At 70.7% G+C, this 115,343-nt stretch carries 97 protein-coding genes, 2 tRNA genes and 1 riboswitch (1 of these 100 running past the window's edge); of the genes, 38 read left to right on the forward strand and 61 right to left on the reverse strand.

Translation table 11 applies throughout. The features are described 5' to 3' along the window. From IE97_RS0120585 to IE97_RS0120600, 4 genes are all read right to left on the reverse strand, one after another. Nucleotides 1-1,204, reverse strand: a 1,204-nt coding sequence (locus tag IE97_RS0120585) for a hypothetical protein (RefSeq protein ID WP_234331843.1), incomplete at its 3' end; no start/stop codon positions are given. Between the two features lie 309 nt (nucleotides 1,205-1,513). Next, nucleotides 1,514-2,221 carry an LPXTG cell wall anchor domain-containing protein gene (locus IE97_RS0120590; RefSeq protein ID WP_030242580.1) on the reverse strand — a complete coding sequence of 236 codons (708 nt, stop codon included), beginning with the start codon at nucleotides 2,219-2,221 and terminating at the stop codon, nucleotides 1,514-1,516. Between the two features lie 421 nt (nucleotides 2,222-2,642). After that, a complete protein-coding gene (locus IE97_RS0120595) occupies nucleotides 2,643-3,197 on the reverse strand; it encodes an ATP-binding protein (protein WP_030242583.1) in 555 nt (184 codons plus the stop codon). 242 nt (nucleotides 3,198-3,439) lie between these two features. Next, a complete protein-coding gene (locus IE97_RS0120600) occupies nucleotides 3,440-3,817 on the reverse strand; it encodes an STAS domain-containing protein (protein ID WP_030242586.1) in 378 nt (125 codons plus the stop codon). 238 nt (nucleotides 3,818-4,055) lie between these two features. Here IE97_RS0120600 and IE97_RS0120605 point away from each other — a divergent pair, with 238 nt between their 5' ends. After that, nucleotides 4,056-4,982, forward strand: a complete 927-nt coding sequence (locus tag IE97_RS0120605) for an RNA polymerase sigma factor SigF (RefSeq protein ID WP_030242589.1) — start codon at nucleotides 4,056-4,058, stop codon at nucleotides 4,980-4,982. 75 nt (nucleotides 4,983-5,057) lie between these two features. Here IE97_RS0120605 and IE97_RS0120610 read toward each other — a convergent pair whose 3' ends face one another. From IE97_RS0120610 to hutU, 5 genes are all read right to left on the reverse strand, one after another. After that, nucleotides 5,058-5,378: a hypothetical protein gene (locus IE97_RS0120610; protein WP_030242592.1), complete on the reverse strand. Its 321-nt coding sequence runs from the start codon at nucleotides 5,376-5,378 to the stop codon at nucleotides 5,058-5,060. Between the two features lie 65 nt (nucleotides 5,379-5,443). Beyond that, nucleotides 5,444-6,739: an imidazolonepropionase gene (gene hutI, locus IE97_RS0120615; RefSeq protein ID WP_030242594.1), complete on the reverse strand. Its 1,296-nt coding sequence runs from the start codon at nucleotides 6,737-6,739 to the stop codon at nucleotides 5,444-5,446. Beyond that, a complete protein-coding gene (locus tag IE97_RS0120620) occupies nucleotides 6,736-8,073 on the reverse strand; it encodes a formimidoylglutamate deiminase (RefSeq protein ID WP_030242599.1) in 1,338 nt (445 codons plus the stop codon). The genes hutI and IE97_RS0120620 overlap by 4 nt, the downstream gene beginning before the upstream one ends. Continuing rightward, entirely contained in the window at nucleotides 8,070-9,287 is a 1,218-nt protein-coding gene (locus IE97_RS0120625) for an allantoate amidohydrolase (RefSeq protein WP_030242601.1), read from the reverse strand. The genes IE97_RS0120620 and IE97_RS0120625 overlap by 4 nt, the downstream gene beginning before the upstream one ends. Next, entirely contained in the window at nucleotides 9,284-10,948 is a 1,665-nt protein-coding gene (hutU, locus tag IE97_RS0120630; RefSeq protein WP_030242605.1) for a urocanate hydratase, read from the reverse strand. The genes IE97_RS0120625 and hutU overlap by 4 nt, the downstream gene beginning before the upstream one ends. A gap of 128 nt (nucleotides 10,949-11,076) precedes the next feature. On the opposite strand from hutU, the gene IE97_RS0120635 reads away from it, so the two are divergent. After that, on the forward strand, nucleotides 11,077-12,459 hold the full coding sequence (locus IE97_RS0120635) for a diaminopimelate decarboxylase (protein ID WP_037834109.1): 1,383 nt from the start codon (nucleotides 11,077-11,079) through the stop codon (nucleotides 12,457-12,459). Between the two features lie 88 nt (nucleotides 12,460-12,547). On the opposite strand, the gene IE97_RS0120640 is transcribed toward IE97_RS0120635, so the two are convergent. The 3 genes from IE97_RS0120640 to IE97_RS0120650 form a co-directional block, all read right to left on the reverse strand. Continuing rightward, complete coding sequence (locus IE97_RS0120640; protein WP_030242610.1) at nucleotides 12,548-13,132, reverse strand: hypothetical protein; 585 nt, start codon at nucleotides 13,130-13,132, stop codon at nucleotides 12,548-12,550. A gap of 103 nt (nucleotides 13,133-13,235) precedes the next feature. Further along, complete coding sequence (locus IE97_RS0120645) at nucleotides 13,236-14,078, reverse strand: MurR/RpiR family transcriptional regulator (protein WP_030242613.1); 843 nt, start codon at nucleotides 14,076-14,078, stop codon at nucleotides 13,236-13,238. Nucleotides 14,079-14,316: 238 nt separating this feature from the next. Continuing rightward, a complete protein-coding gene (locus IE97_RS0120650; RefSeq protein WP_030242616.1) occupies nucleotides 14,317-15,897 on the reverse strand; it encodes an alpha/beta hydrolase in 1,581 nt (526 codons plus the stop codon). 236 nt (nucleotides 15,898-16,133) lie between these two features. On the opposite strand from IE97_RS0120650, the gene IE97_RS0120660 reads away from it, so the two are divergent. Next, nucleotides 16,134-16,568, forward strand: a complete 435-nt coding sequence (locus IE97_RS0120660) for a membrane protein (protein ID WP_030242619.1) — start codon at nucleotides 16,134-16,136, stop codon at nucleotides 16,566-16,568. Between the two features lie 399 nt (nucleotides 16,569-16,967). Here IE97_RS0120660 and IE97_RS0120665 read toward each other — a convergent pair whose 3' ends face one another. Continuing rightward, nucleotides 16,968-18,356, reverse strand: coding sequence for a cystathionine beta-synthase (locus tag IE97_RS0120665; protein WP_030242624.1), 1,389 nt, complete (start codon nucleotides 18,354-18,356; stop codon nucleotides 16,968-16,970). A gap of 156 nt (nucleotides 18,357-18,512) precedes the next feature. On the opposite strand from IE97_RS0120665, the gene IE97_RS0120670 reads away from it, so the two are divergent. The 3 genes from IE97_RS0120670 to IE97_RS0120680 all read left to right on the forward strand — a co-directional run bounded on the left by IE97_RS0120670 (nucleotide 18,513) and on the right by IE97_RS0120680 (nucleotide 21,959). Continuing rightward, nucleotides 18,513-19,538: an SGNH/GDSL hydrolase family protein gene (locus IE97_RS0120670; RefSeq protein WP_030242627.1), complete on the forward strand. Its 1,026-nt coding sequence runs from the start codon at nucleotides 18,513-18,515 to the stop codon at nucleotides 19,536-19,538. Between the two features lie 144 nt (nucleotides 19,539-19,682). Then, nucleotides 19,683-20,903 (forward strand): acetyl-CoA C-acetyltransferase, encoded by a 1,221-nt coding sequence (locus IE97_RS0120675; RefSeq protein WP_030242630.1) that lies wholly within the window; start codon nucleotides 19,683-19,685, stop codon nucleotides 20,901-20,903. 273 nt (nucleotides 20,904-21,176) lie between these two features. Then, nucleotides 21,177-21,959 (forward strand): hypothetical protein, encoded by a 783-nt coding sequence (locus IE97_RS0120680; RefSeq protein WP_030242633.1) that lies wholly within the window; start codon nucleotides 21,177-21,179, stop codon nucleotides 21,957-21,959. 68 nt (nucleotides 21,960-22,027) lie between these two features. Here the strand turns inward: IE97_RS0120680 and IE97_RS0120685 are convergent, their stop codons facing one another. Beyond that, the gene (locus IE97_RS0120685) at nucleotides 22,028-22,333 is read right to left on the reverse strand and encodes a hypothetical protein (RefSeq protein ID WP_030242636.1); all 306 of its coding nucleotides are present in this window, start codon (nucleotides 22,331-22,333) and stop codon (nucleotides 22,028-22,030) included. Between the two features lie 101 nt (nucleotides 22,334-22,434). Between IE97_RS0120685 and IE97_RS0120690 the strand changes: the two genes are divergently transcribed. After that, a complete protein-coding gene (locus IE97_RS0120690) occupies nucleotides 22,435-22,665 on the forward strand; it encodes a DUF4287 domain-containing protein (protein ID WP_030242638.1) in 231 nt (76 codons plus the stop codon). Between the two features lie 87 nt (nucleotides 22,666-22,752). On the opposite strand, the gene IE97_RS0120695 is transcribed toward IE97_RS0120690, so the two are convergent. From IE97_RS0120695 to IE97_RS0120705, 3 genes are all read right to left on the reverse strand, one after another. After that, nucleotides 22,753-23,646: a Bax inhibitor-1/YccA family membrane protein gene (locus IE97_RS0120695; protein ID WP_030242639.1), complete on the reverse strand. Its 894-nt coding sequence runs from the start codon at nucleotides 23,644-23,646 to the stop codon at nucleotides 22,753-22,755. A 154-nt stretch (nucleotides 23,647-23,800) separates the two neighbouring features. Next, entirely contained in the window at nucleotides 23,801-24,979 is a 1,179-nt protein-coding gene (locus IE97_RS0120700; protein WP_030242641.1) for a 4-hydroxybenzoate 3-monooxygenase, read from the reverse strand. A 166-nt stretch (nucleotides 24,980-25,145) separates the two neighbouring features. After that, nucleotides 25,146-25,229, reverse strand: a tRNA-Leu gene (locus tag IE97_RS0120705). 409 nt (nucleotides 25,230-25,638) lie between these two features. Between IE97_RS0120705 and IE97_RS0120710 the strand changes: the two genes are divergently transcribed. After that, nucleotides 25,639-26,409: an ABC transporter ATP-binding protein gene (locus IE97_RS0120710; RefSeq protein WP_030242643.1), complete on the forward strand. Its 771-nt coding sequence runs from the start codon at nucleotides 25,639-25,641 to the stop codon at nucleotides 26,407-26,409. A gap of 38 nt (nucleotides 26,410-26,447) precedes the next feature. Then, the gene (locus IE97_RS0120715) at nucleotides 26,448-28,982 is read left to right on the forward strand and encodes an ABC transporter permease (protein ID WP_030242647.1); all 2,535 of its coding nucleotides are present in this window, start codon (nucleotides 26,448-26,450) and stop codon (nucleotides 28,980-28,982) included. 69 nt (nucleotides 28,983-29,051) lie between these two features. Here IE97_RS0120715 and IE97_RS0120720 read toward each other — a convergent pair whose 3' ends face one another. The 15 genes from IE97_RS0120720 to IE97_RS0120790 all read right to left on the reverse strand — a co-directional run bounded on the left by IE97_RS0120720 (nucleotide 29,052) and on the right by IE97_RS0120790 (nucleotide 45,497). After that, nucleotides 29,052-30,359 (reverse strand): SAM-dependent methyltransferase, encoded by a 1,308-nt coding sequence (locus tag IE97_RS0120720; RefSeq protein ID WP_030242649.1) that lies wholly within the window; start codon nucleotides 30,357-30,359, stop codon nucleotides 29,052-29,054. Nucleotides 30,360-30,702: 343 nt separating this feature from the next. Further along, a complete protein-coding gene (locus IE97_RS0120725) occupies nucleotides 30,703-32,091 on the reverse strand; it encodes an NAD(P)/FAD-dependent oxidoreductase (protein WP_030950914.1) in 1,389 nt (462 codons plus the stop codon). A gap of 421 nt (nucleotides 32,092-32,512) precedes the next feature. Next, nucleotides 32,513-33,454 (reverse strand): Ppx/GppA phosphatase family protein, encoded by a 942-nt coding sequence (locus tag IE97_RS0120730; protein WP_030242655.1) that lies wholly within the window; start codon nucleotides 33,452-33,454, stop codon nucleotides 32,513-32,515. Beyond that, complete coding sequence (locus IE97_RS0120735) at nucleotides 33,451-33,981, reverse strand: DUF501 domain-containing protein (RefSeq protein WP_030242657.1); 531 nt, start codon at nucleotides 33,979-33,981, stop codon at nucleotides 33,451-33,453. The genes IE97_RS0120730 and IE97_RS0120735 overlap by 4 nt, the downstream gene beginning before the upstream one ends. 59 nt (nucleotides 33,982-34,040) lie before the next feature. After that, nucleotides 34,041-34,517, reverse strand: coding sequence for an FtsB family cell division protein (locus tag IE97_RS0120740; protein ID WP_030242660.1), 477 nt, complete (start codon nucleotides 34,515-34,517; stop codon nucleotides 34,041-34,043). A 121-nt stretch (nucleotides 34,518-34,638) separates the two neighbouring features. Then, nucleotides 34,639-35,919 (reverse strand): phosphopyruvate hydratase, encoded by a 1,281-nt coding sequence (eno, locus tag IE97_RS0120745; RefSeq protein WP_030242663.1) that lies wholly within the window; start codon nucleotides 35,917-35,919, stop codon nucleotides 34,639-34,641. A gap of 262 nt (nucleotides 35,920-36,181) precedes the next feature. Then, nucleotides 36,182-36,871, reverse strand: a complete 690-nt coding sequence (locus IE97_RS0120750) for a transglycosylase family protein (RefSeq protein ID WP_030242665.1) — start codon at nucleotides 36,869-36,871, stop codon at nucleotides 36,182-36,184. A gap of 4 nt (nucleotides 36,872-36,875) precedes the next feature. Beyond that, nucleotides 36,876-37,042, reverse strand: a riboswitch (cyclic di-AMP (ydaO/yuaA leader). Nucleotides 37,043-37,270: 228 nt separating this feature from the next. Further along, a complete protein-coding gene (locus IE97_RS0120755; RefSeq protein ID WP_030242668.1) occupies nucleotides 37,271-38,251 on the reverse strand; it encodes a transglycosylase family protein in 981 nt (326 codons plus the stop codon). A 141-nt stretch (nucleotides 38,252-38,392) separates the two neighbouring features. Beyond that, nucleotides 38,393-39,676: a cytochrome P450 family protein gene (locus IE97_RS0120760; RefSeq protein ID WP_030242674.1), complete on the reverse strand. Its 1,284-nt coding sequence runs from the start codon at nucleotides 39,674-39,676 to the stop codon at nucleotides 38,393-38,395. A 52-nt stretch (nucleotides 39,677-39,728) separates the two neighbouring features. Beyond that, nucleotides 39,729-40,727, reverse strand: coding sequence for a nucleoside triphosphate pyrophosphohydrolase (locus IE97_RS0120765; protein ID WP_030242678.1), 999 nt, complete (start codon nucleotides 40,725-40,727; stop codon nucleotides 39,729-39,731). A 78-nt stretch (nucleotides 40,728-40,805) separates the two neighbouring features. Next, nucleotides 40,806-41,453 (reverse strand): SurA N-terminal domain-containing protein, encoded by a 648-nt coding sequence (locus IE97_RS0120770; protein WP_030242681.1) that lies wholly within the window; start codon nucleotides 41,451-41,453, stop codon nucleotides 40,806-40,808. Between the two features lie 139 nt (nucleotides 41,454-41,592). Next, entirely contained in the window at nucleotides 41,593-43,089 is a 1,497-nt protein-coding gene (locus tag IE97_RS0120775) for a serine/threonine-protein kinase (RefSeq protein ID WP_267881792.1), read from the reverse strand. Nucleotides 43,090-43,127: 38 nt separating this feature from the next. Beyond that, nucleotides 43,128-43,733 (reverse strand): hypothetical protein, encoded by a 606-nt coding sequence (locus tag IE97_RS0120780; RefSeq protein WP_030242686.1) that lies wholly within the window; start codon nucleotides 43,731-43,733, stop codon nucleotides 43,128-43,130. Between the two features lie 185 nt (nucleotides 43,734-43,918). Further along, nucleotides 43,919-44,662, reverse strand: coding sequence for a hypothetical protein (locus IE97_RS0120785; RefSeq protein WP_030242688.1), 744 nt, complete (start codon nucleotides 44,660-44,662; stop codon nucleotides 43,919-43,921). Between the two features lie 61 nt (nucleotides 44,663-44,723). Further along, nucleotides 44,724-45,497 carry an HNH endonuclease family protein gene (locus IE97_RS0120790; protein ID WP_030242690.1) on the reverse strand — a complete coding sequence of 258 codons (774 nt, stop codon included), beginning with the start codon at nucleotides 45,495-45,497 and terminating at the stop codon, nucleotides 44,724-44,726. 164 nt (nucleotides 45,498-45,661) lie between these two features. Between IE97_RS0120790 and IE97_RS0120795 the strand changes: the two genes are divergently transcribed. Next, nucleotides 45,662-45,847, forward strand: coding sequence for an antitoxin (locus IE97_RS0120795; protein ID WP_030242693.1), 186 nt, complete (start codon nucleotides 45,662-45,664; stop codon nucleotides 45,845-45,847). Nucleotides 45,848-46,040: 193 nt separating this feature from the next. Here the strand turns inward: IE97_RS0120795 and mfd are convergent, their stop codons facing one another. After that, nucleotides 46,041-49,598 (reverse strand): transcription-repair coupling factor, encoded by a 3,558-nt coding sequence (mfd, locus tag IE97_RS0120800; RefSeq protein ID WP_030242695.1) that lies wholly within the window; start codon nucleotides 49,596-49,598, stop codon nucleotides 46,041-46,043. 235 nt (nucleotides 49,599-49,833) lie between these two features. Between mfd and IE97_RS0120805 the strand changes: the two genes are divergently transcribed. Then, on the forward strand, nucleotides 49,834-51,282 hold the full coding sequence (locus tag IE97_RS0120805) for a DUF2079 domain-containing protein (RefSeq protein WP_030242698.1): 1,449 nt from the start codon (nucleotides 49,834-49,836) through the stop codon (nucleotides 51,280-51,282). A 97-nt stretch (nucleotides 51,283-51,379) separates the two neighbouring features. On the opposite strand, the gene IE97_RS0120810 is transcribed toward IE97_RS0120805, so the two are convergent. The 3 genes from IE97_RS0120810 to IE97_RS42175 all read right to left on the reverse strand — a co-directional run bounded on the left by IE97_RS0120810 (nucleotide 51,380) and on the right by IE97_RS42175 (nucleotide 55,381). Beyond that, nucleotides 51,380-53,959, reverse strand: coding sequence for an ABC transporter permease (locus IE97_RS0120810; protein ID WP_030242702.1), 2,580 nt, complete (start codon nucleotides 53,957-53,959; stop codon nucleotides 51,380-51,382). Then, nucleotides 53,956-54,744, reverse strand: coding sequence for an ABC transporter ATP-binding protein (locus IE97_RS0120815; RefSeq protein ID WP_030242704.1), 789 nt, complete (start codon nucleotides 54,742-54,744; stop codon nucleotides 53,956-53,958). Before IE97_RS0120815 ends, IE97_RS0120810 begins: the two co-directional genes overlap by 4 nt. Before the next feature lie 454 nt (nucleotides 54,745-55,198). Next, nucleotides 55,199-55,381 carry a hypothetical protein gene (locus IE97_RS42175; protein WP_030242708.1) on the reverse strand — a complete coding sequence of 61 codons (183 nt, stop codon included), beginning with the start codon at nucleotides 55,379-55,381 and terminating at the stop codon, nucleotides 55,199-55,201. A 561-nt stretch (nucleotides 55,382-55,942) separates the two neighbouring features. Between IE97_RS42175 and IE97_RS0120825 the strand changes: the two genes are divergently transcribed. From IE97_RS0120825 to IE97_RS0120835, 3 genes are all read left to right on the forward strand, one after another. Then, the gene (locus IE97_RS0120825; protein WP_030242711.1) at nucleotides 55,943-56,434 is read left to right on the forward strand and encodes a GNAT family N-acetyltransferase; all 492 of its coding nucleotides are present in this window, start codon (nucleotides 55,943-55,945) and stop codon (nucleotides 56,432-56,434) included. Nucleotides 56,435-56,628: 194 nt separating this feature from the next. Beyond that, the gene (locus IE97_RS0120830) at nucleotides 56,629-57,066 is read left to right on the forward strand and encodes a DUF485 domain-containing protein (RefSeq protein ID WP_030242714.1); all 438 of its coding nucleotides are present in this window, start codon (nucleotides 56,629-56,631) and stop codon (nucleotides 57,064-57,066) included. Then, a complete protein-coding gene (locus tag IE97_RS0120835) occupies nucleotides 57,063-58,676 on the forward strand; it encodes a cation acetate symporter (protein WP_030242718.1) in 1,614 nt (537 codons plus the stop codon). The genes IE97_RS0120830 and IE97_RS0120835 overlap by 4 nt, the downstream gene beginning before the upstream one ends. 118 nt (nucleotides 58,677-58,794) lie before the next feature. Here IE97_RS0120835 and IE97_RS0120840 read toward each other — a convergent pair whose 3' ends face one another. The 3 genes from IE97_RS0120840 to IE97_RS0120850 all read right to left on the reverse strand — a co-directional run bounded on the left by IE97_RS0120840 (nucleotide 58,795) and on the right by IE97_RS0120850 (nucleotide 63,855). Further along, nucleotides 58,795-59,679, reverse strand: a complete 885-nt coding sequence (locus IE97_RS0120840; protein ID WP_037834113.1) for a hypothetical protein — start codon at nucleotides 59,677-59,679, stop codon at nucleotides 58,795-58,797. Between the two features lie 241 nt (nucleotides 59,680-59,920). Beyond that, nucleotides 59,921-62,842 carry an SUKH-4 family immunity protein gene (locus IE97_RS40555; RefSeq protein ID WP_078603322.1) on the reverse strand — a complete coding sequence of 974 codons (2,922 nt, stop codon included), beginning with the start codon at nucleotides 62,840-62,842 and terminating at the stop codon, nucleotides 59,921-59,923. Between the two features lie 8 nt (nucleotides 62,843-62,850). Then, nucleotides 62,851-63,855: an SMI1/KNR4 family protein gene (locus IE97_RS0120850; protein ID WP_030242724.1), complete on the reverse strand. Its 1,005-nt coding sequence runs from the start codon at nucleotides 63,853-63,855 to the stop codon at nucleotides 62,851-62,853. 351 nt (nucleotides 63,856-64,206) lie between these two features. On the opposite strand from IE97_RS0120850, the gene IE97_RS0120855 reads away from it, so the two are divergent. Both IE97_RS0120855 and IE97_RS0120860 read left to right on the forward strand, forming a co-directional pair. Then, nucleotides 64,207-64,752 (forward strand): YwqJ-related putative deaminase, encoded by a 546-nt coding sequence (locus IE97_RS0120855; protein ID WP_030242726.1) that lies wholly within the window; start codon nucleotides 64,207-64,209, stop codon nucleotides 64,750-64,752. 106 nt (nucleotides 64,753-64,858) lie between these two features. Next, on the forward strand, nucleotides 64,859-65,353 hold the full coding sequence (locus IE97_RS0120860) for an SUKH-3 domain-containing protein (protein ID WP_030242728.1): 495 nt from the start codon (nucleotides 64,859-64,861) through the stop codon (nucleotides 65,351-65,353). A 21-nt stretch (nucleotides 65,354-65,374) separates the two neighbouring features. Here IE97_RS0120860 and IE97_RS0120865 read toward each other — a convergent pair whose 3' ends face one another. Continuing rightward, nucleotides 65,375-66,673, reverse strand: a complete 1,299-nt coding sequence (locus IE97_RS0120865) for a sensor histidine kinase (RefSeq protein WP_030242730.1) — start codon at nucleotides 66,671-66,673, stop codon at nucleotides 65,375-65,377. 168 nt (nucleotides 66,674-66,841) lie between these two features. On the opposite strand from IE97_RS0120865, the gene IE97_RS0120870 reads away from it, so the two are divergent. The 8 genes from IE97_RS0120870 (at nucleotide 66,842) to IE97_RS0120905 (ending at nucleotide 73,329) form a co-directional block, all read left to right on the forward strand. Next, nucleotides 66,842-67,702, forward strand: coding sequence for a hypothetical protein (locus IE97_RS0120870; RefSeq protein WP_030242733.1), 861 nt, complete (start codon nucleotides 66,842-66,844; stop codon nucleotides 67,700-67,702). Between the two features lie 23 nt (nucleotides 67,703-67,725). After that, nucleotides 67,726-67,796 (forward strand) — tRNA-Gln (locus tag IE97_RS0120875). 134 nt (nucleotides 67,797-67,930) lie between these two features. Further along, the gene (gene glmU, locus IE97_RS0120880; RefSeq protein ID WP_078603323.1) at nucleotides 67,931-69,379 is read left to right on the forward strand and encodes a bifunctional UDP-N-acetylglucosamine diphosphorylase/glucosamine-1-phosphate N-acetyltransferase GlmU; all 1,449 of its coding nucleotides are present in this window, start codon (nucleotides 67,931-67,933) and stop codon (nucleotides 69,377-69,379) included. A gap of 129 nt (nucleotides 69,380-69,508) precedes the next feature. Then, on the forward strand, nucleotides 69,509-70,489 hold the full coding sequence (locus tag IE97_RS0120885) for a ribose-phosphate diphosphokinase (protein ID WP_030242738.1): 981 nt from the start codon (nucleotides 69,509-69,511) through the stop codon (nucleotides 70,487-70,489). A 189-nt stretch (nucleotides 70,490-70,678) separates the two neighbouring features. Further along, nucleotides 70,679-71,272 (forward strand): 50S ribosomal protein L25/general stress protein Ctc, encoded by a 594-nt coding sequence (locus tag IE97_RS0120890; protein WP_030242741.1) that lies wholly within the window; start codon nucleotides 70,679-70,681, stop codon nucleotides 71,270-71,272. 69 nt (nucleotides 71,273-71,341) lie between these two features. Next, complete coding sequence (gene pth, locus IE97_RS0120895) at nucleotides 71,342-71,944, forward strand: aminoacyl-tRNA hydrolase (protein WP_030242743.1); 603 nt, start codon at nucleotides 71,342-71,344, stop codon at nucleotides 71,942-71,944. A 54-nt stretch (nucleotides 71,945-71,998) separates the two neighbouring features. Next, nucleotides 71,999-72,490: a hypothetical protein gene (locus tag IE97_RS0120900; protein WP_030242745.1), complete on the forward strand. Its 492-nt coding sequence runs from the start codon at nucleotides 71,999-72,001 to the stop codon at nucleotides 72,488-72,490. Between the two features lie 137 nt (nucleotides 72,491-72,627). Then, a complete protein-coding gene (locus IE97_RS0120905; RefSeq protein WP_030242747.1) occupies nucleotides 72,628-73,329 on the forward strand; it encodes an LPXTG cell wall anchor domain-containing protein in 702 nt (233 codons plus the stop codon). A 67-nt stretch (nucleotides 73,330-73,396) separates the two neighbouring features. Here IE97_RS0120905 and ppc read toward each other — a convergent pair whose 3' ends face one another. Beyond that, entirely contained in the window at nucleotides 73,397-76,129 is a 2,733-nt protein-coding gene (ppc, locus tag IE97_RS0120910; RefSeq protein WP_030242751.1) for a phosphoenolpyruvate carboxylase, read from the reverse strand. Nucleotides 76,130-76,423: 294 nt separating this feature from the next. Here ppc and IE97_RS0120915 point away from each other — a divergent pair, with 294 nt between their 5' ends. The 4 genes from IE97_RS0120915 to IE97_RS0120930 are packed head-to-tail and all read left to right on the forward strand — an operon-like array spanning nucleotide 76,424 to nucleotide 78,672. Next, nucleotides 76,424-77,443, forward strand: coding sequence for an acyl-CoA desaturase (locus IE97_RS0120915; RefSeq protein WP_030242753.1), 1,020 nt, complete (start codon nucleotides 76,424-76,426; stop codon nucleotides 77,441-77,443). Further along, a complete protein-coding gene (locus IE97_RS0120920) occupies nucleotides 77,440-78,117 on the forward strand; it encodes a TetR/AcrR family transcriptional regulator (protein ID WP_030242755.1) in 678 nt (225 codons plus the stop codon). The genes IE97_RS0120915 and IE97_RS0120920 overlap by 4 nt, the downstream gene beginning before the upstream one ends. A gap of 58 nt (nucleotides 78,118-78,175) precedes the next feature. Beyond that, the gene (locus IE97_RS0120925; protein WP_030242759.1) at nucleotides 78,176-78,427 is read left to right on the forward strand and encodes a type II toxin-antitoxin system Phd/YefM family antitoxin; all 252 of its coding nucleotides are present in this window, start codon (nucleotides 78,176-78,178) and stop codon (nucleotides 78,425-78,427) included. Then, nucleotides 78,424-78,672, forward strand: coding sequence for a type II toxin-antitoxin system RelE family toxin (locus IE97_RS0120930; RefSeq protein WP_030242763.1), 249 nt, complete (start codon nucleotides 78,424-78,426; stop codon nucleotides 78,670-78,672). The genes IE97_RS0120925 and IE97_RS0120930 overlap by 4 nt, the downstream gene beginning before the upstream one ends. A 7-nt stretch (nucleotides 78,673-78,679) precedes the next feature. Here the strand turns inward: IE97_RS0120930 and IE97_RS0120935 are convergent, their stop codons facing one another. Further along, nucleotides 78,680-79,510 (reverse strand): trans-aconitate 2-methyltransferase, encoded by an 831-nt coding sequence (locus IE97_RS0120935; protein WP_030242766.1) that lies wholly within the window; start codon nucleotides 79,508-79,510, stop codon nucleotides 78,680-78,682. A 127-nt stretch (nucleotides 79,511-79,637) separates the two neighbouring features. On the opposite strand from IE97_RS0120935, the gene tamR reads away from it, so the two are divergent. After that, complete coding sequence (tamR, locus tag IE97_RS0120940) at nucleotides 79,638-80,135, forward strand: MarR family transcriptional regulator TamR (protein WP_030242768.1); 498 nt, start codon at nucleotides 79,638-79,640, stop codon at nucleotides 80,133-80,135. Here tamR and IE97_RS0120945 read toward each other — a convergent pair. Then, nucleotides 80,094-80,861: a LuxR C-terminal-related transcriptional regulator gene (locus IE97_RS0120945; RefSeq protein WP_030242770.1), complete on the reverse strand. Its 768-nt coding sequence runs from the start codon at nucleotides 80,859-80,861 to the stop codon at nucleotides 80,094-80,096. The two genes, tamR and IE97_RS0120945, sit on opposite strands and share 42 nt — an antisense overlap. 303 nt (nucleotides 80,862-81,164) lie before the next feature. Here IE97_RS0120945 and IE97_RS0120950 point away from each other — a divergent pair, with 303 nt between their 5' ends. Further along, the gene (locus IE97_RS0120950) at nucleotides 81,165-81,623 is read left to right on the forward strand and encodes a GNAT family N-acetyltransferase (protein ID WP_030242771.1); all 459 of its coding nucleotides are present in this window, start codon (nucleotides 81,165-81,167) and stop codon (nucleotides 81,621-81,623) included. 44 nt (nucleotides 81,624-81,667) lie between these two features. Here the strand turns inward: IE97_RS0120950 and galK are convergent, their stop codons facing one another. Genes galK through galT form a run of 3 tightly spaced genes read right to left on the reverse strand, consistent with a single transcriptional unit; the run spans nucleotide 81,668 to nucleotide 84,881 of the window. Continuing rightward, nucleotides 81,668-82,834: a galactokinase gene (gene galK / locus IE97_RS0120955; RefSeq protein WP_030242772.1), complete on the reverse strand. Its 1,167-nt coding sequence runs from the start codon at nucleotides 82,832-82,834 to the stop codon at nucleotides 81,668-81,670. Nucleotides 82,835-82,860: 26 nt separating this feature from the next. Continuing rightward, entirely contained in the window at nucleotides 82,861-83,823 is a 963-nt protein-coding gene (galE, locus tag IE97_RS0120960) for a UDP-glucose 4-epimerase GalE (RefSeq protein WP_030242776.1), read from the reverse strand. Then, a complete protein-coding gene (gene galT, locus IE97_RS0120965) occupies nucleotides 83,820-84,881 on the reverse strand; it encodes a galactose-1-phosphate uridylyltransferase (protein WP_030242779.1) in 1,062 nt (353 codons plus the stop codon). Before galT ends, galE begins: the two co-directional genes overlap by 4 nt. 164 nt (nucleotides 84,882-85,045) lie before the next feature. Between galT and IE97_RS0120970 the strand changes: the two genes are divergently transcribed. Together IE97_RS0120970 and IE97_RS0120975 are read left to right on the forward strand one after the other, a co-directional pair. Further along, nucleotides 85,046-86,743 (forward strand): sodium:solute symporter family protein, encoded by a 1,698-nt coding sequence (locus IE97_RS0120970; RefSeq protein WP_030242782.1) that lies wholly within the window; start codon nucleotides 85,046-85,048, stop codon nucleotides 86,741-86,743. A gap of 33 nt (nucleotides 86,744-86,776) precedes the next feature. Then, nucleotides 86,777-87,091 (forward strand): hypothetical protein, encoded by a 315-nt coding sequence (locus tag IE97_RS0120975; RefSeq protein ID WP_030242784.1) that lies wholly within the window; start codon nucleotides 86,777-86,779, stop codon nucleotides 87,089-87,091. 51 nt (nucleotides 87,092-87,142) lie between these two features. Here the strand turns inward: IE97_RS0120975 and IE97_RS39635 are convergent, their stop codons facing one another. Continuing rightward, complete coding sequence (locus IE97_RS39635; RefSeq protein WP_063752207.1) at nucleotides 87,143-87,931, reverse strand: ATP-binding protein; 789 nt, start codon at nucleotides 87,929-87,931, stop codon at nucleotides 87,143-87,145. Continuing rightward, a complete protein-coding gene (locus IE97_RS0120985) occupies nucleotides 87,928-88,116 on the reverse strand; it encodes a hypothetical protein (protein ID WP_158708320.1) in 189 nt (62 codons plus the stop codon). The genes IE97_RS39635 and IE97_RS0120985 overlap by 4 nt, the downstream gene beginning before the upstream one ends. Nucleotides 88,117-88,395: 279 nt before the next feature. Between IE97_RS0120985 and IE97_RS0120990 the strand changes: the two genes are divergently transcribed. Further along, nucleotides 88,396-89,268, forward strand: a complete 873-nt coding sequence (locus tag IE97_RS0120990) for a helix-turn-helix domain-containing protein (protein ID WP_030242791.1) — start codon at nucleotides 88,396-88,398, stop codon at nucleotides 89,266-89,268. After that, on the forward strand, nucleotides 89,265-89,501 hold the full coding sequence (locus IE97_RS0120995; protein WP_051705055.1) for a DUF397 domain-containing protein: 237 nt from the start codon (nucleotides 89,265-89,267) through the stop codon (nucleotides 89,499-89,501). Before IE97_RS0120990 ends, IE97_RS0120995 begins: the two co-directional genes overlap by 4 nt. 90 nt (nucleotides 89,502-89,591) lie before the next feature. On the opposite strand, the gene IE97_RS0121000 is transcribed toward IE97_RS0120995, so the two are convergent. The 12 genes from IE97_RS0121000 to rsmI form a co-directional block, all read right to left on the reverse strand. After that, entirely contained in the window at nucleotides 89,592-90,233 is a 642-nt protein-coding gene (locus tag IE97_RS0121000; RefSeq protein ID WP_030242797.1) for a hypothetical protein, read from the reverse strand. 15 nt (nucleotides 90,234-90,248) lie between these two features. Continuing rightward, on the reverse strand, nucleotides 90,249-95,162 hold the full coding sequence (locus IE97_RS0121005; protein ID WP_078603325.1) for an RICIN domain-containing protein: 4,914 nt from the start codon (nucleotides 95,160-95,162) through the stop codon (nucleotides 90,249-90,251). Between the two features lie 409 nt (nucleotides 95,163-95,571). After that, complete coding sequence (locus tag IE97_RS0121010) at nucleotides 95,572-96,264, reverse strand: helix-turn-helix transcriptional regulator (RefSeq protein WP_030242808.1); 693 nt, start codon at nucleotides 96,262-96,264, stop codon at nucleotides 95,572-95,574. Nucleotides 96,265-96,500: 236 nt separating this feature from the next. Then, nucleotides 96,501-98,342, reverse strand: a complete 1,842-nt coding sequence (locus IE97_RS0121015) for a PQQ-binding-like beta-propeller repeat protein (protein ID WP_078603326.1) — start codon at nucleotides 98,340-98,342, stop codon at nucleotides 96,501-96,503. 76 nt (nucleotides 98,343-98,418) lie between these two features. Further along, nucleotides 98,419-100,200 carry a PQQ-binding-like beta-propeller repeat protein gene (locus tag IE97_RS0121020; RefSeq protein WP_030242814.1) on the reverse strand — a complete coding sequence of 594 codons (1,782 nt, stop codon included), beginning with the start codon at nucleotides 100,198-100,200 and terminating at the stop codon, nucleotides 98,419-98,421. 190 nt (nucleotides 100,201-100,390) lie between these two features. After that, complete coding sequence (locus IE97_RS0121025) at nucleotides 100,391-102,202, reverse strand: ABC-F family ATP-binding cassette domain-containing protein (RefSeq protein ID WP_030242818.1); 1,812 nt, start codon at nucleotides 102,200-102,202, stop codon at nucleotides 100,391-100,393. Nucleotides 102,203-102,338: 136 nt separating this feature from the next. After that, nucleotides 102,339-103,238 carry a 4-(cytidine 5'-diphospho)-2-C-methyl-D-erythritol kinase gene (locus tag IE97_RS0121030; protein ID WP_030242820.1) on the reverse strand — a complete coding sequence of 300 codons (900 nt, stop codon included), beginning with the start codon at nucleotides 103,236-103,238 and terminating at the stop codon, nucleotides 102,339-102,341. After that, a complete protein-coding gene (gene rsmA, locus IE97_RS0121035; RefSeq protein WP_030242823.1) occupies nucleotides 103,235-104,122 on the reverse strand; it encodes a 16S rRNA (adenine(1518)-N(6)/adenine(1519)-N(6))-dimethyltransferase RsmA in 888 nt (295 codons plus the stop codon). Before rsmA ends, IE97_RS0121030 begins: the two co-directional genes overlap by 4 nt. Nucleotides 104,123-104,354: 232 nt before the next feature. Then, a complete protein-coding gene (locus tag IE97_RS0121040) occupies nucleotides 104,355-105,920 on the reverse strand; it encodes a ubiquitin-like domain-containing protein (protein ID WP_030242826.1) in 1,566 nt (521 codons plus the stop codon). Nucleotides 105,921-106,058: 138 nt separating this feature from the next. Continuing rightward, on the reverse strand, nucleotides 106,059-106,940 hold the full coding sequence (locus IE97_RS0121045; protein ID WP_030242829.1) for a TatD family hydrolase: 882 nt from the start codon (nucleotides 106,938-106,940) through the stop codon (nucleotides 106,059-106,061). A 96-nt stretch (nucleotides 106,941-107,036) separates the two neighbouring features. Continuing rightward, nucleotides 107,037-107,453 carry a hypothetical protein gene (locus IE97_RS0121050; RefSeq protein ID WP_030242833.1) on the reverse strand — a complete coding sequence of 139 codons (417 nt, stop codon included), beginning with the start codon at nucleotides 107,451-107,453 and terminating at the stop codon, nucleotides 107,037-107,039. 208 nt (nucleotides 107,454-107,661) lie between these two features. Continuing rightward, a complete protein-coding gene (gene rsmI, locus IE97_RS0121055) occupies nucleotides 107,662-108,507 on the reverse strand; it encodes a 16S rRNA (cytidine(1402)-2'-O)-methyltransferase (RefSeq protein WP_030242835.1) in 846 nt (281 codons plus the stop codon). Nucleotides 108,508-108,618: 111 nt separating this feature from the next. Between rsmI and IE97_RS0121060 the strand changes: the two genes are divergently transcribed. The 3 genes from IE97_RS0121060 (at nucleotide 108,619) to IE97_RS0121070 (ending at nucleotide 113,929) form a co-directional block, all read left to right on the forward strand. Then, nucleotides 108,619-110,367: a dolichyl-phosphate-mannose--protein mannosyltransferase gene (locus IE97_RS0121060; protein ID WP_030242837.1), complete on the forward strand. Its 1,749-nt coding sequence runs from the start codon at nucleotides 108,619-108,621 to the stop codon at nucleotides 110,365-110,367. A 128-nt stretch (nucleotides 110,368-110,495) separates the two neighbouring features. Then, nucleotides 110,496-112,127 carry a penicillin-binding transpeptidase domain-containing protein gene (locus IE97_RS0121065; RefSeq protein ID WP_030242839.1) on the forward strand — a complete coding sequence of 544 codons (1,632 nt, stop codon included), beginning with the start codon at nucleotides 110,496-110,498 and terminating at the stop codon, nucleotides 112,125-112,127. Nucleotides 112,128-112,255: 128 nt separating this feature from the next. Further along, a complete protein-coding gene (locus IE97_RS0121070) occupies nucleotides 112,256-113,929 on the forward strand; it encodes a penicillin-binding transpeptidase domain-containing protein (protein WP_030242841.1) in 1,674 nt (557 codons plus the stop codon). Between the two features lie 19 nt (nucleotides 113,930-113,948). Here IE97_RS0121070 and IE97_RS0121075 read toward each other — a convergent pair whose 3' ends face one another. Beyond that, nucleotides 113,949-114,314, reverse strand: a complete 366-nt coding sequence (locus tag IE97_RS0121075) for an SsgA family sporulation/cell division regulator (protein ID WP_030242843.1) — start codon at nucleotides 114,312-114,314, stop codon at nucleotides 113,949-113,951. 168 nt (nucleotides 114,315-114,482) lie between these two features. Between IE97_RS0121075 and IE97_RS0121080 the strand changes: the two genes are divergently transcribed. Then, nucleotides 114,483-115,343: the 5' portion of an energy-coupling factor ABC transporter permease gene (locus IE97_RS0121080; protein WP_037844553.1), read on the forward strand. Its footprint extends 252 nt past the window's final position; 861 of the gene's 1,113 nt are visible here — the first part of the coding sequence; its start codon is at nucleotides 114,483-114,485; the stop codon falls past the right edge of the window.

Here is a 115,343-nt window from a genome sequence, read left to right on the forward strand (position 1 = left end):
GCCCGGGCGGGGCCGGGGGCCCGGGCGGGGCCGGGGGCCCAGGCGGGGCGGTAGGCCCGGGCGAGGCCGATGGGCTGTGCGAGGCCGCAGGCCCAGGCGAGTCGGCAGGCTCAGACGAGGCCGGGAGCCCAGGCGAGTCGGTAGGCCCAGACGAGGCCGCAGGCCCAGACGAGGCCGATGGACTACGCGAGGCCGCAGGCCCAGACGATGCCGGGGGCCTGGGCGAGGCCGATGGGCTGCGCGAGGCCGCAGGCCCAGGCGAGCTCGATGGGCTGTGCGTGGTGGCGGGCCGGCGTGGGCGGTGGGGCCGGCGGGCCGCGTGACCGGGATGGCGGGGGCGTACGTGGTCCACGACGGCCAGGCCCGCGCGGATCAGCGCCGCCGGTACGACCAGCAGGACGAGGCCCCAGAACAGGGTGACGCCCCACGGGCGGCCCACGCCCCAGGGGTGCTCGGCGAGGATCTTGCCGCCGTACTTCAGGGACACGGTGTAGTCGCCGTGCGCCCCACCCGCGAGCGCCACGGGAAGCTCGATCCGCGCCTTCCCGCCGGGCCGGATCGTGCCGCGCCACCGCTGGTCCTGCCACTGCGGGGCGAACACGCCGTGGGAGGTGCCGACCTGGAAGACGGGGTCCTTCACGGGGGACGTCCCGACGTTGCCGACGGTGACCTCGAGGGTCCTGGCGGGCGGGGAGCCGAACCAGGTCAGCAGCCCGTCCGCGCCGCGCAGCCGGGTGTCCGCGAGCAGGGACAGCCGACCGCCCGCCCGGTCCGCGGGCAGCGGCTCGACCGCGTGCCCGGCGACCTGAAAGGCCGTGTCGGTTTCGGCCTTGGCCCCCGTCGCCGTCTCCACGTGCACCACGCAGGGGCACGGCACGGGCGGCTCCACGACGGGCAGTTCGCGGCGGAAGCGCCCCTCGGCGTCGGTGGTGACGGCCCGGCCGTCGGCGTTGGCGCAGGAGTTGGTACCGCCGGTCACGCCCCGGGACGGCTCGGCCTGCCCGCAGACCAGCAACGTCAGGACGGCTCGTGGCCGCCAGCCGCTGCCGGTGACGGTGACCGAACCGCCCGTCCCGGCCTGCTCCTTGGAAACCTCGACGACGGGCCGGTCCGCCCCCTGGACGGCCCCGGCCCCGGCGAGACCCAGCAGGAGCGCCAGCAGGACCGGCAGCGACAGGTGGGACACACGGGCTGCGCAGGGCATCGGCTGCTCCAGCGGTCGGGGCGGACGTGCGGATCGCACCGGCGGGCCGCACGCCCTCCGGTGAGCGTGCGAACGGCGTCAGCGGGTCAGCGGTCGTCGGGCATGCCCACGGCGGGCGCGCTCAGCGACACCCGCTCGGCCTACGGCATCGGCCGCCCGGGCAACCGTCCCGGCAGGCGGTTCGAAGCCCGGCGGCACGAGCCGCCCATCGGGTGGGCCTGTGACATCAGCGGCTCCGGCTGCCGTCCTCGGGGCGGACGTGTCGCCCGGCGGCTTCAGCAGTCGCCGGTGCCCTGTCCCGGGCCGGCCTCAGCGGGTTTCCCCGGCACCCCCATGGCGCCGTGTCAGCCACAGCGCGCCCGCCGCGCCCACGAGCAGGACGGTTCCGCCGAGTGTGCCGAGGGCGACGGCCGAGTCCTCGGGGCCGGTCTGCGGGAGCTCGGCGCCGCCGTCGGATCCGGAGCCCGAGCCGCCGCCCGGAGTGGAGCCGGTGGTGGTGCCGCCGCTCGCGGCCGTGACGTCCAGGGCCAGTGAGGGGCCCGGGTCGTTCGTCGGGGTGCAGGTGGTCGTCGTGCCGAGCGCCTTGATGGTGAGCACGCCGGCCGTGAAGGTGACCTTGCCGCTCTTCTTCGGCGTGTACGTCCCGCTCAGGTCGTTGATCTTGATCGGGGTGTTGGCCGGAATGGCGGCGTCATTGGCGGGGCCGGTCACCGTCAGGGTGCCGCTGGCGGCGCCGCCCAGGGCGATGGTGGCACTCGGTGTCATGGCGCCCTTGCCCAGTTCGACCGGGCTGGAGGAGACGCCCTTCTGCCAGGACATGGTGATCCGGTAGCCGTTGCCGTTCTTGACGCTCTTGATGTCGATGGGCGAGACGGCGCTCTTGTCGCCGATCGGCGTCTTGCACTGGTAGTTGACGTCGACGACCTCGGCCCGGGCCATGGGGGCGGCCATCAACACCGCCGAGCCGGCCAGGGCCACGGCGGACGCGAGCGCGGCGGTTCGATTCCGGTACGACACGGTGCCGCTCCCCTTCCTTTTCCTGACGGCACATCAGATCGAGCCGTCAAGGTACGCCTGGGGCCTTGAGGAGGGAAGACATGGTGCGGGCCGGATCTGCGGCGTCCTGCGTGGGCGTGAGTGATGCGCGAGGGGATGCGCGGCGGGCGTTCCGTGGGGTCGTCACCCGGACAGCCGAGGCGGTGGCCACCGAGAATGCCGGGCGGCATCGGCCGGCCTGAGCAGGGACAGGCCCGGCGAGGCATGAGCCGACGGGCAGCGAGAGGGGCCAGGGCGGCAGTCAGGAGGCCCGGTGGTTCATCGGCCGGGCCGGTTGCCGCGAGGGCCTGGGGGAACCCGGGGGGCCGGAGGGGGACAGGGGTGGGCCTGGGGCCGAGCCCGGGCGGCCCCGGAAAGGGAACTTATACGGCTCCCCATCCGATCACGCGGGAGCGCCCAGCTCCGCCCACACCGTCTTGCCGGCCACTCCCGGCGTGCGGACGACGCCCCAGTCGAGGCACAGTCGCTGGACGATGAACATGCCGTGCCCGCCCGGCCGGCCCGCGCGGTGCGGCGTGCGAGGTGCCGGCTGGCCCGTGCCGCGGTCGGCGACCTCGATGCGGATCACCTTGTTGTCGCAGGTGATGAACAGCTGGTCCGGCCCTCCGGCGTGCAGGCAGGCATTGGTGACCAGCTCGGAGACGACGAGCAGCACGTCCTCGGCGGCGGCCCGCTGATCAGCGGAGGCGGCCGGCAGCCAGCCCCACGCGTACAGCGCCTGGCGGGTGAAGTCGCGGGCGAGCGGAACGACACCGCTCTCCTCGTCGAAGCTCAGCCGGCGCACCTGCCGGCCCCCCGGCGGCGCCGCGGCTCCGGACGGCGCGGCCACGCCCTCGCCGGACGCACCGGCCGCCGGTACTCCACCCTCGGACGCCCCGGAAGCGCCGCTGGGCTCCGGCCCGCGGTCGCCCGGCGAGTAGGGCCGGGTGGTGCTCATCAGCGCTTCACCTCACCGATTCACCAGTTCACGATGGAAAAACGTCAGTACACAGTCAGTACGCAGTGGGCGGCACGTCGGTTTCACGGCGCCCCCGCCACCCCGGCAGCCGACAGGTTCAGGATGTCTCCTGCCCGGGCGGACCGGCAGAACACCCCTGTATTCCGCACAGAGCGCATGAGGGGGGTGGGACACCGGTCACAGAGGGATGGCCGAGGCTCGGCGCGCCGACGCACCGCCGGTCAGCCCGACTCGTCGGCCAGCGCCGCCTCGAGCGTGTCATGGACACTGAAGACCGCATCCGCGCCCGTAATCTCGAACACACGTGCCACTACGGGCTGCATTCCGGCGAGCGTCACACCTCCACCGGCGGCCTCGGCCTTCAGTCGCGCCCCGAGGAGCACGTTGAGCCCCGTCGAGTCGCAGAACTCCAGGCGCGCGCAGTCGATCACCAGGCGCTTGAAACCCTTGGCGAGGCAGTCCTCGAGCGGCTCGCGCAACAGATCGGCGGTGTGGTGATCCAATTCACCCGCCGGGGTCACGACGGCACTAGAGCCCTCTTCCCGCACCTCGACCAGAAGCCGGCCAGACTGTGCGCTGCCGACCGTCCCGCGGTCCATGCCGTCTCTCTCTCCCGACCTCGTGGCTGTTGCTGACGCCCTCGAACACTACGCCTTCCTGACGCACTCCGACACCCGAACAACCGCACACAAACGGACATATGCCTACAGAACGCACTTGCGGTGGGCTCCGGAAAGCGGGTAGGCCTAGTAAGGACACGTAACCGACACGGCCGGCTTTGGAGGCGCCGCACACCGCAGTGCACGTACTGGCCCCGGCAGCCATATGCCGAGAACGATGGAGGACATCATGTCACCCCGGCTCGACGGATCGCGTACCCACAAAGCGACGTCGACACCCCCTCCGGAACATCTGGATCCCATCGAGCAGGACGAGATGCTCGTCACACAGGACACGCTTCTCGCCGGACTTCCGGACATTCCCCCGTACGAGGAAGTCGACGCGGTCGACGCACGGGCTCTGTCCAAGACCCTCTTCGAGCGCCTGGAGGCGCTGGAGGAAGGCACGCACGAGTACTCGTACGTCCGCAACACGCTCGTCGAACTGAACCTCGCGCTGGTCAAGTTCGCCGCCTCCCGGTTCCGCTCCCGCAGCGAGCCGATGGAGGACATCATCCAGGTCGGCACCATCGGCCTGATCAAGGCGATCGACCGCTTCGAACTTTCCCGGGGTGTCGAGTTCCCCACGTTCGCGATGCCGACCATCGTCGGCGAGATCAAGCGCTTCTTCCGTGACACCTCGTGGTCCGTGCGCGTTCCGCGGCGGCTCCAGGAGCTCCGGCTCGACCTGGCCAAGGCCGGTGACGAGCTGGCCCAGAAGCTCGACCGGGCCCCGACGGTGGCCGAACTGGCCGAGCGGCTGGGCATCTCCAACGACGAGGTCGTCGAGGGCATGGCCGCGTCGAACGCCTACACCGCCTCCTCGCTGGACGCCCAGCCGGAGGAGGACGACTCCGAGGGCGCGCTCGCGGACCGCATCGGCTACGAGGACCACGGGCTCGAAGGCATCGAGTACGTCGAGTCGTTGAAGCCGCTGATCGCGGAACTCCCGCCGCGCGACCGGAAGATCCTGTCGCTGCGCTTCGTCGCGGGCATGACCCAGTCGGAGATCGGCGAGGAACTGGGCATCTCCCAGATGCACGTGTCGCGTCTGCTGTCGCGGACGCTGGTGCGGCTGCGCAAGGGGCTGACCGTCGACGAGTGATCCTCACCGGGTGATCGTGTCCTTCGGGGGCGGGCCTCAGGGCCCGCCCCCCAGGCGCGTGCCGTGAGGGGACGCTCAGGAGTTGAGGACCAGCGCGGTCGTCGGGACGAGCGGGGCCGCCAGGCTCAGCAGCCAGTAGGTGCGCGGAGCGAGTGACGTCCGGCGCCGGAGCGGCAGGTTGGCGAGCCACCAGATCAGGCCGTACAGCGTGACCACGGGGACGACGATCAGGAGCCACAGGGCCATGCCGTCGTTCTCGGTCGGTTCCCGCACGGTCCAGCCCAGCTCGGCGAGCGGCCAGTTCACCGCGAGGTACCACAGCAGCCAGTACGGCACCACGCCCGGGATCCCGAGCAGCAGGTTCACCAGGAGCGGTGCCGACCAGTGCCTGGCCATCCGTCCCCGCCTCCCCGTGGCGCCGGTCGTCCCGGCGCGACACCGCGTTGTCGCGGAGCCGCTGGTCACACTACGCGCTCTCCGCGCCGCCACACCCCGCTGACGAGCGGAACGCCGGGCCGGTAGGCCAGGTGCACATGGCTCGGGGCGTCGAGGAGCGTCAGGTCGGCGTACGTGCCCGGGGTGAGGCGGCCGATGTCGTCGCGCCGGAGCGCGGCCGCCCCGCCCGCCGTGGCCGCCCACACCGCCTCATCAGGGGTCATGCCCATGTCCCGTACGGCGAGCGCGATGCAGAACGGGACGGAAGAGGTGAAGGACGAGCCGGGGTTGCAGTCGGTGGAGAGCGCCACGGTGACGCCCGCGTCGAGGAGGCGGCGGGCGTCCGGCCACTCGGCGCGGGTGGAGAACTCCGCGCCGGGGAGGAGCGTGGCGACCGTCCGGCTGTTCGCCAGGGCGTCCACGTCCGCGTCGGTCAGGTGGGTGCAGTGGTCGGCGCTGGCCGCGTCGAGTTCGACGGCGAGCCGCACGCCCGGCCCGTACGAGAGCTGGTTGGCGTGGACCCGGGGGTGCAGGCCGCGCGCCTTGCCCGCGGTGAGGATCGCGCGGGCCTGGTCGCCGTCGAAGGCGCCCTTCTCGCAGAAGACGTCGATCCAGCGGGCGTGAGGTGCGCAGGCGTCGAGCATCTCGCCGGTGACCAGGGCGACGTAGCCGGCCGGGTCCTCGGCGAACTCGGGGGCGACGATGTGGGCGCCGAGGAAGGTGACTTCGTCGGTGTGGCGGGCGGCGATGCGCAGCGCTCGGGACTCGTCGTGGGCGGTGAGGCCGTAGCCGGACTTCGTCTCGAAGGTGGTGGTGCCCTGGCGGAGGGCTTCGGCGAGGTAACGGGTGACGTTGGCTTCGAGTTCCTCGTCGCCGGCCGCCCGCGTGGCCGCGACCGTGGTGCGGATGCCTCCCGCGCTGTACGGCCGGCCCGACATACGGGCGTTGAACTCCTGTGTCCGGTCGCCCGCGAAGACCAGGTGGGAGTGGCTGTCGACGAAACCGGGGACGACCGCCCGGCCGCCCGCGTCGACCCGATTGTCAGTGGCGGGTGCTTTGCTTTGATCACCGGTCCACGCGATGCGGTCGCCCTCGAAGACGACGGCCGCGTCCTGGATCAGTCCGAGGGGTGATCCGTCACCGGAGTGGGGGTCGTTGGTGACCAGGGCGGCGATGTTGGTGATGAGCGTGCTTGCGGTGCTCGCGGAGCGGGCGGGGCTGACGGTCGTCGCGTTGCTCATGGCGTCCTTGGTGGCCTGGTCGGCGGTCGGTTCGGATTCGGGGTCGGAGGGGGGCCGCGCGGGTGGGTGGTCCCGGATCATCCGCGCAGGACTGCGAGGGCGTCCGCGAGGGCCCGAGGCACATCCGGTACGAGGGAGTGCGTCCCGTCCCGTACGACGTGCCGGCCTGCCACGACCGTATGCGACACGTCTGCTGCCGACGCGGCGAATACGGCCGTCTCGGCCCCGAGCCGCGGAAGCGGCCCAGCCGTTCTGACCGAGTCGAGCGCGATCGTCGTGAAGTCGGCGAGCGCGCCGGGCTCCAGGGCGCCGGCGTCCGCCCAGCCGAGGGCGGCGTGCCCGTCCGCCGAGGCCGCCCGCAGCAGTGCGGCCGCCGTCCAGTGGCCTCGGGTCCGGGTGCGCAGCCGCTCGTTCAGCTCCATGGCCCGGGCCTCTTCGAACAGGTCGATCACGGCGTGGCTGTCGGAGCCGAGGGAGAGCGGGGAGCCCTCGTTCTGGAGGGCGACGGCCGGTCCGATGCCGTCCGCCAGGTCGCGCTCGGTGGTCGGGCACATGCAGGTGCCGGTGCCGCTGCCGCCGATGAGGGAGATGTCCTCGGCGGTGAGGTGGGTGTTGTGGACGCCGGTGGTGCGCGGCCCGAGCACACCGTGCAGGGCGAGGAGCTGCGTCGGGGTGCAGCCGTGGATCTCCAGGCACGCCTCGTTCTCGGCGGTCTGCTCGGAGAGGTGCACATGGAGCGGGGCCCGCCGCTCCTCGGCCCACCGCGCCACGGTCGCCAGCTGGTCGGCGGGCACGGCCCGTACGGAGTGGACGGCCGCTCCGATCCGCGCGTGATCCCGTTCCTTGAGAACTGAACAGCGTTCCGCCCAGGAGTCCGCCGTGCCGTCGGAGAAGCGGAGCTGGTGGGCGGTGGGCGGCTGCCCGAAGCCGGAGGAGAGGTAGGCGGTGTCGAGGAGGGTGATGCGGATGCCGGCTTCGGCGGCGGCCGCGATGAGGGCCTCGCCCATCGCGTTGGGGTCGGCGTAGTGGGTGCCGCCGGGGGCGTGGTGGACGTAGTGGAACTCGCCGACCGCCGTGACGCCGGCCAGGGCCATCTCGGCGTACACGGCGCGGGCCAGGGCGTGGTAGGTGTCCGGGGTGAGCCGGGCGGCCGTGGCGTACATGACCTCGCGCCAGGTCCAGAAGGTCCCGGAGCCGACCTGGGCGGTGCCGCGCAGGGCGCGGTGGAAGGCGTGGGAGTGGGCGTTGGCGAGGCCGGGGAGGGTGAGTCCGCGCAGGACCTCGGCGCCCGAGGGTGGTGTGTCGGCGTCCGGGCGGACGGCGGTGATGCGGCCGTCTCGGACCTCGAGGGTCACGCCTGGCTCGACGTGTGTGCCGAGCCAGGCGTGTTCCAGCCAGTAGGTCTTCGATGTCACCGGCAGGCCAGTCCTTCCAGTACGTCGGCGAGGGCGGCGACCCCGGCCACGCAGTCGTCCTCGGTCGCGGACTCGGCCGGGGAGTGGGAGACGCCGGTGGGGTTGCGCACGAACAGCATGGCGGTCGGGATGCTCCCGGACAGGATCCCGGCGTCGTGTCCGGCGCCGGTGCCGAGGACGGGGACGGTGAGGCCGGTGTCCTTGCCGAGGATGCGGGCGAGTTCGTCGCGCAGGGCGTGGTCGAACTCGACGACGGGGGTGAACGACTCCCGGTGGACGTCGAGGTCGACGCCGTGGGCGGCGGCGTACTCCCCGGCGGCCTTCTCGATGCCGGCGACCACGGCGTCCAGCCGGTCCTGGTCCTCGGCACGGGAGTCGAGCCAGCCGCGCACCAGGGAGGGGATCGCGTTGACGCCGTTGGGCTCGACGGCGATCTTGCCGAAGGTGGCGACGGCACCGGCGAGTTCGGCCTCGCGGCGGGCGGCGAGGACGGTCTCGGCATAGGACAGCATGGGGTCGCGACGGTCGGCGAGCCGGGTGGTGCCGGCGTGGTTGGCCTCGCCCCGGAAATCGAACCGCCACCGGCCGTGCGGCCAGATGGCGCTGGCGATGCCGACCCGGTCGCCGGACAGGTCCAGGGCCCGGCCCTGTTCGACGTGCAGTTCCACGAAGGCGCCGATGCGGGCGAGGCGCTCGGGGTCGGGGCCGAGGGTGTCGGGGTCGTGTCCGGCGGCCTCCATGGCACGCGGCAGGGTCACGCCGTCGCCGTCGGTGAGCCGGTGCGCCTGCTCGCGGGTGAGCTGCCCGGCGGTGAGCCGGGAGCCGACACAGGCGAGGCCGAAGCGGGCGCCCTCCTCGTCGCCGAAGTTGACGACAGCGAGCGGCTTGGTGAAGTCCGCGCCTCTTGCGCGCAGTTCGTCGAGCGCGGCGAAGGCGGACACGACACCGAGGGGCCCGTCGAAGGCGCCCCCGTCGGGCACGGAGTCGAGGTGCGAGCCGGTGACGACGGCGTCCCCGGCGGCGGGGTCCCCGAGCCAGGCCCACTGGTTGCCGTTGCGGTCGACCTCGTAGGCCAGTCCGCGGGTCTGCGCCTGCTCCTGGAACCAGGCCCGGCACTCGCGGTCGGCCCCGGTCCAGGCGAAGCGGCGGTAGCCGCCGGAGGCGGAGCTGCGGCCGATCGGCAGCAGCTCCGCCCACATGCTGTGGAAGGTCACGCCTCGTCACCTTCACGCATCGGGACCCGGACACCGCGCTCGTCGGCGACCGACTCCGCGATGTCGTAGCCCGCGTCCACGTGCCGGATGACGCCCATGCCGGGGTCGTTGGTGAGCACCCGGCGGATCTTCTCCCCGCCGAGCTTCGTACCGTCGGCCACCGTCACCTGCCCGGCGTGGATGGACCGCCCCATGCCCACGCCACCGCCGTGGTGGATCGACACCCAGGAGGCGCCCGACGCCACGTTCACCATGGCGTTCAGCAGCGGCCAGTCGGCGATCGCGTCGGACCCGTCGAGCATGGCCTCGGTCTCGCGGTAGGGCGAGGCGACGGATCCGCAGTCGAGGTGGTCGCGGCCGATGGCCAGGGGCGCGGCGAGCTCGCCGCTCGCGACCATGTCGTTGAAGCGCTCGCCGGCCTTGTCCCGCTCGCCGTAGCCGAGCCAGCAGATGCGGGCGGGCAGGCCCTGGAAGTGCACGCGCTCGCCCGCCATCCTGATCCACCGGGCGAGGGACTCGTTCCGCGGGAAGAGGTCGAGGATCGCCTTGTCGGTCTTGGCGATGTCGGCCGGGTCACCCGAGAGGGCCGCCCAGCGGAAGGGGCCCTTGCCCTCGCAGAACAGCGGGCGGATGTAGGCGGGGACGAAGCCGGGGAAGGCGAAGGCCCGGTCGTATCCGGCGAGTCGCGCCTCGCCGCGGATGGAGTTGCCGTAGTCGAAGACCTCGGCGCCGGCGTCCATGAAGCCGACCATGGCCTCGACGTGCCGGGCCATGGACTCCCGGGCGCGGGTGGTGAAACCGGCCGGGTCCTTGGCCGCGGCGTCGGCCATGTCCTCGAAGGCGGTGCCGAGGGGCAGGTAGGCCAGCGGGTCGTGGGCGGAGGTCTGGTCGGTGACGATGTCGATCGGGGCGCCCATGGCGAGCAGCTTCGGCAGCAGCTCGGCGGCGTTGCCGAGGACACCGATCGACAGCGGGCGGCGGGCGTCACGCGCCTCGACGGCCAGCCGCAGGGCGTGGTCGAGCGAGTCGGCCCGCACGTCCAGGTACCGGTGCTCGATGCGCCGCTCGATGGCGCGCGGGTCGCAGTCGATGCAGATGGCCACACCGTCGTTCATGGTGACGGCGAGCGGCTGGGCGCCGCCCATGCCGCCGAGACCGGCGGTGAGGGTGATCGTCCCGGCGAGGGAGCCGCCGAACCGCTTGGCGGCGACGGCGGCGAAGGTCTCGTAGGTGCCCTGGAGGATGCCCTGGGTGCCGATGTAGATCCATGAACCGGCGGTCATCTGCCCGTACATGGTCAGGCCCAGCTGTTCGAGCCGGCGGAACTCCTCCCAGTTCGCCCAGTCGCCGACCAGGTTGGAGTTGGCGATGAGGACGCGCGGGGCCCACTCGTGGGTCTGCATGACGCCGACGGGGCGGCCGGACTGGACGAGCATGGTCTCGTCCTGCTTGAGGGTCCGCAGCGTCCGGACCATCGCGTCGAAGGAGCGCCAGTCGCGCGCCGCCTTGCCGGTGCCGCCGTAGACGACGAGCTGGTCGGGGTGCTCGGCGACCTCCGGGTCGAGGTTGTTCTGCAGCATCCGCAGGGCGGCTTCCTGCTGCCATCCCAGGGCGCTCGGTTCCGTGCCGCGCGGTGCCCGGACGGCGCGTGGTCCTGACATGGTCTGCCTCCTGGTGGGTGCTCCCGGCGGATTGTTGCTGCGGTTATTCACATCCTGAACCTCTGAATAGGGCTAGTCAATACGTCCGGGGCTCCGCGTGGCGGTGCCGTGGGTGTTTGGCTGGATGCATGGATGACGACATTCAGGCAGACGACTCGGGAGCCGGGCGGGCGGCCCGGCGGGACGAGGCGGTGCGGGCCGCCGTGGAGCAGGGCCTGCTCGGGCCCGGCAGTCCGATCGTCGGACTGCTCGACGTCACCGGGATCCGGGAGTCGGCGGCGGAGCTGCGCGCGGCGTTCGACGCGGTGGTGGCGCCGGGCACGCCCGTGCTGCACGCCTTCGCGGTGAAGGCGACCCCGCTGGTGCCGGTGCTGCGGCTGCTGCGCGAGGAGGGCGTCGGCGCGGAGGTGGCGAGCCCGGGTGAGCTGGCGCTGGCCCGGGCCGCGGGCGTGCCGGCGGCCATGACGGTGCTCGACTCGCCCGCGAAGACCCCGGCCGAGCTGCGCGAGGCGCTGGCGCTGGGCATCGCCGTCAACGCGGACAACCCGCAGGAGCTGGAGCGCATCGACGGCCTGGTGAGGTCCTCCGCCGGCCGCTCCCCGCTCGGGATCCGGGTGAATCCGCAGGTCGGTGGGGGCTCCATCGAGGCGACGTCCACAGCCACGGCGACGTCGAAGTTCGGGGTGGCGCTGCGCGACGAGGGGGCGCGGGAGTGGGTCGTACAGGCCTTCCTGGACCGGCCGTGGCTGACCCGGCTGCACGCGCACACCGGGTCCCAGGGCATCCCGCTGTCCCTGATGGTGCGGGGCATTGCCGAGACGTACGCGCTGGCGGAGGAGATCAACCGGCGGGCCGGACGGCGGCAGATCGACACGCTCGACATCGGCGGCGGACTGCCGGTGAACTTCGCCTCGGACGCGACGACCCCGACGTACGCGCAGTACGCGCGCGTGCTGACCGAGGAGGTGCCGGGGCTGTTCGACGGGCGGTACGGGCTCGTCACCGAGTTCGGGCGGTCACTGCTCGCCAAGCACGGGACGGTCGTGGCGCGGGTCGAGTACGCGAAGGCCTCCGGCGGGCGGGCGGTGGCGGTGACGCATGCGGGGGTGCAGGTCGCTGCCCGGACGGTTTACGCACCGGGGAGTTGGCCCCTGAGGATCGCGGCGTACGACTCGAAGGGGCGGGTGAAGGACGGGCCCCATGTCGTGCAGGACGTCGCGGGACCGGCCTGCTTTGCGGGGGACCTGCTGGCGGAGGGGCGTTCCATGCCGTTGCTGGAGCAGGGGGACTATGCGGCGGCGCTGGATACGGGGGCGTACTACTTCGCGCATCACTATGCCTACAACTCGCTCGCACGCCCGGGGATCTACGGGTTCGCGCCGGGCTCTGCGGGACGTGTCGCCTTCGCGGTGGTACGTGAGCCGCAGTCGATCGAGGAGGTCGTCGCAGAGTCTGGTGGGGCGCAGGTCGATGCGCTGCTGAGCGGCCAGGCGCCGTGGGAGCTTCAGTAGTTCGCCGGCTTTCCGCCCGTCGTGGCCGATCGCGCCCACGCGGCGCAGCCGCAGATGCAACGCGGCCCCGCGCCCCTTACAGGGACGCTCACACCAGCGCCGGTGTCTTCTTTCGCGCCCCGCCCGGGGCGGCGTCGCCCGCCGCGATGCCGGTGCTGCGGTAGCCCCTGACCGGCTTCCCTGCCGGGCTGCCCGCACCTCCGCGCAGCCAGTCCACCCGCACCCACAACAACACCTCGTCGGCACGCTCCCGGCGTCCCAGCCACGCCGCCTTCAGCCACAGGCCCGCACCGCAGCCGCACAGGACCATGCCGGGCGCGGCGGGCACGGCGAAGGCGCCGGCCAGGGCCGCGAGGAAGGCGAGCAGGAGCCACCAGCGGTGGCGGCGGCGCCAGTTGCGCGCGGTCACCGCACGGTCCTGCAGGACGTCGTGCTTGCCGGCGCGGGGCGCCGATGCGGCCAGGGCGGCGTAACGCTTGCGGCGTCCGCCCGCCACGGCAGCCGTCACCAGGACGAACAGCGCCGCCCCGGCCAGGACGCCGATGCGGCGGCCGGTCAGTCCCGGCGGCAGCAGGCCGATGCCCGCCGCGCACACACCCAGCCACCACAGCGGGGCCGCTCCCGCCCGTACGACGACGGCCACCCGAGCCAGCCCCTGTCCTCCGCGTGTCACGTTCAGCCTCCGTCCAGCTCAGTGAAGTGTCTGAAGAGCGTTGCAGGACAGGCACATTAGCCACACAACGTGAGACGAATCTGAGAAAACACCGCGCGGGACGTCAGTCGACGAACAGGCCCCGCGCCGCCGCCTTCGCGTCGAACTCCTCCAGGCGCGACTGGGCCTCGGGCAGGTCGTCGCACATCGCCTCCAGCAGCACCCGGCCGAGCAGCATCGGGGAGCAGGCCGTGTCGAAGGCGAGGCCGGTGCCGACGGCGGCGGGCAGCAGCAGATCGGACACCTTGGCGACCGGAGCGAAGGCCGAGTCGGCGACCGTGACGACGGTGAGGCCGGCCCGGCGGGCGTAGTCGAGGGTGTCGACGACCTCGCGGGGGTGCCGGGGCAGCGCGAAGCACAGCAGTGCGGTGGCCCCGGCCTGGACGGCGGCGTCGATGCGGTCCTGGAGCATCGTGCCGCCCTCCCCCAGGAGCCGTACGTCGGGGTGGACCTTGGCGGCGAAGTAGGCGAAACCCTGCGCCTGGGCCGCCGCCGCGCGCAGGCCGAGGACGGGGAGCGGGCGGGAGGCCGCCAGCAGGCGCCCCGCGCGCCGCACCGGCCGGGGGTCGGCCAGGGCCTCCGCCAGGTGCCGCAGGTTCTCGATCTCGGCCTGGACGGCCTGCTGGTACTCGTTGGAGGACCCGGCGTCCGCCACGGGTTCGGCGGGGGCGACCTCGCGCAGGTGCCGGCGCAGGGCGGGGTAGCCGTCGAAGCCGAGGGCGACGGCGAAGCGGGTCACGGAAGGCTGGCTGACCCCGGCCAGCTCGGCGAGCTCCACGCTCGACAGGAACGGCACGTCAGCGGCGCGCCGCACCATGCTGTGCGCGATTCGCCGCTGGGTCGGCGTCAGCCGGTGCCCCTCGAAGAGCGCCTGCAGCCGCGCGGCAGGGCTGTCGGTCACGCTCATGACGTGCTCCTCCCCCTTGCCTATTCAGTGACTGAGGATTCTGCATGAGCATATGCAGACCGGCAACCGGGGGGGCGGACGGCAGCCCCGTCGAGAGGCAGCGGCAGCCCGTGTCGCCGACCGGAGTGATCTGACCGGACTTCCCGGCAGACCACTGGGCTGCGCACTCGGCTCGTTCGCGACACGGGGCCGGTCGGAGGCCTCCCGCAGGCGGATGGCCTCCCGAGGACTCCTGCGATCAGAAGCGGCTGACCATCCCAGGGATGCCCGGGGGTGTCGGCAGCGGCAGCCGGCTGGGGGTGTTGCGTTCGTCCGCGGCCGGAGGAGCCTTGCAGGTCAGGTCCTTCGCGGGGAGCTTGCCGGTGGTCAGGTAGGTGGTGGCCGTCTTGTCGGCGCACGACTTGGTGCCGTAGATGCCGTGTCCGACACCTCCGGCGACCGTGACCATCTTCGAGCCCTTCATGGTGCGGCGCAGGCCCTGGCCGCTGGTCAGCGGCGTCTGGGAGTCCCACTCGTTCTGGAGGATCAGCGCGCGCACCTTGTTGTCGATCCTGGTGGCGGGCTCGCTGCCGCTCTTCTTCCAGAAGGCGCACGGCTTGATGTGGGAGGCGAAGTCGCCGTACAGCGGGTACCTGGCCTTGTCCCGGATCGCGTCCTTGCGGTACTGCTCGGGATCGCGCGGCCAGGCGCGGGTGTCGGCGCAGACGACGGCCCAGAAGGAGGCGTCGCCGTTGTCCTCGGGCACGGTCCGGCCGAAGGACGGTGGAACGGGTTCGGGCGTCCTGCGCTCCCGGCCGGCGGACGGGGGAGCTCCGGCGGCGGCCTTCTTCAGCTCGGCGACGATCTCGGCGGCGTCGCGCGTGCCGAAGAACGCGCCCCGGAGGGCGGAGCGGATGTCGTCACCGGTCAGCTGCGTGCCGTCGAGGTCGATCGGCTTGCGGTCGGCCTGGGCGACCAGGCCGTAGAAGGTCTTGCGGACCGCCTCGGGAGTCCGGCCCAGCTTGTAGGTGGCGTGCCGCGCGGCGGTCCACTCGGCCCATCGGGTGAAGGCGGGCTCGGCGCCCTCCGCCCAGACCTGGATCATCCCGCGCCAGATCCGGGCCGGGTCGACGGCGCTGTCCAGCACGAAGCGGTCGGTGCGCTTCGGGAACATCTGCGTGTAGACGGCGCCGAGGTAGGTGCCGTAGGAGTATCCGAGGTAGGAGATCTTCTTCTCTCCGAGCACCGCGCGGATGACGTCCATGTCCCGGGCGGTGTTGCGGGTGGTGATGTGGCGCAGCTTGTCGCCCTGCTTCCTGTCGCACTTCTCGGCGACGGTCCGGGCCCACTTCACGTCCTTGGTGAACGTCTCGGCCTTGTAGGGCCGTTCCCAGTTCCGCTCCTCGGACGTCAGGCCGCAGCCGACGGGGGAACTCTGACCGACGCCCCGCGGGTCGAAGCCGACGAGGTCGTACTTGTTCTTCACGGCCTTCGGCAGCTCCTCGGCCATGTACTGCGGCATGTCGACGCCCGGCCCGCCGGGGCCACCCGGGTTGAGCAGAAGTACGCCACGCCGTTCCTCCTTGGTGCTCGTCCTCATCCTGGATATCGCGAGGTCGAGCTTCTTGGCGCCCGGTCTGGCGTAGTCGAGCGGCACCTTGATCGTGGCGCACTGGAGGGAGGCGGGCAGCTCCGTGTCGCAGCGGTGCCAGGCCGGTTTCTGCTGGAGGTAGGGGCGAAGGGGGTTCTCCGCGGCGGATGCCGTGGTGGGGGCCAGCGCGGGGACCAGCGTGGTGACGGCGCCGGCCGCCAGGAAGAGGGCTATTCGACTGTTGGGCACGTGCGTTGGGTCCTTGGGTCGACGCGGACGGGACGCACCCACCCTGCCGCGCGCGGAACGCGGATTGATCCATCCACTGGGCAGAGTTTCTCCCACCGTGGGTGGACGGGGAGTTGGGGCGGATAGTGCTTGAGTCGGACAACCACGACCCGCTCTTTGCCATCTACCTCAAGTGGCGTGCTGACAGGGGGGATAGCCCCAGTGCGGCCGGCGTCACCGCTTTCTAGCGTGGGCGCATGACCGGATTTGACGCGCGGGACACCGACCTGAAGAGGGAACTCGACGCCACCCTGCAGACGCGCAGGGAGCTGGGCGAGGAGTACGAGTCGGCTCTGGTCGAGTCGTTCCTGGAGAAGGTCGACCAGCGGATCGACGGCATGGTGGAGCGCCGGGTGCGCCGTCAGCTCGCCGAGCAGCAGACGCAGACCGCCCGGGACTCCCGGGCACCGATGGCCACGGACTCCTGGGGCGAGCGCTTCGGGTTCGGGATCGTCTCCCTCGTCCTCGCGGTGCCGCTGTCCGCGATCGGCGGAGGTATCGCGGACACCCCGGGTCTGGCCGTCGCCTGGGCCGGCATCGTCGGAGTGAACGTCGCCCAGGCCGCCCGCACCAATCCGGGCCTGTTCGGCCGCCGCGTCAAGTCCTCCCGGGGCGGGGACAGGGGGGACTGAGCAGTCCCGGTCCCCGACCTGCCGGGAGTTGGGCGAAGGGCGACGAGCCACACGGGCTGAGGCACCCGGGAGAGAGATGCGCGGGGACCGCCGCACCCCCGTGAACGGGGGGCGGGACGACGGCGGTCCCCGCGAGGGACGCTTGCCTGGTCAGGGCCGGGCTTGCGCGTCCGTGGCGTCCGTGGAGGTCCGGGAGCCGCTCCGGAGGTCCTTGACGCCTACGGTGTCGGCCGGGGCGGGGAGCCGCTCCCGCCCTGCCGACACCCCCTAATGTGCAGGACCGTTGTTAAGCGGGTGCTGCGCGAACGTGACGCGCTCGTACCACTTCCGCGAAGTCCGCGAAGATCGCGGACGCTGGGGGTTCACCCCGTTCACGGGCGGTTCACCGGAGGTTCGCCGCTACTTCCCGGACCTGGCGAGGAAGGACAGCAGGTCCTGCCGGCTGACCACACCGGTCGGCTTGCCCTCGACGAGGACGATCGCCGCGTCGGCCTTGCCGAGGACGGCCATCAGGTCCGCGACCGGCTCGCCGGAGCCGACCTGGGGCAGCGGGGCGGACATGTGCTTCTCCAGCGGGTCCTCCAGCGAGGCGCTCTTGCTGAACAGGGCGTCCAGCAGCTCGCGTTCCACCACCGAGCCGACGACCTCGGCGGCCATCACGTCGGGGTGCCCGGCGCCCGGCTTGACGACCGGCATCTGGGAGACGCCGTACTCGCGCAGCACCTCGATGGCCTGACCGACCGTCTCTTCCGGGTGCATGTGGACGAGGGAGGGCATGCGGTCGCCCTCCTTGTCGTTGAGGACGTCGCCGACGCGGGCGCTGGGGCCGGAGTCCTCCAGGAAGCCGTAGTCGGCCATCCACTCGTCGTTGAAGATCTTGCTGAGGTAGCCGCGGCCGCTGTCCGGCAGCAGCACCACCACGACGTCGTCCTCGTCGAGCCGCGCGGCCACCTCCAGCGCCGCCACGACCGCCATGCCGCAGGAGCCGCCGACCAGGAGGCCCTCCTCCTTGGCGAGGCGGCGGGTCATCTGGAAGGAGTCCTTGTCGGACACGGCGACGATCTCGTCCGCGACGGTCCGGTCGTAGGCGGTGGGCCAGAAGTCCTCACCGACGCCCTCGACGAGGTACGGGCGGCCGGAGCCGCCGGAGTAGACGGAGCCCTCCGGGTCGGCGCCGATGACCTTCACCTTGCCGTCGCTGATCTCCTTCAGGTAGCGGCCGGTCCCGGAGATGGTGCCGCCGGTGCCCACGCCCGTCACGAAGTGGGTGATCTTCCCCTCCGTCTGCTCCCACAGCTCGGGGCCCGTGGAGTGGTAGTGGGAGAGCGGGTTGTTGGGGTTGGAGTACTGGTCGGGCTTCCAGGCGCCCGGCGTCTCGCGCACCAGCCGGTCGGAGACGTTGTAGTAGGAGTCCGGGTGCTCGGGGTCCACGGCGGTCGGGCAGACGACCACCTCGGCGCCGTAGGCGCGCAGCACGTTGATCTTGTCGGTGCTCACCTTGTCGGGGCACACGAAGATGCACTTGTACCCCTTCTGCTGCGCCACGATGGCCAGCCCGACACCGGTGTTGCCGCTGGTCGGCTCGACGATCGTGCCGCCCGGCTTGAGCGCGCCGCTCTCCTCCGCCGCCTCGATCATGCGCAGGGCGATGCGGTCCTTCACGGAGCCGCCGGGATTGAAGTACTCCACCTTGGCCAGGACGGTCGCCCTGATGCCCTTGGTCACGCTGTTGAGCCTCACCAGCGGGGTGTTGCCGACGAGGCTGATCATCGAGTCGTGGAACTGCACCGTTGTCTCCGGTTGCCGCAGAAGTGGTCGTAGTGGTGCCGCCAGCCTAGGGCCTGCCGGTGGTCCGTGACGGTCGTTCACTCGCTGTTGCGATTGGGCGACGGCCTGTACGGGGCAAGCACTGGGTGTACGGGTTCGAGGAGGTGGCGGCGACGCATGACGAGCATGTCGAGGGCGCGGGTGGCCCGGCGGATCGCGGCGGGCGCGGCGTACGGCGGCGGCGGGATCGGTCTGGCCGGGGCGGCCGCCGTGGGGCTGCTGCTGGCGGAGGTGCAGCTGGCGCGGCGCCGGGTGGGCAACGGCGCGCCGCCCCATGTGCCGAACGCGGACGGGCTGTACGGCCGTACGTACGTCGCCCCCGCCGACGCGCCGCTGCGGCTGACGATGCTGGGCGACTCCACCGCCGCGGGGCAGGGCGTGCACCGCGCCTCGCAGACCCCGGGGGCGCTGCTCGCCTCGGGCGTCGCGGCGCTGGCGGAACGCCCGGTCGAGCTGCGCACGGTGGCGACGCCGGGAGCCCGTTCGGACGACCTGGACCGCCAGGTGGCCCTGGTGCTGGCGGCACCCGGTCCCGTGCCCGACATCTGCGTGATCATGGTCGGCGCGAACGACGTCACCCACCGCATGCCCCCGACCCGCTCGGTCCGCTACCTGGCGTCGGCGGTACGGCGGCTGCGCACGGCCGGCGCCGAGGTCGTGGTCGGCACCTGCCCCGACCTGGGCACGATCGAGCCGGTCCAGCAGCCCTTGCGCTGGCTGGCCAGACGGGCCTCCCGCCAGCTGGCGGCCGCCCAGACGATCGGCGTCGTCGAACAGGGCGGCCGCACCGTGTCCCTGGGCGACCTGCTGGGTCCCGAGTTCGCCGCGAACCCGCGCGAGCTGTTCGGCCCGGACAACTACCACCCGTCCGCCGAGGGCTACGCCACGGCGGCGATGGCGGTGCTGCCGACCGTCTGCGCGGCGCTGGGCCTGTGGCCGGACGAGGAGGAGCGCCCGGACGCGACCCGTCGCGAGGGCTTCCTGCCGGTGGCCAGGGCGGCGGCGGAGGCCGCCTCGGAGGCGGGCACGGAGGTCACCGCGGCGATGCCGAGCGGGCCGAGGGGCCCGTGGGCCCTGCTGAAACGCCGCAGGCGCCGGCGGGTACACGAGCAGGAACCGGCCCCTGTCACGCCGTCGAGCTGAGGAGAAGAAAGCGGAGCAGAAGAAAAGCAAGCGCTTAGAAAACTGCGGCCAGGGTCACACCGCGACACCCGTGACCCAGCCCATACGGACGGGTAACTTCCCAGACAGCCCAGCCAGACCACCCGGTACGTCAATGGAGCCGTGATGCCCGAAGCCGTGATCGTCTCAGCCGCCCGCTCCCCCATCGGCCGCGCCGCCAAGGGCTCCCTCAAGGACATGCGCCCGGACGACCTCACCGCCACGATCGTGCAGGCCGCCCTGGCCAAGGTCCCCGAGCTGGACCCGAAGGACATCGACGACCTGATGCTCGGCTGCGGCCTGCCCGGCGGCGAGCAGGGCCACAACCTCGGCCGCATCGTCGCCGTGCAGATGGGCATGGACCACTTGCCGGGCTGCACCGTCACCCGGTACTGCTCCTCCTCCCTGCAGACCTCCCGCATGGCCCTGCACGCCATCAAGGCCGGCGAGGGCGACGTCTTCATCTCGGCGGGCGTGGAGACGGTCTCCCGGTACGTCAAGGGCAGCTCCGACGGCCTGCCCGACACGCACAACCCCCTCTTCGCCGACGCCGAGGCCCGCACCGCCGAGGTCGCCCAGTCCGAGGGCTCCACCTGGCACGACCCGCGCGAGGACGGCCTGCTGCCCGACCCGTACATCGCGATGGGCCAGACCGCCGAGAACCTGGCCCGCGCCAAGGGCGTCACCCGCCAGGACATGGACGAGTTCGGCGTCCGCTCGCAGAACCTCGCCGAAGAGGCCATCAAGAACGGCTTCTGGGAGCGCGAGATCACCCCGGTGCCCCTCCCCGACGGCACGGTCGTCTCCAAGGACGACGGCCCGCGCGCAGGCGTCACCCTGGAGGGCGTGCAGGGTCTGAAGCCGGTCTTCCGCCCCGACGGCATGGTCACGGCCGGCAACTGCTGCCCGCTGAACGACGGCGCCGCAGCGCTCGTCATCATGTCCGACACCAAGGCCCGCGAGCTCGGCCTCACCCCGCTCGCCCGGATCGTGTCGACCGGCGTCTCCGGCCTCTCCCCCGAGATCATGGGTCTCGGCCCGGTCGAGGCGAGCAAGCAGGCCCTCAAGCGGGCCGGGCTGACCATCGGCGACATCGACCTGGTCGAGATCAACGAGGCGTTCGCCGCCCAGGTGATCCCCTCCTACCGCGACCTGGGCATCCCGCTGGAGAAGCTGAACGTCAACGGCGGCGCCATCGCCGTCGGCCACCCCTTCGGCATGACCGGCGCCCGCATCACCACCACGCTCATCAACTCCCTGCAGTTCCACGACAAGCAGTTCGGCCTGGAGACGATGTGCGTCGGCGGCGGCCAGGGCATGGCCATGGTCATCGAGCGCCTCAGCTGATCGCCGCACCGTAGCCGCCATAGCACCGACCGTGAGGTCATGGCCCAGAACCCGGAAAACACCAGGGTTCTGGGCCGTTTTGTGATCCAATCTCACCCAGGATGTGACCCATCTCCCTCTACCCGGGGAGAACCCCAGGTCACAGCAGTCACACCCCCTCCTACAGGACCGAAGCTCTGTCCGTTTCGTGACGTTACGCACTGACAGCTGGTTAGTCCGCCCTTCAAGCTGATGTAGGAAGTCGGGGGTCGACTTTGAACCGGGAGTACGTCAGTGAGCGCCTTGCCGATCGCGTTGCTGGTCACCACGGCCGCCACGGGCGCCGTGGGAGTGGCCGTCCTGCGCACCGTCCTGCAGCTGCGCCGAGAGGTCGCGGCCCTGCACACCGTGCTGGCCGAGAACCGCGCCGCCACCACCCGCGCACTGCTGCCCGCGGCCCGCACGGCCACCGACACCGACGAGATACGTGCCGCCGTCGCGGCGGCGCTCGCCGAGGAACGGGAGCGGGAGCTCGCCGAGGCCCGGGCGTTCTGGGCCGCCCAGGAGACCCGCGACACCTCCGACGCGCCGTCCCTGCTGGGTCTGCCCGACAGCGATCTGTTCCTGCCCCGGCAGGCCGATTTCGCGGGCCTGGAGCCGGTCTCGGAGTCCGGCGCGGACACCGAGGAACCGGTCGGTGAGTCCCCGGAACTGGCCGCGGCCCGCCGCCGCCACCCCTCCCACCCGGACTTCGTGCCGAACCCCTCGCCGGCCGTGAACGACCACGAGCGCACCGTCGCCACCCTGGAGGAGCTGGCCTCCTCCCGCGTCGAGCTCACGGACGTCCGCCCCGGCCCCCTGGGCACCCTTGACGTCTACGTCTTCGCCGACGGCACGACGCTGTGCATGACCCCGGGCCACCGCGAGACGGCGGAGCGCCTGTCCGCCGCCCTGCGCGCGGGCGAGACCCCGACCCTCCTGGGCGGCTCCGGTGTCTCGGGCGCCTACACCCTGACGTTCGAGTGCGGCGAGGAGAACGTCTACATCCTGGCCGACCGGGTCATCGCGTCCCTCTAGGCAAGCGCCCCGAAGGGGCGCGGGGAACTGCGCCAGCAACCGAAGACCACCTGAACCCGCCGACGGCGCTAAACCCCCGCCCGCTTCTGCGCCTCCTCCACCAACCGCACCGCTTCATCGACGTCGGCACCACTCGGAATCACCACGGCCAGATCATGCCCGGCCACGGTGATCTGATCTGCCGCTGCAAACATCCCCGCATCCGGCATCTCCCGAGGCTCAACACCCTCCAGTACCTGCGCCCTCCGGGCCAACTCCCGGGCCAGCCCAAGGGCCTCAGCGGCAGCGCCCCGCTGCAGCCGGCTCTGGGGCGCAGCCCTCAAACGATCGGCGAAGTGCTCCACCGCACGGGTCAGAGGCGTCGTATCAACCACGCCGCGAGCGTACGCGTCGCACCGGGACTGTTGCCAACGGGCGAACACTCAGGCACGGTGACCTGAAGGACCGGCTTACATCCCAGCGTCCGGAGGCGCCGATGTCCCAAGTCTTCTCCGAAGAGACCCACCGCAACCTGCTCGCCCGCATCCCCCATTGCACCGGTCGTGAGATCTCCGACTGGCTGCGCACCGTCGACGAAGGCCCGGCACTCTTCCGCTTCGAGGAAAAGGTCAGCTGGCTCCGGCACGAACACAACCTCGCGTACGGCCACGCCAAGGCGATCATCCATGAGTACGACCTGAGGAGGGCCGCGCGCAAACTGCTCTAGGCGCGGCGCCGTCACGACGACACCGCCCGGCAGACGACGAAGGGCCCCGGCCGGAGCCGGGGCCCTTCGCGCTACGACCGTCGAGAACTAGTCGTTGCTGTTGAGGATCGAGATGAGCCTCAGGAACTCCAGGTAGATCCACACCAGCGTGAGCGTCAGGCCGAAGGCCGCGAGCCACGCCTCCTCGCGCGGAGCACCGTAGGCGACGCCGTCCTCGACCTGCTTGAAGTCCAGGGCGAGGAAGCAGGCGCCGAGGATGATGCCGATGATGCCGAAGACGACACCCAGGGCACCACTGCGGAAGCCGAGGCCGTCACCGCCGCCGAACACCGCGAACAGCAGGTTCACGGTCATCAGCAGGATGAAGCCGAGCGCGGCCGCCATCACGAAGCCGTAGAAGCGCCGGTTGACGCGGATCCAGCCGGCCTTGTAGGCGATCAGCACACCGGCGAAGACCGCCATGGTGCCGATCACGGCCTGCATGGCGGCGCCGTCGGCGATGCGGTTGTCGACGATGTTGGACACGACGCCGAGGAAGACACCCTCGAACGCGGCGTACGTCAGGATCAGCGCGGGCGAGGCCTTGCGCTTGAAGGACTGCACGAACGCCAGCACCATGCCGATCAGCGCGGCGCCGATACCGATGCCGTAGCTCCGGCCGATGTTCGCGTCGTCGATCGGCAGCAGCGCCCAGGAGAGGGCGGCGGTGACGATGAGCACACCGAGCGTGCTCGCCGTGCGCAGGACGACGTCGTCGATGGTCATCCGGCCGGTGGCGGCCGGGGCCTGCGGCGGCGCGCCGTACTGCACGTCCTGCTGGGCGTAAGGGTTCTGGGCGTACGGGTTGCCCGTCGGCTGCGCGTACGGGTTGGCCTGCGTGGCGACAGCGGGACCCCCGGCCTGCGGCGCGGTGTTGAAGCCCGCGTAGCCGTTGTCGCGGCTGAACCCCCGTCGCGAGAAGACCGGGTTTCTGCTCCTCATTTCACTCCTCCATGGCCACCAGGCGTGGCCTTGGCTCAAGAGTAATAGGTAGGCAAAGGATTGACCCTAGTGCTTGGGGAGGATCTTTCCCTCGTCGTGCTGCGCAACACGCTACGCCGCTCTGATGTTCCCCTCACCGGAGGGGCTCATTCATTCACCCGCCGAACGGGAAGCCCGTGTACCCCTCGGCCAGGTCGGTCTCGGCCGCCCGCGAGGAGGCGATCCGCTCCAGCCGGGCGAGCTGGAGCCGGTCCTCGAAGCCGGTCGCGCCGGGGGCCGCGTGCAGGAGGGTCGTCATGTCGTAGGAGAACCGCTCGGCCTGCCAGACCCGGCGCAGGCAGGTGTCCGAGTAGGCGTCGAGCAGGTCGGGTGAGCCGCTCTCCTTCCGGTGCGTCAGGGCCCGGGCGAACGTCACGACGTCACCGACGGCGAGGTTCAGCCCCTTCGCCCCGGTCGGCGGGACGATGTGCGCCGCGTCGCCGGCGAGGAAGAGGCGGCCGTGGCGCATGGGCTCGTGGACGTAGGAGCGCATGGGCGTGACGGACTTCTGGGTGATCGGGCCGCGTTCCAGGCGCCAGTCGTCGGCGGTCTCGAAGCGGCGGTCCAGCTCGTCCCAGATGTCCTCGTCGCTCCACTCCCCGGCGTCCGTGCCGTCGGGCACCTGGAGGTAGAGGCGGGAGACGGACGGCGACCGCATGGACAGCAGGGCGAAGCCGCGGTCGTGCCGGGCGTAGACCAGTTCGTCGTGCGAGGGCGGCACGTCGGCGAGGATGCCGAGCCAGCCGAAGGGGTACGTCCGCTCGAACACCTGGGTGAGTCCGGCCGGGACGGCCTTGCGGGCCACACCCCAGAAGCCGTCACAGCCGACGACGTACTCACACTCCAGGACGTCCTCGCGCCCCTCGTGCCGGAAGCGGACGCGCGGGGCGTCCGTGCCCGCGTCCTCCACGGCCAGCGCCTCCGCCTCGAACAGCAGCGGGCCGCCCTCCCGGAGCTGGAGGGCGATGAGGTCCTTGCAGACCTCGGTCTGGGCGTAGACCATCACGGACCGGCCACCGGTGAGGGCGGGGAAGTCGACGCGGTGGCGGCGGCGGTCGAAGCGCAGCTCTATGCCGTCGTGGCGCAGCCCCTCGCGGTCCATGCGCTCCCCGGCGCCGGCCGCGCGCAGCACGTCCGCCGTGCCCTGCTCAAGGATCCCGGCCCGCTGCCGCCGCTCGACGTAGGCGCGGTCGCGGCTCTCCAGGACGACCGAGTCGATGCCGGCGTTGTGCAGCAGCCGGGCGAGGAGGAGGCCGGCGGGGCCGGCTCCGATGATGCCGACGGTGGTGCGCATCGGGCACCTTCTCTCTCTGAGGTTCGTGGAAGCCTGTCCGAAGTCCGAAGTCGTTCGCCCAGTGAAAAATATTTCACTACGCTCGAACGTGAGTTTCCGACGGCATGCGCCCACTGTCAACGGGCATGCCGTGGAGTCTTCAATGAACCATGCAGCAGTCGGAAGGTGCCCGGAGCCGGACTCGAACCGGCACGCCCGCGAAGGGGCAGCGAGGTTTAAGCTCGCCGTGTCTGCATTCCACCATCCGGGCAGGCCATGGGCTCCGCATCGAGGTTCCGAGACTATCGGGACGGTTCCCCCGACCAGCGGGAGAGCGGGCCGATGTTGTCTTATTTTATTGATGTCTGAGGGTGCATCAGCACGCGGAATGCGCCGTCAGCACTTGCCAATAGCCTTGCGTGCGGCGCCCGGCCGCGCATGCGGAATGACGGAATTTCACCGTCTGAACGAGGGCACTCCACCCGTTCTCGACACCCGGAGCACCCGGTTCCCGGTCGCCGGCCCGTCAGGGTCGGCGTCATCCCCAGGTATGACGCCGACCCCCGCGGTCAGACCGAAGTCCCCCTCAGGAACCGGAACAGCGGGTGACTACACGGCGGCAGGGGACCCGGACGATGGGAGTCGTCCTTCCCACCACCGTCCCGTCAGGAGTGCCATCCGTGACCACCGCATCCCTCGCCGACCGGGCCACCACCGTGGCCGCGCGCGCCACGGATCTGTCGAAGATCTACGGACAGGGTGAGACCCAGGTGGTCGCCCTCGACCGGGTCTCCGTCGACTTCCGGCAGGCCGAGTTCACCGCGATCATGGGCCCCTCGGGCTCCGGCAAGTCGACCCTGATGCACTGCGTGGCCGGTCTGGACACCTTCTCCTCCGGGTCGGTGCGCATCGGCGAGACCGAGCTGGGCTCCCTGAAGGACAAGCAGCTGACCAAGCTCCGCCGGGACAAGATCGGCTTCATCTTCCAGGCGTTCAACCTGCTGCCGACCCTGACGGCCCTGGAGAACATCACCCTTCCCATGGACATCGCGGGCCGTAAGCCGGACAAGCAGTGGCTGGACTCCGTCATCGGGATGGTCGGCCTGGCGGACCGGCTCGGGCACCGGCCCTCGCAGCTCTCCGGCGGTCAGCAGCAACGTGTCGCCGTGGCACGGGCGTTGGCCTCCAGGCCCGAGATCATCTTCGGTGACGAGCCCACCGGAAACCTCGACTCGCGCTCCGGCGCCGAGGTGCTGGGCTTCCTGCGCAACTCCGTGCGGGAGCTGGGCCAGACGGTGGTGATGGTGACTCACGACCCGGTCGCCGCTGCCTACGCGGACCGTGTCGTCTTCCTCGCGGACGGCCGGATCGTCGACGAGATGCACCGGCCGACGGCCGAGTCGGTCCTGGACCGCATGAAGGCGTTCGACGCCAAGGGCCGCACCAGCTGATCCCCCGTCAGGACCGACAGGACTGAGAAGAAGAACCCATGTTCCGTACCGCCTTGCGCAACGTACTCGCGCACAAGGCCCGGCTCCTGATGACCGTGCTCGCCGTGATGCTCGGCGTGGCATTCGTCTCCGGCACCCTGGTCTTCGCCGACACCCTCTCCAACGCCTTCCGCAACCAGTCGGCGAAGAGCTACGACGACGTCGCCGTCGCCATCACCTCGTACGCCGACCCGGACAACGCCAAGGAGGAGCCCGGTCTCCCGGGGAAGACCCTCGACAAGATCGCCGCGGTGGACGGCGTCGACGCCGCGTACGGCCGCGTCGACGGCTTCGCCGGGGTCGCCGACCCGGACGGGAAGCTGATCGGCGTCGGCTGGTCCAACAAGGGCTCCAACTTCGCCCCCGGCAAGGACGGCAAGGACCCCGCCTACACGTTCACCGACGGCTCGGGCCCGGTGAAGGACGATCAGATCGCCCTGGACAAGGAGTCCGCGGCCAAGGGCGAGTACCGGGTCGGCGACCGGGTCCGGGTCGCCACGAACGGGCCGGTGAAGGAGTACACCCTCAGTGGTGTGTTCACCACCGAGGACGGCGCCGTGAACGCCGGCGGCAGCCTGGTCCTCTTCGACACCGCGGTCGCCCAGAAGCAGTACCTCAAGCCCGGCTACTTCCAGAGCGTCACCGTCACCGCCGACCCCGGCGCGTCCGACGCGAGGATTCTGGACGCGGTCAAGCCGCTGCTGCCGGACACCGCCGAGGCGACGACCGGCCAGGCCCTCGCGGACGAGCAGGCCGAGGAGATCGAACAGGGCCTGGGCAGCCTCAAGCAGGTCCTGCTCGGCTTCGCGGGCATCGCGCTGTTCGTGGGGATCTTCCTGATCTCCAACACCTTCACCATGCTGGTCGCCCAGCGCACCAAGGAGATCGCGCTGATGCGCGCCGTCGGTGCGTCGCGCAGGCAGATCACCCGCTCGGTGCTCGCCGAGGCGGCGTTGGTGGGCCTGGTCGCCTCGGCGATCGGCTTCGTCCTCGGCATCGGGCTGGCGGTCGGCCTGCGGTCCGGGATGGCCGCGTTCGAGATGAAGATCCCGGACGGTCCGCTGATCCTGTCCGCCACACCGGTGATCGCCGCGCTCGGCGTCGGCGTGCTGATCACGATGCTCGCCGCCTGGCTGCCCGGCCGCCGGGCCGCGAAGATCCCGCCGGTGGCGGCCATGAACAGCGTCCACGCGGTGGCCACCACCAAGTCGCTGGTGCTGCGCAACTCCATCGGGGCGGCCATCACCGCCCTCGGCGCGGTCGCGATCGTGCTGGGTGCCTCGTCCGGCGGTGACAACGGCCGGATGTACATCGCGGCGGGCGCGTTCTTCGCGCTGGTCGGTGTGATCGTCCTGATCCCGCTGCTGTCCCGGCCCGTGATCGCGCTCGTCCGTCCGCTGCTCGTCGGCCCCTTCGGGGTGTCCGGCAAGCTGGCCGGCCAGAACGCGGTCCGCAACCCGCGCCGTACCGGGGCCACCGCCTCCGCCCTGGCGATCGGGCTGACGCTGGTGACCGGCCTGTCGGTGCTCGGTGTCACGGTGGGCACGGCCATCGACAAGATGACCACGGACAACGTCAAGGCCGACTACATGGTCTCGATGGCGAACGGCGGGGACCTCGACCAGTCCGCGCTGACGGCGCTGGAGAAGGCCAAGGGAGTCTCGGCGGTCTCGCCGCAGCAGAGCGTCTACTTCCAGGCCGGTGACGAGGACTACGTGTCCGCTTCGGCGGTCACTCCGGGCGCTATCGAGAAGGTCCTGAACGTCGACGTCGTCAGTGGCGACATCGGCTCGCTCGCCGAGGGGCGGATCGCGGTCGCCGAGAAGACGGCCAGGAGCATGGGCTGGAAGCCCGGCGACACCGTCCCCGTCACCTTCAACGACGAGAAGAAGGGCACGCTGAAGGTCGGCGCCGTCTTCAAGGACAGCGAGTTCCTCTCCCCCGTCCTCGTCGACACGAAGGTCGTGAACCCGCACGAGGCGCGGCCGTCCATCCAGCAGATCTTCGTGAAGGTGGAGGGCGGCCAGTCCTCGGCGAACGAGAAGGTCCTCATCGACGCGCTGGGCGACAACCCCGCGATCACGGTCATGGACCGGCAGGACATCCGCGACGAGTTCGGCGGCGTCATCAACACCCTGCTGAACATCATGTACGGCCTGCTGGCGATGGCCCTGATCATCGCCGTGCTGGGGGTCGTCAACACCCTGGCGATGTCGGTCTTCGAACGGCAGCAGGAGATCGGCATGCTGCGGGCGATCGGTCTCGACCGGCGCCGGGTGAAGCGGATGGTCCGGCTGGAAGCCGTGGTCATCTCGGTGTTCGGCGCGACGGTCGGCATCGGTCTGGGCTCGTTCCTCGGCTGGGCGATCGGCGAGACCTTCGCGGACCAGATCCCGGGCTACGCGCTGGTCCTGCCCTGGGACCGGATCGGGATCTTCCTGGTGCTGGCCGGCCTGGTGGGCGTCCTGGCGGCGCTGTGGCCGGCCCGCAACGCCGCGCGGCTGAACATGCTGAACGCGATCAAGGCGGAGTGACCGGTCCCGCCGCACCGAAGGGCCGGGCTTCCCACGACGGGGAGTCCGGCCCTTCGTCTCGCGTCCGGATCAACGGCGCTCGGACTCGGTCCACTCGCGGGCGCGCAGCGGCATGCCCGACGCCCCGGATTCGGGGGTCCGCACGGCCAGGACCTGGTTGACGCCGATCCGGTTGCGTTCGAAGGCGAGTGCCGAGGCGGCCATGTAGAGGCGCCAGACGCGGGCACGGCCGGGGCTGGTGAGCTGGACGGCACGCTTCCAGTCGGCCTCCAGCCGGGCGACCCACTGCCGCAGGGTGAGGGCGTAGTGCTCACGGATCGACTCGACGTCACGCACCTCGAAGCCGGCCCGCTCCAGCTGGGCGACGGTGATGCCCACGGGCTGGAGCTCGCCGTCGGGGAAGACGTAGGAGTCGATGAAGGCGTCGACGCTGTACGACGCCTCGTCCCGCTGCGGGCGACGGGCGATCTGGTGGTTGAGCAGCCGCCCGCCGGGCTTCAGGAGCGCGTGCAGGTCGGTGGCGTAGTCCAGGTACCGCTCGGCGCCCACGTGTTCGGCCATGCCGATGGAGGAGACGGCGTCGTAGGGCCCGTCACGGACGTCGCGGTAGTCCTGCACGCGGATCTCGACGCGGTCGGCGAGGCCCTCGTCGGCGACGCGCTTACGGGCGTAGGCGGCCTGCTCCTGGGAGAGGGTGACGCCGACGACGCTCACGCCGTGCTCGCGGGCCGCGTGGACGGCCATCGAGCCCCAGCCGCAGCCGACGTCGAGGAGCCGCTGACCGGGCTTCAGGCCGAGCTTGCGGCAGACCAGTTCGAGCTTGTCGTGCTGTGCCTGTTCGAGCGTGCTGTCCGAGGTGGGCCAGTAGGCGCAGGAGTACACCATGGACGGGCCGAGGACGATCTCGTAGAAGTCGTTGCCGACGTCGTAGTGGTGGCTGATGGCCCGTCTGTCGCTGCGCTTGGTGTGCAGGTGGCGGCGGGGGCTGCGGACCTCCTCGGGGGGCGGGGCGGGTGGCAGCGGGGATCCGGCGAGCCTGACGAGGCCGCGTACGGCGGAGCGGACCTCGGGGTCGCGCAGGGCCTGGGTGAGGGTGCGGGCGTCCTCGCCGCGCTCCCAGATGTGACCGGCGAGCAGGTCGAGGGCGGTGTAGAGGTCGCCCTCGATGTCGAGGTCGCCCGCCACCCACCCACGGGCCAGGCCGAGTTCGCCCGGCTTCCACAGCAGGCGGCGCAGGGCGCGGCGGTTGCGTACGACCAGGGTCGGCGCGCCCGGCGGGCCCGCCTGCGAACCGTCCCAGGCGCGGATGCGCACGGGGAGCGGTGCTCCCAGCACCTGTGCGAAGAGGCCCTGCAGCCGCGGCGCGGCGTCTGCCATGGTGTACACCTCCGATAGGGCTATCCCCTGCTCGAGCGAAGTCGAGAGCTTGGGGAAGGGGAATCCCGGAATGTCCGACACCACGTAAACACCTGCGGGGCCCTGGCGCAGTCCCCGGCACGCGTCATGTCTGGGCAAAACAGCCCGCCATTCGCCCCTTTCGCCCACCCGCCCGCCCGACTCGGCCGGTGACGAGGCCCCCTCACCTACGGGGCCGGCCCCAGGCCCTTGGCGAGGGTCGTACTGCGACTCCTGCGGGCCCCGCGCTCCAGAAAACGCCGAAGGGCCCCCCGCACCACGGATGGCGGGAGGCCCTTCGATCAGGCAGGGAACGGACCGGAGGTCAGGAGGCCTTGGCCCTCTCCTCGGTCTTCTCCTTCGGCGCGGCGGCGACCGGGGCCGGCTTGGCGGCCTCGTAGAACTCCTCGCGCGGCGTCTCGATCGCGCCGAGCGAGACGACCTCGCGCTTGAGGAACATGCCGAGCGTCCAGTCGGCGAAGACGCGGATCTTGCGGTTCCAGGTCGGCATCGCCAGACCGTGGTAGCCACGGTGCATGTACCAGGCGAGACGGCCCTTGAGCTTGATCTTCATCTTGCCCATGACGATCATCGCGACGCCCTTGTGGAGGCCGAGCCCGGCCACCGCGCCCTTGTTGGCGTGCGAGTAGTCCTTCTGCGGGAAGCCGCGCATCCCGGAGAGCACGTTGTCACCGAGGACGCGGGCCTGACGCAGCGCGTGCTGGGCGTTCGGCGGGCACCAGGCGTTCTCGTTGCCGGCCTTGCGGGCGGCGAGGTCCGGCACCTGGGCGTTGTCGCCGGCGGCCCAGATGTAGTCGGTGCCCTGGACCTGGAGCGTCGGCGCGCAGTCGACGTGTCCGCGGGGCCCGAGGGGCAGGCCGTAGCGGGACAGGACCGGGTTGGGCTTGACGCCGGCGGTCCAGACGATCGTGTTGGAGTCGACCTCGAGGCCGTTCTTCAGCACCACGTGGCCGTCGACGCAGGAGTCCATGGAGGTGGAGAGGTAGACCTCGACACCGCGGCCCTCGAGGTGCTCCTTGCCGTACTTGCCGAGCTTGGGACCCACCTCGGGGAGGATCTTGTCGGCGGCGTCGACGAGGATGAAGCGCATGTCCTCGCGGGACACGTTCTTGTAGTACTTGGCCGCGTCGCGGGCCATGTCCTCGACCTCGCCGATGGTCTCCGCGCCGGCGAACCCGCCGCCCACGAAGACGAAGGTGAGGGCCTTGCGGCGGATGTCCTCGTCCGTGGTCGAGTCGGCCTTGTCGAGCTGCTCGAGCACGTGGTTGCGCAGGCCGATGGCCTCCTCGATGCCCTTCATGCCGATGCCCTGCTCGGCGAGGCCGGGGATCGGGAAGGTGCGGGAGACCGCGCCGAGCGCGATGACCAGGTAGTCGAAGGGCAGCTCGTACGCCTCACCGACCAGCGGGGAGATCGTGGCGACCTTGCGGTCCTGGTCGATGGTGGTGACCCGGCCGGTGAGGACCTCCGCCTTGGGCAGCACGCGTCGCAGCGGGACGACGACGTGGCGCGGGGAGATGTTGCCGGCGGCGGCTTCCGGGAGGAAGGGCTGGTAGGTCATGTACGACCGGGGGTCGACGACCGTGACGGTCGCCTCGCCGTAGCGCATCTTCTTGAGGATGCGCCGAGCTGCGTACAGGCCTACGTACCCACCGCCTACTACGAGGATCCTGGGACGCTCCGTGGTGCTCATGCCATCGAGTATCCACCCGCCTGAGGGGGGTACCTCGTGCGCCCCTTCACAAGCTCTTGCGGGGTGTGTGCTATCCTCCGCGGCCCACGTGATCCATGTCATGGTGACAACCGGGATCCTTTGTGCACCGCTGACCGTTGTCAATGCCGCGTGAGCTGCCTCTCTGGGTCCGAGAGGGCTCCGTGAGGCACCTCCGGAGGCCGGCTCAGGACCCCTTCCGACGCACTCCCATACCACGGTTCTGAACATGTTCAAGGGCCCGTTGGACCCCCAGACGGGTCAACCGGGCCCTTGAAGTCGCTCGGGAGTGCCGAATTCCTTGTGAAGAACTTCACGAACTTTTCCGGCGGACCGCCGCCGGGCGCCCCGATCAGGCCCCCCGGACGCGCTCGTTCGTGATCCATGCCTGCTCAGAAGCGGCTTACGCCACCGACCACGCGATGCCGTCAAGGATGTCGTGCTCACTGACCACGACCTCCTCCGCGCCGATCCGCTCCATGATCGACAGGAGTACGAGGGCGCCCGCCCCGATCACGTCGACCCGGCCCGGATGCATGGAGGGCACGGCCGCGCGCTCGGCGTGCGTGGAGCGCAGCAGCCACTCGGTGATCTCGCGGACCCGGTCGTGGGAGACGCGGGAGTGGTGGATGGCCGCCGAGTCGTACTCGGGTAGCTCCTGGGCGATCGCCGACACGGTCGTCACGGACCCGGCCAGGCCGACCAGCGTGCGGGCCTCGCGCAGCGGGACCGTCTGCTCGGCGAGGTCGAGGGCGGCCTCGATGTCGGCCCGCATCGCCGCGATCTGCTCCTCGGTGGGCGGGTCGCTCACCACACCGTCCCGGACCAGGTGCCGCTCGGTCATGCGGACACAGCCGACGTCCACCGAGCGCGCCGCGCGGACCTGGTCGTCCCCGACGACGAACTCGGTCGAGCCGCCGCCGATGTCCACGACCAGGTAGGGCCTGGGGAGGTGGTCACCCCCGGCGAGCTCCTTGGTGGCGCCGGTGAAGGAGAACTCGGCCTCCTGATCTCCGGAGATCACCTCCGGCTCGACACCCAGGATGTCCAGCACGCCGCGCACGAACTCGTCCCGGTTCTCGGCGTCCCGGGAGGCGGACGTCGCCACGAACCGCAGCCGCTCCGCCCCGTGCTCCTTGATGATCCCGGCGTACTCGCGGCACGCCTCGAAGGTCCGGCGCAGCGCCTCGGGGGCGAGCCGGCCGGTGCGGTCGACGCCCTGCCCGAGCCGCACGATCGTCATCCGGCGGTCCAGGTCGACCAGCTCTCCGGTGACGGGGTCGGCATCGGCGACCAGGAGCCGGATGGAGTTGGTACCGCAGTCCACGGCGGCGACACGGGTCACTGGGCGTCCTCCTCGGCGGTCGTCACACACGCGCCCTTGCGCCACCACTCCGGCAGCATGGCCAGGGCCTCGTCGCCCAGCGGGTTCACGCCCGGCCCGGCGGCCAGCGAGTGCGCCACCAGCACGTGCAGGCACTTCACCCGGTCCGGCATACCGCCCGCGCTGGGGAAGTTCCTCAGCTGCTCGATCTCGTCCCGGCGCCTGATGTAGTCCTCGTGCGCCGCCCGGTACGCCGCCGCCAGCTCCGGGTCCGAGGCGAGCCGCTCGGTCATCTCCTTCATCACGCCGTTCGCCTCCAGCGTGCCGATCGCCGAGTTGGCCTTCGGGCACGTCAGGTAGTACAGCGTCGGGAACGGCGTACCGTCCGGCAGCCGCGGTGCCGTCTCGACGACGTCCGGCTGCCCGCACGGGCACCGGTGCGCGATCGCGCGCAGGCCGCGCGGGGGCCGACCGAGCTGCTGCTTGAAGGCCTCGACGTCCGCGTCGGTGGGCTCGGTGCGCGGGGTGGTCGGCGGGGGCGTTTCCATGACTGTGTTCAGGCTGTCTTTCTCTGGATCTTCTCTGGATCGCCGGCTGGGAGGTCAGGTCACTGGCCGGAGGCGTCGGACTTGTCGACGCCGTCCCAGACGTTGGAGTACCAGGGGCGGTCGGCCGCCCCGAGGTCGGTGCGCGACTGCTTCGCCGCGTGCGGGTCGACGACGATGAACCCCGTCTCCCCCGGCATGACGTAGTGCAACCGCCGCCGGATCTGCTGCTCGGCGTACGCGTCGTCCTGCCAGCGCGCCTTCTGGTCGCGCAGCCGTTCGACGCGTTGCCGGGCCCGCTGCTGCTCCTGCTGGAGGTCGTCGATCTCGGCACGCTGCGCGACGTACTCCCGCATGGGGTAGGCCAGCGCGACGATCAGCGAGCACATCACCAGGGCGAGCAGCGCGGCCCGGCCGGTCAGCCGGGAGCGGCGGGCCTGGCGCCGGGTCTGGGAACGGTAGACCCGGGCCGCGGTCTGCTCGCCGAGCAGCCGGATCCTGGTCGCGGTGGAGAACCGGTCCCGGTCCTTCACGGCCATGTCTCCCCGCCTCCCGCTCCGCCGTCCTGTGCGGACGCCACCGTCCTACGCGTACGTCCCCGGACACGGTACGGGACCGAGTACGGGGACGTACGTACGACGCTTCCTACGAGGCCGTGACTCAGCCCTTGAAGCGCGGGAACGCGCTGCGGCCGGCGTACACCGCCGCGTCGTCGAGGATCTCCTCGATGCGCAGCAGCTGGTTGTACTTGGCGACGCGCTCGGAGCGGGCCGGGGCGCCGGTCTTGATCTGGCCGCAGTTGGTGGCGACGGCCAGGTCGGCGATGGTGACGTCCTCGGTCTCGCCGGAGCGGTGGGACATCATGCACTTGAAGCCGTTGCGCTGGGCCAGCTCGACGGCGTCCAGGGTCTCGGTCAGCGAACCGATCTGGTTGACCTTGACCAGCAGGGCGTTGGCCGCGCCCTCCTCGATGCCGCGGGCCAGGCGCTCCGGGTTGGTGACGAACAGGTCGTCGCCGACGAGCTGGACCTTGTCACCGAGCTTGTCGGTGATGGTCTTCCAGCCCTCCCAGTCGTCCTCGAACAGCGGGTCCTCGATGGAGACGAGCGGGTACGCGTCGACGAGCTCCGCGTAGTACTCGGTCATCTCGGCGGCCGAGCGGTCCTTGCCCTCGAAGGTGTAGACGCCGTCCTTGTAGAACTCGGACGCGGCGACGTCGAGCGCCAGGGCGATCTGCTCGCCGGGGGTGTAGCCGGCTTCCTTGATGGCCTCGAGGATGAGGTCGAGGGCCTCACGGTTGGAGCCGAGGTTCGGGGCGAAGCCGCCCTCGTCGCCGAGGCCGGTGGCCAGGCCCTTGCTCTTCAGGACCTTCTTCAGCGTGTGGTAGACCTCGGCGCCCCAGCGCAGGGCCTCGGAGAAGGACTCCGCGCCGATCGGGGCGATCATGAACTCCTGGATGTCCACGTTGGAGTCGGCGTGCGAGCCGCCGTTCAGGATGTTCATCATCGGCACCGGCAGCAGGTGCGCGTTCGGGCCGCCCAGGTAGCGGAACAGCGGCAGGTCGCTGGCCTCGGAGGCGGCGTGGGCGACGGCGAGCGAGACGCCGAGGATGGCGTTGGCGCCTAGGGAGCCCTTGTTGTCGGTGGCGTCCAGGTCGAACATCGCCTGGTCGATCAGGCGCTGCTCGGTGGCGTCGTAGCCGACCAGCTCCGGGCCGATCTGCTCGATGACCGCGAGGACGGCCTTCTCCACACCCTTGCCGAGGTAGCGGTTCGAGTCGCCGTCGCGGAGCTCGATGGCCTCGAAGGCGCCCGTGGAGGCACCGGACGGGACGGCGGCACGACCAGTGCTGCCGTCGTCGAGGCCGACCTCGACCTCGACCGTGGGGTTGCCTCGGGAGTCCAGGATTTCCCGGGCTACGACGACGTCGATGGACGGCACGAGCATCTCCTTCTTGATGTGACGCGGGTACGCGGGCCGCTCGGGCCCTGCGAGGTGCGGGCCGGTGGCTCGCGACATGAGCCTAACCGGCTCGGCGCGATCGGCCACCGGGTCGCCCACCCCATGGACAGAACCGAGAGTAAATTGTTTCCGAACGGAACAAAGCCGGAATGCCAAGACCGGCAGAAAAAACCCCGCTCCGGCGCGTACGGGGGAACACGCACCGGAGCGGGGAGCCCGTGGGGACGGGGCGGGCCGCTGCTTACTTCAGGTGCAGCTGCTGGCCCGGGAAGATGAGGTTGGCGTCCTCGATGATGTCCTCGTTCAGCTCGTGGAGCTTCTCCCAGCCGCCCTGGACCTTCTCCTTGGCGGCGATGGAGCTGAGGGTGTCACCCTCGACGACCTTGTACTCGCCGTCGCCCTTCTTGACCTTCTCACCGGTCGGGGTGGTGACGGTCTTCTTGGCGGCCGGGCGCTCGTCGGAGCGGGAGGCCGGCTGCTCCTGGGTCTCGCGGGACTCGGTCTCGGTGCTCTGCTGGGCGGAGCTGCCCGAGTCACTGGAGGAGTCACCGGTGTAGCCGGCGCTCGACAGACCCTTGCCGCAGACCGGCCAGGCGCCCTTGCCCTGGCTCGCGAGGACCTTCTCGGCGATCTCGATCTGCTGCGCCTTGGTGGCCTGGTCGGCGGTGGAGGCGTACTTGGTGCCGCCGTAGCCGGACCAGGTGGAGGCGGAGAACTGCAGACCGCCGTAGTAGCCGTTGCCGGTGTTGATGGACCAGTTGCCGCCGGACTCGCACTGGGCGACGGCGTCCCACTCGGAGGCGGTGGCGGCGGAGGCGTTGCCGGCCGCCATCAGCGGGGCGGCGACGGCGGCACCGGTGACACCGGCGATGGCGATGACCCGAGAGGCCTTGGACGGACGGCGGTGCGTGCCCTTGCCGGAAAACAGCATGGAGAGATCCCCTCACCGACGCCTGCGAGGTGAGCTGTCGGGTTCGGGCCGGTTGAGTTGCCCGGCCACGCCCCTCACGGGACGCGGCTTCACCCCAAGCCCTTCCGGCACAACCGGCCGGTCGGGCACCTACCTTGGGTCCCCCGCTCCTGCCTACGGCGCTTGACGCGACGACTGTTCCCGTGCGGCCGCTGGCAGGATTCGGCGTTGCGGCAGCCGGGGCCCGCGATGGCGAGCGGTCATGACCGTAGGCAGGCGATCCAGCGAATTTCAAAGCCGATCAGGGCTTCTGAGATCTATCTCTCACTACACCGATTCCGGACATTGGGTGCGAATCATGGCGTGAACTCGCGCCGTTTTGGGGCGACTTCCACCGCCGTTTCCGCACCGTCCGACCGGCTACTCCTCGTCCGCTTCACCCTCTACCGTGAGCTTCTGACCGGGGCGGATGAGGTTCGGGTCGGTACCGACGGCGTCCCTGTTGCCGACGTAGAGCGTGCGCCATCCACCGCTGAGGTCAAGGGAGTCGGCGATGGCGGAAAGGCTGTCCCCGGGGCGCACGACGTAGGAGCCGTCCGCCACCTCGCGGGAGGCGTCGCCGCCGCGCGAGGCGTGCCGGCCCGTGGAGTCGCCCGTACGGCCGTTCGTGGACTCGGCGTTCTCGTCGGCGCTGGGGCCGCGATGACGGCCGGAGCCGGTGTCGGTCAGTGCCGGGGATGTGCCACTCTGCCGCGAGCTGTCGGGCTCGTCACCTTCAGGACCGGACGACGAAGCGCTGCCGGACTCCTGGTCCCGCGACGCCGAGTCGGTCGATTCGGGAGACTTGTCCGACTTGGAGGTTTCATCCTCCGGGGTCGACGACGCGTCAGGTGACGACGAGGAGGAAGAAGAAGAGCCCGCAGAAGGCGACGAATCCGACGACTCGGATGACTCGGGCGACTCGGATGAATCAAGCAAACCGAGTGAATCCGACGAATCAGACGAGCCGGACGCGTCCGACCGCTTGTCCTGCTCGAGACCGGAGAGCAGTCCGCAGGTGCGCCAGGCGCCGACCCCCTGGTCGGCGAGGATTCTCTCGGCTACGGCTATCTGCTGCGAACGGCTGGCCAGATCGGCGCTCGGGGCGTAGTCCAGGCCGCCGTGGTTCTCCCAGTCCTCCTGCGACAGCGCCAGGCCGCCGAAGTACCCGTTGCCCGTGTTCTGACTCCAGGCGCCGCCGGTCTCGCAGTCCGCGACCCGGTCCCAGGTCGTGCCGTCGGCAGCGCTGGCGCCCGAGGCCCCGAGGAGCGGGATCGCGATGGCGGAGCCGGTCACTCCGGCCGCGACGAGGAGAGCCGGAGCCTGGCGGGGGCGACGGTGACGACCGTTCCCGGAGAGCATACGGAGACCTTTCGCGAGACAGCAGTGACCGGCCCGGGGCGACGCCCGGGTCGTATTGATGGGTGAACGTATCGGCAGACGATCACTTGTCACAAGTTCATGCCGCGTAGATCACGTGAAGATCACAGTCCTGATGTTTCGTCACCTGCCGGCCGGTGCGAACTCCACCGGCAGGGCGCGCAGCCCGCGCATGATGAGGCCACCGCGCCACCTCAGATCGGCCGGGTCGGCCGCGAGCCGCAGGTCGGGGAGACGGGTGAGCAGCGTGGCGAGCGCGGTCTGGCCCTCCAGGCGGGCGAGCGGCGCGCCGAGGCAGTAGTGGATGCCGTGCCCGTAACCGAGGTGCTGGTTGTCGCGGCGGGCGAGGTCGAGCACGTCCGGATCGGTGAACCGCTCCGGGTCCCGGTCGGCGGCGGCCAGGACGACCAGCACCGGATCGCCGGGCTCGATGCGCTGCCCGCCGATGGTGACCGGCTGGGTGGCGAAGCGCCAGGTGGCGAGCTCGACGGGACCGTCGAAGCGGAGGAGTTCCTCGACGCCGGTCTCCAGCAGGCCTCTCTCCCCGGCGGCGAGGGACGCCTGGAGCCGCGCGCGCTGTTCGGGGTGGGTGAGCAGCGCGTAGGTGCCGTTGCCGATGAGGTTGACGGTCGTCTCGAATCCGGCGAACAGCAGGATGAAGGCCATGGCGGCGGCCTCGTTCTCGGTGAGGTGCTCACCGTGGTCGGAGGCGCGGATGAGCCCGGAGATGAGGTCCTCGCCCGGGGCGGGGTCGGCGGGCAGCGCCTCCCGCTTGCGGTGGATGAGGTCGGCGAGGTAGCCGCGCATCTTCTTCACGGACCTCGCCACACCGCCCCGTGGCCCGCCCTGGTGACGGATCATCATGCCCGCCCAGTCGCGGAAGTCGTCCTGGTCCTCGCGGGGGACGCCGAGCAGGTCGCAGATGGCGTAGATGGGGAGCGGGAAGGCGAACTCGTGGATGAGGTCGGCGGACCCCTTCTCCGCGAACCCGTCGATGAGGCTGTCGGTGAGCTGCTGCACCCGTGGCGCGAACTCGGCGACCCGGCGGGGGGTGAACGCCTTGGACACCAGCCGCCGCAGCCGGGTGTGGTCCGGCGGGTCGATGTTCAGCAGATGCGTCATCAACTCGGCCTTGCGCTCGCCGGGGATGCCGGTCTTGCCCTTGGCGTGCGCGGGCTCGTCGTGATGCGCGGGGTTCTTGGAGAGACGGTTGTCGGCGAGGGTCTGCTTGGCGTCGGCGTACCGCGTGACCAGCCAGGCCTCCACACCACTGGGAAGCCTGGTGCGGTGCACGGGGGCGTGGTCGCGGAGCCAGGCGTAGGCGGGGTACGGGTTGCTCGCGAATTCCCAGGTGAAGAGGTCGGGGGCGGGCACGGGCCGGTGGGGAGGCTGGGGCTGGTCGGTCACGCCTCGACGGTATCCGCCCCCGCGGGGCCCGGCTGCCTCCCCGCCTTCGCGATCAGCCCTCGGCCTCTCTGATCGCGTCCCGGTACGCGCGGGCCGCTGCTCGCAGGGCCGCCTCCGGGTCCACGCCCTCCGACTCGGCGCGGACGGCCAGGGCCAGCAGGTCGTAGCCGATGCCCTCCACGGGTGGGAGCGGTATGTCGAGGTGCGCGGTGCGGGCGCGGGACGCCAGCTTGGCGGCGAGGGCCAGGCCGGGCTGGCCCAGGGGGATGCCCTCGGTGATCGAGGTGCGCTGCTTCTCGACGGCCTTGGTGCGCAGCCACTGCGCCCTGACCTCCTCGGGCGTGGTGGCCGTGGCGTCGCCGAAGACGTGCGGGTGGCGGTGGACCAGCTTGTCGACGATGCCGCCGGCCACGTCGTCGATGGAGAAGGGGGCGTCCAGGTCCTCCTCGGCGATGCGGGCGTGGAAGACGACCTGCAGGAGGACGTCACCGAGCTCCTCGCGCAGTTCGTCGCGGTCGCCCTCCTCGATGGCCTCGACGAGTTCGTACGCCTCCTCGATGCCGTACTTGGCGAGGCCCTTGTGGGTCTGCCGGGACGACCACGGGCACTCGACCCGGATGCGGTCCATGACCTGGACGAGGTCCAGGAGGCGGGCACCCGGCAGGTCGTAGGAGGCGGGCAGCAGCTCCAGCTCCGGCATGGCGACGCGGCCGGTGCCGGCGAGGCGGGCCAGGCCGTCCGTCAGAGCCGGCTCGCCCTCGCCCGTCGCCACGACGACCACCGTGCGCCCGCCCTCGCAGGCGCCGACCAGTTCCTCCGCGGTCGGGGACGACTCGTCCACGCGTATCCCCGCCTCGCGCAGATACGGCAGCTGCGGGTGCGCGCCGTCCGCGCACAGCACCTGGTCGGCCGCGTGCAGTGCCTGCCAGGCGGGCCAGGACAGCAGGCCGGGGGCGACGCGGTGGCTGGTGGTGAGCAGGACGATGCGGCCAGGGCCGGGGCCGGCGGCCTGCTCGGGGCCCGGGGTGGCTTCGGGGCTGTTGGCGTTCACGATTCGAAGCTATCCCACGCCGCCGGCAGTGCCGGAAGTCGTCCACAGGCCCCGGAGGGCGGTGCGCGAAAAGGTGCTCTACATGGACTGCTGTGCCTGGGCCGTCGTCACGTCCCGCACCCACGGCGTCTTCGCGTCGGCTCGGCTGCTCTTCTGGACGTCCCAGGTGCCGTAGCGCGGATTCAGGTCGATGTTCAGGTCCTTGGAGGCGTCGGACAGGGCCTTCCAGAACTCGGGGCGGCTGGTGTCGGTGCCGAGTTTCTCGGCGAGCTTCTGGGCCTCCAGCTGGAGGCGCAGGTTCTCTTCGAGGCGCTGCGGCGGGATGCCGTACTGCTGGAGCCAGGTCGTCTCCAGCGCCTTGGCGCCGCCGGCCTGCTCCTCCAGGCCGGACCGCATCTCCTGGATCTCCCGGCGGCTGACGCTCACCCCGGCGTCCTCGGCGGCGCGGTGCAGCACCCGGTCGAGGACCATGGTGTGCAGGGTGTCGCGGGTGAGGGTGCCGGTCCGGGCGATGGCCTGCTGGTACTGGGCGTCGTTCTGCACGGCCGCCCGCTGGGCCGCGCGAACCTCGCCGACCCGTTCCTCCAGCTGGGAGACGGTGATCCGCTGCCCGCCGACCACGGCGGCCGCGCCGGGATGCGCGTCGTTTCCGCAGGCGGTGAGCAGGGGCGCCGCTGCGGCGATCGCGGCGGTGAGGACGAGCGCGGTGCGACGGCGGCGGTGCAAGGGAACCTCCCGAGGAGATTGTGCGACGGTGCACAAGGTCTTGCGATGATCGATGGTAGGCAGTGGGCGTGCTCTGGCCAACCCATTCGACCAACGATTCACCAGGGCGTCCGGCACCGCCGCGCCCCCGAGGCGGCCGTCAGCCCCGGACCTGCCCCAGCCACTGGAGCGTCCTGCGGATCTCCGCGCCGAGCGGATGGCCGGGGCCGTGGGTGCGCTCCACGTCGTGCAGCAGCCGGGCCAGTGCGTCGTGGGCGGCACCACGGTCACCGAGGGCGAGCAGGAGATGGCCGATACGGCGGCGGACGTCGTGCGCGAGTTCGGGTCCGCCGGCGGCGACGTACTGGTTCTCGTAGTACGGCAGCACCGCCCGGTACTCGGCGAGCGCCGCGGCCGGTTCGCCCAGCTGTTCCAGGCACTGGGCCGCCTCGTAGCGGAACCGCAGGGACTGCGGGTCGGCCTGGCCGGCCTCGGCGGCGCGTTCGTCGGCGAGGCGGCGCAGCTCGGGCAGGGCGCGCCGGTACTGGCCGTCGTCCAGGAGCGTGGCCGCGTACTGCTTGCGCAGGGTGCGCACGACCGGGGAGTGCTCACCGTGCTGTTCGGCCGCGACGGGCAGGATCGCGCCGAGGATGTCGACGGCCTGGGTGATGCGGCCCTCACCGAGGAGCCGTTTGACCTCGTCGACGGCGCGGGCCACGTCCGTGTGCCCCGCTGTCTCGGCGGCCGGCGTGGCGGGCGCGGGCTGCGGTGCCGGGGTACGCGCACGATCCGGCCAAGGGGCGTGCGGGCGCAGGAACGGCCGGGTCGGGTCGAGGGGCGCTCCGGTGGGCGTGCCACGCGCGGGCAGGAGCGGCTCCAGGTGCTCGTACACCTCCTGTGCGGAGGCGGGCCGGTGCTGCGGGTCCTTGGCGAGCAGGCGCAGCACGAGGGTCTCGAGGGCCTCGGGGACTTCGGCGCGGACACGGCGTACCGGCAGCGGTGGTTCGTAAAGGTGCCGGTGCAGGACGCCGAGTGCCGTGGAGCCGGAGAAGGGTACGTCGCCGCTGAGCAGTTCGTGCAGGAGCACGCCGAGCGCGTACAGGTCGGTGTACGGGCCGACCGCGCCGCCCATGGCCTGCTCCGGGGCCATGTAGGCGGGCGAGCCGATGGGGGTGCCGGTGTGTGTGAGACGGGTGGTGTCGGCGTCCATGACGGAGGCGACGCCCAGGTCGAGGACGGTGACCGTGCCGTCCTGCTTCACCATCACGTTGCGCGGTTTGAGGTCGCGGTGGACGATCGGCACGGCGTGCACGGCGCTCAGCACGGCGCACAGCTGCGCGGCGACGGCGACCGCCCACGGCCAGGGGTACGGGGGGTGCTCGGCCAGGTGATCGGCGAGGTCGGCGCCGTCGACGTACTGCATGACGAGGAACAGTTCCTCGCCGTCACTGCCCGCGTCGTGCACCGAGACCAGGCCGGGGTGGTCGACCTGCGCGGTCACCCGGCACTCGCGCACGAAACGGCGGCGCAGTTCCTCCGCGTCCTGTCCGGCCACCTTGTCGGGGCGCAGCAACTTCACCGCCACACGCCGGTCGAGCCGCTGGTCGTACGCCGTCCAGACCTGTCCCATGCCGCCCTGGCCGAGGAGCGTGGACAGTTCGTAGCGGCCGGCGACGACCCGTCCCGCCGCCGCGCTCACCTGCCGCCCTCGGCGTCACCCGGGGTGCCGTCCGGCCTGCCGTCGTGCCGGCGCAGGTAGTCGCTGAGCTCGTCGAGTTCGGCGCGTACCTGGTCGATGCGGGCCGGCGCGGGGCGCTGCGGAGGCGGCGGCACGGGGTGCTGAGGCGACGGGGACGGCGGCTGCGGGATGGGCGTCGAGGTGGGGGCGTAGGGCGCCGCGGCGTGCGGATAGCCGTACGGTGACTGCTGGGTGGGCACGGTCGACGCATGCGGCGGCGCGTAACCGGTGAACTGCCGTGGCTTGCTGTGGTGGTTGACGTCCACGATCAGGAAGTAGATGGCCGCGCCCAGGCCGAGCAGCATGATCAGCCCCAACGCGATGTCGGTCCGGTAGTCCTGCTCCGGCAGTGCGCCGACCACCATGAAGCAGGCGATGGACACCGGCAGGCTCACCCATGCCGCCACCCAGTCGAGCGCCCTGCCGCGCAGGACGGCGACCCGGAACAGCGGAACGCAGGCCAGCACGCCGCACGTGAGGAGCCCGGTGGCGGCGAACAGCACGCGCAGGGAGATGACCGTTGCCGCGCTGCGGGAGGGCGGTGCCGCGCCGTGGCCGTACATGACTGCTCCTGGACCGGTGTAGCCGATGGGAAGGGACGTGCGAGTGACAGAGCCCGGTTGGGAATACGAGCGTATAGCCCGACACGGACAACCGGTCACGGGTTGTACCGAACCGTTGTCGTGCTGATCACTTCGCGTGTGCCAGGAGCGGAAAGGGGGCCCTGGCGAGGCCCCCTCGGCGGCGCCTACAGCGGATGGCGCATCCACACGTTGGGCTCGACGTACACCGCGTACCCTCGCTCCACCTCGCAGCGCACCGGCACCAGGGCGCCGGGCACCTCGATGTCGCCCGAGGTGTCGAAGGGCAAGCCCGTCCAGCGGCGCCAGTCGTCCAGTGAGGCGGCCACCGTCATGGACGCCGGTGCCACGGAGTCGATGGTGGCGCCGGCCCGGGCGTGGACCCGCAGCCACGGGTCCTGGGGCAGCCCGTCGGGGCGGACACGGTGGGCGTACTCCTCCATCGGGGTCCGCGGTTCCAGGTGCTTGGCGTTGGGACGGACCGGGGCGACGACCTCCCGGAAGCCGCGGGCGCGGGCGTTGTCACGCATGGCCGACAGCATCACCGCGGACAGGCCGCTGCCCTGGGCGTGCGGGGCGACGGAGACCGAGATCGCGCTGACGGTGTCGGGGCGGACACCACGGCGCAGGTCGGAGAAAGCCCATATGAGGATCGCGTCCCAGCCGTTCGCGGGCAGTCGGCCCCGGCCCTCGGCGTCCAGGGCGAAGGGCACGCTGAACGCGTTCGCGACGACCTCGCCCTGCTCGTCCTCGGCGAACAGGACGTACTCCGGGAGTTCGGTGGCGATCCGCGGGAAGTGCGCGGCGCCCACCAGGTCCTGGATCACGAACTCCGGCCAGCTGTCCGCCATCCCGACGACCCGCTCCAGCATGTCGGGGCGGTCGGCGAGGCTCGATATCTTCGGCTGCATGTGGTCACGGTAGGAGCGAAGTGGCAGGTCCGGAAGCGAATTAGGGCTTTCCGGGCCGCGCTCAACCGCCGCACTGCCTCAGCATCATCCGCTTGTCGGCCACCGTGACGGGGAGGTCGTACTTCAGCGACACCTGGGCGAAGCGCACCGAGTAGGAGCAGCGGATCCGCCTGTTCGGGGGCAGCCAGGCCGCAGGACCGGAGTCGCCCTTCGCGCTGTTGGTGGGCCCGTCCACCGGGACGAGGTTGAGCGGATCGTTCGCGATGGCCTCCCGCTTGTCCTTCGTCCAGCGGGAGGCCCCCATCTGCCAGTCGTAGGACAGCGGCATGACGTGGTCTATCTGGACCTTCATCGCCCGGGACTTGGTCCACTCGATGTCCTTCCCGGTGTACGGGTCGTGCAGCGTCATCGACATGACGACGCAGTCCGAGCCCGACCGGAAGCGCAGGTCCTCTCCGTCGCGTTTCAGGAGGTCGTTCCGCGAGTCGCACCCGTTGCGGGCGAAGGGCACGTCAGCCGGCGCCGAGTCCATCCAGGCGTAGCCGAACTCGTCGCGTTCGTAACCCGTCCGCGGGCCACGCCCCTTCGTCGCGACCTTCTCGATCATGGCCCGCGCCCTGGCCTTGTCCGCCGAGGACGTGATCGCCGCCAGGCCCGGCTTCGTACCGTCCGGGTTGTCCAACGGGCTCACGGCCCGGCCGTTGCCGGGGGCCGGGACGCCGGAGCCGGAGGGTCCGCCGTCCGCGGGCGGGGTCAGGCCCTCGCAGCCGGTCAGTGCCGAACCGGCGAACACCATCGCGGCAGCCAGTACCGCCCCGCCCCTCAGACGCGCCACCGTGCGCCCCTCCCCTGCTTGCTGATCTGATCCGACCCCGCCTGGGCCGCCTGCACTGGCCCCACGGTAGCGAGCTGGAGGTCCAGACCACAGCGGATCTAAACAGGCATTCTTCGCATGTCGCGCGTATGGTCGGTTTGAGTCACGTCTGGAGGGAGCTCTTCATGGGCATCTTCGACAAGTTCAAGAGCCAAGGGCGGCACAAGGCCAGGAAGGGCTCGGACGGCGCGGAACAGCGGATGAACGAGAAGACCGGCGGCAGGTACGAGGACCAGATCGACGCCGGGCAGCAGCAGGTCGAGGGCTCGCTCGGAATGGACCGCGACCGGGACCGGCCCGAGCAGCGGTAGGGCCTCCCCCGGGCCGAGGCCGTCCGCGGGCGGCGGGCGGAGACCCTGCGCGAGGCCGGCGGCGGGTGCCGCGCCGTCGCCGTCGCGGTCGCATACGGCCGACGGCCTGACGGGGCCTCAACAGGCCAGGCCGGATTGCCTCCTGACGGGGCGCGCCCCGTCAGGACCAGCCCGCCCCGTCAGGACCGGCGCGTCAGGACCCCAGCACCGACGTCAGGAACTCCCCGACCCACGCCAGCAACTCCCGCCCGACCAGCGGCTTCCCGCCCACCTTCGCGGTCTTCGGGCGCGGCACCAGGACCTGGTGCACCGTCGGCTTGATGACGACACCCGGGTAGAGCCGCTTGACCCGCAGCTCCTGCGACTCGCGCAACTCCACCGGCGCGAAGCGGATGTTGGTGCCCTGCAGAACGATCTCGCCGACGCCGCACGCGCGCGCGAGCATCCGAAGACCGGCGACGAGCAGCAGGTTCTCCACCGGCTCGGGCAGTTTGCCGTAGCGGTCGACGAGCTCCTCGCGGACGGCCTTGACGTCCTCCTCCGAGTTCGCCGAGGCGATCGCGCGGTACGCCTGGAGCCTGAGCCGCTCGCCCGGCGCGTAGTCGTGCGGGACGTGCGCGTCGACGGGGAGTTCGATCTTGACCTCGAGCGGCGGCTCCTCCTCGATCTCGCCGGTCTCCAGCTGGCGCCGGTAGTCGGCGACGGCCTCACCGACCATCCGCACGTACAGGTCGAAGCCGACGCCCGCGATGTGGCCGGACTGCTCGCCGCCGAGCAGGTTGCCCGCGCCGCGGATCTCCAGGTCCTTCATCGCCACGTACATGCCCGCGCCCATCTCCGTGTGCTGGGCGATCGTGGCGAGACGCTCGTGCGCGGTCTCCGTCAGGGGCTTCTCCGGCGGGTAGAGGAAGTAGGCGTAGCCGCGCTCGCGGCTGCGGCCGACCCGGCCGCGCAGCTGGTGCAGCTGGGACAGACCGAAGGTGTCGCCGCGCTCCACGATGAGGGTGTTCGCGTTGGAGATGTCGATGCCGGACTCCACGATGGTCGTGGACACCAGCACGTCGAACTTCTTCTCCCAGAAGTCGACGACGACCTGCTCCAGCGCCGACTCCGACATCTGCCCGTGCGCGGTGGCGATGCGCGCCTCCGGGACGATCTCGCGCAGCCGGGCCGCGGCCCGGTCGATCGACTCGACACGGTTGTGGATGTAGAAGACCTGGCCCTCGCGCAGCAGTTCACGGCGGATGGCCGCGCCGATCTGCTTCTCCTCGTACGGGCCGACGAAGGTCAGCACCGGGTGCCGTTCCTCCGGCGGGGTGGTGATGGTCGACATCTCGCGGATGCCGGTGACCGCCATCTCCAGGGTGCGCGGGATGGGCGTGGCCGACATGGTCAGCACGTCGACGTTGGCCCGGAGCTTCTTCAGCTGCTCCTTGTGCTCGACGCCGAAGCGCTGCTCCTCGTCGACGATGACCAGGCCCAGGTCCTTGAACTTGGTCTCGGACGAGAACAGGCGGTGCGTGCCGATGACGATGTCGACCGAGCCCTCGCGCAGGCCCTCCAGGACCGCCTTGGCCTCGGTGTCGGTCTGGAAGCGGGACAGGGCCTTCACGTTGACCGGGAACTGGGCGTACCGCTCGCTGAACGTCCCGAAGTGCTGCTGCACCAGCAGGGTCGTGGGCACCAGGACGGCCACCTGCTTGCCGTCCTGGACGGCCTTGAAGGCGGCCCGGACCGCGATCTCGGTCTTGCCGTAACCGACGTCGCCGCAGATCAGGCGGTCCATCGGGACCGTCTTCTCCATGTCCTCCTTGACCTCGGCGATGGTGGTGAGCTGGTCGGGCGTCTCCGCGTAGGGGAAGGCGTCCTCCAGCTCCCGCTGCCACGGGGTGTCCGCCCCGAACGCGTGCCCGGGGGCCGCCATGCGCGCGCTGTACAGCTTGATGAGGTCGGCGGCGATCTCCTTGACGGCCTTCTTCGCGCGGGCCTTCGTCTTCGTCCAGTCGGCGCCGCCGAGGCGGTGCAGGGTGGGGGCCTCGCCGCCGACGTACTTGGTGATCTGCTCCAGCTGGTCGGTGGGGATGTAGAGGCGGTCGCCGGGCTGGCCGCGCTTGGCGGGCGCGTACTCGACGACCAGGTACTCGCGGGTGGCGCCCTGCACGGTGCGCTGCACCATCTCGATGTAGCGGCCCACGCCGTGCTGCTCGTGGACGATGTAGTCGCCCGCCTCCAGGGTGAGCGGGTCGATGGTCTTGCGGCGGCGGGCCGGCATCCGGGCGCCTTCGCGGCCCGCGGCCCTCTGCCCGGACAGGTCGGTCTCGGTCAGGACGGCGAGTCCGAGGGCCGGGTCGACGAAGCCGTGCTCGATCGAGCCGCACGCCACGTGCACGACCGACGGGGAGATCTCGGCGAGGTCCGCGTCGAGGCGGGCGGCGATGCCCTCGCCGCCGAGCACCTCGACGGTACGGGCCGCCGGGCCGTGCCCCTCGGTGACGAACACCGCGCGCCAGCCGTCGGCGAGCCAGCCCTTGGTGTCGGCGAGGGCCTTGGCGGTGTCGCCGCGGTAGGTCTCCGGGGCGTGCATCCCCAGCTTCAGGGTGTCCCCCGCCGCGCCGGCGGCATAGGTCTCCGTGAGGTCTTCGTCCGCGGCGAACGGCGACACCGACCACCACATCATGTCCAGCTCGCGGGCCCGGTCACGGACGTCGGCGATGGACCACAGGGAGGCCGCGCCGACGTCGATGGGCGCCTCGCCCCCGCCCGCGGTGGCCGCCCAGGAGGCCTGGAGGAACTCCTGCGAGGTGGCCACCAGGTCCGAGGCGCGCGTGCGGACCCGCTCCGGGTCGCAGACGACGGCCATGGCGCCCTTGGGCAGCACGTCGAGCAGCAGCTCCATGTCGTCGACCAGGACGGGCGCGAGGGACTCCATGCCCTCGACGGCGATGCCCTCGGCGATCTTGCCGAGGAGTTCGCCCAGCTCGGGGTGGTCCTCGGCCAGGGCACGCGCGCGGGCGCGGACGTCGTCGGTGAGCAGCAGTTCGCGGCACGGCGGCGCCCACAGGCCGTGCTCGGCGATCTCCAGGGAGCGCTGGTCGGCGACCTTGAAGTAGCGGATCTCCTCGACGTCGTCGCCCCAGAACTCGATGCGCAGGGGGTGTTCCTCGGTGGGCGGGAACACGTCGAGGATGCCGCCGCGGACAGCGAACTCGCCGCGTTTCTCCACGAGCTCCACGCGCGCGTACGCGGCGGCCGCGAGGGCCTCGACGATCTCGCCCAGGTCGGCGCTCTGCCCCGTCCTCAGGGAGACCGGCTCCAGGTCGCCGAGGCCCTTGACCTGCGGCTGGAGTACGGACCGCACGGGCGCCACCACGACGGAGACGGGGCCGGTCTCCGGGTCGTCGGGGCGGGGGTGGGCCAGGCGGCGCAGCACGGCCAGGCGGCGGCCGACGGTGTCGCTGCGGGGGCTGAGCCGCTCGTGCGGGAGCGTCTCCCAGGACGGGTACTCCACGACACCCTCCGGCGGGAGGAGGGAGCGCAGGGCCGCTGCCAGGTCCTCCGCCTCCCGGCCCGTCGCCGTCACCGCCAGCACCGGGCGGCCCGTGTCGCGGGCCAGGGCGGCGACCGCGAAGGGGCGGGCCGCCGGGGGGCCGACGAGGTCGACGTGCATGCGGTTGCCGTCCGCGGCCGCGCTGATCGCTTCGGCGAGGGCGGCGTCCTTGACTACGGCGTCGAGCAGACCGTGCAGGCTCATTCGGGGCTTTCCGTCCAGGGGTCCAGAGGGGTGGGCAACACGACGGGCCCGACGCGCGCCGCGGGCCGGGGGTCTCCAGCGTACGACGACGCGCGGCGGTGCGGCGGGGGCTGTGGACAACGTTCGTTTCCGCCCGAGGGCCGCCCAATCTTCACAACGTCACCCCCACCCGCTGTTTTCGCCGCGGCATGATCGTCCACCGAAGCGGCGGTACCCCCCACCCACAAGGCACGGCATGCCTCCCCCCACACTTCAGCGGTCACGGCCTCACATACCGACGCCGGTCGCCCAGCCCGCGGGCGGCCGGCGTCCCTTACCCGCGCGATGGGGCCCCTGGGCCCTGGCGGCCGTTCTCTTCGCCGCCTACGCGACCGTCTCCGTCGGCCGTTACCGGCACCTGGCCACCTCCTCCTGGGACCTGGGCATCTTCGAGCAGGTGGTGCGCGCCTACGCGCATCTGCGTGCGCCGGTGTCCGACCTGAAAGGGCCGGGGTTCAGCATCCTGGGTGACCACTTCAGCCCGGTGACGGCCGTGCTCGCGCCGGTGTACCGGCTCTTCCCGTCGCCGGTCACGCTGCTGGTCGCGCAGGCCGCGCTCTTCGCGCTGTCCGCCGTACCGGTCACCCGCGCCGCCTCCCGGCTCCTCGGCCCCCGCCGCGGGCTCGCGCTCGGCCTCGCCTACGGACTGTCCTGGGGCGTCCAGCGCGCCGTCGACTTCGACTTCCACGAGATCTGCTTCGCCGTCCCGCTGATCGCCTTCTCGCTGGAGGCCCTTCTGGCGGGCCGGCGGCGGGCGGCGCTGTGCTGGGCGCTTCCCCTGGTGCTGGTGAAGGAGGACCTGGGGCTGACGCTGGCCGCGATCGCGTTCGTCGTCGCCTGGCGGGCCCGCGGATCGTCGCGGCGGACGGTCGTGTACGCGCTCGGCGTCGCGGTGCTCGGCGTGGTGACGGCGGTGCTGGTCCTCACTGTCGTCATCCCGTCGTTCAACACCTCCGGCACCTACGACTACTGGAACAAGGTCAGCGTGTCGGGCGGGCCCCTCGACGGCCTCGGCACCAAGCTCCAGACCCTCGCCTGGCTGCTGATCCCCACCACCGGGCTGCTCGCCCTGCGTTCCCCGCTGCTGCTGGTCGCGCTGCCGACGCTCGGCTGGCGCTTCCTGTCGGGCGACGAGCACTACTGGGGCACCGACTGGCACTACAGCGCGGTGCTGATGCCGGTCGTCTTCCTGGCTCTCGCCGACGCCCTGCCGGCCGCGCGCCGCTCCGGGAGCGCGTGGCTGCGCTCGTACGCCGCCCAGCTTCCGGCCGCGGTGGCCGCGGCGGCACTGGCGCTGACCACCTCGCTGCCACTGGCGCAGCTCACACGGGCCGAGGTGTACCGGAAACCCGCGGCGGTGTCCGACGTCGAGCGGCTGCTGGCCGGGATCCCCGACGACGCCACCGTCGAGGCCGACATCGGCCCGGTCAGCCGCCTGACCTCGCGCTGCCGGGTCTTCTGGCTCGGCGGAACACAGGGCGTCACACCGGAGTACATCGCCCTGGAGAACGTCGACGGCCGGTACCGCGACCCCGTGGGCCACGCCCGGCAGCTGCACCCCCGCGCCGAGTACGCCGTCATGGGCGAGGCGAGCGGGTACCTGGTCCTGGAGCGACAGCACGAGCGACGGCTCGAGCGGCGGTGAGTGCCGCACGGCGCCGGGCCCGCCCCGGAGGCCAGTGACCTCCGGGGCGGGCCCCGTCCCCCGCAACCCCCGTGTGCGGTGGTCCTCGGGCGGGCGGCTACTCGGTCGCGATCGCGTTCAGGACGTTCATCCGGCCCGCCCGGAACGCCGGGACCAGTGCCGCGAACAGCCCCACGAACGCCGAGCCGATGAAGACGCCGATGATGGTCGGCCAGGGGATGTCCAGGACTCCCAGGCCCTCCAGGGCGAGCAGTTGCTGTGCGGTGGCGCCCCAGCCCATGCCCAGCCCGAGGCCCAGCAGGGCGCCGAAGAGGGCGATGACGACGGACTCCATGCGGATCATGCGGCGCAGCTGGCGGCGGGAGAGGCCGATCGCCCGCATCAGGCCGATCTCCCGGGTGCGCTCCACCACCGACAGGGCCAGGGTGTTCACGACGCCGAGGACGGCGACGATGATCGCCAGGGCCAGCAGGCCGTAGATCATGTTGAGCAGCTGGCCGATCTGGTCCTTCAGGGCGTCCTTGTAGTCGGTCTGGTCGCGCACGATGTACTGCGGGTAGTCGTGCAGCGCCGACTTCAGGGACTTGTAGGCGGCGTCCTGCTGCCCCTCCTTCGCGCTGGCGAAGAGCAGCGTGTCCAGCGGCATCTTGTCGGCCGGGACGTACTTGGCCATGGTGTCGATGGACGTGTACATCGCGCCCGCGTCGATCACGACGTCACTGCTGGTGATCGCCCGGACCGTCAGGTCGGCCGCACGGCCGTCCCGGAAGGCGACCTTGATCTTGGAGCCGAGGCTGATGCCGTGGTCCTCGGCGAACTTCTCGTGCACGGACATCGAGTCGGGCCGGTAGGCGTCGGGGAGCTTGCCGGCGACGGTCTCGGTGCGCAGGTCGGTCGCGTACGACGGGTCGGCCGCCGTGATCGCCGTGTCCTTGAGCGTCTTGCCGTCGGGGGTGGTGAAGTCGGCCTTGGTCCACTTGTACTCGGTGATCCGCTCCACGTCCGGCGCGGACTTCGCGGCCTCGACCGCCTTGGGCGTGATCAGCTGGCCGCGGTCGGACTGGATGATGAAGTCCGTGCCGACGGTCTTGTCGAGCTGGTCGGTGGCGGACGCCACCATGGAGGAGCCGACCACGGACAGGCACGCCACCAGCGCGAGGCCGATCATCAGCGCGGCGCCGGTCGCGCCGGTGCGGCGCGGGTTGCGCAGGGCGTTGCGCTCGGCCATGCGGCCCACGGGACCGAACATCCGCAGCAGGACGGCACCGAGGACACGGACCACACCTCCGGCCAGCAGCGGTCCGATGACGACGAAGCCGATCAGCGACAGCACCACACCGAGGCCGAGCCACAGCGAGCCCTCCTTGGCGTTGTCGGCCGCCGCCGCCAGGTAGAGGCCGAAGCCGCCGGCCCCCGTGAGGACGGTGCCGATCGCGGCACGGATCCAGCCGGACCTGGCGTCGGCGGGGGCGCCCGCGTCGCGCAGGGCGGCCATCGGGGAGATCTTCCCCGCGCGCCGGGCGGGCAGGTAGGCGGCCAGGACGGTGACGATCACGCCGAGGACGAGGCCGACGACGGGGGTCGTCCAGGCCACGGTCAGGTCGGCGGTGGACAGTTCCATGCCCATCTGGCCCATGAGCTTCATCAGGCCGACCGCGAGGCCGACACCGGCGCCCACGCCGAGCACCGACCCGACGAGGCCGAGCAGCAGCGCCTCGGCGAGCACCGAGCGGTTGACCTGCTTGCGGGAGGAGCCGATGGCCCGCATCAGGCCGATCTCCCGGGTGCGCTGGGCGACCAGCATGGAGAAGGTGTTGATGATCAGGAAGATGCCGACGAGGAAGGCGATCCCGGCGAAGCCGAGCATCGCGTACTTCATGACGTTCATGAAGCCCTCGACTTCCTTCTGGTTGGCGTCGGCGGTCTCCTTGGCCGTCTGCACCTTGTAGCCGCCGCCGAGTTCGGCCGTGACGTTCTTCTTCAACTGTGCGTCGCTGACCCCGGCGGCAGCGGTGACGTTGACGTTGGTGTAGACGCCGGTCTCACCGACCAGGGCCTGCTGTGCGGTCTTCGTGTCGAGGTAGAAGATCGCGGCGCCGGGATTGGTAACGGTGAAGTCGACGATGCCGGAGATCTTCGCGGTGTGGGTGCCGACCGCGCTGATCACGCCGATCTCGTCGCCGAGCTTCAGATCGTGCTTGTCGGCGGTGTCGGCGTCGACCATGATCTGGTCGGCGCTCCTGGGAGCCGCACCGGAGGTGATGTCCATGGTGCGGGCCTCGTTGGCGTTCCAGCCGCCGACGATGGTCGGCGCGCCGCTGGAGGGCGACAGGTTGTCCTTGTCGGCGTCGACGACCGTCACCGAGCTGGAGAACACCGCGCCCTCGGCGGACTTCACGCCCTGCGTCTTGCGGACCTCGCCGAGCACGGAGGCCGGCATGACCGGCGGCTTGCCGTTGTCGGCGGTCGTCTCACCGGTGTCGGAGGCGCCCTTGGCGCTCACCGTGACGTCCGAGGAGGTAGCCGCGAAGAGCTTGTCGAACGTGGTCGACATGGTGTCCGTGAAGACGAGCGTCCCGCAGACGAAGGCCACCGACAGCAGGACGGCGATCGCGGAGAGCGCCATGCGTCCCTTGTGCGCGAGGAAGTTGCGCATCGATGTCTTCACGACGGTCATGACGTACGCCCCCGGGCGTCGAAGTCCTTCATGCGGTCCAGGACCGCCTCGGCGGTCGGCTTGTGCATCTCGTCGACGATCCGGCCGTCGGCGAGGTACAGCACACGGTCCGCGTACGACGCGGCGACCGGGTCGTGGGTGACCATCACGATGGTCTGGCCCAGCTCGTCGACGGACCGGCGCAGGAAGCCGAGCACCTCGGCGCCGGCGCGCGAGTCGAGGTTTCCGGTCGGCTCGTCCCCGAAGATGATCTCGGGCCGGGCCGCCAGCGCCCGCGCCACGGCGACGCGCTGCTGCTGGCCGCCGGAGAGCTGGGTGGGCCGGTGCTTGAGCCGCTCGGCCAGCCCGACGGTCTCGACGACCCGCGCCAGCCACTGCTTGTCGGGCTTGCGGCCCGCGATGTCCATGGGCAGCGTGATGTTCTCAATGGCGTTCAGTGTCGGCAGCAGGTTGAAGGCCTGGAAGATGAACCCGATGCGGTCCCGGCGCAGTTGGGTGAGCTTCTTGTCCTTCAGGCCGGTGATCTCGGTGTCGTCGAGGTAGATCTGCCCGCCGGTGACGGTGTCGAGCCCGGCGAGGCAGTGCATGAGCGTGGACTTGCCGGACCCCGAGGGACCCATGATCGCGGTGAACTGGCCGCGTGCGATGTCCACGTCGACGTGATCGAGGGCGACGACACGGGTCTCACCGGACCCGTACGCCTTCACGACCTGCCGGGCCCGCGCGGCAACGGCCGTACGCCCTCCAGTACCCCCGTGCCTGGGAATGGTCACAGCCGATGTCACGGTATGTCTCCTATGTCGGTCAGCAGATGATGCAGACGGTCGCCCTGTCGACAGCCGCTGTTCGTGAGGCCGGATGACGGAACCCGTCCGACGTGTCTCAGTCTTCCGGCGGGGAGGGGCCCCGCGCCCTGGTGCGCAGCGCAGTCTTTTCCTGTGGAAAACCCCACCCCCGCCGGTGTGCACAACCGCCCCCCGGCGGCGTAAAGCCAGGTTAAGGACGACCCCCGCCGCGTCTCGTCCTCCGGCGGTACGAACCCTCCCCAGGTCGTAGTACGGAGGTACCCCTAGGGGCAGTCCACCGAAGGGTGGAGACGGTCTCAGGGTTCGCTCCACCCGACGGCCCGTTCAGCCTCCACCCTGCCGCGACGTCAGGGTCAAGCGGGACACATCCGGGTGGCGGTTAGGTGCAAGGGGCAGGCAGAAGCGACGGGCTGCCGCTCCCGGCGCCGTCCGGTCAGGGCAGCCGGACGGAGACCTCGGGATGCGAGGGTGACGGCCCGTCGAACAGCGGCTGGGAAACCCCCTTCAGCTGCAGATCGAAGAAGGCGACGACGTACGCCCTCGTGAGGGCCGCCGAGCGCTCGAACGGGAGGGAAGCGGTATCGGGGATACCGACCAGTTCCCCGAGGAGGGGCACGTCGGTGGGCCGCGGAGCGCGCCCAGGTCCGCACCCCGCTGATGGTCTCGGGCGGCACGGTGGCGTCCGGGGCCCTCGCCTCCAGCACCATGCGGGCCTCTTCGGCGGTCATGTAGGGGGCCCGTGGTCCGGCCGTTCCGGGCCGGGCCGGGTAGTACATCGACACCATCAACTGGCGTGCGCCGGCGGACGGTACCCAGGGGTCCGGGCGGTCGGCGTCGACGAGGTGGAGCGTGTCACGGCCGACGGTGTGCGGGCCGGTGGGACGGGGCAGTTCGGCGCGGGCATCCGACGGCGGTGCGTCTAATGGGGTCGCCCTGGCATCGGGGAGCAACGGCGCGGTCGACGCCGGTCCCGCGGTGACGACCGGCAACGACAGGGCGAGCGCGAGCACGGCGGCGGCAGCGGCCCGGCCGGGGGCTCCGTTCATTTCCATGCCGTGGACGGTAGGCGGCGGCCCGCAATCCGGCATCGGCTCAGGGTGGCACGGCGTGTAGTCCCCTGGACCGACGGACCCGGCCGCCCCTACGACCGCGATCGGGCGCCCATATCCTGTGCCCCATGGTGAAGTTGGAGCGCCTTCGGGCCGACCATGCCGACGAGCTGCTGGCCTTCGAGCGGGAGAACCGCGCGTACTTCGCCCGTTCCGTACCGGACCGCGGGGACGCGTACTTCACGCCGGCGGGGTTCGCCGAGCGCCATCGCGCCCTGCTGGAGGAGCAGCACGCGCGCGTGTGCCACTTCCATGTCGTCCTGGACGACGACGGCACCCTGATCGGCCGCGTGAACCTGATCGACGTTCAGGACGGCCGCGCCGAAGTCGGTTATCGCGTGGGCGAACGCGCTGCGGGCCGGGGCGTGGCGACGGCGGCTGTCGCCGACGTGTGCCGGCTGGCTGCCGGCGAGTACGGGCTGAACGCCCTCACGGCGGTCACCACGCTCGGCAACCTCGCTTCCATGGCCGTCCTGACCCGCAACGGCTTCACGCACGTGGCGGACACGATCGTGGGCGGCGACCCGGGCGTCCGTTACGTCCGGCACCTCGGACACTGACAGGGCGGGACCGGCCGTTCAGGTCCAAGTTAACGCGGGTAACACCGGTGGTGGAAAAGGTAAGCGCATACCGACCAATCAGTTTGGCGAAACCCTCGCGCGGCACCAGTACTCCGAAGTAACGTGCGTGGCCGCCCTCCCCCACCTCCCTGCGGTCCGCCGCACCGGAACCTGCCCTCGCAAGGAGCACCGGGATGTCCTACGACCCGCCGCCGCCCTACCGCCCCTACCCACCACCCGATTCGTCCCCCTCCTACGACACCTACCCCTGGGCGCCGCAGCCGGAGCCCGAACCGGCCGGGAGGCGGCCCCAGCGCCATGCGGCGCTCGGGCACCACAGCGACCTGCGGACCCTGCGCAGCGCCTACCGCTGGCAGCGGCGCGTGGCCACACTCACGGCACTCGGGTACTTCGTCCTGTTCCTGCTCCTGTCGGCGTTCGCGCCCTCCTTCATGACGGGCACCGTCACCGACGGCCTGCCCACCGGCCTGCTGCTCGCGCTCCTCCAGGTCCCCGTCACCTGGCTGGCGATCGCCCTCTACGAGCACACCGCCCGCCTCCGTGTCGACCCCATCGCGGACCGGATACGCAAGCAGGCCGAGCTGGACGCCAGGCGGGAGGGGACCCGGTGACCACCGAGTTCAGCGGCAACGCCCAGGCGATGTCCCTGGTCGGCTTCTCCGCCGTCGCCACGATCACGCTGCTGCTGTGCGTGATGACGGGCCCGGACCGGGACGACCTCGACGAGTTCTACACCGGCTACAGCTCCCTGTCCCCCATGCGCAACGGCCTGGCGATCGCCGGCGACTACATCTCCGCCGCGACCGTCCTCGGCACCGGCGGCGTGATCGCCCTGTTCGGCTACGACGGGACCGTCCTGGCCCTCAGTACCGCCCTGTCACTGATGCTGCTGATGTTCCTGCTGGCCGAACCGCTGCGCAACGCGGGCCGGTTCACCATGGGCGACGCGCTGACCCGCCGGATGCCGGGACGCGGCGCCCGCATCGCGGCCTGTGCGGTGACCCTGGCGGCGCTGCTGCCGCTGATGCTGGTGCAGTTGGCGGGCACCGGGCAGCTGATGGCGTTCATCCTCGGCTTCTCCGGCGAATCGCTGCAGACCGGCTGCATCATCGGCGTGGGCGCGCTGATGATCAGCTACGCGGCGATCGGCGGCATGAAGGGCACCGCCCTCATCCAGATCCTCAAGATGGTGATGCTGCTCGGTTCCGGCCTCGTGGTCGCCGTACTGATCCTGAACCGCTTCGACTGGGATCCGGGGGCCCTGTTCACCGCGGCCGCCGACAACAGCGGCGTGGGCTCGGCGTTCCTCTCCTCGGGCCTACAGTTCGCGGGCGGGCCCAGCCCCGAGCTGGACATGATCACCGCACAGCTGACGGTGGTCCTCGGCGGCGGCGTCCTGCCGCACGTCACCATGCGCATGTACACCGCCTCCAGCGCCCGGCAGGTACGGCGTTCGATGTCCTGGGCGGTGTCCGGCGTGGCCCTGTTCGTCCTCGTCATCACGGTCGTCGGCTTCGGCGCGACCGCCCTGGTCGGGCGAGCGGTCATCGCACAGGTCGACCCGCAGGGCAACACGGCCTATCTGCTGGGTTCCCAGGCGGTGTTCGGCGCGGACGTGTCGGCGGCGGAGACCTTCCTGTTCACGACGGTCACCACGGCGGTCTTCCTCACGCTGCTCGCCTCCGTCGCCGGGATGATCCTCGCCTGCGCCAACTCCCTCGCGCACGACGTCTTCGCGGCCCGGGTCCAGGAGATGTCCGCGCGCCGGGAGATGACGCTGGCCCGGCTCTCGGCACTGGCGGTGGGCATCCCGGCGATCCTCCTGGCCACCCAGGTACAGCACCACAGCCTGCAGCCCCTGGTGACGCTGTCGTTCTGCCTGGGCGCCTCGGCCATCGCACCCGCGCTGGTCTACAGCCTCTTCTGGCGCCGCTACACCCGAACGGGCCTGCTCAGCACCCTCATCGGCGGCTCGCTGGCCGTCCTGCTGCTGATGCCCGGCACCAACCTGGTCTCCGGATCACCCGTCTCGGCGTTCCCCGACGCCGACTTCAACTGGTTCCCGTTCACCACCACCGGCCTGGTCTCCATCCCCTTGGGCTTCGCCTGCGGCTGGCTGGGCACGCTGGCCTCCGGCCGCCGGAAGTCGGAGGAACAGCGCCACGAGTACGAGGCGGTGGAGAGCTTGATCCTCGCGGGGGCGGTACGCAGGAACCGCTGACGGCAACGACCCCGGCCGGCGGCGCCCCCGAGTCCGCCCCGGGCACGACAGGGCACGGCAGCCGACGGCATGCCGTGCCCTGACTCCGCCCTGGTGGGACCTCGCCGCCCACCACACGTCACTCCGCCGTCTGCCCCGCCCACAACGACAGGCTGGCGTGGATGCGGTCGATGTGCGCGCGTACGTCGTCCGCGTGCCGGGCGTGCTCGCGGAGCAGGCGTTCCGTCTCGCGTTCGACGGCCGCCGCCCGCTCATGGGCCTCGGCGACCACTTCGGCGGCCCGCACCCGGGCCTCTTCCTGCCGGTCCCGGGCCGAGATCTCCGCGTCGGTGAGGGCCTGCTGCGCCTCGGACAGTGCCCGCTCGGCGCGTGCCTCCGCCTCCGCGCACCGCGCGTCCAGCTCCGCCACCCGGGCGGCCTCCTGCTGCTCCGCCTCGGCCCACCGCTCGGCGCGTTCCTTGTCCCGCTCTGCCAGCATCCCGGAGGTGCGCAGCCGCATCTCACGCAGCGCGCCCAGCGCCTCGCTCCGCTGCCCCTTCGCCTCGCTCCGGGCCGCGAGCAGGATCTCGTCGGCCTCGGCGCGCGCCGCGAGGAGCAGCTGCCGGGCACGTTCGTCGGCGTCGGCGGCCACGGAGTCGGCTTGCGCCTGCGCGGACTCGCGCACCTCGGCCGCGGCCGCACGCGCCTCGTTCACGCACTGCCACGCCTCCTGGCGCGCCCTCTCCCTCACGGCCTCGGCCTCCTCCTGACCGAGTTCGAAGAGCCGCCTGGCCTGCTCGCCGAGCGACTCGTAGGTCTGCGGCGGCAGCTGCGCCACGACCTCCCGCAGCTGTTCCAGCTCCGCGTCCATCTGCCGGGCGAGCACCGTCAGCCGGGCAGCCCGCTCCCAGGCCGCGTCACGACCTGCCGAGAGGGCCCCCACGTACTCGTCGACCTGCTGGGGACGGTAGCCGCGCCCCCGCACGGCCACGAAGCCGTGCGGAGACGCCGATGAGCTGCTCAACCTGGGGCCCCTCTCCACCACACCGACACGAAGTCGAGTACGAAACGGGATGATTCAGTACATCTTGGTGGATCGGGCGGAAGTGTTCATAACGCGACACTCCGCACCGGGGTCACGGTGAAGCGGCAGACCACCTCGCCCCACAGCGCATCCGGCGAAGAAAGCCCGGCACGAAGAAGCCGGGCCCGGTCGCGTACGAGCGACCGAACCCGGCTCCCAGGGACACGTCAGCGACAGCGCGTCACAGCAGTCCGTCCCACATCTGCTCCAGCAGCACCGACCACCAGCTCTCCGGCGACCCGAGCGCCGCCGGGTCCAGCGCGGCCAGCTGCGCCTGGAAGTCGACCGTCCAACGGCCCGCCTGCTCCTGGTTCAGACCGAACCTGAGCCGCCACATCCGCCCGAGCAGCGCCAGGCAGCGCGCGAACTCCGGCAGCCCCGTGTTCACGAACTGCGGCGGTACGGACGCCCCGCCCGGCCCCGCCTCCACCGGTACGGCGACGATGTTGGCCGTGCCGTACTGCACACAGATCGCCTTGCCGAAGTCACTGCCCATCACCAGGTAGGAACCCGCGTCCGGAGCCGGCTGCACACCACGCTCGGCCGCCAGCTCCGCCAGCGTCGGAACCGGCCGCCCCGGCTGGGCCTGCGCCCAGAAGAAGGGACCCATGTCCATCGGCAGACCGGCCACCACCAGCGTGTGCGCCACGACCGGCGGCACACCCTGCCGGGACACGGCGGCCTGCTCGAACCGGAACACACCCGGCCCGAACGCGGCGCCCATCTCCTGCGCGACGCCCTCCGGCGGAATCGGCGGCACCGCCTGCACCGGCGGCAACGGCGCCCGCACCGGGGCCGGACGCGCCGGGCCGTCCGCCACCTGGTGCAACTCCCCCTGATGAGCCAGCAGTTGCTGCATACCCTGCTGCCGACTCGCGTGGTCCGTGCCGTACGGCGCGATGGACGTGATCCGCGCCTGCGGCCACTGCTCCCGGATCATCCGCGCGCAGTACGCGCCCGGCAGCTCACACGACTCCAGCTCGGTGTGCAGCTCCAGCACCTGGTCCGGGGGCACGTTCATAGCCCGCAGCTCGTGGAAGATCTGCCACTCCGGGTGCGGCGTACCCGGCGCCGAACGCCGGATCAGCTGCTGCTCGGAACCGTCCTGCGCGCGGTAGCGCAGCACGGCCTGGTAACCGGGACCGACCGTCGGCTGCCCGGCGGGCTGCTGGGGATAGCCGTACGCCGGTGGCTGCCCCGGGGCGGGCTGACCGGGCGGCGGCATCGCGCCGGGAGGCATCGCACCCGGCGGCACCGCTCCCGGCATCGCGCCGGGCGGCATCGACGGAGGCCCCCCGGGCACACCAGGAGCACCCGGGGCGCCCGGGGCGCCCGGGGCGGCGGGTGGTGCGCCCGGGGCCTGCGGCGGCGGAGGCACGCCAGGGCCGCCCGCCGGAGGCGCGGCCAGCACGGTCTCCGCGTGGTGCACGGGACCCGCACCGGCGCCGGGCACCCCAGGAGCGGCAGCGGCACCGGGCGGGTTCGGGGCACCGGGCGGCTGGGGCGCGCCCGGCGCACCGTGAGCCCCCGGAGGCCCGGGAGGCGCAGGAGGCGGAGGTGCGCCCGGGCCCGGCCGACCGGAGTCGCCGAACATCGTGGCCGCGTGATGGACCCCGCCGGGAGGCGTGCCCCCAGGCGCACCGGGCGGGTTCGGAACACCGGGAGGACCGGGCGGCTGCTGAGGAGGCTGCGGCGCACCGGGAGGACCGGGCGGCTGCTGAGGAGGCATCGGCATACCCGCGCCCTGCGAGCTTCCCGCGCCCGCGGAGCCCCCAGGAGCACCCTGTCCCCCGACACCACCAGGACCACCGGAACCACCGGGCCCGCCCGGCCCCTCGCCGCCCGGCCCCCCGGGACCCGCAGGCCCCTCCGGACCCACCGCCGACACAAGCTGCGTGGGCACATAACCGCCCGCCGGAGTACCCGGAGCCCCGGGCCCCGACGGCGGAAGCGGACTGCCCGGGCGCGCACCCGGCGTCCCCGGGGCACCCGGCGGAGGCGGCGTGGCCGGATCCGTACCCCGCCGACTCGGCGGCGGCGCCGCCTTGCCGGTGGCGGCATCGGCGATGTCCCCGGCATTCGGGGCGGGCGCCGACGTACTCCCCGGCGCACCCTGCGGATAGCCGTACGGCTGCCCACCCCCCGGCGCAGGCGGAGGAGTGCTGCCCTGCGGCGCACCACCGGGCGGCCCACCCGGCACACCGCCGGGAGGCGTCCCCGGCACACCACCGGGAGGCGTCCCCGGCCCGCCGGGAGCGGCTCCTCCCGGCCCCTGCGGATAGCCGTAGCCCGGACCAGGCGCGGGCGGAACCGCACCCGGCGCCGGAGCAGCAGCTCCCGCCGCACCAGCAGCACTCACACCGCCCGCGCCCGGCGCACCACCCGGCGCACCCCCCTGGACGCTCGGATCCTCGATCGCCGGCGAGACCGCCGTCGGCGGAAGCTGACTGCCCCCCGACATCAGCGTCGTCCTGGCGTCCGGCGGCACCGTCGGCGGCGTGTCATCGTCGGCCTCACCCAACGGCGGCGCGAAAACCGTCGCGGGCAGCGGCACCGAACGGTCGTCACCCGCATCCGCGTTGGTGTCCGTACCGGCCCAGGGCGTCGCCCCGTCAGGCACACCCGGCGCCCCCTCACCGGAGCCGCCAGCCGGCCCGGAACCACTCCCCCCGGCAGCCGGCCACGACGCGCCACTCCCGGACACGGCATCACCACCCCGCCGATCCGGAATCCCCATCTTGTCCGCGGCATCCTGCAACCACTCCGGCGGAGTCAACAGGAACGACGTCTGGTTCAGATCCACCCGCGCGGGAGGCGCCGCAGCCGGCTCCTCCACCCCGTCCGGACGGCCGTACTCCTCCTCGTACCGACGAATCACCTCACCCACCGGCAGACCGGGCCACAGCGTCGCCTCGCCACTGTCACGCGCGATCACCAGCCGCTGCGCGCCCCCGTCCGACCGCGGCCCGTCCGCACGGTCCTCGGCCCACACCACGAACCCGAGGTCGAACTCCCGCACCCGCACCTCACGATGCTGGTACGCCGGCAGATCCCCGTTGATCCACTCTTCCGCGCGCTCCTGCGCCTGCGCGAAGGTCACCATCGCCGACGTCACTCCCCCACAACCGAAGACGACACCGCGCCCACCGGCATTACACGCGCGAACCCACCGTCCACCATCAAGTTCGCCACCGTCTCCAACTCCGGCGGATTACCGGCCAGCCGGGACAGGAACACATCGAAATCGTCCCCGCACGGCAGCAGCAACCGCTCCACCCGCTCCGCCGGCGGCAGCGACGGATCCACATCCCGCGCGTCGTCGTACGCGCAGAACCACACCGACCCGATCCGGTCACCCCTCACCTTCACGGCCAGCAAACCGCCCTGGACGAAGCCGACCCCCAAATAATCCTTGGTCAGATGGTCACGCAGACACTTGTTCACATACACCAGGTCATTGACCGCCGCCTCGTCCCGCACCGTGAAGAACGGCTGATCGACCAGCAACCCCAACTCCGCGTCCAGCGCGGCCCCCACCGGCGCACAACCCCCCGCCGCCTTCAGAAACGACCGGTACGCACCCGGCAACCGGTAGCCGAGATCCTCCTCGACCCCCTGCACCTGCGACTCCGTCACCGCCACACCCGACTTCGGCAACCCGAAATGCGCCGGACGCGTCTCCTGCAACGGCCGCGTGCCCCGCTTGCCATGATCGACCCCCGACGTGGCCACACCCCCGTGATGCCGCAGCAACGCCTTCACCTCGACCGGAACCAACTCCAGCCGCCGCGTCCCCACCACGTGGTGCCACGTCCAGCCATGCGGCGTCGCCACCGCCGGCACCGTGTCCCACAGCTCATGCCCGGACCCCGCCAACGCCGAATTCGCCGACACGTAGTCCGTCAGCCGCAACTCGTCGACACCGAAACCCTCCGGCGGCTCCGCGATCTCCGCAGCCGCACGCGCGTAAGGCGAGAAGTCGGGGTAACCACGCCCGTCGACCCGCACCCCCCTCGGATGACGGGCCGCCCGGACCGGGTCCGGAAAATGCACGACCTGCCCGGCATAGGCCGCGTTCGGCGGCGCGGCTTGCTGCCCGAGCCGACCTGTCGTCATGGCGGTTGCCCCCTGCGGCACTCTGTACGACCCGTACTGACCACCTTCGGCGCACTACGACCCGTATCGACTGTCACGTCTGCTGTCCCACGACCCCACGGATCACCCTCCGGTTCACTGCATCGAACCCCGAACGGATCACCGCATCACCCGCGGTGCCGACAGCCTATGCGGTACGACCACACCGGTCACCGGCACCGGCCGACGCCCCCTCCGCTTCCGTGACCAGGCGTCACCCCACCGTCACGACACACCCCGGAACGGGCGTGTCATCCCGCCCCAGCTTCCGCACCAGCCACGCCATTTGGCAGTCTGTGACCCCCGGGGGGATGCACGGAGGGGAATACGATCATGAACGCGACGCAGACAGGACCACACACCGGCAGGTCCGCCGACCCACGACACGGCGACCCGAGAAGCGGCGACCCCCGCATCGGCTGGAGCACCACCGAAACGGCCCACGCCCCCGTCCTCCGCCACCGCCGCGACGGCATCCTCCCCACCATCGCCGCCGCCCTCTCCGTCCGCGGCACCACACTCACCGGCACCGCCGCCCGCGGCGACACACCCCCCGCCCTCCACCCCCTCGTCCAGGACTTCCTCGACACCCTCACCAGCGCCCAACGCGACCGCTTCACCGGCCGCTGCGCCGAAACCATCCTCATCTCACGCCACATCGCCGCCGCCGACGCCGCCCGCAGCAAACGCGCCGCCCGCAAACCCATGACCAACGGCGAGGCCCGCAAAGCCCTCAAGCAGGCCAAACTCACCGCCCGCCGCATCCGCGAGGACGGCGACCCCCTCCACGGCAGCTTCGCCGCCCCCTGCCGCGCCTGCACCGCGCTCAGCGCCCACTTCGGCGTCCGCATAGTCGACCCGGCGGACCGAAACAGCTGACGCCACGCACCACCCCACAACACCCGGCACGCGGCCGCACAGCTCACGCCACCCCATGGCCTCACCCCACGGCCTCACTCCATGGCCTCGACGAGACGAAGGGCAGATGCACACCGACCGCACCTCCACCACCCGCTTCGCCGTCCCCGTCGACGCCGCCCTGCGCGCCGCCGGCTGGCAACCCGGACGCTGGGACATCAAACAAGCCGAGATCTGGGCCGACGCCCTCCGCGACCACACCTCACCCGCCGGCCACCGCCACAGCGTCTTCCCCGCCGCCGTCGAAGCCTGGGCCGAATTCGGCGGACTCCACATCAACCCCACCGGCCCCGGCCGCCAGGTCGCCCCCGCCACCTTCCACCTGGACCCCCTGCACGGCCTCCACATGGCCCGCACCCTCGGCGACCTCGGCCGCGCCCTCGGCACCCAGGTCTGCCCCCTCGGCGCCGAAACCGACAACCAGGCCCTCCTCGCCATCGACACCGACGGCCGCGTCTACACCCTCGACCACACCGGCGACTGGTACCTCGGACCCGACATCGACCAAGCCCTCTCCACCCTCATCGCCGGCACCGAACCCACCCGCCTGACAGCCGGCTGACAACAACCACCGCCCCGACGGCTACGACGCCGGAATCACCGCCGACACCCGAAAACCCCCCGCATCCGTCGGCCCCGACACAAACACCCCGCCCAACGCCGAAACCCGCTCCCTCATCCCCACCAGCCCGTTCCCCCCGGACGGCAACCGAGCCGACGCCGCCGCCTCCTCAGGCGGCTCGTTCTCCACCTGCATCGCGATCTCCGACACCCGGTGCGCCACCCGCACATACGTCTTCGCCCCCGCCGCGTGCTTGTGGACGTTCGTCAACGCCTCCTGCACCACCCGATACGCCGTCTGCTCCACCTCAGGCGCATACGACCGCACATCCCCCTCCACCGACAGCGCCACCACCATCCCCGCAGCAGCCGACTGCCCCACCAACTCCTCGATCTCCGCCAGACACGGCCCCTCGTCATCAACCACCCGCGAAGCCGCCGCCGCAGCGGCCACCCCCACCGCCGCCAACGGCACCGAAGCGGCCCGCTCCCGCCGCTCCTCCCCACCACTGCGCAGCACCCCGAGCATCTCCCGCAACTCGGTCAACGCCTGCCGCCCCATGTCCCCCACCAGCGCGGCATTCCTCACCGCCTTCTCCGGATCCTTCCGCGCCACCGCCTGCAGCGCCGCCGCATGCACCACCATCAGACTCACCCGATGCGCCACCACGTCGTGCATCTCCCGGGCGATCCGCGTCCGCTCCTCGTTCCGGGCCCACTCCGCCCGCTCCTCCGCACGCTCGGCCAGCAACTGAAGCTCCCGCTCCAGACTGTCCGCACGCTCGCGCAGACTCTCCATCAACCGCCGCCGGGCACCCACGTACAGACCGAGCAGCACGGGCGGCGCCGTGAACCCCAGCGACATCGTGATGGCGGCGAACGGCACGAACCAGTCCCCCAGCTCCAGATCGCCCCGCGCCATGTCCTGCTGCGTCTTCACGAACGTCACGATGAGCGTCCCCACCAGCGACATCCCCGCCAACGAGGCGATGATCCGCCGGGGCAGCTCGGCCGCGGCGAGCGTGTACAGGCCGACCATGCTCATCACCAGGCCCATCTGGGCGGGCGTGATGGCGATCGACACCAGAACCACCGCGATCGGCCACCGCCGCCGCACGAGCAGCACCGCACCGGCGAGCCACCCGAAGACCACCCCCGCCGCCACCGGGATCCCCGCGTCCCGGGCGAACGGAACGCCCTCCAGCGCGCACTCCAGCGCCGACACCACGGCCAGACTCACATCGAACACGGCACTGCGCCGTCTGGCCCACCACCACGGCCCTCCCCGGGCCGTCACATGGTCTTCCCCCGTCGCGGTCATGCCCTCCAGCCTACGGGCGCCCACCGCCGCTTTTCCGGTGAGTTTCCCGGACTGGCCTGCACCACACTCCGTGACCGTTCGGACGCAATACCACCCGATATCCCTCGAACTGCTGAATCGCTCACCGTTCGACCCCGGAGGCCTCCATTCCGCCCGGACGGTATGCGTATGACACATGCGCCAGGCAAATACGCCGACTTCGAGGGGCTGCGGGAGCGGGCGGTGGCGTTGCGGCGCGCAGGCCTCAGCCGGCGCCAGATCCGCGACCGACTGCACGTGGACAACAACGACATCCTCAACCGACTCCTGGAGGGGGAACCACCACCGGCCTGGACGAAGCGCCCCAACGCGAAGGACGACCTCAGGGAGAAGGCGAGGGAGCTCCGACTCCAGGGCTGGACCTACGACCAGATCCAGGTGGAGCTGGGGTGCTCGAAGAGTTCGATCTCACTGTGGGTGCGGGACCTGCCGAAGCCGGAGCGCAAGCGGACGCCAGAGGAGGCAGCTGCAATCGCGAGGCGCGGCTGGGAGGTCACCATGCGCCTGCGCGACGAAGAGCGACAGCGCACCAAGGAGGCCGCCAAGCAAGCGGTCGGCGCACTGTCAGCGCGCGAACTGTTCCTCCTGGGTGTCGGCCTCTATTGGGCCGAAGGCAGCAAGGACAAGCCCTACGACCGCCGCGAAAACGTCTGCTTCGTCAACAGCGACCCCGGGATGGTCGAGGTGTTCCTGGCCTGGCTCAACCTGCTGGGGGTAGAACGGGACCGACTCCGGTTCACCGTGATGATCCACGAGTCGGCCGACGTGTCGGGCGCCGAGAGGTACTGGGCCAACCTCGTCGACGCCCCCGAGACCGCGTTCAACAAGACGACACTGAAGAGGCACAACCCGAAGACCCGCCGCAAGAACATCGGCGATAGCTATCGGGGTTGCCTGGTCATCAAAGTCCTGAAGGGTGCCGATCTGTACCGTCGCATCGAGGGCTCCTGGTACGGCATAGTGGAGTCCGCACGCAAGGCCGATCAATGAAATCGGACATAGCGTGCACTCCATCCCGGATCGTCTAAGGGTAGGACAAACGGTTTTGGTCCGTTGAATGAGGGTTCGAATCCTTCTCCGGGAGCTCACAGCACACACCAGCCCGGTTCGGGGCCTGACCGATCACCCCGCGGCCAGACCCCACACCCCCACCCCCCACAAAACCCCCCGGTATCCTGCGGATGTCACCCCACCCCATCCACAGCCGAAGGGCATCCCGTGAGCGCCAACCGCCCGGCAGCCGTCGTCGTTCTTGCAGCGGGTGAGGGCACCCGCATGAAGTCGGCCACACCCAAGGTCCTGCACGAGCTCTGCGGTCGCAGTCTCGTGGGTCACGTACTCGCCGCCGCGGGTGAGCTGAACCCCGAGCACCTGGTCGTCGTGGTCGGCCACGCACGGGAGAAGGTCACCGCGCACCTCGGTGAGATCGCCCCTGACGTCCGTACCGCCGTGCAGGCCGAGCAGAACGGCACCGGGCACGCCGTACGGATGGGGCTGGAGGAGCTCGGCGGGTCCGTCGACGGGACGGTCGTCGTCGTGTGCGGGGACACTCCCCTGCTGACCGGCGCGACGCTGCAGGCCCTCGCCGCCACGCACTCGGCCGACGGCAACGCGGTCACCGTGCTGACCGCCGAGGTGCCGGACGCGACGGGATACGGCCGGATCGTGCGGGACGAGGCCACCGGCGCTGTGACCGCCATCGTGGAGCACAAGGACGCCACCGATGCCCAGCGGTCGATCCGGGAGATCAACTCGGGTGTGTTCGCGTTCGACGGTCAGCTGCTCGCCGACGCGCTGAAGAAGGTGCGGACGGACAACAGTCAGGGCGAGGAGTATCTGACCGACGTGCTCGGGATCCTGCGTGAGGCCGGGCACCGGGTCGGGGCCTCGGTGGCCGGCGACCACCGTGAGATCGCGGGGATCAACAACCGTGTGCAGCTCTCCGAGGCCCGCCGGATCCTGAACGACCGGCTGCTGACGGAGGCCATGCTGGCCGGTGTGACCGTGATCGATCCCGCGACCACCTGGGTCGACGTCGCCGTGACGTTCGAGCAGGACGTCGTCGTGCACCCGGGTACGCAGCTGCACGGTGCCACGCATCTCGCCGAGGGTGCGGAGGTGGGGCCCAGCTGCCGGCTGACCGATACTCGCGTGGGTGCGGGGGCGCGTGTGGACAACACGGTGGCCGTGAGTGCCGAGGTGGGTGCCGGGGCGAGTGTGGGGCCGTACGCGTATCTGCGTCCGGGGACGCGGCTCGGTGCCGGGGGCAAGATCGGGACGTACGTGGAGACGAAGAACGCCACGATCGGTGAGGGCACCAAGGTGCCGCATCTCTCCTACGTCGGGGACGCGACGATCGGTGAGCAGACGAACATCGGTGCGGCGAGTGTCTTCGTGAACTACGACGGTCAGGAGAAGCACCACACGACGATCGGTTCTCACTGCCGGACGGGTTCGGACAACATGTTTGTGGCGCCTGTCACGGTGGGGGACGGTGCTTACACGGCCGCCGGGTCGGTGATCACGAAGGATGTGCCGCCCGGTTCGCTGGCCGTGGCCCGTGGTCAGCAGCGGAATATCGCGGGTTGGGTGGCTCGGAAGCGTCCGGGGAGCGCGGCGGCGAAGGCGGCCGAGGCGGCTTCCCGGGAGTCGGCCGAGGAGGGCTGACCGGAAACCGGTGCCTCAAACACGGCGTACGGTGATAAGTGCATGCCCGCACCCCCACCAGCTGAGACAGCCTCTCGCAAGCCGGCTGAGAGGTCTTTCGAGCTGCGACACCTCTGAGGAGAAAGTGCTGTGACCGGGATCAAGACGACCGGCGAGAAGAAGTTGATGTTCTTCTCCGGCCGCGCCCACCCCGAGCTTGCCGAGGAGGTCGCCCAGCAGTTGGGTGTCGGGGTTGTCCCGACGAAGGCCTTCGACTTCGCGAACGGCGAGATCTATGTGCGTTATCAGGAGTCGGCGCGTGGCGCCGACTGCTTCCTGATCCAGAGCCACACGGCTCCTATCAATAAGTGGATCATGGAGCAGTTGATCATGATCGACGCGCTGAAGCGTGCGTCGGCCCGGTCCATCACGGTCATCGTGCCGTTCTACGGTTACGCGCGGCAGGACAAGAAGCACCGGGGGCGTGAACCGATCTCGGCGCGTCTGATCGCGGACATGATGAAGACCGCGGGTGCGGACCGGATTCTGACCGTGGATCTGCACACGGACCAGATTCAGGGCTTCTTCGACGGTCCGGTGGACCATCTGTTCGCGTTGCCGCTGCTGGCGGACTACGTGGGGCGGAAGGTGGACCGGGAGAAGCTGACGGTGGTGTCGCCGGACGCGGGCCGGGTGCGGGTGGCGGACCGTTGGTGTGACCGGCTGGGTGCGCCGCTGGCGATCGTGCACAAGCGCCGGGACAAGGATGTCGCGAATCAGGTCACCGTCCACGAGGTCGTGGGTGAGGTGAAGGGTCGCGTGTGTGTCCTGGTGGACGACATGATCGACACGGGTGGGACGATCTGTGCCGCGGCGGACGCGTTGTTCGCGCACGGTGCGGAGGACGTCATAGTGACGGCGACGCACGGTGTGCTGTCGGGTCCGGCTGCGGACCGGTTGAAGAACTCGCGGGTGAGTGAGTTCGTGTTCACGAACACGCTGCCGACGCCGTCGGAGCTGAGCCGGGATCTGGACAAGATTTCGGTGCTGTCGATCGCGCCGACGATCGCGAGTGCGGTGCGTGAGGTGTTCGAGGACGGTTCGGTGACGAGCCTGTTCGACGAGCAGTAGGGGTTCCTGGTGGGGCTTCTGTAGATCGTTTTGGGTGCGGCCTTCCTTGCCGAGTAGACTGCTGCAGTTGCTCGGCGAGGGAGGCCGTTTCCCGTTGTGGGATGCGGTGGTCCGTTATCGACGCGCTCTTCGTAGCAGGCCGTTCGTGGCCGGGTGACCACGTCCGTTTTCTGACTTCGAGGAGTGATCATGTCCGAGGTGAAGATCGCCGCCGAGACGCGCACCGAGTTCGGTAAGGGTGCCGCGCGCCGTATCCGTCGTGAGGACAAGGTTCCCGGCGTGCTGTACGGGCACGGTGAGCAGCCGGTGCACGTGACCCTGCCGGGTCACGCGCTGCTGATGGCGCTGCGTACCCCGAACGTGCTGATCGCGTTGGACATCGACGGCAAGTCGAACGAGCTGGCGATTCCGAAGGCCGTGCAGCGTGACCCGCTGAAGGGCTTCCTGGAGCACGTGGACCTGCTGCTGGTGAAGCGCGGCGAGCAGGTCAACGTCGACATCTACGTGCAGACCGAGGGTGAGCTGGCCCCGGGCGGCAACCTGCTGGAGCACGTGCTGAACGCGCTGCCGGTGCAGGCCGAGGCCACCCACATCCCCGAGTCGGTGACTGTCTCCGTCGAGGGTCTGTCGGCGGGTGACTCGATCCTCGCGAAGGACATCCCGCTGCCGAAGGGCACGACGCTGGCGGTCGAGGAGGACACGGTCGTTCTTCAGGTCCTGGCCGCGCAGGCCGAGGAGGCTGAGGGCGAGGAGGCCGCTGAGGAAGAGGCCGCCGAGGCCTGATCCTCTGCGTCGTCGTTTCGTCGGCCGCTGTTCCCGTGCGGGGCAGCGGCCGACGCGTATGAAGGAGACATGGACGTGACGACCGATGCCGCTGCTCCGTGGCTGATCGTGGGGCTGGGTAATCCGGGGGCGGAGTACGCGGGGAACCGGCACAACGTGGGTTTCATGGTGGCTGATCTGCTGGCGGGCCGGGTCGGGGGGAGGTTCAAGCGGGCCGGGCGGGCGCAGGCGCAGGTGGTCGAGGGGCGGATCGGGCCGCCGGGGCCGTTGAACCGGCGGGTGATCGTGGCGAAGCCGATGTCGTACATGAATCTGTCGGGTGGGCCGGTGAGCGCGTTGCGGGACTTCTACAAGGTGCCGGTGGCGCATGTGGTGGCGGTTCATGACGAGTTGGACATCGATTACGGGACGTTGCGACTGAAGCTGGGGGGCGGGGACAACGGGCACAACGGGTTGAAGTCGATGACGAAGGCGTTCGGGTCGGACTATCACCGGGTGCGGTTCGGGATCGGGCGTCCGCCGGGGCGGATGCCGGTGGCGGACTTCGTGCTGAGGGATTTCTCGTCGGCGGAGCGCAAGGAGCTGGACTACTTCGTGGACCGGGCGGCTGATGCGGTGGAGTGTCTGGTGATCGAAGGGCTGGAGCGGGCGCAGGGTACGTATAACTCCTGATTTGTCACCCGTCGAGGTTGACGGGTGGTTCAGGCATGGCCAATGATCCCGGCCATGCCTGCCCTCGCCATGTCCTCTCGTCAGGCCTCGTCCGTCGCGCTGCGGTTCGGGCGGTTCGTGGCGATGGGCACGGTCGCGGTGCTGATTCTGGTCGCGGGTGTGTGGGCGTCGTGGGGTACGGCGCAGCACGTGATGCTGACGAAGGGCCGGGAGCGGGGCGCGGTGGAGGTGGCGCGGTGTGGGGCGGAGACGTGCTGGGGCCGGTACGCGCCGTTGTCGGAGGGTTCGCAGCCGCGGGCGCGGGTGGTGCTGGAGAAGTCGGTCGCGGTGGAGCGGGGCCGGACCTACACGGTGGTGCTGAAGCCCGGGAGTGATGACGCGGTGCGTTCGGGGCCGGCGGGGGTCCTGTATTCGTGGATTCCGCTGGGTGGTGCGTTGTTGCTGGCGTCGGTCGTGGTGGCGGGTGGTTTGCTGCGGACGCGGGCGGCGTGGGTGATGGCGTTGTCGGGGGTGGCGTTGCTGACGGCCGCGTTCGTGACCGTCTGAGGGGTTTCCGCGTTCTCTCCTTTTGTGGAGGGACGAGTGTTGTGCGTTCGTGATTGACGTGTCGGCGGACGAGGCTGGATGCTGAGCCGCCCCCTCCACATCTTCTCGCTCACTTCTCGAAGATGGACGTACCGCCCATGCGCAACCTGTCCCGTTCCGGCGCTGTCTGCGCCGCCGCTTCCGCGGTTCTCCTGCTTGCTCCGGCCGCCCATGCGGCCCCTCCCGGTGACAACGGCACGGTCAAGATCCATGACGCCTCGACGGGCGAGGAGCTGCGCCGCAATGAGCCGCATGTGTGCACCTTCTACCTGGACGCTTTCGGTTTCGACGGCGGTCAGCAGGTCGACTGGCGTATCGATGCCATCCCTCCGAGTGAGAACAAGGGGGAGACCGTGAAGACCGGCGCGCTGGCGCTGGACGACGAGGGTCACGGCCGCAGCGAGGACCTGTCGCTGCCCGACGGGCACTACAAGCTGTTCTGGAAGTTCGACGGTGAGAAGGGCGCCGCCAAGCACAAGGTGTTCTGGACGGACTGCGAGGACGAGGAGGAGCCCAGTGCGACGCCGTCCGGGTCGGCTTCCGCTTCCGTGTCGCCTTCGTCAGGGGCGTCCGGGACGCCGTCCGGTGAGCCGGGGGTGTCGGCGTCGGCGAGTTCGCCGGCCGGCGGGGGTGTGTCGGCGTCCTCGTCGCCGTCCTCGTCGCCGCGGGGTGGTGCCGAGGGTGATCTCGCGGAGACGGGTAGCGGGGCTCCGGTGGGTCTGCTGTCCGGTGTGGCGGCGGCGCTGGTCGCGTTCGGTGGGTTCCTGGCGTTCCGTCGCCGCAGGCCGGGCCGCGGCTGACCCTGCATAACGGCCGTGCCCCCGAACCTGTACGGGTTCGGGGGCACGGTCGTGTCCGGGGAAGGGTTCAGCCGGTGTTGCGCAGGCCGGCTGCGACGCCGTTGACGGTGAGGAGCAGGGCGCGGGCGAGCAGCGGGTCGGGGGTCTGGCCTGCTGCGGCCGCGTCGCGCTGCCGCTTGAGCAGGGCGACCTGGAGGTAGGAGATGGGGTCGAGGTAGGCGTCGCGGATGGCGAAGGTCTGCTTGAGGGCGGGCGCGGCGTCCAGCAGTTCGTTCTCGCCGGTGACGCGGAGGACCTCGGTGACGGTCAGTTCGTGTTCGGTCTTGATGGTGTCGAAGACGTGCTTGAGCTCGTCGGGGACGAGGGTGTCGACGTAGTGCTGGGCGATCCGCAGGTCGGTCTTGGCGAGGGTCATCTCGACGTTGGAGATGAAGTTGCGGAAGAAGTGCCACTGCTGGTGCATCTCGTCGAGGACGGTGTCGAGGCCGGCTTCGCGCAGGGCCTTGAGGCCGGAGCCGACGCCGAACCAGCCGGGGACGATCTGCCGGGACTGGGTCCAGCCGAACACCCAGGGGATGGCGCGCAGGCCGTCGAGCGAGACGCCGGAGCCGGGGCGGCGGGAGGGCCGGGAGCCCAGGTGGAGGTCGGCGAGCTGGTCCACCGGTGTCGACGCGAGGAAGTACGTCGGCAGGTCGGGGTCCTCGACGAGGCGGCGGTAGGCGGCGTGGGCGGCGTCGGAGACGACGTCCATGGCGGCGTCCCAGCGGGCGAGGGCCTCGGTGGACTGGCGGGGTGCGGTGTGCAGGGCGGAGGCCTGGAGGGTGGCCGCGACGGTGAGTTCGAGGTTCTCCCGGGCCAGGGACGGGATGAGGTACTTGTCGGAGATGACCTCGCCCTGTTCGGTGACCTTGATCTCGCCTTCGAGGGTGCCCCAGGGCTGGGCGAGGATGGCGTCGTGGGTGGGGCCGCCGCCGCGGCCGACGGTGCCGCCGCGGCCGTGGAAGAGGCGGAGGCGGACGCCGTAGCGGTGGGCGACGTCGCGCAGGCGGCGCTGGGCGCGGTGGATCTCCCACTGGCTGGTGGTGATGCCGCCGAACTTGGAGGAGTCGGAGTAGCCGAGCATGACTTCCTGGACGTCGCCCCGGAGCGCGACGAGGCGCCGGTAGGACGGGTCGGAGAGCATGTCCTCGAGGATGGTGTCGGCGGCCTTGAGCTCGTCGGTGGTTTCCAGCAGCGGGACGATGCCGATCTTGGCCCAGCCGGCGTGGAGGTCGATGAGGCCGGCTTCGCGGGCGAGGACGGCGGCGGCGAAGACGTCGTCGGCGCCCTGGCACATGGAGATGATGTAGGACTCGATGACTTCGGGTCCGAAGACTTCGAGGGCCTTCTTCACGGTCTCGAAGACGCCGAGGGTCTTCTCGCCGGGCGCGTCGACGGGTGCGGGGGTGGGGGCGAGGGGCCTGCGGGACCTGAGTTCCTTGGCGAGGAGCTTGGCGCGGTAGTCGCGGGGCATGTCGGCGTAGCGCCAGGATTCCTCGCCGAGGCGGTCGAACAGCTGACCGAGGGCGTGGTGGTGGGCGTCGGCGTGTTCGCGGACGTCCATGGTGGCGAGCTGGAGGCCGAAGGCGGCGAGGGTGCGGATGGTGCGGGCGAGGCGGCCGTCGGCGAAGAGGCCGCCGCGGTGTTCGCGCAGGGAGGTCTGGATGACCCGCAGGTCGTTGATCAGTTCGCTGGTGCCGAGGTAGTCGCGGCCGGGCTGGTGTGCGGTGCCCTTGGCGAGGCGCTGCTTGGTGTTCTCCAGCTTCTGCCGGATGCAGGTGGCCTTGAGCCGGTAGGGCTCCTCGGCGTTGAGGCGCTTGTAGCGGGGGCTGATCTCGGGGAGGTTCTCCAGGTCGGCCTGGAGGGAGGTGAGCAGTTCCTCGGTGGCGCCGGCGTAGCGGATGGAGTTGGAGAGGAAGCCGCGGAGTTCGTCGATGGTCTCCAGGGCGTCGTTGATGCCGTGTTCGTGCTGGAGGATCAGGACGTCCCAGGTGACCTGGGGGGTGACGTTGGGGTTGCCGTCGCGGTCGCCGCCGATCCAGGTGCCGAAGGTGAGGGGGCGGGTGTCGTCGGGGAGCTTGACGCCGACGCGTTCCAGTTCGGCGGTGAGGTCTTCGAGGACGTCTCCGACGGCGCCGGCGTGGAGTTCGTCGAGGTAGTAGATGGCGTTGCGGGCCTCGTCGGCGGGCTCGGGGCGGACGACGCGGAGTTCGTCGGTCTGCCAGACGAGGTCGATGTTCTCGGCGAGGCGGATGTCGATGCGGCGGCGGTCGGACTCGATGACGGGGGTGTCGAGGAGTGCGGCGACGCGCCGGAGCTTGTTCAGGACGGACCGGCGTGCGGCTTCGGTGGGGTGGGCCGTGAAGACGGGGCGGACGTTGAGGTTGCGGACCGTCTCGCGCAGGTGTTCGGGGTCGGCGTCCTTGAGCCGGTCGGCCGTGCGGGTGAGGAGTCCGCCCTCGGCGGCGCGGCGGGCGCGCAGCTCGCGGCCGCGGTGGACCTGCTCGGTGACGTTGGCCAGGTGGAAGTAGGTGGAGAAGGCGCGGACCAGCTTGGCCGCGGTCTCCAGTTCGGTGCCGCGCAGCAGCTCGGCGGCGGCCTCGCCGTCCTCTCGGGTGAGGCGGCGGACCTTCTCGACGAGGTCCAGGAGCTCGGGGCCTTCCTGCCGGACGAGGGTCTCACCGAGGAGGTCACCCAGTCGGCGGATGTCGGCACGCAGCTCACTGCTCGTCGTCGTGGTCTGGTCGTCGGCACTGCTCACAGGTGCGGCTCCTTGCAGTGTTGAAGCTCGTCTGGGAGGGGAACCCGGACGGCGTCTCGCGCGGCGGGTGCCGCATGCGGGCCGGACATCCGGGAAGAAATCAGAGCGGACCGCGCTGTCCGACCGACTACAGGATAGGTGTCGACCCGGACGCGCAGGCTCGTGGGCTCTTGTCGCCGGGCGACGCGCTGACATACTTACGATGCCGTAGGTTACGGAACCGTAGGAACGTCCGATCGGTTCCTCGTGACCCGGCTACCCCTTCTCCATCCACATACCCCCCAGGGGACGCGTATGACCAGTAGTTCCGACGTGATCCAGGACGCCCCGAAGGCGCCCGATCAGGCCACCGACGCCGCAGCGGCACCCGCCACGCTGGGCGGCGAGCAGAAGCGGTCCATCGAACAGATCGCCCTCCTCCTCTTCATCACCGTCCCGTTCCTAGCGCTGCTGGCTGCCGTGCCGCTGGCGTGGGGCTGGGGCGTGAGCTGGCTGGACCTCGGTCTGCTGGTCTTCTTCTACTTCCTCGGGTGCCACGGCATCACGATCGGTTTCCACCGTCACTTCACGCACGGTTCCTTCAAGGCCAAGCGGCCTCTGAAGATCGCGCTGGCGATCGCGGGGTCGATGGCGGTCGAGGGTCCGCTGGTGCGCTGGGTGGCCGATCACCGCAAGCATCACAAGTTCTCCGACGCGGAGGGCGACCCGCACTCGCCGTGGCGGTTCGGCGAGACGCTCCCGGCCCTGATGAAGGGCCTGTGGTGGGCCCACATCGGATGGATGTTCGACGAGGAGCAGACGCCGCAGGACAAGTACGCCCCGGACCTGATCAAGGACAGGACGCTCCGCGCCATCTCCCGCCAGTTCGTCCTGTGGACGGTGGTGTCCCTCCTCCTCCCGGCGCTGATCGGCGGTCTGGTCACGATGTCCTGGTGGGGCGCGTTCACGGCGTTCTTCTGGGGTTCGCTCGTCCGGGTGGCTCTGCTGCACCACGTGACGTGGTCGATCAACTCGATCTGCCACGCGGTCGGCAAGCGCCCCTTCAAGTCGCGGGACCGTTCGGGCAACGTGTGGTGGCTGGCGGTCCTGTCCTGCGGCGAGTCCTGGCACAACCTGCACCACGCCGACCCGACGTCCGCGCGGCACGGCGTGATGCACGGCCAGCTCGATTCGAGCGCCCGCCTGATCCGCTGGTTCGAGATGCTGGGCTGGGCCTACGACGTGCGCTGGCCGTCACGCTCGCGTATCGATTCGCGCCGTAACACCGGGGAAGACGGCTCCCGGCACGGGAAGGAACCCGTCAAGGCGGCATGATGGTCGCTGTGGCGACCGACTCGAGCAGCACCCCCAGCAATGACAAGCCGCGGCGAGTGCGCCGCACCCGGATGACCGGTGCCGAGCGCCGCCAGCAGCTGCTGGAGATCGGTCGCACGCTCTTCGCGGCGAAGGGTTTCGAGGCCACGTCGGTGGAGGAGATCGCGGCGAAGGCCGGGGTCTCCAAACCGGTGGTCTACGAGCACTTCGGCGGCAAGGAGGGCCTGTACGCGGTGGTCGTGGACCGCGAGATGCGCCGCCTGCTGGACATGGTCACCAGCTCGCTCACCGCCGGTCACCCCCGCGAACTGTGCGAACAGGCCGCCTTCGCCCTGCTGGACTACATCGAGGAGTACACGGACGGTTTCCGCATCCTGGTCCGCGACTCCCCCATCCCCCAGTCGACCGGCTCCTTCGCCTCGTTGATCTCGGACATCGCCACCCAGGTGGAGGACATCCTGGGACGCGAGTTCAAGAGCCGCGGCTTCGACCCCAAGCTGGCCCCGCTGTACGCCCAGGCCCTGGTCGGCATGGTCGCGCTGACCGGCCAGTGGTGGCTGGACGTCCGCAAGCCGAAGAAGGCCGAGGTGGCCGCTCACCTGGTGAACCTGGCGTGGCACGGGCTGGACGGGCTGGAGGCGAAGCCGCATCTGATAGGGCGCCGCAAGAGCTGAAGCCAGTTGAAGCGTAAAGCTTTAAGTCACGAGATTAACCTTGTGGCATCATGCGCGCATGACTGAGATTCCGATCAGCTCCGCCCGTTCCCAGCTCGGCGACCTGGTCCGGCGCGCGGCCCACAGCCGCGAGACCATCGCCATCACCGACCACGGTCACGTGGCCGCGCTGCTCGTGTCTCCGCAGGTGATAGAGGATCTCGAAGACGCCCTGGCCATCGCGGACTATCAGCGGCGCAAGGCGGAGGGCACGCTCGGAGAGGGCATTCCGCACGAAGAGGTCGGACGCATGCTGGGGCTGCGTCCGTGACCTACCGCATCATCTGGGAGCCGAACGCCACGAACGCGGCGGTGCGCTTCCTCAAGGACGACCCGACCGGCCTCGCCGCCGTATACGAGGCCGTCGACGCACTCGCCGAAACTCCGCGTCCCGCCGCCTCCACCCCTTACGGCTGGGACTTCCGCCGACTCCGCGTCGGCGACTACCGCGTCCTCTACGCCATCGACGACGACGTGATCCACATCCTCGTCACCCACCTGGGCCGCACCACCTGACCACCGGTCACCCCCGTTTCGTCGCCACCGCGAACACCCGGCGGAACGGAAACGGGGTGCCGTGCGCCCCCGCCGGATAGGCCTCGCGCAGGGCGGTCCGGTACTCGGCGACAAAGCCGTCCCGCGCCTCGGGATCGTCGGCGAGGGCGTTCAGCACAGGCCGCAGCCCGGTCCCCTTCACCCAGTCGAGCACGGGGTCCTCGCCCTGGAGCAGATGGATGTACGTCGTCTCCCACACGTCGGCCGCGCAGCCGAGGGCCGTCAGCCGCTCGTGGTAGGCCTCGGGCGCGAGGACGGCGTCGGCATGGCGCAGGGTGCCGGCGAGCCGGTCGCGCCAGCGGGGCGACTCGGCGAGCTCGCGCATCAGCCGGTGGCTGGGGGCGTCGAAGTTCCCGGGCACCTGGAAGGCGAGGGCGCCGCCGGGTTTCAGCCCGGCCATCCAGTCGGCGAACCGCTCGGCGTGCCCCGGCACCCACTGGAGCGTGGCGTTGCTGACGATCAGGTCGAACGGCTCCTCGGGGGCCCACGTCCGCACGTCGGCGTGGGCGAAGTCGAGGCGCCCGCCACCGGCCGTCGGCCCCTCGTGATCCACATGGGCCTTGTCGAGCATCTCGGCCGAGTTGTCGTAGCCGGTGATGCGGGCGGTGGGCCACCGATCAGCGAGCAGCGTGGTGACGTTGCCGGGGCCGCACCCGAGGTCGGCGATGCGGGGATGGCCTGCGGGCGGCCGTGCGGGCAGGTCGGGGACGCGGGCGAGGAGGTCGGCGAAGGGGCGGGCGCGGTGGCCCGCGTGGCGCAGGTACTGGGCGGGGTCCCAGGTGGGGGCGGCTGCGGGCATGGGTCCTCCTGGTGTCCTGATGATGACCGTACGGGACGCGCACTCAGCGTGATCCGGCAAGTATCTCGATGTCAAGAATATGGACGTCAAGAGACTCTACGTCGACACAACCCTTACACTGATCGCCATGGAGGACGAGGTCGACCGGCTGGTCGCAGCATGGCGCCGGGAGCGCCCGGACCTCGACGTGGAACCGCTCGAGGTGCTCAGCCGAGTGAGCAGGCTGGCCCGGCATCTCGACCGGGCACGCCGGCTGGCCTTCTCGGAGCACGGCCTGGAGCCGTGGGAGTTCGACGTCCTGACCGCGCTGCGCCGCGCGGGCACGCCGTACCAGCTCTCGCCGGGACAGCTCCTCACCCAGACCCTGGTCACGTCGGGCACGATGACGAACCGCATCGACCGTCTGGCGAAGAAGGGCCTGGTGGAGCGCCTCCCCGACCCCAGCGACCGCAGGGGCGTCCTGGTCCGTCTGACGGACGAGGGCAGGGACCGCGCGGACCAGGCCCTGGCGGGTCTGCTGGACCAGGAGCGCGCGATCCTCGCGGAACTCTCCCGCGCCCAGCGGGGCGAACTGGCGGGGCTGCTACGCCAGCTGACCGCCCCGTTCGACAACATCCCCGGCTAGGTCGACGGGCCCGACCCCGGCCCGCCGGGCGAGGGCGACGGCGGCGAGGGTCGAGTGCACGCCGAGCTTGCCGAGAACGTTCTGCATGTGCGTCCGCACGGTGTGCGGCGACAGATACAGCCGCTCGGCGACGGCCTTCCTCCCCAGCCCCGCCACCATGCACCGCAGCACTTCCCGCTCCCGCGGCGTCAGCGACTCCACGAGCCGCTCGCTCTCGGTACGGTGCTTGCGCGCGGCGGTCAGCTCCCGCAGCACTCCGGTCAGCAGGGCGGGCGGCAGATGGGTCTCGTCCCGCAGCACCCCGCGGATCACGGTGAGCAGCCGGGACAGGGAACAGTCCTTGGCGACCCACCCGGAGGCCCCGGCCTGCAGGGCCAGCGCCGCCCGCCGGGGATCGTCCTTCTCCGCGAGCACGACGACCCGTACGTTCGGCTGTGCGGACCGCACCCCCGTGACGAGGGATATCCCGTCGACGAGCCCGTCCTCGTTGCCCTCTCGCACGGGTACGGCCGGCCGGGCGCCCGGCACCTTGCCGCCCAGGTCGGCGTCGACGAGCAGCACGTCGTACCGTCGCCCCTCGGCGACCGCACGCTCCAGGCTGCGCAGCGCGGCGGGGCCGCTGCCGGCCGCGGAGACGTCGACGTCGGGCTCGGCGGCCAGGGCTGCCGCGAGTGACTCGGCGAAGATGCGATGGTCGTCGACGACCAGGACTCGGATGCGAACCACGAAACCCCCTTCCCCGTGCTCACGTAGAGCAGGGGATACCCCATCGTCGGAAGTCGACACCGCGGGCACGACGCCGGAGTGCCCAGACCCGCGGCGTCTGTCCGTCCGTCCTCGCCGCAGCCTGACCGGGTCGCCGCAGCCGCACGGCCGCCGCCGCGCAGAAACCGCTACCCCCACCCCGGGCGTCGTACCCGGCTGTCTCGCCCCCTGATCGGCACCGGCCCCCACCGGTGCTGTTCATCAGAGTACGGCCGGGGGCCGGGAGCGGAAGGTTATTTGCAGAACTGACCGTCCTGCCCGTTTATGGTGTGCCGCATGTTCCGTCTTGAGACAGAAGTCGACAAGGCCCGACGTGATCTGCTCCGCACACGCCTGCGAGACACGAACACCGCCGCCTCTCCGGTCCTGCGCGCCCTGCGCGGAACACCCGCCGAGCGGGACGTGCCGTTGCACGTGTGGGCTGTGAACGACACGGACGACGACCTGGCGGGCGGCCTCGTCGGATACACCTGGGCGACGTGGCTCCATGTCACCTACCTGTGGGTCGACGAACGTCACCGCGGCAGGGGCCTCGGCGCGCATCTCCTGGCGGAGGCGGAACGCGTCGCGTCGGAGACCCGTGGCTGCCGCGCGGCCCGCCTGGAGACGTGGGAGTTCCAGGCACCGCGGTTCTACGAGAAGCAGGGGTACGAGGTGGTGTGCGCGATTCCCGACTACCCGCCGGGAATCACGGAGTACGCGCTGACGAAGCGGCTGGCCTGACCTGACGGTCGGAACTCGGCCGGCGCGTCCGCGGTGCTGTCGAGTCAGCGCACCCGGCGCGCCCCCGCCGAAGGCACCGCCTCGAAGACCCGTGGGGTCTTGAAGCCCGCCGCCGCGAAGGCCTCCGTCACCGCCTTGGTGATCGCGTCCACGTCCGTCTCCTCCGCCAGGACGATCGCCGAGCCGCCGAAGCCGCCGCCGGTCATGCGGGCGCCGAGGGCGCCGGAGGTGAGGGCGGTGTCGACGACCAGGTCGAGTTCGGGGCAGGAGATGCGGAAGTCGTCCCGGAGCGAGGCATGGCCCTCGACCAGGATCGGGCCGATCGCGCGGGTGTCGTCGCCCGACTCCAGCAGGGACACCACGCGTTCGACGCGCTCGTCCTCCGTGACCACGTGGCGGACCAGGCGGCGGACCTCCTCGTCGTCGCCGAGGCGGGCGAGGGCCGCGTCCAGGTCGTCGTAGGCGATGTCCCGGAGCGCGGTCACGCCCAGCAGGGCGGCGCCCTTCTCGCAGCCCGCGCGGCGCTTGCCGTACTCGCCCTCGCTGTGGGAGTGCTTGACCTGGGTGTCGACCACGAGGAGGCGCATGCCCTCGGCCGCCAGGTCGAAGGGGATCTGCTTCTGGGAGAGGTCGCGGGTGTCGAGGAACAGGGCGTGGCCCTGCTCGCAGCACGCCGACGCCGTCTGGTCCATGATGCCGACCGGGGCGCCGACGTAGACGTTCTCCGCACGCTGGCAGAGGCGGGCCAGTTGCCAGCCCCGCAGGCCGAGGGAGAAGAGGTCGTTCAGGGCCAGTGCGACCACGACCTCCAGGGCCGCGGACGACGACAGGCCCGCGCCCGAGGGGACCGTGGAGGACAGGTGGATGTCCGCGCCGGTGACGGCGTGGCCGGCCTCGCGCAGGGCCCAGACGACGCCCGCCGGGTACGCCGTCCAGTTCTTGTCCGACTCGGGGGACAGGTCGTCGAGGCGGAGTTCGCTCACCCCGCCGTCGACGTCCGCCGAGTGCAGGCGCAGTACGCCGTCCTCGCGGCGCGACACCGCCGCCACCGCCGTGTGCGGCAGGGCGAACGGCATGACGAAGCCGTCGTTGTAGTCGGTGTGTTCGCCGATGAGGTTGACGCGGCCCGGTGCCGCCCACACCCCGTGCGGCTCGGCGCCGTACAGCTCGCTGAACCGTGCGGCGACCGTCTCCGCCACAGCCTCGCTCATGCCTGTCCCCTGACCTTCCGTGCGTTCTAGTTGCCGCGCCGCTGCGCGAAGTCCCACGCGTCCGCGACGATTCCCGCGAGGTCCGCGCGGGACGGGTTCCAGCCCAGCTTCTCGCGGGCCGTGGCGGCCGATGCCACCAGGACCGCCGGGTCGCCGCCACGGCGGGGAGCGACCACTTCCGGGATCGGGTGGCCGGTCACGCGGCGGACGGTCTCGATGACCTCGCGGACCGAGAAGCCGTTGCCGTTGCCGAGGTTGCAGATGAGGTGCTCGCCGGGGGTGGCCGCCCTCAGGGCGAGCAGGTGGGCCTCGGCGAGGTCCGCGACGTGGATGTAGTCGCGTACGCAGGTGCCGTCCGGCGTGGGGTAGTCGTCGCCGAAGACGGAGATCGTCTCGCGCGTGCCCTGGGCGACCTGGAGGACGAGCGGGATCAGGTGGGACTCGGGGTCGTGGCGCTCGCCGTACTCGCCGTATGCCCCGGCCACGTTGAAGTAGCGGAGCGAGACCGCGCCGAGGCCGTGGGCCGCCGCCTCGCCGGTGATCATGTGGTCGACCGCGAGCTTGGAGGCGCCGTACGGGTTGGTCGGGGAGGTCGGCGCCGACTCGACGATCGGGACCTCCTCCGGCTCGCCGTAGGTCGCCGCCGTGGAGGAGAAGACGAGCGTGCGGACGTCCGCCTCGCGCATCGCCGCCAGCAGGGCCATGGTGCCGCCGACGTTGTTGTCCCAGTACTTCTCCGGCTTCACGACCGACTCGCCGACCTGTGAGAACGCGGCGAAGTGCAGGACGCCGTCGTACGAGGAGTCCAGCCATTTGGCGGCGTCACGGATGTCGCCCTCGATGAAGCCGGCGCCCTCCGGGACCCCCTCACGGAAACCCGTGGTGAGGTTGTCGAGGACGACGACCTCGTGGCCTGCCTCCAGCAGGTGCTGGGCGACGACGCTGCCGACGTAGCCCGCGCCGCCCGTCACCAGGTACTTCCCGCTCATGAACTCGCTACCTCTCGCAGTCGCTCGGCCGCGCGCTCCGGCGGCACGTCGTTGATGAACACGTTCATGCCGGACTCGGAACCCGCGAGAAACTTCAGCTTGCCGGAAGTGCGGCGAATGGTGAAAAGCTCGAGGTGGAGGGCGAAGTCCTCACGCACGACCCCGTCGAACTCCTCCAGCGCGCCGAACGGGGCCTGGTGCCAGGCCGCGATGTACGGCGTCGGGGGCTCACCTTCACCGAAGATCCGGTCGAAGCGCCTCAAGAGTTCCAGATATACCTTGGGGAATTCTGTGCGCGCGGCCTCGTCCAGGCCGAGCAGGTCGGGCACACGGCGCTTGGGGTACAGGTGGACCTCGTACGGCCAGTGCGCCGCATAGGGCACGAATGCCACCCAGTGTTCACCCTCCAGGATGACCCGCTCGTCGGCGAGTTCACGCTCCAGGACGGCGTCGAAGAGGTTCTCCCCGCCCGTCATCTCCTTGTGGGTCGCGACGGAACGGAGCATCAGCGCGGTGCGCGGGGTGGTGAAGGGGTAGGCGTAGATCTGCCCGTGCGGGTGCTGGAGGGTCACGCCGATCTCGGCACCCCGGTTCTCGAAGCAGAACACCTGCTCGACGGAGGGGAGGTGGGACAGCTCCGACGTGCGGTCCGTCCACGCCTCCAGCACCAGGCGTGCCTGCTCCTCGGAGAGACCGGCGAAGGACGCGTTGTGGTCGGACGTGAAGCAGACGACCTCACAGCGGCCCGAGTCGCCGGCCAGCGAGGGGAAACGGTTCTCGAAGACGACGACGTCGTACGACGAGTCCGGGATCTCGCTCAGCCGGTCACCCTCGGACGGGCACAGCGGGCACTCGTCGGCCGGCGGGTGGTAGGTGCGGCCCTGGCGGTGCGAGGCGATGGCGACGGAGTCGCCGAGCAGGGGGTCGCGGCGGATCTCGGACGTGGTGACGGTGCGGTCCAGCGGGCGGCGGTCGGCCGCGTCCCGCACGCTGTCGTCACGCAGGTCGTAGTAGATGAGCTCACGACCGTCGGCCAGCCGGGTCGAGGTCTTCTTCACGCCGGACTCCTCATCCTTCAAACATAACTCAACATATCAAAACATCACTCCCCTCAAGCGTCAACATCACAATCAAACAAAGAGCATCAGCAGACGTGTTCAGTCACTGAACGCGGAGGCGTAGATTCCGCGAGGTATCGGTTCGCGCGACAAAGCGAGGGCTCATGCACACCCCCACCGCTCCCACGGCCTCCACGTACCTGGCGGCCGAGCTGCGTCTCCCCACGAACTGGCTCGACTACACGATCCTCGGCATCTACTTCGTCGTCGTCCTCGGCATCGGCTTCGCCGCCCGGCGCTCGGTGAAGACCAGCCTCGACTTCTTCCTCTCCGGCCGCTCCCTGCCCGCCTGGGTCACCGGTCTCGCCTTCATCGCCGCCAACCTGGGCGCCACCGAGATCCTGGGCATGGCCGCCAACAGCGCGCAGTACGGCGTCTACACCACCCACTGGTACTGGATCGGCGCCATCCCGGCCATGGTCTTCCTCGGCCTGGTGATGATGCCCTTCTACTACGGCTCCAAGGTCCGCTCGGTCCCCGAGTTCCTGCTGCTGCGCTTCGACCGGGCGGCGCACCTGCTCAGCTCGGTCCTCTTCGCCTTCGCCGCCATCCTCATCGCCGGCGTCAACCTCTACGCCCTGGCCATCGTCGTCGAGGCGCTGCTGGGCTGGCCGGAATGGGTGGCGATCGTCGTCGCCGGCTTCTTCGTCCTCGCCTACATCACCCTCGGCGGCCTGTCCTCGGCCATCTACAACGAGGTCCTGCAGTTCTTCGTCATCCTGGCGGCGCTCATCCCCATCTCCGTCCTCGGCCTGAAGAAGGTCGGCGGCTGGGACGGCCTGTCCGACTCCCTCACCGAGAGCCGCGGCGCCGACTTCATGACCGCCTGGGGCGGCACGGGCATCGGCAGCGACAACCCGCTGGGCGCGAACTGGCTGACGATCGTCCTCGGCCTCGGTTTCGTCCTGTCCTTCGGCTACTGGACGACGAACTTCGCCGAGGTGCAGCGCGCCCTGTCCGCGAAGAACCTCTCGGCGGCGCAGCGGACCCCGCTCATCGCCGCGTTCCCGAAGATCTTCATCGTGTTCCTGGTGATGATCCCGGGCCTGGTCGCCGCGGTCCTGGTCCCGAAGATCGGCACCTCCGGCTCCGACCTGCAGTACAACGACGCCATCCCGTACCTGATGGAACAGCTCCTGCCCAACGGCGTGCTGGGCATCGCCGTGACCGGCCTTCTCGCGGCGTTCATGGCGGGCATGGCGGCGAACGTGTCGTCGTTCAACACGGTGTTCACGTCGGACATCTGGGCGAAGTACGTCGTCAGGGGCCGGCAGGACGCGTACTACGTGCGCTTCGGCCGCCTCATCACGGCGATCGGCGTCCTGGCCTCCATCGGCACGGCGTTCCTGGCGCGGTCCTTCTCGAACATCATGGCCTACCTGCAGACCCTGTTCTCCTTCTTCAACGTGCCGATGTTCGTCGTCTTCATCATCGGCATGTTCTGGAAGCGGGCGTCCATGAAGTCGGGCTTCTGGGGACTGCTCGTGGGCACCACCGCCGCGATGGTCAACTACTTCGTCCTCTACAAGCAGGACATCGTCGACATCCCCACCGACCAGGGCGCCAACTTCGTCTCGGCGATCGCCGGGTTCGTCGCCGGCGCGGTCGTCATGGTGGCGGTGTCGCTCTTCACCGCGCCGAAGCCGGAGGAGGAGCTGCAGGGGCTGGTGTACGGCACGACCTCGCCCGGCATGGCGGAGCCGCCGGCTCCCGGGGACGAGGCCTGGTACCGCAAACCGGCGCTGCTGGGCTGGGGCGCGGTCGTGCTGGCTGCGGCCTGCTACATCCCGTTCTCGTTCTGACCGTTCCCGCTCTTATCGAGGGAGGATTGACAGATGTCCGAGCACTACTCCGACAAGGACGTACAACGGGAAGTCACCGACCTGGAGGGCAAGTCGGCGACGGCCGCGCGGCTGTTCGACATCCGGCGGATCATCGGCGGGCTGTTCGTGGTCTACGGCGTCATCGTCACGATCGCCGGCTTCACGGCGTCCGACGCCGACATCGACAAGGCGGAGGGCGTCAACATCAACCTGTGGACCGGGTTGGGGATGCTGTTGCTGGGCTTGTTCTTCCTGGCCTGGCTGAAGCTGCGACCGGCGGCTCCGCCGCCGCCGGGTGTGGTGCCGGAGGATGAAACGAGGGGGTGACGGCGCTCCCGGGGTTGCGTACTGGCGTCTGTGCGCCTTTGACGACGACGGTCAGCCGATACTGCCGGACCGGCCGATGTGCACCTCGGCCCAGACGGTCAGTCCGCGACCGCTCTGCCGGGCGCCCCAGCGGGCGGCGAGGGCGTCAGTGATCAGCAACCCACGGCCCCGTTCCTCCTCCGGGCTCCGTGGAAGGGGCGGCGGCGCGGGAATGGGAACCGCCGCACTGCGGCCGCCCTCGTCGGTCACGCTGATCGTGAATGTCTCGGCGGCGAGGGCCCAGGCAACAGTGATCGTGTGGCCGCCGCCGTGCTCCAGGGCGTTCGCGACGAGTTCGCCGGTGATCGACTCCAGTTCGTCCGCCGCGCCCTGGGGCAGGCTCCACGCCCGGGCCGTATCCCGCACGTGGCGCCGGGCGGCGGGTGCGGAGGCGAGGTCGTAGCCGGGGAGGGTGAGCAGACCGTGAGCCCGGAGTCGGGGTGAGCGGTACGTCAGTACGTCGACCTCGCCCGAGAGCGCCGGGACCGCAGGCGTTCCGTCGTACAGGCCCGGCTCGTCCGCTCCGAGTCGAGCGCCTCGCGACCTGGCGATGAGCAGGGCGTCGGAGAGTGCGTCGGCCAACTGGCCGGTAAGTGTGCCGAGTTCGCCCGCCTGCACCCCTCCCTGCGCCAACAGGCTGCGTGTCCGGCCGAGGAGCCGCTCCGCGAGCCCGAGCTGCATGCTTTCGACTCGGTCGGCAAGCCGGGAGGCGGGGCCGTCGCCGTCCGTGAAGAGGAGGCAGGGCTGGCCCTGGGTGCCGGTCCAGGGCAGGACTCGTACACGGTTCACTTCGTCGCTCATGACGCCTCCCCGAGACGGACGTGGATGTCGGGGCGGTCGAAGTCGACGCCGCTCGCGGTGAGGTAGGGGCGGACGAGGCGGGTTGCGGAACCGTCGATGGGCTCGTACCACGCCCGGACGGTAGGGGCGATGGCGGGACGGGAAGGGGTGAAGGCCTCGCGCGAGGAGACCACCGGATGTCGCATCGCGTGCGGCTGACCAGCATGGTGGCCGACCCGACGGAGCCAAGAGGCGATGTGCTGCACAACTCTTCTCATGCTCTCACTCTCCTGTGATCGATCGAGGACTACACGGGAAGCCTTCCATGGGATTCCCATAGAAAGGGACCCTGCCAGGAGAGTTCGTCAGTGTGGGTGACAGGCTTCGAATCCGCGTCCGAGGCCGCCCAACAACTCATAAGGTCAGCGCCGTTGACCGAGAGAAGCCGATCGGAGCAGTGCCCTCCGTGGCAGAAGGGATCTGGCATGACCGCCACGCAGACAGGCCCTGCCGGACGCATGCAGATCGCACGAGGCCTGGTCTCGCTGCGCGAGCGATGCGGACTTACACAGACTCAAGTCGCTGAGCGCGCAGGCGTCAGCACCACAACTGTCAGCCGGTACGAGGCGTGGCAGGACCGCGCCCGCATTCGATGGGCCACCGTCAAGGCGCTGGCAGACGCCTGCGAAGCCACGGCTCAGGAACGTGACGCCCTCGTGGCCATCGCCAAGTCACAGGCGGATGGCTGGTGGGTCGGCAACAGCGCAGTGCCGGGGTGGATGGACCCGCTCGTGTCCTTCGAGCAGGAAGCGGCATATGAGCACGTGTTCGCGAACACCGTCATCCCCGGGCTGCTCCAGACCCAGGAGTACGCTCTCGCCATCCATGAGGCCCGTGAAGTGCGCAGCTCGAACGACACCATCGAGCTGATGGTCGAAGCGCGGATGAAACGCCAGGACATCCTGCAGCGGCAACCGGCACTGCATCTGTGGGCTGTCCTGGACGAGGCAGTACTGCACAGGACAGTCGGTGACAACAACATCATGAACCGGCAGCTCGAGCACCTTCACAAGGCAGCCCTGAGCCCGAACATCGACGTCCAGATTCTGCCGTTCAGCGCGGGCGCACACGCCGCCGGCGCCGGGCACTTCGTGATCCTCGGGCGGGACGACGAACGGGAGCCTCTCAACTCGATGGCCGTCGTGTACATCGAGATGCGCCGCCGCGGGCTGTATCTCGACGACGCAGAGGACGTAGGGGCCTACAAGTTGACTTTCGACTACCTTCGCTCGCAGGCCGCGGACACGACCTCCTCGCTGCGGCTGATCGCCGGAGCGAGACAGGAGCTGTCCTCATGAGCGACATAGCGACTCCCCCGAACGAACCGACGGCTGTTGCGTGGTTCAAGAGCAGCCACAGTGGCGGCGAAGGCAACGAATGCGTGGAGATCGCCCACCTCCGAACGGGGGTGGTTCTCCGGGACTCGAAGCTTCCCGGCGGGAGCACACTCACCGTCTCGACCGGAGCCTTCGCCGTATTCATCGCGGGTGTGGCAAAGGGCAAGCGCGGCGCCTCGCTGCCCAAGACATGAGTGTGGGTGTGCTCGCTACTTTCGACTTGGAGACTAGGCAACGGCCAGCGTGTGGGCGGAACCTGCCTCCGCCCACACGCTGGCCTGTCACTAATTGTCGACCATGTGCTCCAACTCACTCACGATGAACTCACCGTAGTTGAGAGCCTCGCCGATTTCCCCAAGTCTCTCGTACCGGCTCGGTGTCAGAAAGTGCTTCTCGCGCAATGGCAGGGAGAGTAATTTGCTGGACAGGGCTTTGAGGAAGAAGCGGAAGGCGAGATCCGGCGTGCAGCGACGAGCGCAAACGGTCAGCGCCTCCACACTGTCCGCACCGATACTGTCTCCGTACTTTCGGATCTCTTCCACGATCTCGTCGACTAGACCGAAGCCGTCCTCCAGGTCGCCCCCGGAGAGTCGACCGTGCATGTGGTTCTCCAGCCAGCGGTCGCACTCGCGGATGACCGTCCGCATCCAAACAGGCGGAGAGGCGGAGGCGGGGCTGCGTCCGAAGCGAAACGCATCCTTCTCGCCCGCGGACAGCCACAGCACTGCGATCTGGTCCGGCGTAAGCGTGTCGAGAAGGAGTCGGGCATCCCTACGCACCAACAGGACGGTTTCCGGATCCAGATCGTCTACGAACTGGTTGGCGACCACTTCCGCTTCGTCCGAAGCATCGAGCGGCCAATCCTGGTGAAAGAAGTCCACCAACCAGGTGAGTCCGAACGTGAAGTCCGTGGAACGGCTCGTCACAGTTCCTCACCCTCCTTAGGACGGGAACGCGGTATAGACGTAATAGCCATACTTATGCCCCTGTGCTCGCTTGAGGATGATCGTGTAGCCGTTGCCAGCGTCAGTGACGGTCCTTCCGTCCGGGTGATACACCTTTCCGAGGGAGTTCCTCGCCCCGAACGTCCCTCTCAGCACCTTCTGTTGGTCCTTTCCGCGAAGCCACTTGGTGATCTCCGCCGCCTTGCTGGCGAGGGCATAGTCCACGACCTGCTGAGCAGTCTGCAAGTCGACGAACACGCTGTTCCGCGACTGCTTTTGGGCGGCCAACGCGAACGCATCCACCGGCTCGACGTTCACGTGTTCGTTCAAGACGTGAGCCTGACCGGGGAACCTCTGCGCGTCGGCCACGAGGTCACTGCAGTTGTGAACCAGGACGGGAACGCTGCCCGCCAGGACATAGAAGGTGTGCAGGTCGGCGACGGTGAGGTCGTAAACCCTCTGATCCGTCAGACCTCGCCGGTCGTGCAGCGCAGTAACGGCCCGGATCGTCCCGTCCCGCGTACGGAGTCTATCTCCCACCCGCAGGTCGGACGCCACTGTCCAGCCATGGCCGACGACATAGAAGCGATGGCCCGCCGTGCTGGAGACGTGGCTGCCTCCGGACACGGTGATGTCCACCAGACGAGCGGTGTCGTGCTGGTACGTGCTGATCACTTGCTCTGGACGCAGGTCACCGGTCGTGGGGTCAGTGGCCAGTACCTTGTCGCTCTGGCGGACGTCGCTGATCGCCCTGCGGCTGCCATCCGCCATCAGTACCTGGGTGTCGCCTGGGAAGCTGTTGACCGTGCAAGAGGTACGAAGGTCCTCGTACGCGTTCACCGTTCGCTGGACCTCGGCCAGTGTCACCGGGTCCACGTCGAGCTCCTTCAGTGCCTTGAACGCGTCCCCCACCCCGACGCCCGTGTGCATGGCAGCGTCCAGGGCACGGATCGCATCGACGACCTTCTCGATTGCCTTGCCCGGGACGAAGTTGGACGCGGCCCAGGCGCAGCCGCTGGCGCTGCCGTGCCAGCAGTCCAGGAAGTCCTGGACCAGCAGTGCTTTCCCGATCTTGAGATAGGTGCCGACAAGACCCTTGAAGATGTCGGCCTGAGTGAAGGTGCGGGTCACCTTCTTGGTCAGGTCGTTGAAGGGTTGTGAACCGAGGAAGACGGTGGCGGAGGCAGGGCAACCTGCCGCACTGGCCGCGACATCTGGGTTGGTGCACAGGTAGAAGTCGACCGTCGCGCTGAACCTGTACGTGTAAGTGACCGTGCAACTCGTGCCAAAACCGGGCGGAAGCTCGCAGGGGTTGTCCTGTTTGGCGTCGGTGACTTCAATGCTGTCCTCGTCGAGGACGAAGAAGGTACCGCCGATCCCCGTCCCAGCCCCTGACGCAACCTGCTTGTTGGCCTGCTTCCGCTCTGCGGACTCCGCTGCTTCCTGGGCTTCCTTGGCATACCTCTCCGCGTCCTTGGCCGCTTCCTCGGCCTCGGTCGCCGCGGCGTCGGCGCGGTTGGCCGCTGCGCGGGCGTCCTTGGCGGCCTCTTCGGCTGCCGCGGCGGCCGAGCGGGCGGCTTCGGCGTCGAGGGCTGCCTGGTCGGCCGAGTCGCGGGCGTTCTTGGCGTGGTTCTCGGCGCGGCCGGCTGCCTGGTCGGCGGCTTGGGCGTCCTTGGTGGCCTGGCGGTTGTATTCGACGGTACGGGCCAGGGAGGCGGCTGCCTTGGACGCGGCCTTGGCGGCGTCGGCGGCGTAGCCGAGGGCGTCCTTGGCGTAGGTGCGGGCGGTCGCGGCGTGTGCGGCGGCGTTGGCGGCGTGTTGGTAGGCGGCCTTGGTGTCGCCCTTCGCCTGGTCGGCGAGGTTCTTGGCGGCTGAGGCTTCGGCCGCCGCGTTCTTGGCGTGGGCGTCGGCTACGGCCTTCTGCTGTTCGGCGATCGTCTTGGACGCCTGGCCGGTGAGGACCACCAGGCCGGCGGCCGAGTCGGTGTCGATGTACGGGGAGCCGAGCTGGATGGCGTCGTTGGCGGGCTTGGCGACCTGCGCGGCGGCCTTGCCTGCGTCCACGGCGGCCTGGGCGGTGACGTGGGCGAAGCCCGCGGCCTTCGCCGAGGCGACCAGGGCCTTGGTGGCTTCCTTGTTCGCCGCGTCCGCGTGGGACTTGGCGGTCTTGGCCTGCTTCTCCGCCTCGTCGGCCATCTCGACGGCCGTCTTGGCTTCGGAAGAGGCGTGCTCGGAGGCGTCGATGGCTTCGGCGGCGGCGCTCGTCGCGGTCTTCACGGCGGCGTCGGACTTCAGCTTCGCGGCCTGGGCGTCGTCCGCGTGGGCGCGGGAGCGTTTGGCCGCCGCCTCTGCGCGCGTGGCTGCAGCGTCGGCGTCTGCTGCGGCCTTTGTCGCGGCGTCCGCTTCGGAACGGGCCCTGGTGGCGGCTGCCTCGGCGTCGTCTGCGTGCCCGGCGGCGGCGTCGGCCGCCGCTCTGGCCTCCTGGGCGTTGCTGTCGGATTCGTGAGCCTGGGCGTACGCCTCCTTGGCGTCGGCCTTGGCGCGGGCGGCGTCAGCCTTCTGCTCGGCGTCCCACGCGTCGTCCCGCAGTTCGCGGGCCTTGTCGCGGGCCTTCACGGCGGCGTTCTTCTTCTCGACCGCCGTGCCCTCGGCCGCTTCCGCCTTGGCCTTGGCATCCTCGGCCTTCGTCGCCTCGGCTTCGGCGTTCTTCCTGTGCTGGGCGGCCTCGGCCTGCTTGGCCGCGGCCTTCTGCTTCTCCGCCTCGGCCGTCTTCTCCTCGGCCTCGGCGGCCAGGCGCTTGGCGTGGGCCTCGGCGGCGGCCGCCTTGGCGTCACCCTCGGCCTTCAGGGCCTCGGCGAGCTTGGCCTCCGCGGTCTCCTTGTCCTTCTTGGCGTTGTCGCGGTGCAGCTTCGCTGCGTCGGCCGCGGCTTTCGCCTGGGACTCGGCCATCGCTGCGGCGGCCTTGCGGAACTCCGCCTTCGACTGGGCCGCCTGGGCGAGGGCGCGTTGTGCGATGGTCGCGCTGTCACCGGCGGAGGCGCGGGTGGCGGCCTCGGCGGTCTCGCCGGCCTTCACCAGCGCTTCCAACGCGGCTGCGGCGCCCTTGGTGACCTGGGCCTTCTGCTGGCCGACCAGCAGGCCACGGCCGCGCGGGGCACCGGCCTTGTCAGCGATGGCGTATGCGGCCTTCTGCGCGATGTCACTGGCGGTGGCGTGCTTCTGCGCCGCGGCCGACTGGGCCTTGAGGACGTCGAGCTGCTTCTTCGCCTGAGTCTGTGCCGCCGCGAGGTTCTTCTTGGCCTGGTCGAACTGCGCCTTGTCCGGGTAGAACTGGCTGTCCGTGCCGCTGTGGCCCTTGGGGACGATCCTGAACTTCTGCGGGTTCGTGCCGTTGCACCCCCACAGCCAGGCGTCGTGGCTGTTGTCGAACTTGTTCAGGTCCAGGCACTTGTCCGTGGCGACGTTGCGCAACTCGCTGACGGCGCGAAGATCGAACTTCCATTCCTGCGCCTTGCTGTCGTTGCACGCCCAGATCTGGATTTTCGTGCCGTTCGCAGGATCACTGTTCTGGGCGTCCAGGCACTTCTGAGACTTGATGTTGACGAGGTTGTAGCTGTCATTGGAAGAACTGATCAGCCGCCATTGCTGCGCCATGGAGTCGTGGCAGGTATAGATCTGTACCGGGGTGCCTGAGGTGGTGTTACCGCCCTGTACGTCCAGGCACTTGCCCTTGGCCGCCTCGACCTGGATGACCGTGTGGGAGTCGCCGATCCAGCCCGCACCGCCGGGAGCCCAGTAGTCCTGCCAACGGACCAGACGGTCGGCGACCCATGAGTGCCCCAGCAGGTCCCCCAACGCCTTCGCACCACTCGCGAGAGCATGGGTGGCGTCCTTGCCGGCCTTCAGGATCTGGTTGCGCTGGACCGCCTGCGAGCTGATCTCCCGCTGCCACTCCGAAGCGGCCGTGTCGGCCATGCCGCCCCAGACCGTGTTCGGGTCGATCGGATCCCGCCAGGCGCACGACGCGTACCTGGTCTTCAGATCCTCGACTGCGATCCGGTGTTCCGCTGTACCGGGCTCAGGCGCGGTGCGGGGAAACCCGCCGGAGGACAGGAACAGGCGGGCGTCATCGGCGCCCTTGCCGTCGAAGGTGTCGAACAGCCCTTCAAAAGCCCGTCGTTCCTCGTACTGCCGCTGCCACTCACCAGGAGGCAGATCGGGATCGTAGGGCTTCTCGCCGTAGAGCGGAGTACCCAGATCGGTGACGGCCTTCAGGGTCTTCGCATCGGCCTTGGGGGTGGGGTCCTCGTAGAAGTCGCCCTCGTCCTTCCAGAATTTGTCGGCGACCCAAGAGGTCAGTCCGGTCTGTGCATAGAAGTCGTCCTCCTCACTGCCGATCGAGCCGGGAGGGTCTTGCCAGTCGGCCAACGAGTCGAAGCCGCCCGGCTGCTCCAGCCCGTCGAGCGGCTTGCCCCACTCCCCAAGCCGGCTGTTGAGGGCGTCGAGCTCCTTCCAGGCCGCGTCCTGGTCCCGCTGGTACGCCACGGCCAGCGGGGTGTCCTCCCAGTAGTCCCGGTTGGCCAGCGCGTGCAGCTTGTCCGGCGGCTGGTTGAGTCCGTCCTGCGCGGTCGCGGCCATGGACGACCCACCCAGGCGCAGCACCTCCGCCATCAGGCACTGGTCCTGCCGCAGCTGCTCGGCCGCCGTGTCGTCGGACCAGTGGGACGAGCCGCTCGCCGGTGCGGCTGCCTTCGTGCCGGTGAGCCGATTCAGCACGTCTGGCTGGACGGCCAGGCCGGCCAGTACGGCCACGGCCGCCGCGGATGTGACGACAGACGTCAGGAAACGGGGTCTGCCCCGTCTGGGCGTGAAACGGGTTCTGGGCAGGAAGGGCCCCGGTCTTGGGCGCAAGAAAGCATCTCCTCGTCGCAAAGGAAGGCGCCCGGGGAAGCCCGTCAGCAGAGGCGAAGGAGGCACGTGCCGAACCGGCGATGCCCAGGCATGCCGGTGGGCCCCTCCCCGTGGCGACGATGTCCCCCCGGTCGCCGGATGAAGCGCACTGTGGAGGAGTGGTCAGCTCCGCCGGGCGCGCGACGATCACTTTAGGTACATGCGTTCGAGTCGACCAGGGCATTTCTTCGGAGCCTGAGCAGCATGGCGCGAAAGGAGCCATGGGGCTTCACTGGTCAGGCAGGCGCAAGCACCCGCGACACCTGTGGGTTTACTGTGCGCTTCTCGTGAACACACAGTGGATCCGGGTGCCGCGCGGGACTGAGATCGGCCAGAACCCGCCTACCGCATGCGGTTGGCCTACCGTCGGTCAGGCCTCCGGCCCCCGGTCCCGGGTCACCGGGCCCGCCCGGTCCAGCAAGCCCGTCCGCGCGGCCAGCGCCGCCGCCTCCAGGCGCGAGCCGACGCCGAGTTTCATCAAGACCCGCTGGACGTGCGTGCGGGCCGTCGACGGGGCGATGCCCATGCCCGCCGCGATCAGGCGAGTGTCCTCGCCGTCGGCCACCCGGACCAGGACCTCCACCTCCCTCGGTGTGAGCATCTGGAGCAACCGCTGGCCCTCGTCGTCCGGTTGGGCCGCGGGGTTGAGCAGCTCGCTGAACGCGCCCTGGAGCAGTTGCGGCGCCACCGCCGCCTCTCCGGCACGGGCCTTCATGATCGCCCGCTCGACTCCCTCTATGCGCTCATCGTGCCGGACGTAGCCCGACGCTCCCGCCGCGAACGCCGCCGCGATACCGCGCGGGCTGGGTACCGGTCCCAGGACCAGCACGGCCACTTGCGGACGCTCCTGCTTGATCCGGACCACCGGGTCGAAGATGCCCGGCTCAGCCGGTGTGGCCGTCCCCAGCAGGCACACCTCCGGCGCCCGTGTGATCACCAGCTCCGCCGCCCCGGCGGCCGGCGCCGCCGCGGCCAGCACCCGGTGCCCCCGCAGCTTCAATGCCGAGGCCAACGCCTCGGCCAGCAAACGGTGGTCGTCGACCACCATGAGCCGCACTCCCATCGAGCAACCCCCCAGTCACCCCAGACCCCCAGATGGAAGCCCCCCCGGCTCCCGCCTTCATGCCCCCGGAAGCTACACGCTTGTTCGACGTTGCGCTCCCCTACCGGCGAGAATCGCCCCGATCATCGGAATTCCTCTCACGGGAGGTTGACCGAGCCGTACGCGGACGGCCCCGACCCTGTTCAGGGACGGGGCCGTACCGGCACCCATTCGATCAGCGAGCAGTCATCGATCGATCAGCTCGTGCCGAAGCCCACCGCCAAGTACTGCTTCTCGGTCGTACTGCCGGCCCGGTTGCTGGCGAACACCTTGGACATGAACAGGTGCCCGTCGGCGAACAGGAGCTCGGAATAGTCCGGCGACATGCTGGTCTCCACCCTGCGCACGGTGACCGTCGACGGGTTCTCCAGCAGTTTCGTCTGCTTGAAGCTGCCCCCGTCGATGCTCACGATCTGTCCGCCCTTGTCGTACGGCGGCCGCTTGTACGCGATCAGATTCCCGCCGTCCATGCGCAGCGGCGAGATCCGGTAGCCGTCACCCGCGTCCGCCCGCTGCCCGGTCTGCTTGCCGGTGGCGAGGTCGAAGGCGACGATCTCGTTGGTCCGCTTGTACCTGCGGTCGCCGCTGTGCTCCTCGGTCGGGATGTACAGCCGGTCGTTGCCGACGGCCAGCTGGTTGCAGTACTCGATGCGGGTGATGCCCTCGCAGCGGGCCGCGAACTGCTCGCCCGGCGCTGCAATGCGCGTGCGCAGCTTTCCGGTCCTGTTGTCGATGGAGAAGAAGTCCGAGATGCCGCTGCCGTCGCCCGCGGAGTCACCGACGTCGGCGGCCACGACGAGCGGGTTGGTCGACACGATGCTCGCGTACTCGATGCCCTGCGCCATCTTGTACTCCGAGATCACCTTCCCGGACTTCGGGTCGATGGTCTGGATGTGCAGCTGCCGCTGCTGGTACGAACCGCACTTGCGCACCGCGACGAGCTTCTCGCCGCCGCCGTACCCGGCGTCGAAGCAGGAATCGTTGGGCTTCGGGCTCCACAGGAGCTTGCCCGAGACGTCGTAGGCCGCGCCGCCCCTGAGGCTGCCGACGGCGACGGTGCCACCGCTGATCGTCACGTTGTCGAAGCTGATCGGCCGGTCACCGGTCTTGGCGGTCCTGGTCCAGAGCTTCGTGCCCTCGTCCAGGTCGAGCAGAGCGACCTGGCTGCACCCGTGCGAGGGGTCGGCCTTGGTGGGCATCGCGGGCTGGTGGAGGACCGCCGTCAGGCCGTCGTCGGTGACGTGGCGGCTGGCCTGGCAGACCGGGCCGGGCAGCTTGATCGTCCACAGCCTGGAGCCCTTGTCGCGGTCGTAACCGTTGATCTCGGCGACGCCGCTCTTGACGTACGCCTTGTCGGTGAGCCACGAGCCGGCGACGACGACCGTGCTGTCGTTCTTCACCTCGGGCGCCGGGACCTGGAAGAGGACCTTGGAGGCGGGGTCGGCCGGTGCCTTCTCCTTGCCGGAGGTGGTGCCGCCGGTGCCGTCGCTGCCGTCGTCCGTGCCGCCGGTGCCGCCGCTGGAACCGGCGGTGTCGTCCTTCTTGCCGTCGCCCTTGGAGGAGTACCAGACACCGCCGCCGATGATCAGGGCGATCGCCACGACCGCGGAGACGATGATGGCCACCTGCGCGTTGAACTTCTTGCCGCCGCCGGGCTGTCCGGGGTGTCCGGGCTGCGGATGGAGCGGCATGGCCGGCTGCGGATAGCCGTACCCGGGCTGCTGCCCGTAGGGACCGGGCTGACCGTAGGGCCCCGGCTGTTGACCGTACGGACCGGGCTGCTGACCGTACGGACCGGGCTGCTGACCGTAGGGACTGGGTTGCTGACCCGGGTAGCCGTAACCGGCCGGAGCCTGTGGAGGCTGAGGGGGCTGTGGAGCGGCCTGCGGAGCGGCCTGCGGGTAGCCGTACCCCGGCTCCGGGGCCTTGGCCAGGTTCGGTCCGCCCGCGGGCGGGGCCTGCGGGGGCTGGTCCGGGGGCGGCCCGAAGCCTCCCCCGGATGGGGGCTGCTGAGGAGGCGGAGGAGGCGGCTGGGTCATGGCGTGAGCACCTCGAGAAGGGGAACGGGCGGCGACGGCCGAGCAGGAGGAGAGGGAGGGGAGGGAGGAGGAAGCGTCACTTGCCGTAGGCGAGCATCAACTTCTCCTTCGTGGCGTCGTTTCCGCTCAGTCGGGTCGTCGAGATGTAGAAGCGCCCGTCGACCCAGTCGACGTCCTTGGAGAAGAAGCCGTTCTCGATGTCCGCCGCGCCCTGCGGGTTCTGCAGCAGCTTGACCGGCTTGTGGCTGCCGCCGCCGGTCGGAATGGACACGACCTGGCCGCCCGCGTCGTACGAGGGCTGGACGTAGGCGATGAGCTTGTCGCCCTCGACCTTCATCGGCAGCATCGACTCGTCGGCCGGGGACTTCACGCGCCACTTCTCCTTGCCGTCGGCGAGGTTGACCGCGACGATCTCGTTGGCGCCGGTGGTCGCCTCGGTCGGCAGGTAGAGCGTGGTGTCGTCGGCGGCGACGCCGCGGCAGCCCTGGAGGTCGCGCTCGAGGACGGCCCAGCCGCACTCGGGGGCGAAGTCCTCGTCGAAGCCGACCTGCGACTTGAACTTGCCGCCGGAGGTGAAGGTGGAGATGTTCCAGGCCTTCTTGTCCTTGTTGGTGCTGTAGACGACCAGCGGACTCACCGAGTAGGTGCGCGCGACCCGCCAGCCCTTGTCGAACTTCTGGGTCCACTCGACCTTGCCGGTGCGCGGGTTGAGCTGCTGCACCTCGTCGTGCTCGTCGTCGGTGCCGACGCCGCAGGAGGAGACCGCGATCAGCTTCTCGCCGCCGGCGAACGCGGCGGGGAAGCAGGACTCGCCGTAGCGCTTCTTGTCGAAGAGCTTGTCGCCGTCGGTGATGTCGTACGCCGTGCCGGACTGGGAGCGGCCCACCATCAGCGTCTTGCCGGTGACGGACAGTTCGACGGAGAGCGAGGAGTCGAACAGGGCGCCGTCGGCGACCTCCTGCTTCCAGCCCTTGTCGCCGGTGTCGAGGTCGATCTCCTGCAGCTGGTTGCACTTGGCGCGGCTGCTGCTTCCGCTCATGTACGCGACGACGATCTTGCCGTCGGAGGTCTGCCGCGGGGTCGTCGCGCAGATCTTCTGCGGGAAGGCGATCGGGTCCCAGGCCGGCTTGCCGTCACCGGCGTTGTAGCCGACGAGCTGCTTGTACGCCGCCTTCACCGCGGTCTTGTCGGTGATCCACATGCCGGGGGCCTCGGCGCCGGAGCCGGGCGCGTCGGGCGCGTCCTTGTACCAGAGGACCTTGGCCTCGCCGGCCTGGCGGCCCTCGTTGAGGCTCTCCGGGTCCGCGCCACCGTCGCCGTCACCAGGGCCGACCGGGTCGGCGGTGCCCGGCTTGCCGTCGTCGCTCTGCCGGGCGACCGGCTTCTTCCTGCCCTTGCCGCCCTCGTCGCCGGTGACCGCCCACACGGTGCCCCCGACGACGAGCAGTGCGGCGACGGCCGCGCCGATGATCAGGGCGGGCTTGCCCTTGAAGGGGTTGCCCGAGCCGCCCCCCGGCGGGGTGCCGGGCGCGCCCGGGTACTGCGGCTGCGACGGGTAGCCGTACCCGGGCTGCCCGTACGGGCCCGGCTGCTGCGGCTGGCCATAGGGGCCGGGCTGCTGCGGCTGGGCGTACGGGCCGGAGTTGTACGGACCCGGCTGTCCCGGCTGCCCGTACGGCCCGGGCTGCTGCGGGTAGCCGTACCCGGGCTGCGGCGGGCCCTGCGGGGGCGGCGGGGTCTGGGGCGGGCCCTGCGGCGGTGGCGGGGTCTGCGGTGCTCCGAAACCACCACCGTGCGGCGGCTGGTCCTGCGGTGCGCCGAAGCCACCGTGCGGCGGCTGACCGGGCGGCTGGGTCATCAGCGGTTCCCCCGTTCGATCACTGATTTTTAGCCATGCCCTGAGGTACGAGACGCACTCAGAGTCGTTTCATAAAGTTCTAAGACGACTCTTTGTATCACCACGTTCCGACAGCGCAACGGGCCGATCACCCCTGTTCCCAAGGGAGGACCGGCCCGTGACGCCCTCGTTATGCGCCTTCACGCGCCCTTCACGCGTCCTCGGCGAGTTCCAGCCACCGCATCTCCAACTCCTCGCGCTGACCGGCCAACTCGCGCAGCTCGGCGTCGAGTTCGGCGACCTTCGCGAAGTCCGTTGCGTTCTCGGCGATCTGGGTGTGCAGCTTGGCCTCCCGCTCGGAGACCTTGTCGAGCTGCCGCTCGATCTTCTGCAGTTCCTTCTTGGCGGCGCGCTGGTCGGCGGCGCTCTTCTCCGGGGCGGCGGTCTGCTGCTGGGCTGCGGCGGGGGCCGAGGCGGCCGCGGCCTCCTCCATACGCTGCCTGCGCTCCAGGTACTCGTCGATACCGCGCGGCAGCATCCGCAGGGTGCCGTCGCCGAGCAGGGCGAACACCCGGTCGGTGGTGCGCTCGACGAAGAACCGGTCGTGGGAGATGACGATCATGGAGCCTGGCCAGCCGTCGAGGACGTCCTCCAGCTGGGTCAGCGTCTCGATGTCGAGGTCGTTGGTGGGCTCGTCGAGGAAGAGGACGTTGGGCTCGTCCATGAGCAGCCGCAGCAGCTGCAGCCGGCGCCGCTCACCGCCGGACAGGTCACCGACCGGCGTCCACTGCTTCTCCTTGCCGAAGCCGAACATCTCGCACAGCTGACCGGCGGTCATCTCGCGCCCCTTGCCGAGGTCGACGCGTTCGCGCACCTGCTGCACGGCCTCCAGCACGCGCGTGCTCGCGTCGAGTTCGGCGACCTCCTGGGAGAGGTAGGCCAGCTTCACGGTCTTGCCGACGCGGACGCGCCCGCCGACGGGCTGTGCCTCGCCGTCGGTCCGGGCGGCCTCGGCCATGGCCCGCAACAGGGACGTCTTCCCGGCGCCGTTGACGCCGACAAGACCGATCCGGTCGCCCGGCCCGAGCTGCCAGGTGACGTGCTTGAGGAGGACCTTGGGGCCCGCCTGGACGGTGATGTCCTCCAGGTCGAAGACGGTCTTGCCGAGCCGCGAGGACGCGAACTTCATCAGTTCGCTGCTGTCCCGGGGCGGCGGTACGTCCTTGATGAGCTCGTTGGCGGCCTCGACGCGGAAGCGCGGCTTGGACGTACGGGCGGGCGCTCCGCGGCGCAGCCAGGCCAGCTCCTTGCGGACCAGGTTCTGCCGCTTGGCCTCCTCGGTGGCGGCGATGCGCTCGCGCTCGGCCCGGGCGAAGACGTAGTCGGAGTAGCCGCCCTCGTACTCGTAGACCGTGCCGCGCTGGACGTCCCACATGCGGGTGCACACCTGGTCCAGGAACCAGCGGTCGTGGGTGACGCAGACGAGGGCCGAGCGGCGGTTCTGCAGATGCCGGGCGAGCCAGGCGATGCCCTCGACGTCGAGGTGGTTGGTGGGCTCGTCGAGGACGAGCAGGTCCTGCTCCTCGATGAGCAGCTTGGCGAGCGCGATACGGCGCCGCTCACCGCCGGACAGCGGCCCGATGACGGTGTCGAGCCCCTTGGGGAACCCCGGCAGGTCGAGCCCGCCGAAGAGGCCGGTCAGCACGTCCCTGACCTTGGCGTCGCCCGCCCACTCGTGGTCGGCCATGTCGCCGATGACCTCGTGGCGGACGGTGGCCTCCGGGTCGAGGGAGTCGTGCTGGGTGAGCACGCCGAGGCGCAGTCCGCCGGAGTGCGTGACGCGCCCGGTGTCGGCGTCCTCCTGCTTGGCGAGCATCCGGATCAGCGTGGTCTTGCCGTCGCCGTTACGGCCGACGACGCCGATGCGATCCCCCTCGGAGACGCCGAGGGAGACGCCGTCGAGCAGGGCGCGGGTGCCGTACACCTTGCTGACGTTCTCGACATTGACCAGGTTGACGGCCATTGCTCTCCTACCCAGGGGGGATCGATCAGCCTCCCAGCGTAATGGCCGCTGTTCGGTGGCCGATCCCCCGGCAGGTCAGCGGGCCGCGCGCGGACCTCGGCGACAAGGTCGTGCATGACCTGGCCGGGGCAGGTCGCTACGCCCCGAGTACCGTCGCCCCCGCTGCCGGGCCGGAGGCCGTGCGGACCGTGCGGCAGGTGCCGGAGGCCACCAGTGCCTGTGCCACCGCCGCCGCCGACTCCGGGTCGCGGACGAGGAACGCCGTGGTCGGGCCGGAGCCGGAGACCAGGGCGGTGAGGGCGCCGGCGGCGCGGCCGGTGGCGAGGGTCCCGGCGAGTTCCGGGAAGAGGGAGAGGGCGGCGGGCTGGAGGTCGTTGGAGACGGCGGCGGCAAGCGCGTCCGGGTCGCCCTTGGCGAGGGCGGCGAGGAGTTCCTGGGAGGCGACGGGCTCCGGGATGTCCGTGCCCTCGCCGAGCCGGTCGAACTCTCGGAACACGGCCGGGGTGGACAGACCTCGGCCGGCCATCGCGAACACCCAGTGGAAGGTGCCGCCGACCTCCAGGGGCGTCAGCTGCTCGCCCCGCCCGATGCCGAGGGCCGCCCCGCCGACCAGGCTGAACGGCACGTCACTGCCCAACTCGGCACAGATGTCGAGGAGTTCCTCGCGGGAGGCACCGGTCTTCCACAGCGCGTCGCAGGCCACCAGGGCGCCGGCGCCGTCGGCGCTGCCGCCCGCCATGCCGCCGGCGACGGGGATGTCCTTTGCGATGTGGATGTGGACGCCGGGCGTACGGCCGTATCGCTCGGCGAGCGCCTCGGCCGCCCGTGCGGCCAGGTTCGTACGGTCCAGGGGGACCTGGTCGGCGTCAGGGCCCTCACAGGTGACGCGGAGTTCGTCGGCCGGGGTGACGGTGACCTCGTCGTGGAGGCCGACGGCGAGGAAGACGTTGGCGAGGGGGTGGAAGCCGTCCGGGCGGGCGGCGCCCACCGCCAGCTGGACGTTGACCTTGGCGGGGACGCGGACCGTGACGCTCACGCGGGCTCCTTCTCCTCGTGCCGGTTCGCCTTGTGCTCGGCGATACGCGCGAACTCTTCCACGGTCAGCGACTCTCCCCGGGCCTGCGGGGAGACCCCGGCGGCGACCAGGGCCGCCTCGGCGGCGGCGGCGGACCCGGCCCAGCCGGCGAGCGCGGCCCGCAGCGTCTTGCGGCGCTGGGCGAACGCCGCGTCGACCACCGCGAACACCTCGGTCTTCGAGGCCGTCGTCTTCAGCGGCTCGGTCCGGCGGACCAGGGAGACCAGTCCGCTGTCGACGTTGGGCGCCGGCCAGAAGACGTTCCGGCCGATGGCGCCGGCCCGCTTGACCTCGGCGTACCAGTTGGCCTTCACGGAGGGGACGCCGTACACCTTCGAGCCGGGCGGGGCGGCGAGCCGGTCGGCGACCTCCGCCTGGACCATGACGAGGGTGCGCTCGATGGTCGGGAAGGTGTCGAGCATGTGCAGCAGCACCGGGACGGCCACGTTGTAAGGGAGGTTGGCGACCAGCGCGGTCGGGGCGGGGCCCGGCAGTTCGGCCACGTGCATGGCGTCGGAGTGCACGAGGGCGAAGCGGTCGGCGCGCTCGGGCATGCGGGCCGTGATGGTCGCGGGCAGTGCGGCGGCGAGCACGTCGTCGATCTCGACGGCGGTGACGCGGTCGGCGACCTCCAGCAGCGCGAGGGTGAGGGACCCGAGCCCCGGGCCGACCTCGACGACGACGTCGTCGGGGCGGACCTGTGCGGTGCGGACGATGCGGCGGACGGTGTTCGCGTCGATCACGAAGTTCTGGCCGCGTTGCTTGGTGGGGCGTACGCCGAGGGCTGCCGCCAGTTCGCGGACGTCGGCGGGGCCGAGGAGGGCGTCGGGGGTGGGGCTGGTCACGGGGACAAGGGTACGGGGGGTTTCGCCGGGTGAGTTTCCTGGTGCTCGGGGACGGGGGTGAGGGCGGGGCGTTGCGCAGCCCGGCTTCGCGGGGTGCCGCTGCGCCCACCCTCCCCCAAGCTCTCGGCTTCGCTCGAGCAGGGGGGACCCCCATCGCCCCAGCGGCACGACTGCCCACAGCTGGGCGGGGTGGGTGCCCGCAGCTAGGCGGCGGAGGTCAGCAGTTCTGCTGTCAGCCTCGCAAGCGGCTGCCGCAGTGCGGCCACGGGCTCGCGCCCCGTCGCACGTACAGCTTCTTCGCGCGGTACGTCTGTTCCGCCGCCGGGGCGTCCTGCGGGCGGCCCCGGCCGCCGAGGTCCTGCCAGGTCCGGGTGTCGAACTGGTACAGGCCGCCGTAGGTGCCCGAGGAGTCGACCGCGTCGGGGCGGCCGCCGGACTCGCAGGCGGCGAGGCCCTGCCAGTCGAGGTGGTCGGCGCCCTGCACGGAGGCCGGTCGCGGTTGGGTGCCGACCTTCACCAGCTGCGGGCGGGGTGCGCGCACCATCTCGGAGCTGATGCGGCGCGGCTTCTGCCTGACGCCGTTGACGGTGCGCACGGAGTAGGTCACGCGGCGCAGGCCGGGCTCTCCCGCCTGTTCGACGACCTCCGTGCCGCGGAACAGGGTCGGGTCCTCGGTCCGCTGTACCTGGAACGGGATCGGCTCGTCGCGGACCTCCTTGCCGCCGGTGATCCGCAGCACCGTGACGGTCTGCCCGTCGCGCGGGAAGCTTCCCTGCGGGACCGACGTGGTGTCCTGGCCGCGCAGGGTGATGCCGGCCTCCTCGACCGCGTCCCGCACGGTCGCCGCGTTGGTGCGGACGGTGCGGGCCCGGCCGTCCGCCATGACGGTGACCGTGCGCTCGGTCCGCACGTCCAGCGCGAGGCCCTCACGGCCGATCCGCCGGGAACGCGAGGCGGAGACGTACGCGCCCTCCTGGCGCACCCCCAGTTGTCTGAGCGCCCCGGCCACCGTGCGCGCCGTCGTCCACACCACACGCCGGTGGCCGTCGAGGGTCAGCCGTACGGGCCGGGCGTAGCGCACGGCGACCTCGTCGCCACTGGCGATCTTCTCGTCCGGTCCGGGCGCGACCACGTCGTGGGCGCCGACCTCGACGCCTTCCTCGGCCAGCAGCTCGGTGACGTCGTCGGCGAAGGTGTGCAGCGTGCGGGCCTTGCCGTCCACGCTCAGCTCGATCGCCTTGTCCTTGGCGACGAACGCCGTGGTGCCGCCCGCCAGGAAGGCGACGACCAGGGCCTGGGGAAGCAGCCGGCGGATGGAGCCGTCGCCCGGGCGCTCGACGTACCGAGTTCTGCGCCGGCGTGCGGACCTGCGGTGGGAGCCGGTACGAGCCCCAGTGCGCGATCCGGCACGCGCCTCGGCACGCGCTTCGGCGCGTGATCCGGGACGTGGCTCCGGACGCGGCTCCATACGGAGGTCCGGACGTGGCTCCATACGGAGGTCCGGACGCGGATCCATACGGAGGTCCGGACGTGGCTCCATACGGAGGTCCGGACGCGGATCCATACGGAGGTCCGGACGCGGGTCCCTGCGCGGCTCGGGGGCTCCTGGCCGGGCATGGCCGGGCAGGGGCGACACCTCGTAGGCGGGCCGGTAGGTGTCCTCGTGGAGGCCGGGTCCGCCGTAGCCGAAGGTCTCGGCGTGGTGCGGGTGGGCCGGCGGCACGTGGTGACCGCCGTACACCGGGTCGGGGAAGGCCGGACCGTACGTCTCGTACGTCTCGTAGTGCGGGTTGCTCACGCCGACGCGCTCCAGGGGCCGGAGGGGGTCCAGAGGGGTCCGGATCAGGCCCCCAGAACCTAGCGGAGCGGTCGTCACTCTCCAAAGCGACGCGACTACGCACAGTCGTGCGGTGGGGTCGGAGGGGTCGGCCGAAGGTCAGTAGCCGAAGGCGCGCGCCGTGTTCGCGGCGAGGGCGGTCGCCAGGGTGTCCTCGTCGGCACCGCGCACGTCGGCCATGGCCCGCACGGTGAGCGGCACGAGGTACGGGGCGTTGGGGCGCCCGCGGTACGGCGCCGGTGTGAGGAAGGGCGCGTCCGTCTCGACGAGGAGCAGCTCCAGTGGGGCCACCGCCACCGCGTCCCGCAGGTTCTGGGCGTTCTTGAAGGTGACGTTGCCGGCGAAGGACATGAAGTAGCCGGCGCTCGCGCAGATCTCCGCCATCTCGGCGTCGCCGGAGTAGCAGTGGAAGACGGTCCGCTCGGGGGCGCCCTCCTCCTTCAGGACGCGCAGGACATCCGCGTGGGCCTCGCGGTCGTGGATGACCAGGGCCTTGCCGTGCCGCTTGGCGATCTCGATGTGGGCGCGGAAGGACATCTCCTGCGCGTCCTTGCCCTCGGGCCCGGTGCGGAAGTAGTCCAGGCCCGTCTCACCGACGCCCTTGACCTGCTCCAGCGCGGCCAGCCGGTCGATCTCGGCGAGCGCGTCGTCCAGTGCGGCCCGGCCGCCCGGTTCGCGCGCGCCCTGCCGGGACCAGCCGTCCGGGTCGCCGTGGACGATGCGCGGGGCCTCGTTCGGGTGCAGGGCGACCGTCGCGTGGACGGCCTCGTACGCCGCCGCCGTCTCGGCGGCCCACCGGGACCCCTTCAGGTCGCAGCCGACCTGCACGACCGTGGTCACTCCGACCGACGCCGCCTTCGCCAGCGCCTCCTCGACCGTTCCGGACTGCATGTCCAGGTGGGTGTGGGAGTCGGCGACCGGCACCCGGAGGGGTTCCGGGAGCGGGGGCGCGGCGTGCTTGTCGGAGTCGTTGGAAGGCATGCCCCGATCCTACGAAAGCCCGGTCCCCCGAAAGGGCGACGCCCTCCCCGATGGGGGGAGGGCCGGGGAGGGCGTCGACAAGGGGAGCCGGACGGGTCAGCTCGCCTTGCGCTGGAAGGGGTGGAGCAGGTCGGACAGGTGCCAGTGGTGGTGCTCGCGCCGCTCCTGCCCGGTCTCCGCCTCTGCCGTCGGGGCCTCCACCGGCCCGGCGGGCGGCGGCACCCGCTGCGGCCGGTGCGCAGCGTCCCGCGCCGACGCCACCCGCCCGGGCCGCATGATCCGCACGAGGTGACCGTCGCAGTTGTGGCACGTGGGCTTGCTCAGTGGGGAGGGCACGACCTTGCCGTCCGCGACATAGAGGACGAACTCGTGCCCCGCGGCGTCTATGTGGTGCTCTATCTCGTACGACTGCTCCCAGCCGTGCCCGCAGCGCATGCAGGCGAAGGAGTACGACTCGTGAACGACGGCGTTCGCACCGGCGCGGAGCCCGGTCAGCCCTGCGATCTCACTCATGCCAGCTCCTGTTCCGCTGTGGCGTGAGGACGATTCCGTCCCCGCGACCCAGTGGACTCCTCAGCCGGCCGCACGGCAGCAGACCTGCTCGACTGTTGGCGCCGATTTGGGTGTTCCTTGCCCCGGGCCCCCTCCTGCTTTGCCCACCCATGGGGCGCACGCTCATCCGACATGCGCCCTGCTCAGAGGGGTGTTCGCGCCCCTCGTGTCAGCCGGCGTTCTTCGCGGCGACCACCGCGTCGAACACGACCCTCTTGGGCACCCCGGCCTCCTGCGCGACCGCGGCGATGGCTTCCTTGCGCCGCTCCCCCGCCTCCTCCCGCACCCGGACCCGACGCACCAGTTCCTCGGGCCCGACATCCTCGGCCCCTGGCTCCGGCGCCCCCTCCACCACGACGGTGATCTCCCCGCGCACACCGTCCGCGGCCCACGCGGCGAGCTCGGCCAGCCCGCCCCGCCGGACCTCCTCGTACGTCTTGGTCAGCTCCCGGCACACCGCGGCCCGCCGCTCCGCCCCGAACACCTCGGCCATGGCCGCGAGCGTGTCGTCGAGCCGGTGCGGGGCCTCGAAGTACACGAGTGTGCGCCGCTCACCGGCCACCTCCCGCAGCCGCCCGAGCCGCTCCCCGGCCTTGCGGGGCAGGAACCCCTCGAAGCAGAACCGGTCGACGGGCAGCCCCGACAACGCGAGCGCGGTGAGCACGGCGGACGGCCCGGGCACGGCGGTCACCCGCACGTCCCTCTCGACCGCGGCCGCCACCAGCCGGTACCCGGGGTCGGACACGGACGGCATCCCGGCGTCCGTGACGAGCAGCACACGCGCGCCGCCCACCAGTTCCTCGACCAGTTCCGGCGTACGGGCGGACTCGTTGCCCTCGAAGTAGGACACCACCCGCCCCTTGGGCGTGACGCCCAGCGCCTGGGTCAGCCGCCGCAGCCGGCGCGTGTCCTCGGCGGCGACGAGGTCGGCTCCGGCCAGTTCCTCGGCGAGCCGGGGCGGGGCGTCGGAGATGTCGCCGATGGGGGTGCCTGCGAGTACGAGGGTTCCGGTCACGCCCCCATCCTCCCAGGGGCACAGCGCCCGGACTCCTCCCAGGGGCGGAGGATGCGGACGCATACCGGCCATGCACGGGACTCACACAGAACGGTTCCCTACGATGGCGCGGTGACCAGTACCGCGTCCTCGACGGACACCCGGCAGGGCCAGGCGACGCACGAGCGGCGGCCGCCCTGGCAGCAGCGGCTGCGCCGCTTCGGCTACCAGGGGCAGCCCAGAAGCGACGCCGGTGACGTGCGTGCCCGCCTGGTGCCGCCGTACACCGAGCCCGGCCCGCGCCTGTGGGCGGCGCTCGGCATCCCGCACACGCTCGCGGCGCGGCTGGTGCGCTGGTCGGGCTGGATCGGCCCGCTGCTGGTCACGCTGCTGGCGGGCGTCCTGCGGTTCTGGAACCTGGGCAACCCGAAGGCGGTGATATTCGACGAGACGTACTACGCGAAGGACGCGTGGGCGCTCGTCCACCGCGGTTTCGAAGTCAACTGGGACAAGAAGGCCAACGATCTGGTCCTCTCGTCCGGCGGGGACGTCCCCATCCCGGCGGAAGCGGCGTACGTCGTGCACCCGCCGGTCGGCAAGTACGTCATCGGGCTCGGCGAGCTGCTGTTCGGCTTCGATCCGTTCGGCTGGCGGTTCATGACGGCGCTGCTCGGCACGCTCTCCGTGCTGCTGCTGTGCCGGATCGGCCGGCGGCTGTTCCGCTCCACCTTCCTGGGCTGTCTTGCGGGCGCGCTGATGGCGGTGGACGGCCTGCACTTCGTCATGAGCCGCACGGCGCTGCTCGACGGCGTGCTGATGTTCTTCGTGCTGGCCGCGTTCGGCTGTCTGCTGATCGACCGGGACAGGACCCGGGGGATACTCGCCGCGGCGCTCCCGGTGGACGCGGACGGCCGGGTCCGTCCCGACCGGCACATCGCCGAGACGGCCCGTCTGGGCCTGCGCCCCTGGCGCTGGGCGGCGGGCCTGATGCTGGGTCTGGCCTTCGCCACGAAGTGGAACGGCCTCTACATCCTGGCCGCGTTCTGCCTGATGACGGTCCTGTGGGACGTCGGCTCACGCCGGGTCGCCGGTGCCCGGCACCCTTACGCGGCGGTGCTCAAGCGGGACACGGGTCTGGCGTTCCTCGCCACGGTCCCGGTCGCGATCGTCACCTACGTCCTCTCCTGGACCGGCTGGATCCTCTCCTCCACGGACGGCTCCGGCGGCTACTTCCGCAACTGGGCGGCGACCGCCGGCAAGGGCGGCGACTGGACCTTCCTGCCCGACTGGCTGCGCAGCCTGTGGCACTACGAGCACCAGGTGTACGAGTTCCACGTCGGCCTGTCCTCACCGCACACGTACCAGTCCAACCCGTGGAGCTGGCTGGTCCTGGGCCGCCCGGTGTCCTACTTCTACGAGTCCCCGGCGCCCGGCCGGAAGGGCTGCCCGGCGGACGCGGGCGAGAAGTGCGCCAGCGAGGTCCTCGCCCTCGGCACGCCGCTGCTGTGGTGGGTCGCCTGCTTCGCGGTCCTCTACGTCCTGTGGCGCTGGCTGTTCCGCCGCGACTGGCGGGCGGGCGCCATCGCCTGCGGCATCGCGGCCGGCTATCTGCCCTGGTTCATGTACCAGGAGCGGACGATCTTCTTCTTCTACGCCATCGTCTTTCTGCCGTTCCTGTGCCTGGCGGTGGCGATGCTCCTCGGCGCGATCATCGGCCCGCCGCGTTCCTCCGACACCCGCCGCGTCGTGGGCGCCACGGCAGCGGGTGTCCTGGTCCTGCTGATCAGCTGGAACTTCATCTATTTCTGGCCGCTGTACACCGGTCAGGCCATCCCGATCGACGACTGGCGGGCGCGGATGTGGCTGGACACATGGGTGTGATCTGTGTTCGGTCAAAAATCGAAACGCCCGTCCCGGTGGTAACCGCTTGCGCATAGAGTGCTCCGGGGATCGAGCTTTCTGAACGCGTTCAAGGGAGCGCGGAGAGCTCAACGGGGAGGGGCCGACCGATGGGCAAGGGGGTCAAGGCCGCCGTCATAGGCGGCGTGTTCGCGGTGATGGTCGGCGGGGCCGGGTACGGGGCCTACAACATCGTGAGCGCGTTGAGCGGCGACGGGGGCACGAGCGGGGTGGCCGCGGAGAAGAAGTCGGGGCCGCCCGGCGAGGACGAGGTCAAGGAGACCACGGCCAAGTTCTTCGCGGCCTGGGAGGAGGGCGCGCCCGGGAAGGCGGCGTCGTACACGAACAACGACGCGGCCGCCGACGCGCTGCTGTCCGCGTTCGCCGACGACGCGCACATCACCGACGTGAAGATCACGCCGGGCGCGGCGAACGGAACGACCGTGCCGTACACGGTGAAGGCGAAGGTCGCCTACGGCGGGAAGTCGGAGCCGATCGGCTACAAGAGCGAGCTGACGGTCGTGCGCGGTCTCACCACCGGTCGGGCGCTGATCGACTGGCAGCCCTCCGTCGTGCACCCCGGGCTGAAGAAGGACGACACGCTCGTCACGGAGCAGTCGGCCAGCCCTCCCATCGAGGCCGTCGGCCGCGACGGCTCGGTGCTCACGAAGGAGAAGTACCCCTCCCTCGGCCCGGTCCTGGACGCGCTGCGGGAGAAGTACGGCGAGAAGGCCGGCGGCACGCCCGGCATCGAGCTCGTCATCCGGCACACCGCGGGGAACGCCCCCGACACCCCGCTGCTGACCCTCGCCGAGGGCAAGGCGGGCAAGCTCGAGACGACCATCAGCCCGAGCGCTCAGACGGCGGCCGAGAAGGCGGTCAAGCGGTTCGCCCAGTCGTCGGTGGTGGCCGTCAAGCCGAGCACCGGCGAGGTGCTGGCCGTGGCGAACAACCGTACGGACGGCTTCAACGCGGCCTTCGAGGGCCAGGCCGCCCCCGGCTCCACCATGAAGATCATCACCGCCGCGATGCTGATCGACAACGGCGTGACCTCGATGAACGACCCGGCGCCCTGCCCGGACACCGCCGTGTGGCAGAGCCAGACGTTCAAGAACCTGACGGGCATGAAGCCCAACGAGAACGCCACGCTCGCCAACAGCTTCATGCGGTCCTGCAACACCGCCTTCATCAAGCTCATCGACGAGAAGCCGCTCACGGACACCTCGCTGACCCAGGAGGCCGAGGAGCGATTCGGGCTCGGGCAGGACAACTGGAAGACCGGCGTCGTCTCCTTCGACGGCAGCGTCCCCGCCGTCGGCGGCCCGGACCGGGCGGCGGGCGCCATCGGGCAGGGCCAGGTCCAGATGAGCCCGCTGAACATGGCCTCGGTGACCGCGACCGCGATCACCGGCGCCTTCCGCCAGCCCTACCTCGTCTCGCCGGAACTGGACGACCGGCAGCTCGCCCGGGCCGAGGGCCTGAAGGCGGGCACCGCCGCCCAGCTGAAGCAGATGATGCGGCTCACCGCCACCCAGGGCACCGCCGTGGAGGCCATGCGGGGACTCGGCGGTGACGTCGGCGCCAAGACCGGGTCCGCCGAGGTCGACGGCAACGCCAAGTCCAACAGCTGGTTCACCGGGTTCCGGGGCGACATCGCCGCGGCGGCCATGACCGAGGAAGGCGGGCACGGCGGCGACGCGGCCGGTCCGATTGTCGCAGCCGTGCTACGAACGGGTGGCTGATCTCACCCGGGCCGGAAGGGACTCTAGGGTGGTGGCCGTCGTTGGGACGGCTGGGGCCTGTACCGGGAGGCAGGAACAGGCCCTGAGGGCAACGGGGACCCTGGAGATTCGCGGAGGAAAGAACAGCAGTGGGCAACAGAAGGCGCGTCGCCGAGCGACGGAACACGAAGCCCGTCCTGATCGGCGGGGTGATCGCCGTGGTCGTCGTCGGCGCCGGCTTCGGCGCCTACGCGCTGACCGGCGGCGGCGCGACGGCCGACGACGGTTCCCGGGCCGCGTCCGCCGACCAGAAGCCCGAGGTGAAGACCGGGCCGCTGTCGCCGGCCGAGGTCACCACCACCGCGCGCACCTTCCTCACCGCCTGGCAGTCGGGGAAGGTCCCGCAGGCCGCCGCGGCCACCGACGACTCGGCCGCGGCGAAGCGGCTGCTCACCGGCTACACCAAGGACGCCCGCATCAAGGACGTCACCCTCACCCCGGGCAAGCCGACGGGTGACAAGGTGCCGTTCACCGTCAAGGCCACGGTGTCGTACAAGGACACCGAGAAGCCGCTGGCGTACAACAGCGCGCTGACCATCGTCCGCCGCACCAGCGACGGAAAGCCGCTGGTCGACTGGCACTCCGCCGTCGTCCACCCGGACCTGAAGGACGGCGACACGCTGGTCACCGGCGAGGCGGGCACGCCCCCGGTCAAGGCCCTCGACCGGGACGGCGGCGAACTGACCAAGCAGAAGTACGCCTCGCTCGGCCCGGTCCTGGACGGGCTGCGCGAGAAGTACGGCAAGGAGGCCGGCGGCAAGGCCGGCATCGAGCTCCGGGTCGTGCGCGGGAAAGCCGCCAAGGCGAAGGACCTGTCCGACAAGACCCTGCTGGAGCTGAGCGAGGGCACGCCCGGCACGGTGAAGACCACCCTCGACCCTGGCCTGCAGGCCGCCGCCGAGCAGCAGGTCGCGAAGAAGGCCCGGTCGTCGGTGGCCGTGGTGCGGGTCTCGACCGGCGAGATCCTGGCCGCCGCCAACGCCTCGCCCGGCTTCAACACCGCCCTCCAGGGCTCCCTCGCCCCCGGCTCCACGATGAAGGTGATCACGGCGTCGATGCTGCTCGAGAAGGGCCTGGCGTCGGCGGACAAGAAGCACCCGTGCCCGAAGTACTTCACGTACGGGCACTGGAAGTTCCAGAACCTCGACAAGTTCGAGATCAAGGACGGCACCTTCAAGGCGAGCTTCGCCCGCTCCTGCAACACGGCCTTCATCAGCCAGGCGCCGAAACTCAAGGACGACGACCTGACCAAGCATGCCCAGCAGGTCTACGGCCTCGGCCTGAACAACTGGGCGATCGGGGTGCCGTCGTTCGACGGCGCGGTGCCGGTGCAGTCGGCGGCCCAGATGGGCGCCTCGCTGATCGGGCAGGGCGGGGTCCGGATGAACCCGCTGAACATGGCGTCGGTGTCGGCGACGGTCAAGTCCGGCACCTTCCACCAGCCGTACCTGGTCTCCCCGGACGTGGACGGGCGCAAGCTCGCGACGGCCTCGCGCACCATGTCGGCGGGCACCCTGTCCCAGATGCGGGAACTGATGTCGTACACGGCCGCCGCCGGCACGGCCGCCGAGGCGATGGCCGGGGTCAGCGGTGACGTCGGCGCGAAGACCGGTTCCGCCGAGGTCGACGGCCAGAAGAAGCCGAACGGCTGGTTCACGGCCTACCGCGGCGACCTGGCCGCCGCGGGCGTGGTCCAGCAGGGCGGCCACGGCGGCTCGACGGCCGGGCCGATCGTCGCGGCGCTGCTGAAGGCGGGCGGCTGACCAGGGGGCTCAGGCCCCCTCAGTGCGTCACCGGTTCCGCGGCGGCCATGTACGTCCGCCGCAGGAACCGCAGCAGTGCCTGCCGCTCGAACTGCACCACCAGCACGCCCTCCGGGGAGTGGAACTCCACGACGGCCTGCACCCGCCCGCAGGGCCACACCCGCACCTCGCCGCTGCCGGTGGGAAATCGCAGCCCCTCCTCCAGCAGCTCGCGGTCGAAGGTCCACTCGCGCGCCCCGGCCCCGGGCAGACCGATGCGCACCGAGCGGGGATCCCGCTCGGGGTCGTACCGCAGCGTGACGGGGATCGCCTCCAGCTCGTCGACCAGCGGGACGGCAACGTCCGTGACGACGTGGGCTCGGGCGTACTGCTCGACTACGGACATCGGACGGCCCCTTCACCGTGCGCCATCAGCGTGGAAACTGTGCGTCCACGCCCTCTCCAATGTCGCATATTTTCTGGATTGCGGTATTCGGGCCGGACATATCACGGGTGAGATAAAACGAGCGACCCGCTCTTGCATATCGTTCGCATCAAGCCACATCATCGAACGGTGCATGTACCTGACGGATTCATCAACGCGCCCACCTCCGCCGCCACCGGCGTGATCGCCGCGGGCGCCGTCGCCGTGAGCCTGCGCGGCGCACGCCGCGAACTCGACGAGCGCACCGCCCCGCTGGCCGGGCTGGTGGCGGCGTTCATCTTCGCCGTGCAGATGCTGAACTTCCCCGTCGCGGCGGGGACCAGTGGCCACCTGCTCGGCGGCGCGCTCGCCGCGATACTCGTCGGACCCTTCACCGGGGTCCTGTGCGTCTCTGTCGTCCTGCTCATGCAGGGAATCCTCTTCGCGGACGGCGGCCTGACCGCGCTCGGCGTGAACATCACCAACATGGCGATCGTCACCGTGGTCGTCGCCTACGCCCTCTTCCGCGGTCTGGTGAAGCTGCTGCCGCGCACCCGCCGCTCGGTCACCGCCGCCTCCTTCGCCGCGGCTCTGATCTCCGTCCCGGCCTCCGCCCTCGCCTTCACCCTGATGTACGCCGTCGGCGGCACCACCGACGTACCGATCGGCAAGGTCGCCACCGCCATGGTCGGCGTGCATCTACTCATCGGCATCGGCGAGGCCGTGATCACCTCACTGACCGTCGGCGCGGTCATCGCCGTACGCCCGGACCTGGTGTACGGAGCCCGCGGCCTGACACAGAAGCTCAAGCTGCGGGTGAACGGCGAACTCGTCGACGCGCCCGACGCGGAACCCGAGCCCGCCCCCGTGGCCGCCCGGGCCTCGCACCGCAAGGTCTGGGCCGCGGGCCTGGTCACCTCCCTCGTCCTGGCCGGTTTCGTCAGCTTCTACGCCTCCGCCGCCCCGGACGGCCTGGAGAAGGTCGCCGGCGACCACGGCATCGACAAGAAG

This window comes from Streptomyces sp. NRRL S-455, assembly GCF_000717875.1.
Taxonomy (GTDB): Bacteria; Actinomycetota; Actinomycetes; order Streptomycetales; family Streptomycetaceae; genus Streptomyces.

Coding starts and splice junctions, on each gene's coding strand:
- IE97_RS0120735 (WP_030242657.1), bottom strand. CDS start 33,981: ATGGAAACGCCCCCGCCGACCACCCCGCGCACCGAGCCCACCGACGCG.
- IE97_RS0120675 (WP_030242630.1), top strand. CDS start 19,683: ATGCCCGAAGCCGTGATCGTCTCAGCCGCCCGCTCCCCCATCGGCCGC.
- IE97_RS0121015 (WP_078603326.1), bottom strand. CDS start 98,342: ATGACCCAGCCGCCTCCTCCGCCTCCTCAGCAGCCCCCATCCGGGGGA.
- IE97_RS0120830 (WP_030242714.1), top strand. CDS start 56,629: ATGTCCTACGACCCGCCGCCGCCCTACCGCCCCTACCCACCACCCGAT.
- galK (WP_030242772.1), bottom strand. CDS start 82,834: ATGAGCGAGGCTGTGGCGGAGACGGTCGCCGCACGGTTCAGCGAGCTG.
- IE97_RS0120850 (WP_030242724.1), bottom strand. CDS start 63,855: ATGACGACAGGTCGGCTCGGGCAGCAAGCCGCGCCGCCGAACGCGGCC.
- IE97_RS0120740 (WP_030242660.1), bottom strand. CDS start 34,517: ATGGCCGTGAAGGACCGGGACCGGTTCTCCACCGCGACCAGGATCCGG.
- IE97_RS0120795 (WP_030242693.1), top strand. CDS start 45,662: ATGGGCATCTTCGACAAGTTCAAGAGCCAAGGGCGGCACAAGGCCAGG.
- IE97_RS0120870 (WP_030242733.1), top strand. CDS start 66,842: ATGACACATGCGCCAGGCAAATACGCCGACTTCGAGGGGCTGCGGGAG.
- IE97_RS40555 (WP_078603322.1), bottom strand. CDS start 62,842: ATGGTGACCTTCGCGCAGGCGCAGGAGCGCGCGGAAGAGTGGATCAAC.
- IE97_RS0120970 (WP_030242782.1), top strand. CDS start 85,046: ATGCACACCCCCACCGCTCCCACGGCCTCCACGTACCTGGCGGCCGAG.
- IE97_RS0120645 (WP_030242613.1), bottom strand. CDS start 14,078: ATGAGCGTGACCGACAGCCCTGCCGCGCGGCTGCAGGCGCTCTTCGAG.
- IE97_RS0120690 (WP_030242638.1), top strand. CDS start 22,435: ATGTCCCAAGTCTTCTCCGAAGAGACCCACCGCAACCTGCTCGCCCGC.
- tamR (WP_030242768.1), top strand. CDS start 79,638: ATGGAGGACGAGGTCGACCGGCTGGTCGCAGCATGGCGCCGGGAGCGC.
- IE97_RS0121020 (WP_030242814.1), bottom strand. CDS start 100,200: ATGACCCAGCCGCCCGGTCAGCCGCCGCACGGTGGCTTCGGCGCACCG.
- IE97_RS0121065 (WP_030242839.1), top strand. CDS start 110,496: ATGGGCAAGGGGGTCAAGGCCGCCGTCATAGGCGGCGTGTTCGCGGTG.
- IE97_RS0120750 (WP_030242665.1), bottom strand. CDS start 36,871: ATGCTGTTTTCCGGCAAGGGCACGCACCGCCGTCCGTCCAAGGCCTCT.
- IE97_RS0120610 (WP_030242592.1), bottom strand. CDS start 5,378: ATGGCCAGGCACTGGTCGGCACCGCTCCTGGTGAACCTGCTGCTCGGG.
- galE (WP_030242776.1), bottom strand. CDS start 83,823: ATGAGCGGGAAGTACCTGGTGACGGGCGGCGCGGGCTACGTCGGCAGC.
- IE97_RS0121025 (WP_030242818.1), bottom strand. CDS start 102,202: ATGGCCGTCAACCTGGTCAATGTCGAGAACGTCAGCAAGGTGTACGGC.
- IE97_RS0120990 (WP_030242791.1), top strand. CDS start 88,396: ATGACCGCCACGCAGACAGGCCCTGCCGGACGCATGCAGATCGCACGA.
- IE97_RS0120635 (WP_037834109.1), top strand. CDS start 11,077: ATGGATGACGACATTCAGGCAGACGACTCGGGAGCCGGGCGGGCGGCC.
- pth (WP_030242743.1), top strand. CDS start 71,342: ATGGACGTGACGACCGATGCCGCTGCTCCGTGGCTGATCGTGGGGCTG.
- IE97_RS0120595 (WP_030242583.1), bottom strand. CDS start 3,197: ATGAGCACCACCCGGCCCTACTCGCCGGGCGACCGCGGGCCGGAGCCC.
- IE97_RS0120720 (WP_030242649.1), bottom strand. CDS start 30,359: ATGGCAGACGCCGCGCCGCGGCTGCAGGGCCTCTTCGCACAGGTGCTG.
- IE97_RS0120855 (WP_030242726.1), top strand. CDS start 64,207: ATGAACGCGACGCAGACAGGACCACACACCGGCAGGTCCGCCGACCCA.
- IE97_RS0120605 (WP_030242589.1), top strand. CDS start 4,056: ATGGAGGACATCATGTCACCCCGGCTCGACGGATCGCGTACCCACAAA.
- IE97_RS0120670 (WP_030242627.1), top strand. CDS start 18,513: ATGACGAGCATGTCGAGGGCGCGGGTGGCCCGGCGGATCGCGGCGGGC.
- IE97_RS0120785 (WP_030242688.1), bottom strand. CDS start 44,662: ATGCAGCCGAAGATATCGAGCCTCGCCGACCGCCCCGACATGCTGGAG.
- IE97_RS0120780 (WP_030242686.1), bottom strand. CDS start 43,733: ATGTACGGCCACGGCGCGGCACCGCCCTCCCGCAGCGCGGCAACGGTC.
- IE97_RS0120995 (WP_051705055.1), top strand. CDS start 89,265: ATGAGCGACATAGCGACTCCCCCGAACGAACCGACGGCTGTTGCGTGG.
- IE97_RS0120935 (WP_030242766.1), bottom strand. CDS start 79,510: ATGCCCGCAGCCGCCCCCACCTGGGACCCCGCCCAGTACCTGCGCCAC.
- hutU (WP_030242605.1), bottom strand. CDS start 10,948: ATGTCAGGACCACGCGCCGTCCGGGCACCGCGCGGCACGGAACCGAGC.
- mfd (WP_030242695.1), bottom strand. CDS start 49,598: ATGAGCCTGCACGGTCTGCTCGACGCCGTAGTCAAGGACGCCGCCCTC.
- IE97_RS0120900 (WP_030242745.1), top strand. CDS start 71,999: ATGCCTGCCCTCGCCATGTCCTCTCGTCAGGCCTCGTCCGTCGCGCTG.
- IE97_RS0120600 (WP_030242586.1), bottom strand. CDS start 3,817: ATGGACCGCGGGACGGTCGGCAGCGCACAGTCTGGCCGGCTTCTGGTC.
- IE97_RS0120825 (WP_030242711.1), top strand. CDS start 55,943: ATGGTGAAGTTGGAGCGCCTTCGGGCCGACCATGCCGACGAGCTGCTG.
- IE97_RS0120905 (WP_030242747.1), top strand. CDS start 72,628: ATGCGCAACCTGTCCCGTTCCGGCGCTGTCTGCGCCGCCGCTTCCGCG.
- IE97_RS0120805 (WP_030242698.1), top strand. CDS start 49,834: ATGCCTCCCCCCACACTTCAGCGGTCACGGCCTCACATACCGACGCCG.
- hutI (WP_030242594.1), bottom strand. CDS start 6,739: ATGATCCGGGACCACCCACCCGCGCGGCCCCCCTCCGACCCCGAATCC.
- IE97_RS0120975 (WP_030242784.1), top strand. CDS start 86,777: ATGTCCGAGCACTACTCCGACAAGGACGTACAACGGGAAGTCACCGAC.
- IE97_RS0120810 (WP_030242702.1), bottom strand. CDS start 53,959: ATGACCGTCGTGAAGACATCGATGCGCAACTTCCTCGCGCACAAGGGA.
- IE97_RS0120915 (WP_030242753.1), top strand. CDS start 76,424: ATGACCAGTAGTTCCGACGTGATCCAGGACGCCCCGAAGGCGCCCGAT.
- IE97_RS0120890 (WP_030242741.1), top strand. CDS start 70,679: ATGTCCGAGGTGAAGATCGCCGCCGAGACGCGCACCGAGTTCGGTAAG.
- IE97_RS0120985 (WP_158708320.1), bottom strand. CDS start 88,116: ATGCGACATCCGGTGGTCTCCTCGCGCGAGGCCTTCACCCCTTCCCGT.
- IE97_RS0120925 (WP_030242759.1), top strand. CDS start 78,176: ATGACTGAGATTCCGATCAGCTCCGCCCGTTCCCAGCTCGGCGACCTG.
- IE97_RS0120725 (WP_030950914.1), bottom strand. CDS start 32,091: ATGAGCACCACGGAGCGTCCCAGGATCCTCGTAGTAGGCGGTGGGTAC.
- IE97_RS39635 (WP_063752207.1), bottom strand. CDS start 87,931: ATGAGCGACGAAGTGAACCGTGTACGAGTCCTGCCCTGGACCGGCACC.
- IE97_RS0120860 (WP_030242728.1), top strand. CDS start 64,859: ATGCACACCGACCGCACCTCCACCACCCGCTTCGCCGTCCCCGTCGAC.
- IE97_RS0120695 (WP_030242639.1), bottom strand. CDS start 23,646: ATGAGGAGCAGAAACCCGGTCTTCTCGCGACGGGGGTTCAGCCGCGAC.
- IE97_RS0120865 (WP_030242730.1), bottom strand. CDS start 66,673: ATGACCGCGACGGGGGAAGACCATGTGACGGCCCGGGGAGGGCCGTGG.
- IE97_RS0121045 (WP_030242829.1), bottom strand. CDS start 106,940: ATGCCTTCCAACGACTCCGACAAGCACGCCGCGCCCCCGCTCCCGGAA.
- IE97_RS0121050 (WP_030242833.1), bottom strand. CDS start 107,453: ATGAGTGAGATCGCAGGGCTGACCGGGCTCCGCGCCGGTGCGAACGCC.
- IE97_RS0120950 (WP_030242771.1), top strand. CDS start 81,165: ATGGTGTGCCGCATGTTCCGTCTTGAGACAGAAGTCGACAAGGCCCGA.
- IE97_RS0120920 (WP_030242755.1), top strand. CDS start 77,440: ATGATGGTCGCTGTGGCGACCGACTCGAGCAGCACCCCCAGCAATGAC.
- IE97_RS0120755 (WP_030242668.1), bottom strand. CDS start 38,251: ATGCTCTCCGGGAACGGTCGTCACCGTCGCCCCCGCCAGGCTCCGGCT.
- IE97_RS0120660 (WP_030242619.1), top strand. CDS start 16,134: ATGACCGGATTTGACGCGCGGGACACCGACCTGAAGAGGGAACTCGAC.
- IE97_RS0120715 (WP_030242647.1), top strand. CDS start 26,448: ATGTTCCGTACCGCCTTGCGCAACGTACTCGCGCACAAGGCCCGGCTC.
- IE97_RS0121010 (WP_030242808.1), bottom strand. CDS start 96,264: ATGGGAGTGCGGCTCATGGTGGTCGACGACCACCGTTTGCTGGCCGAG.
- IE97_RS0121075 (WP_030242843.1), bottom strand. CDS start 114,314: ATGTCCGTAGTCGAGCAGTACGCCCGAGCCCACGTCGTCACGGACGTT.
- IE97_RS0120700 (WP_030242641.1), bottom strand. CDS start 24,979: ATGCGCACCACCGTCGGCATCATCGGAGCCGGCCCCGCCGGCCTCCTC.